The 111,652-nt window shown below is 70.6% G+C and carries 113 protein-coding genes, 1 tRNA gene and 1 other RNA gene (2 of these 115 cut by a window edge); 65 read left to right on the forward strand and 50 right to left on the reverse strand.

Annotated elements, in window-relative coordinates; genetic code table 11:
* Nucleotides 1-709, reverse strand: partial view of a JDVT-CTERM domain-containing protein gene (locus KA711_13420; protein MCM0609969.1) — the 5' portion only. 515 nt of this gene lie to the left of the window's left edge; only the first 709 of its 1,224 coding nucleotides appear in the window; it begins with the start codon at nt 707-709; the stop codon falls past the left edge of the window.
* A 114-nt stretch (nt 710-823) separates the two neighbouring features.
* Nucleotides 824-3,196, reverse strand: coding sequence for a UvrD-helicase domain-containing protein (locus tag KA711_13425; protein ID MCM0609970.1), 2,373 nt, complete (start codon nt 3,194-3,196; stop codon nt 824-826).
* 111 nt (nt 3,197-3,307) lie between these two features.
* Between KA711_13425 and KA711_13430 the strand changes: the two genes are divergently transcribed.
* Entirely contained in the window at nt 3,308-4,285 is a 978-nt protein-coding gene (locus KA711_13430) for a GMP reductase (GenBank protein MCM0609971.1), read from the forward strand.
* Here KA711_13430 and KA711_13435 read toward each other — a convergent pair.
* Nucleotides 4,278-4,499: an RNA-binding S4 domain-containing protein gene (locus KA711_13435; protein MCM0609972.1), complete on the reverse strand. Its 222-nt coding sequence runs from the start codon at nt 4,497-4,499 to the stop codon at nt 4,278-4,280. The genes KA711_13430 and KA711_13435 overlap by 8 nt on opposite strands.
* Nucleotides 4,500-4,644: 145 nt before the next feature.
* Between KA711_13435 and KA711_13440 the strand changes: the two genes are divergently transcribed.
* Together KA711_13440 and galU are read left to right on the forward strand one after the other, a co-directional pair.
* Entirely contained in the window at nt 4,645-7,539 is a 2,895-nt protein-coding gene (locus KA711_13440; protein ID MCM0609973.1) for a valine--tRNA ligase, read from the forward strand.
* A gap of 37 nt (nt 7,540-7,576) precedes the next feature.
* Nucleotides 7,577-8,443: a UTP--glucose-1-phosphate uridylyltransferase GalU gene (gene galU / locus KA711_13445; GenBank protein MCM0609974.1), complete on the forward strand. Its 867-nt coding sequence runs from the start codon at nt 7,577-7,579 to the stop codon at nt 8,441-8,443.
* Nucleotides 8,444-8,465: 22 nt separating this feature from the next.
* Here the strand turns inward: galU and KA711_13450 are convergent, their stop codons facing one another.
* Genes KA711_13450 through cysM form a run of 3 tightly spaced genes read right to left on the reverse strand, consistent with a single transcriptional unit; the run spans nt 8,466 to nt 10,164 of the window.
* Complete coding sequence (locus KA711_13450; GenBank protein MCM0609975.1) at nt 8,466-8,693, reverse strand: sulfurtransferase TusA family protein; 228 nt, start codon at nt 8,691-8,693, stop codon at nt 8,466-8,468.
* A 14-nt stretch (nt 8,694-8,707) separates the two neighbouring features.
* Entirely contained in the window at nt 8,708-9,247 is a 540-nt protein-coding gene (locus KA711_13455; GenBank protein MCM0609976.1) for an NUDIX domain-containing protein, read from the reverse strand.
* A gap of 2 nt (nt 9,248-9,249) precedes the next feature.
* Nucleotides 9,250-10,164 carry a cysteine synthase CysM gene (gene cysM, locus KA711_13460; protein ID MCM0609977.1) on the reverse strand — a complete coding sequence of 305 codons (915 nt, stop codon included), beginning with the start codon at nt 10,162-10,164 and terminating at the stop codon, nt 9,250-9,252.
* Nucleotides 10,165-10,250: 86 nt separating this feature from the next.
* On the opposite strand from cysM, the gene KA711_13465 reads away from it, so the two are divergent.
* Both KA711_13465 and KA711_13470 read left to right on the forward strand, forming a co-directional pair.
* Nucleotides 10,251-10,335: transfer RNA gene (locus tag KA711_13465), tRNA-Leu, on the forward strand.
* Nucleotides 10,336-10,359: 24 nt separating this feature from the next.
* Complete coding sequence (locus tag KA711_13470) at nt 10,360-11,058, forward strand: rhomboid family intramembrane serine protease (protein MCM0609978.1); 699 nt, start codon at nt 10,360-10,362, stop codon at nt 11,056-11,058.
* Here KA711_13470 and KA711_13475 read toward each other — a convergent pair whose 3' ends face one another.
* Complete coding sequence (locus tag KA711_13475) at nt 11,059-11,955, reverse strand: NAD-dependent epimerase/dehydratase family protein (GenBank protein ID MCM0609979.1); 897 nt, start codon at nt 11,953-11,955, stop codon at nt 11,059-11,061.
* A 56-nt stretch (nt 11,956-12,011) separates the two neighbouring features.
* Here KA711_13475 and KA711_13480 point away from each other — a divergent pair, with 56 nt between their 5' ends.
* Together KA711_13480 and ilvD are read left to right on the forward strand one after the other, a co-directional pair.
* On the forward strand, nt 12,012-13,055 hold the full coding sequence (locus KA711_13480; GenBank protein MCM0609980.1) for a CDP-6-deoxy-delta-3,4-glucoseen reductase: 1,044 nt from the start codon (nt 12,012-12,014) through the stop codon (nt 13,053-13,055).
* A 55-nt stretch (nt 13,056-13,110) separates the two neighbouring features.
* Nucleotides 13,111-14,787: a dihydroxy-acid dehydratase gene (gene ilvD / locus KA711_13485; protein ID MCM0609981.1), complete on the forward strand. Its 1,677-nt coding sequence runs from the start codon at nt 13,111-13,113 to the stop codon at nt 14,785-14,787.
* A 6-nt stretch (nt 14,788-14,793) separates the two neighbouring features.
* Here the strand turns inward: ilvD and KA711_13490 are convergent, their stop codons facing one another.
* Together KA711_13490 and acs are read right to left on the reverse strand one after the other, a co-directional pair.
* Nucleotides 14,794-15,171: a TIGR04438 family Trp-rich protein gene (locus tag KA711_13490; protein ID MCM0609982.1), complete on the reverse strand. Its 378-nt coding sequence runs from the start codon at nt 15,169-15,171 to the stop codon at nt 14,794-14,796.
* A 463-nt stretch (nt 15,172-15,634) separates the two neighbouring features.
* A complete protein-coding gene (gene acs / locus KA711_13495; protein MCM0609983.1) occupies nt 15,635-17,611 on the reverse strand; it encodes an acetate--CoA ligase in 1,977 nt (658 codons plus the stop codon).
* A gap of 170 nt (nt 17,612-17,781) precedes the next feature.
* Between acs and KA711_13500 the strand changes: the two genes are divergently transcribed.
* A complete protein-coding gene (locus tag KA711_13500; GenBank protein ID MCM0609984.1) occupies nt 17,782-19,308 on the forward strand; it encodes a fumarate hydratase in 1,527 nt (508 codons plus the stop codon).
* A 24-nt stretch (nt 19,309-19,332) separates the two neighbouring features.
* Nucleotides 19,333-19,959: a threonylcarbamoyl-AMP synthase gene (locus KA711_13505; protein MCM0609985.1), complete on the forward strand. Its 627-nt coding sequence runs from the start codon at nt 19,333-19,335 to the stop codon at nt 19,957-19,959.
* A gap of 24 nt (nt 19,960-19,983) precedes the next feature.
* Here the strand turns inward: KA711_13505 and KA711_13510 are convergent, their stop codons facing one another.
* Complete coding sequence (locus KA711_13510; protein ID MCM0609986.1) at nt 19,984-20,328, reverse strand: RidA family protein; 345 nt, start codon at nt 20,326-20,328, stop codon at nt 19,984-19,986.
* Between the two features lie 2 nt (nt 20,329-20,330).
* Nucleotides 20,331-20,978 carry a glycerol-3-phosphate 1-O-acyltransferase PlsY gene (gene plsY, locus KA711_13515; GenBank protein ID MCM0609987.1) on the reverse strand — a complete coding sequence of 216 codons (648 nt, stop codon included), beginning with the start codon at nt 20,976-20,978 and terminating at the stop codon, nt 20,331-20,333.
* A gap of 133 nt (nt 20,979-21,111) precedes the next feature.
* Between plsY and KA711_13520 the strand changes: the two genes are divergently transcribed.
* Entirely contained in the window at nt 21,112-21,480 is a 369-nt protein-coding gene (locus KA711_13520; GenBank protein MCM0609988.1) for a hypothetical protein, read from the forward strand.
* Between the two features lie 27 nt (nt 21,481-21,507).
* Here KA711_13520 and KA711_13525 read toward each other — a convergent pair whose 3' ends face one another.
* The 3 genes from KA711_13525 to KA711_13535 all read right to left on the reverse strand — a co-directional run bounded on the left by KA711_13525 (nt 21,508) and on the right by KA711_13535 (nt 25,322).
* Nucleotides 21,508-22,002, reverse strand: coding sequence for an aminoacyl-tRNA deacylase (locus KA711_13525; protein ID MCM0609989.1), 495 nt, complete (start codon nt 22,000-22,002; stop codon nt 21,508-21,510).
* Between the two features lie 123 nt (nt 22,003-22,125).
* Nucleotides 22,126-23,448, reverse strand: a complete 1,323-nt coding sequence (locus KA711_13530) for a UDP-N-acetylglucosamine 1-carboxyvinyltransferase (GenBank protein MCM0609990.1) — start codon at nt 23,446-23,448, stop codon at nt 22,126-22,128.
* A gap of 113 nt (nt 23,449-23,561) precedes the next feature.
* Nucleotides 23,562-25,322, reverse strand: coding sequence for an AMP-binding protein (locus KA711_13535; GenBank protein MCM0609991.1), 1,761 nt, complete (start codon nt 25,320-25,322; stop codon nt 23,562-23,564).
* 133 nt (nt 25,323-25,455) lie between these two features.
* On the opposite strand from KA711_13535, the gene KA711_13540 reads away from it, so the two are divergent.
* A complete protein-coding gene (locus KA711_13540; GenBank protein ID MCM0609992.1) occupies nt 25,456-26,577 on the forward strand; it encodes a hypothetical protein in 1,122 nt (373 codons plus the stop codon).
* Nucleotides 26,578-26,637: 60 nt separating this feature from the next.
* Here KA711_13540 and KA711_13545 read toward each other — a convergent pair whose 3' ends face one another.
* A complete protein-coding gene (locus KA711_13545; protein MCM0609993.1) occupies nt 26,638-27,132 on the reverse strand; it encodes a GNAT family N-acetyltransferase in 495 nt (164 codons plus the stop codon).
* An 86-nt stretch (nt 27,133-27,218) separates the two neighbouring features.
* On the opposite strand from KA711_13545, the gene KA711_13550 reads away from it, so the two are divergent.
* The 11 genes from KA711_13550 (at nt 27,219) to KA711_13600 (ending at nt 37,196) form a co-directional block, all read left to right on the forward strand.
* Nucleotides 27,219-27,476, forward strand: a complete 258-nt coding sequence (locus KA711_13550; protein MCM0609994.1) for a DUF433 domain-containing protein — start codon at nt 27,219-27,221, stop codon at nt 27,474-27,476.
* A 19-nt stretch (nt 27,477-27,495) separates the two neighbouring features.
* Nucleotides 27,496-27,855, forward strand: coding sequence for a DUF5615 family PIN-like protein (locus tag KA711_13555; GenBank protein ID MCM0609995.1), 360 nt, complete (start codon nt 27,496-27,498; stop codon nt 27,853-27,855).
* Between the two features lie 376 nt (nt 27,856-28,231).
* Entirely contained in the window at nt 28,232-28,999 is a 768-nt protein-coding gene (locus KA711_13560; GenBank protein ID MCM0609996.1) for a carbon-nitrogen hydrolase family protein, read from the forward strand.
* 153 nt (nt 29,000-29,152) lie between these two features.
* On the forward strand, nt 29,153-29,377 hold the full coding sequence (locus KA711_13565) for an addiction module protein (GenBank protein MCM0609997.1): 225 nt from the start codon (nt 29,153-29,155) through the stop codon (nt 29,375-29,377).
* Entirely contained in the window at nt 29,374-29,676 is a 303-nt protein-coding gene (locus KA711_13570; GenBank protein MCM0609998.1) for a type II toxin-antitoxin system RelE/ParE family toxin, read from the forward strand. Before KA711_13565 ends, KA711_13570 begins: the two co-directional genes overlap by 4 nt.
* A 424-nt stretch (nt 29,677-30,100) precedes the next feature.
* On the forward strand, nt 30,101-30,433 hold the full coding sequence (locus KA711_13575; protein ID MCM0609999.1) for a helix-turn-helix transcriptional regulator: 333 nt from the start codon (nt 30,101-30,103) through the stop codon (nt 30,431-30,433).
* A 523-nt stretch (nt 30,434-30,956) separates the two neighbouring features.
* Nucleotides 30,957-31,892, forward strand: coding sequence for an alpha/beta hydrolase (locus KA711_13580; protein MCM0610000.1), 936 nt, complete (start codon nt 30,957-30,959; stop codon nt 31,890-31,892).
* Between the two features lie 46 nt (nt 31,893-31,938).
* A protein-coding gene (gene prfB, locus KA711_13585; protein MCM0610001.1) for a peptide chain release factor 2 occupies nt 31,939-33,043 on the forward strand; the annotation gives its coding sequence in 2 pieces (ribosomal slippage) (nt 31,939-32,019 and nt 32,021-33,043; 1,104 coding nt in all).
* Nucleotides 33,044-33,089: 46 nt separating this feature from the next.
* Nucleotides 33,090-35,792: an aminopeptidase N gene (pepN, locus tag KA711_13590; GenBank protein ID MCM0610002.1), complete on the forward strand. Its 2,703-nt coding sequence runs from the start codon at nt 33,090-33,092 to the stop codon at nt 35,790-35,792.
* Entirely contained in the window at nt 35,789-36,802 is a 1,014-nt protein-coding gene (locus KA711_13595; protein ID MCM0610003.1) for a class 1 fructose-bisphosphatase, read from the forward strand. The genes pepN and KA711_13595 overlap by 4 nt, the downstream gene beginning before the upstream one ends.
* 31 nt (nt 36,803-36,833) lie before the next feature.
* On the forward strand, nt 36,834-37,196 hold the full coding sequence (locus KA711_13600; protein ID MCM0610004.1) for a Spx/MgsR family RNA polymerase-binding regulatory protein: 363 nt from the start codon (nt 36,834-36,836) through the stop codon (nt 37,194-37,196).
* Between the two features lie 22 nt (nt 37,197-37,218).
* Here KA711_13600 and KA711_13605 read toward each other — a convergent pair whose 3' ends face one another.
* The 8 genes from KA711_13605 to KA711_13640 all read right to left on the reverse strand — a co-directional run bounded on the left by KA711_13605 (nt 37,219) and on the right by KA711_13640 (nt 42,933).
* Nucleotides 37,219-37,548 (reverse strand): helix-turn-helix transcriptional regulator, encoded by a 330-nt coding sequence (locus KA711_13605; GenBank protein ID MCM0610005.1) that lies wholly within the window; start codon nt 37,546-37,548, stop codon nt 37,219-37,221.
* On the reverse strand, nt 37,541-38,773 hold the full coding sequence (arsJ, locus tag KA711_13610; protein MCM0610006.1) for an organoarsenical effux MFS transporter ArsJ: 1,233 nt from the start codon (nt 38,771-38,773) through the stop codon (nt 37,541-37,543). The genes KA711_13605 and arsJ overlap by 8 nt, the downstream gene beginning before the upstream one ends.
* Nucleotides 38,774-38,786: 13 nt before the next feature.
* Nucleotides 38,787-39,830, reverse strand: a complete 1,044-nt coding sequence (locus tag KA711_13615; protein MCM0610007.1) for an ArsJ-associated glyceraldehyde-3-phosphate dehydrogenase — start codon at nt 39,828-39,830, stop codon at nt 38,787-38,789.
* Between the two features lie 158 nt (nt 39,831-39,988).
* Nucleotides 39,989-40,204 (reverse strand): hypothetical protein, encoded by a 216-nt coding sequence (locus KA711_13620; GenBank protein ID MCM0610008.1) that lies wholly within the window; start codon nt 40,202-40,204, stop codon nt 39,989-39,991.
* 159 nt (nt 40,205-40,363) lie between these two features.
* Nucleotides 40,364-40,738: a transfer-messenger RNA gene (gene ssrA / locus KA711_13625) on the reverse strand.
* A 12-nt stretch (nt 40,739-40,750) separates the two neighbouring features.
* On the reverse strand, nt 40,751-41,425 hold the full coding sequence (locus KA711_13630) for an HAD-IA family hydrolase (protein MCM0610009.1): 675 nt from the start codon (nt 41,423-41,425) through the stop codon (nt 40,751-40,753).
* Nucleotides 41,422-42,123: a bifunctional 2-polyprenyl-6-hydroxyphenol methylase/3-demethylubiquinol 3-O-methyltransferase UbiG gene (gene ubiG / locus KA711_13635; protein ID MCM0610010.1), complete on the reverse strand. Its 702-nt coding sequence runs from the start codon at nt 42,121-42,123 to the stop codon at nt 41,422-41,424. The genes KA711_13630 and ubiG overlap by 4 nt, the downstream gene beginning before the upstream one ends.
* Nucleotides 42,124-42,240: 117 nt before the next feature.
* Nucleotides 42,241-42,933, reverse strand: coding sequence for an OmpA family protein (locus KA711_13640; protein ID MCM0610011.1), 693 nt, complete (start codon nt 42,931-42,933; stop codon nt 42,241-42,243).
* A 304-nt stretch (nt 42,934-43,237) separates the two neighbouring features.
* Here KA711_13640 and gyrA point away from each other — a divergent pair, with 304 nt between their 5' ends.
* From gyrA to KA711_13685, 9 genes are all read left to right on the forward strand, one after another.
* On the forward strand, nt 43,238-45,901 hold the full coding sequence (gene gyrA, locus KA711_13645; GenBank protein ID MCM0610012.1) for a DNA gyrase subunit A: 2,664 nt from the start codon (nt 43,238-43,240) through the stop codon (nt 45,899-45,901).
* On the forward strand, nt 45,901-46,512 hold the full coding sequence (locus KA711_13650) for a hypothetical protein (protein MCM0610013.1): 612 nt from the start codon (nt 45,901-45,903) through the stop codon (nt 46,510-46,512). Before gyrA ends, KA711_13650 begins: the two co-directional genes overlap by 1 nt.
* 49 nt (nt 46,513-46,561) lie before the next feature.
* Nucleotides 46,562-47,665 carry a prephenate dehydratase gene (pheA, locus tag KA711_13655; protein ID MCM0610014.1) on the forward strand — a complete coding sequence of 368 codons (1,104 nt, stop codon included), beginning with the start codon at nt 46,562-46,564 and terminating at the stop codon, nt 47,663-47,665.
* Nucleotides 47,665-48,555: a prephenate dehydrogenase/arogenate dehydrogenase family protein gene (locus KA711_13660; protein MCM0610015.1), complete on the forward strand. Its 891-nt coding sequence runs from the start codon at nt 47,665-47,667 to the stop codon at nt 48,553-48,555. The genes pheA and KA711_13660 overlap by 1 nt, the downstream gene beginning before the upstream one ends.
* A 1,322-nt stretch (nt 48,556-49,877) precedes the next feature.
* Nucleotides 49,878-50,678 (forward strand): (d)CMP kinase, encoded by an 801-nt coding sequence (locus KA711_13665; GenBank protein MCM0610016.1) that lies wholly within the window; start codon nt 49,878-49,880, stop codon nt 50,676-50,678.
* A 151-nt stretch (nt 50,679-50,829) separates the two neighbouring features.
* On the forward strand, nt 50,830-52,548 hold the full coding sequence (rpsA, locus tag KA711_13670; protein ID MCM0610017.1) for a 30S ribosomal protein S1: 1,719 nt from the start codon (nt 50,830-50,832) through the stop codon (nt 52,546-52,548).
* Between the two features lie 99 nt (nt 52,549-52,647).
* Nucleotides 52,648-52,962, forward strand: coding sequence for an integration host factor subunit beta (locus tag KA711_13675; protein ID MCM0610018.1), 315 nt, complete (start codon nt 52,648-52,650; stop codon nt 52,960-52,962).
* 35 nt (nt 52,963-52,997) lie between these two features.
* Entirely contained in the window at nt 52,998-53,315 is a 318-nt protein-coding gene (locus KA711_13680) for a DUF1049 domain-containing protein (GenBank protein ID MCM0610019.1), read from the forward strand.
* Between the two features lie 22 nt (nt 53,316-53,337).
* Nucleotides 53,338-54,528 (forward strand): lipopolysaccharide assembly protein LapB, encoded by a 1,191-nt coding sequence (locus tag KA711_13685; protein ID MCM0610020.1) that lies wholly within the window; start codon nt 53,338-53,340, stop codon nt 54,526-54,528.
* Nucleotides 54,529-54,621: 93 nt separating this feature from the next.
* Here KA711_13685 and waaC read toward each other — a convergent pair whose 3' ends face one another.
* Nucleotides 54,622-55,584 (reverse strand): lipopolysaccharide heptosyltransferase I, encoded by a 963-nt coding sequence (waaC, locus tag KA711_13690; protein MCM0610021.1) that lies wholly within the window; start codon nt 55,582-55,584, stop codon nt 54,622-54,624.
* A gap of 14 nt (nt 55,585-55,598) precedes the next feature.
* Nucleotides 55,599-56,252, reverse strand: coding sequence for a DUF4254 domain-containing protein (locus KA711_13695; GenBank protein ID MCM0610022.1), 654 nt, complete (start codon nt 56,250-56,252; stop codon nt 55,599-55,601).
* A gap of 53 nt (nt 56,253-56,305) precedes the next feature.
* Here KA711_13695 and KA711_13700 point away from each other — a divergent pair, with 53 nt between their 5' ends.
* A complete protein-coding gene (locus tag KA711_13700) occupies nt 56,306-57,322 on the forward strand; it encodes a glycosyltransferase family 9 protein (GenBank protein ID MCM0610023.1) in 1,017 nt (338 codons plus the stop codon).
* A 228-nt stretch (nt 57,323-57,550) separates the two neighbouring features.
* Nucleotides 57,551-57,925 carry a helix-hairpin-helix domain-containing protein gene (locus KA711_13705; protein MCM0610024.1) on the forward strand — a complete coding sequence of 125 codons (375 nt, stop codon included), beginning with the start codon at nt 57,551-57,553 and terminating at the stop codon, nt 57,923-57,925.
* Nucleotides 57,926-57,936: 11 nt separating this feature from the next.
* Here KA711_13705 and KA711_13710 read toward each other — a convergent pair whose 3' ends face one another.
* Together KA711_13710 and dnaE are read right to left on the reverse strand one after the other, a co-directional pair.
* Complete coding sequence (locus KA711_13710) at nt 57,937-59,202, reverse strand: patatin-like phospholipase family protein (GenBank protein ID MCM0610025.1); 1,266 nt, start codon at nt 59,200-59,202, stop codon at nt 57,937-57,939.
* 111 nt (nt 59,203-59,313) lie between these two features.
* Nucleotides 59,314-62,856, reverse strand: a complete 3,543-nt coding sequence (gene dnaE, locus KA711_13715; protein ID MCM0610026.1) for a DNA polymerase III subunit alpha — start codon at nt 62,854-62,856, stop codon at nt 59,314-59,316.
* Here dnaE and KA711_13720 point away from each other — a divergent pair.
* Complete coding sequence (locus KA711_13720; protein MCM0610027.1) at nt 62,855-63,013, forward strand: hypothetical protein; 159 nt, start codon at nt 62,855-62,857, stop codon at nt 63,011-63,013. The two genes, dnaE and KA711_13720, sit on opposite strands and share 2 nt — an antisense overlap.
* 29 nt (nt 63,014-63,042) lie before the next feature.
* Here the strand turns inward: KA711_13720 and KA711_13725 are convergent, their stop codons facing one another.
* Nucleotides 63,043-63,978: a serine/threonine dehydratase gene (locus KA711_13725; GenBank protein MCM0610028.1), complete on the reverse strand. Its 936-nt coding sequence runs from the start codon at nt 63,976-63,978 to the stop codon at nt 63,043-63,045.
* Nucleotides 63,979-64,455: 477 nt separating this feature from the next.
* Between KA711_13725 and argE the strand changes: the two genes are divergently transcribed.
* Entirely contained in the window at nt 64,456-65,646 is a 1,191-nt protein-coding gene (gene argE, locus KA711_13730; GenBank protein MCM0610029.1) for an acetylornithine deacetylase, read from the forward strand.
* A 6-nt stretch (nt 65,647-65,652) separates the two neighbouring features.
* On the opposite strand, the gene KA711_13735 is transcribed toward argE, so the two are convergent.
* Nucleotides 65,653-65,979, reverse strand: coding sequence for a hypothetical protein (locus KA711_13735; GenBank protein MCM0610030.1), 327 nt, complete (start codon nt 65,977-65,979; stop codon nt 65,653-65,655).
* Nucleotides 65,980-66,081: 102 nt separating this feature from the next.
* Here KA711_13735 and KA711_13740 point away from each other — a divergent pair, with 102 nt between their 5' ends.
* Complete coding sequence (locus KA711_13740) at nt 66,082-66,387, forward strand: hypothetical protein (protein MCM0610031.1); 306 nt, start codon at nt 66,082-66,084, stop codon at nt 66,385-66,387.
* A gap of 1 nt (nt 66,388) precedes the next feature.
* Here the strand turns inward: KA711_13740 and KA711_13745 are convergent, their stop codons facing one another.
* Nucleotides 66,389-68,374, reverse strand: coding sequence for a hypothetical protein (locus KA711_13745; GenBank protein ID MCM0610032.1), 1,986 nt, complete (start codon nt 68,372-68,374; stop codon nt 66,389-66,391).
* Between the two features lie 11 nt (nt 68,375-68,385).
* Nucleotides 68,386-68,958 (reverse strand): methyltransferase domain-containing protein, encoded by a 573-nt coding sequence (locus KA711_13750; GenBank protein ID MCM0610033.1) that lies wholly within the window; start codon nt 68,956-68,958, stop codon nt 68,386-68,388.
* A 452-nt stretch (nt 68,959-69,410) separates the two neighbouring features.
* Between KA711_13750 and KA711_13755 the strand changes: the two genes are divergently transcribed.
* The 7 genes from KA711_13755 (at nt 69,411) to KA711_13785 (ending at nt 74,966) form a co-directional block, all read left to right on the forward strand.
* Nucleotides 69,411-70,274 (forward strand): flagellin FliC, encoded by an 864-nt coding sequence (locus KA711_13755; GenBank protein ID MCM0610034.1) that lies wholly within the window; start codon nt 69,411-69,413, stop codon nt 70,272-70,274.
* A gap of 207 nt (nt 70,275-70,481) precedes the next feature.
* On the forward strand, nt 70,482-71,348 hold the full coding sequence (locus KA711_13760; GenBank protein MCM0610035.1) for a flagellin FliC: 867 nt from the start codon (nt 70,482-70,484) through the stop codon (nt 71,346-71,348).
* A gap of 145 nt (nt 71,349-71,493) precedes the next feature.
* Nucleotides 71,494-72,942 (forward strand): flagellar filament capping protein FliD, encoded by a 1,449-nt coding sequence (gene fliD / locus KA711_13765; protein MCM0610036.1) that lies wholly within the window; start codon nt 71,494-71,496, stop codon nt 72,940-72,942.
* A 105-nt stretch (nt 72,943-73,047) separates the two neighbouring features.
* Nucleotides 73,048-73,488 carry a flagellar export chaperone FliS gene (gene fliS, locus KA711_13770; protein MCM0610037.1) on the forward strand — a complete coding sequence of 147 codons (441 nt, stop codon included), beginning with the start codon at nt 73,048-73,050 and terminating at the stop codon, nt 73,486-73,488.
* A 55-nt stretch (nt 73,489-73,543) separates the two neighbouring features.
* Nucleotides 73,544-73,885 (forward strand): flagellar protein FliT, encoded by a 342-nt coding sequence (locus KA711_13775; protein MCM0610038.1) that lies wholly within the window; start codon nt 73,544-73,546, stop codon nt 73,883-73,885.
* Nucleotides 73,886-73,912: 27 nt separating this feature from the next.
* A complete protein-coding gene (locus tag KA711_13780) occupies nt 73,913-74,674 on the forward strand; it encodes a flagellar brake protein (protein ID MCM0610039.1) in 762 nt (253 codons plus the stop codon).
* A gap of 4 nt (nt 74,675-74,678) precedes the next feature.
* The gene (locus KA711_13785) at nt 74,679-74,966 is read left to right on the forward strand and encodes a hypothetical protein (GenBank protein ID MCM0610040.1); all 288 of its coding nucleotides are present in this window, start codon (nt 74,679-74,681) and stop codon (nt 74,964-74,966) included.
* Here the strand turns inward: KA711_13785 and KA711_13790 are convergent.
* From KA711_13790 to fliE, 4 genes are all read right to left on the reverse strand, one after another.
* Nucleotides 74,936-76,024, reverse strand: a complete 1,089-nt coding sequence (locus tag KA711_13790; protein ID MCM0610041.1) for an MBL fold metallo-hydrolase — start codon at nt 76,022-76,024, stop codon at nt 74,936-74,938. The genes KA711_13785 and KA711_13790 overlap by 31 nt on opposite strands.
* Nucleotide 76,025: 1 nt before the next feature.
* Nucleotides 76,026-76,442, reverse strand: coding sequence for a YeeE/YedE family protein (locus KA711_13795; GenBank protein ID MCM0610042.1), 417 nt, complete (start codon nt 76,440-76,442; stop codon nt 76,026-76,028).
* 12 nt (nt 76,443-76,454) lie between these two features.
* A complete protein-coding gene (locus KA711_13800; GenBank protein MCM0610043.1) occupies nt 76,455-76,904 on the reverse strand; it encodes a YeeE/YedE family protein in 450 nt (149 codons plus the stop codon).
* A 146-nt stretch (nt 76,905-77,050) separates the two neighbouring features.
* Nucleotides 77,051-77,314 (reverse strand): flagellar hook-basal body complex protein FliE, encoded by a 264-nt coding sequence (fliE, locus tag KA711_13805; GenBank protein MCM0610044.1) that lies wholly within the window; start codon nt 77,312-77,314, stop codon nt 77,051-77,053.
* A gap of 182 nt (nt 77,315-77,496) precedes the next feature.
* Here fliE and fliF point away from each other — a divergent pair, with 182 nt between their 5' ends.
* The 16 genes from fliF to KA711_13885 all read left to right on the forward strand — a co-directional run bounded on the left by fliF (nt 77,497) and on the right by KA711_13885 (nt 90,974).
* Entirely contained in the window at nt 77,497-79,209 is a 1,713-nt protein-coding gene (gene fliF / locus KA711_13810; protein MCM0610045.1) for a flagellar M-ring protein FliF, read from the forward strand.
* Nucleotides 79,210-79,236: 27 nt separating this feature from the next.
* The gene (fliG, locus tag KA711_13815; protein ID MCM0610046.1) at nt 79,237-80,244 is read left to right on the forward strand and encodes a flagellar motor switch protein FliG; all 1,008 of its coding nucleotides are present in this window, start codon (nt 79,237-79,239) and stop codon (nt 80,242-80,244) included.
* Entirely contained in the window at nt 80,241-80,975 is a 735-nt protein-coding gene (locus KA711_13820; GenBank protein MCM0610047.1) for a flagellar assembly protein FliH, read from the forward strand. Before fliG ends, KA711_13820 begins: the two co-directional genes overlap by 4 nt.
* 45 nt (nt 80,976-81,020) lie before the next feature.
* Nucleotides 81,021-82,433, forward strand: a complete 1,413-nt coding sequence (locus KA711_13825; GenBank protein ID MCM0610048.1) for a FliI/YscN family ATPase — start codon at nt 81,021-81,023, stop codon at nt 82,431-82,433.
* Between the two features lie 13 nt (nt 82,434-82,446).
* On the forward strand, nt 82,447-82,902 hold the full coding sequence (gene fliJ / locus KA711_13830) for a flagellar export protein FliJ (protein ID MCM0610049.1): 456 nt from the start codon (nt 82,447-82,449) through the stop codon (nt 82,900-82,902).
* 15 nt (nt 82,903-82,917) lie between these two features.
* Nucleotides 82,918-83,904 (forward strand): flagellar hook-length control protein FliK, encoded by a 987-nt coding sequence (locus KA711_13835; protein ID MCM0610050.1) that lies wholly within the window; start codon nt 82,918-82,920, stop codon nt 83,902-83,904.
* 146 nt (nt 83,905-84,050) lie between these two features.
* Complete coding sequence (locus KA711_13840; GenBank protein MCM0610051.1) at nt 84,051-84,662, forward strand: flagellar basal body-associated FliL family protein; 612 nt, start codon at nt 84,051-84,053, stop codon at nt 84,660-84,662.
* A gap of 88 nt (nt 84,663-84,750) precedes the next feature.
* Entirely contained in the window at nt 84,751-85,746 is a 996-nt protein-coding gene (gene fliM / locus KA711_13845; protein ID MCM0610052.1) for a flagellar motor switch protein FliM, read from the forward strand.
* Nucleotides 85,746-86,192, forward strand: a complete 447-nt coding sequence (gene fliN, locus KA711_13850) for a flagellar motor switch protein FliN (protein ID MCM0610053.1) — start codon at nt 85,746-85,748, stop codon at nt 86,190-86,192. The genes fliM and fliN overlap by 1 nt, the downstream gene beginning before the upstream one ends.
* A gap of 13 nt (nt 86,193-86,205) precedes the next feature.
* The gene (locus KA711_13855; GenBank protein MCM0610054.1) at nt 86,206-86,571 is read left to right on the forward strand and encodes a flagellar biosynthetic protein FliO; all 366 of its coding nucleotides are present in this window, start codon (nt 86,206-86,208) and stop codon (nt 86,569-86,571) included.
* A 25-nt stretch (nt 86,572-86,596) separates the two neighbouring features.
* Nucleotides 86,597-87,325 (forward strand): flagellar type III secretion system pore protein FliP, encoded by a 729-nt coding sequence (fliP, locus tag KA711_13860; GenBank protein MCM0610055.1) that lies wholly within the window; start codon nt 86,597-86,599, stop codon nt 87,323-87,325.
* Nucleotides 87,326-87,340: 15 nt separating this feature from the next.
* Complete coding sequence (gene fliQ, locus KA711_13865) at nt 87,341-87,610, forward strand: flagellar biosynthesis protein FliQ (protein MCM0610056.1); 270 nt, start codon at nt 87,341-87,343, stop codon at nt 87,608-87,610.
* 12 nt (nt 87,611-87,622) lie between these two features.
* Nucleotides 87,623-88,390: a flagellar biosynthetic protein FliR gene (fliR, locus tag KA711_13870; protein ID MCM0610057.1), complete on the forward strand. Its 768-nt coding sequence runs from the start codon at nt 87,623-87,625 to the stop codon at nt 88,388-88,390.
* A gap of 31 nt (nt 88,391-88,421) precedes the next feature.
* Complete coding sequence (locus KA711_13875) at nt 88,422-88,820, forward strand: VOC family protein (GenBank protein ID MCM0610058.1); 399 nt, start codon at nt 88,422-88,424, stop codon at nt 88,818-88,820.
* A gap of 120 nt (nt 88,821-88,940) precedes the next feature.
* Nucleotides 88,941-89,597, forward strand: a complete 657-nt coding sequence (locus tag KA711_13880) for an MBL fold metallo-hydrolase (GenBank protein ID MCM0610059.1) — start codon at nt 88,941-88,943, stop codon at nt 89,595-89,597.
* A gap of 57 nt (nt 89,598-89,654) precedes the next feature.
* Complete coding sequence (locus KA711_13885; protein MCM0610060.1) at nt 89,655-90,974, forward strand: DUF4010 domain-containing protein; 1,320 nt, start codon at nt 89,655-89,657, stop codon at nt 90,972-90,974.
* Here the strand turns inward: KA711_13885 and KA711_13890 are convergent.
* From KA711_13890 to KA711_13910, 5 genes are read right to left on the reverse strand one after another with little or no spacing between them, the layout of a single operon-like run.
* Nucleotides 90,967-91,833, reverse strand: coding sequence for a 2OG-Fe(II) oxygenase (locus KA711_13890; protein ID MCM0610061.1), 867 nt, complete (start codon nt 91,831-91,833; stop codon nt 90,967-90,969). The two genes, KA711_13885 and KA711_13890, sit on opposite strands and share 8 nt — an antisense overlap.
* Entirely contained in the window at nt 91,830-92,633 is an 804-nt protein-coding gene (gene yaaA, locus KA711_13895; GenBank protein MCM0610062.1) for a peroxide stress protein YaaA, read from the reverse strand. The genes KA711_13890 and yaaA overlap by 4 nt, the downstream gene beginning before the upstream one ends.
* Nucleotides 92,634-92,663: 30 nt before the next feature.
* Nucleotides 92,664-93,347, reverse strand: a complete 684-nt coding sequence (gene ypfH / locus KA711_13900; protein MCM0610063.1) for an esterase — start codon at nt 93,345-93,347, stop codon at nt 92,664-92,666.
* Between the two features lie 28 nt (nt 93,348-93,375).
* A complete protein-coding gene (locus KA711_13905) occupies nt 93,376-94,155 on the reverse strand; it encodes an enoyl-CoA hydratase (GenBank protein MCM0610064.1) in 780 nt (259 codons plus the stop codon).
* A gap of 13 nt (nt 94,156-94,168) precedes the next feature.
* Nucleotides 94,169-95,815, reverse strand: coding sequence for an acyl-CoA synthetase (locus tag KA711_13910; GenBank protein MCM0610065.1), 1,647 nt, complete (start codon nt 95,813-95,815; stop codon nt 94,169-94,171).
* A 50-nt stretch (nt 95,816-95,865) separates the two neighbouring features.
* Here KA711_13910 and KA711_13915 point away from each other — a divergent pair, with 50 nt between their 5' ends.
* Genes KA711_13915 through KA711_13925 form a run of 3 tightly spaced genes read left to right on the forward strand, consistent with a single transcriptional unit; the run spans nt 95,866 to nt 98,215 of the window.
* Complete coding sequence (locus KA711_13915; protein MCM0610066.1) at nt 95,866-96,441, forward strand: hypothetical protein; 576 nt, start codon at nt 95,866-95,868, stop codon at nt 96,439-96,441.
* Nucleotides 96,438-97,727 carry a Zn-dependent hydrolase gene (locus tag KA711_13920; GenBank protein ID MCM0610067.1) on the forward strand — a complete coding sequence of 430 codons (1,290 nt, stop codon included), beginning with the start codon at nt 96,438-96,440 and terminating at the stop codon, nt 97,725-97,727. The genes KA711_13915 and KA711_13920 overlap by 4 nt, the downstream gene beginning before the upstream one ends.
* Complete coding sequence (locus KA711_13925) at nt 97,724-98,215, forward strand: ureidoglycolate lyase (protein MCM0610068.1); 492 nt, start codon at nt 97,724-97,726, stop codon at nt 98,213-98,215. Before KA711_13920 ends, KA711_13925 begins: the two co-directional genes overlap by 4 nt.
* A 777-nt stretch (nt 98,216-98,992) precedes the next feature.
* On the opposite strand, the gene KA711_13930 is transcribed toward KA711_13925, so the two are convergent.
* From KA711_13930 to KA711_13965, 8 genes are all read right to left on the reverse strand, one after another.
* Nucleotides 98,993-100,171 (reverse strand): amidase, encoded by a 1,179-nt coding sequence (locus KA711_13930; protein ID MCM0610069.1) that lies wholly within the window; start codon nt 100,169-100,171, stop codon nt 98,993-98,995.
* Entirely contained in the window at nt 100,168-101,196 is a 1,029-nt protein-coding gene (locus KA711_13935) for an ABC transporter ATP-binding protein (GenBank protein ID MCM0610070.1), read from the reverse strand. Before KA711_13935 ends, KA711_13930 begins: the two co-directional genes overlap by 4 nt.
* Nucleotides 101,193-102,206 (reverse strand): ABC transporter ATP-binding protein, encoded by a 1,014-nt coding sequence (locus KA711_13940; GenBank protein ID MCM0610071.1) that lies wholly within the window; start codon nt 102,204-102,206, stop codon nt 101,193-101,195. The genes KA711_13935 and KA711_13940 overlap by 4 nt, the downstream gene beginning before the upstream one ends.
* A complete protein-coding gene (locus KA711_13945; GenBank protein MCM0610072.1) occupies nt 102,206-103,117 on the reverse strand; it encodes an ABC transporter permease in 912 nt (303 codons plus the stop codon). The genes KA711_13940 and KA711_13945 overlap by 1 nt, the downstream gene beginning before the upstream one ends.
* Before the next feature lie 35 nt (nt 103,118-103,152).
* Entirely contained in the window at nt 103,153-104,106 is a 954-nt protein-coding gene (locus KA711_13950) for an ABC transporter permease (protein ID MCM0610073.1), read from the reverse strand.
* A 112-nt stretch (nt 104,107-104,218) separates the two neighbouring features.
* On the reverse strand, nt 104,219-105,895 hold the full coding sequence (locus KA711_13955; protein ID MCM0610074.1) for an ABC transporter substrate-binding protein: 1,677 nt from the start codon (nt 105,893-105,895) through the stop codon (nt 104,219-104,221).
* A gap of 53 nt (nt 105,896-105,948) precedes the next feature.
* Nucleotides 105,949-106,695 carry an Asp/Glu racemase gene (locus tag KA711_13960; protein ID MCM0610075.1) on the reverse strand — a complete coding sequence of 249 codons (747 nt, stop codon included), beginning with the start codon at nt 106,693-106,695 and terminating at the stop codon, nt 105,949-105,951.
* Nucleotides 106,692-107,399, reverse strand: coding sequence for a GntR family transcriptional regulator (locus KA711_13965; protein ID MCM0610076.1), 708 nt, complete (start codon nt 107,397-107,399; stop codon nt 106,692-106,694). The genes KA711_13960 and KA711_13965 overlap by 4 nt, the downstream gene beginning before the upstream one ends.
* A 165-nt stretch (nt 107,400-107,564) precedes the next feature.
* On the opposite strand from KA711_13965, the gene KA711_13970 reads away from it, so the two are divergent.
* On the forward strand, nt 107,565-108,308 hold the full coding sequence (locus KA711_13970) for a hypothetical protein (protein MCM0610077.1): 744 nt from the start codon (nt 107,565-107,567) through the stop codon (nt 108,306-108,308).
* 22 nt (nt 108,309-108,330) lie between these two features.
* Here KA711_13970 and KA711_13975 read toward each other — a convergent pair whose 3' ends face one another.
* Complete coding sequence (locus tag KA711_13975) at nt 108,331-109,227, reverse strand: LysR family transcriptional regulator (GenBank protein ID MCM0610078.1); 897 nt, start codon at nt 109,225-109,227, stop codon at nt 108,331-108,333.
* Between the two features lie 117 nt (nt 109,228-109,344).
* Here KA711_13975 and KA711_13980 point away from each other — a divergent pair, with 117 nt between their 5' ends.
* The gene (locus KA711_13980) at nt 109,345-109,992 is read left to right on the forward strand and encodes a glutathione S-transferase family protein (GenBank protein MCM0610079.1); all 648 of its coding nucleotides are present in this window, start codon (nt 109,345-109,347) and stop codon (nt 109,990-109,992) included.
* A gap of 2 nt (nt 109,993-109,994) precedes the next feature.
* Nucleotides 109,995-110,816 carry a methyltransferase gene (locus KA711_13985; protein ID MCM0610080.1) on the forward strand — a complete coding sequence of 274 codons (822 nt, stop codon included), beginning with the start codon at nt 109,995-109,997 and terminating at the stop codon, nt 110,814-110,816.
* 87 nt (nt 110,817-110,903) lie between these two features.
* Here the strand turns inward: KA711_13985 and KA711_13990 are convergent, their stop codons facing one another.
* A protein-coding gene (locus KA711_13990) for an O-acetylhomoserine aminocarboxypropyltransferase/cysteine synthase (GenBank protein MCM0610081.1) crosses the window boundary here: on the reverse strand, nt 110,904-111,652 show its 3' portion. Its footprint extends 535 nt past the window's final position; the window shows 749 of its 1,284 coding nt (coding positions 536-1,284); the start codon falls outside the window, past its right edge; its stop codon occupies nt 110,904-110,906.

Here is a 111,652-nt window from a genome sequence, read left to right on the forward strand (position 1 = left end):
GCAGCGCCACCACAGGCTCGGCGGCCGCATCGAGCCAGCGGGCCAGGCCGGCGCCGACCTGACCCACCGTGGCCGACACGCCCACCGGCCGCAGCACCGCGGCGCCGTCGCCCCAGTCCAGCGCCGCCTGCACGCGACCCTCGCCCCCGGCCACCAGCCCGATCTGCACCGTGCAGTCCGCCCCGGGCGCCAGCACCATGGGGCAATCGTGGGCCAGGGTCAGCCCGGTGGCGCCGCCAGGCGCCAGCTCGCGCAGCCGGGGCGCCAGGACCAGGGCAGTGCCGCTGCGGTTGCGCAGACGCACCGCCTGCGGTGCCAGTGCGGCGCCGGGGCTCGTGCGGCCGAACTCAAGCCCCCAGGGCCACGTCAGCGCGGGCGAGCCACCCTCGGCCTCGGCGCTGACGAGGGCCAGGAAAGCCGACAGGTCGGCCTTGTCGGCGGGCGACAGCAGATCGCTCAGATAGCCCATGGCCGCGGCCTTGCGCAGCGCCTCGTCGATGGCGAACGGGCCGCGCGCGGCGTTGAGCAGCCGGTTGCGGTCGAGGCCAGGATCTGGCCCGTGGCACTCCACGCACGAGGCCCCGCCGCCAGGCAGGCCCAGATACAGGCGGGCTCCCTTTGCCGCGTCCTGCGCGACGGCTGGCACGGCCGCCAGCAGGGCCAGGAGGGGCGGGAGGGCCCGCGCGAAGGGCAGATGGAATCGGGGCATCCGCCCGATGCCAACGCGCCTTCGCGACAGGGCGATGACAGTGCCCCAAACCCCACCAGCGAGCCGCTCGAGCCCGATGGCGTGAGGGCCGCCTGCGGGCCCGGAAGTCCCGGATCAGTCGATCGGCGTGAGCTTGGCGATCGCCAGCGCCAGCCACTTGGCGCCGTGCCGCCCGAAGTGCACGTGGGCGCGGGCGTCGGCGCCGCGGCCCTCAAGCACCGAGATCACGCCCTCGCCGAACTTGGCATGGAACACGGTCTGGCCGACGCGCCAACCGCCCTCGGCTGCCGGCAGCGGCGGCGTGGGCGGCGGTGCCCAGGCGTCGGCCATGCGCGGCGGCGGCGCCACGCGCCCGGCGCCGACGATGCCCGACAAGCCCGAGCCGCGTTGCCAGGCCTGCTGGTACTCACGCGCATAGCCCGAGCCGAAGCCCTGCCGTCGCGGCGTGAGCCACTTCAGCGCGTCTTCGGGCAGCTCGTCGAAGAAGCGGCTCTTGACGTTGTAGCGGGTCTGCCCGTGCAGCAGCCGCGTCTGGCTGAAGCTCAGATACAGCCGCCGCCGCGCGCGCGTGATGGCCACGTACATCAGGCGGCGCTCCTCTTCGACGCCGTCGGCATCCGACAGGCTCTGTTCGTGCGGGAACAGGCCCTCCTCGATGCCGGTGATGAACACGCCGTCGAATTCCAGGCCCTTGGCGCTGTGCACCGTCATCAACTGGATCGCGTCGGCGCCCGCCTGGGCCTGGTTGTCGCCGGCCTCCAGGCTGGCGTGCGTCAGGAAGGCCGCCAGAGGCGACAGCACCTCGCCGGTGTCCGGATCGGGCGCGGCGGCGGTGCCAGCCTGCTCGTCCACCGGCAGCGCCACGGCGTCCTTGCCATAGCCCTCCTGCGTGACGAAGCTCTCGGCGGCGTTGATCAATTCCTCGAGGTTCTCGAGACGGTCCTCGCCTTCCTTGTCGTTCTTGTAGAACAGGCGCAGGCCGCTGGTCTCGAGCACATGGTCGATGATCTCGCGCAGCGTCAGGCCCTGCGTCGCGGCGCGCATCTGGTCGACCCGCTGCACGAAGGCGGCGATCTTCTTGCCGGCGGCGCCGTCGAGGCCGCCCACGCTCTGCGCCAGGCTGCGGCCGGTGGCCCGGGCCACGTCCTGCAGCTGCTCCACCGAGCGCGTGCCGATGCCGCGCGCCGGGAAGTTGACGACCCGCAAGAAACTCGTGTCGTCGTTGGCGTTCTCCAGCAGCCGCAGATAGGCCAGCGCGTGCTTGACCTCGGCGCGCTCGAAGAAGCGCAAACCGCCATACACGCGGTAGGGCATGCCGGCGTTGAAGAGGGCGCTCTCCAGCACGCGGCTCTGCGCGTTGCTGCGGTAGAGCAAGGCGATCTCGCGACGCGGCGTGCCAGCGCGCACGAGGCCGCCAATCTCCTCGAGCAGCCACTGCGCCTCGGCGTAGTCCGACGGCGCCTCGTGCACCCGCACGGGCTCGCCGGCCCCGGCGTCGGTGCGCAGGTTCTTGCCCAGCCGCGCGCTGTTGTGCGAGATCAGCTCGTTGGCGGCGTCGAGGATGTGGCCCGAGCTGCGGTAGTTCTGCTCCAGCTTCACGACGCGCCCGACCCGGTACTCGCGCTCGAAATCGGCCATGTTGCCCACGCGCGCGCCGCGGAAGGCGTAGATGCTCTGGTCGTCGTCGCCCACCGCGAACACGCCCTGCCCAAGCCCAGGCGGCGCAAACATCTTCAGCCACGCGTACTGAAGCCGGTTGGTGTCCTGGAACTCGTCGACGAGCACATGCGAAAACCGGCGCTGGTAGTGCTCGCGCAGGGCATCGTTGTCGCGCATCAGCTCGTAGCTGCGCAGCATCAGCTCGGCGAAGTCGACCACTCCCTCCTTGGCGCACTGGGCCTCGTAGGCCTCGTAAACCTGCACGAGCTTGCGCGTGTGCTCGTCGCGTGCGTCAACCTGGGGTGGCCGCCGGCCGTCTTCCTTCGAACCCGCAATGAACCAGGTCACCTGCTTGGGCACGAAGCGCTCTTCGTCCAGGTTCATGGCCTTGATCACGCGCTTGACGGCGCTGAGCTGGTCGCCGCTGTCCAGGATCTGGAAGCCCTGCGGCAGCCCGGCGAGCTTCCAGTGCGCGCGCAGGAAGCGGTTGCACAGGCCGTGGAAGGTGCCGATCCACATGCCTCGCACGGCCACCGGCAGCATGGCCGACAGCCGCGTGAGCATCTCCTTGGCCGCCTTGTTCGTGAAGGTCACGCCCAGGATGCCGCCCGGCGACGCCTGCCCCGTGTGCAGCAGCCAGGCGATGCGCGTCGTCAGCACGCGTGTCTTGCCGGAGCCGGCGCCGGCCAGGATGAGCGAAGGCACCTGCGGCAGCGTCACGGCGGCCAGCTGCTCTGGATTCAGGCCGCGCAACAGGCGTGCTTCGGGCGTGCCCTGCCCGGCGGCCTCGGGATCGGGGGGCGGGGCCGTCGGCGCGCTGCGGTGCATGGGCGGATTCTAGGAGTCCAACGTCGTCGCCCTGATGAGGTCAGCGCTGGGGCGGCCAGCAGCCCGTCGCTACACTGCGCCGCCGTCAGCTGACCCCGCCGAGAGCCCGCCATGGAGATCTTCGACTACGACAACATCCTGCTTCTGCCGCGCAAGTGCCGCGTCGACAGCCGCAGCGCGTGCGACACCACGGTCGAGTTCGGCGGCCGCCGCTTTGCGCTGCCGGTGGTGCCGAGCAACATGAAGACCGTGCTCGACGAGCCCATCGCAAAAGCGCTGGCCCGCAGCGACCACTTCTATGTGATGCACCGCTTCGACCTCGACAACGTGGCCTTCGCACGGCGCATGCGCGAGCTGGGGCTTTACGTGTCGATCAGCTCGGGCGTCAAGCCGCAGGACTTCGAGGTCATCGACCGGCTGGCTGCCGACGGCACCGGCGCGGACTACGTCACGATCGACATCGCGCACGGCCACGCCGACAGCGTCCGGCGCACCATCGAGCACATCAAGGCGAAGTTGCCACAGGCCTTCGTCATCGCCGGCAACGTGGCCACGCCGGAGGCGGTGATCGACCTCGAGAACTGGGGTGCCGATGCCACCAAGGTGGGCGTGGGCCCCGGCAAGGTCTGCATCACCAAGCTCAAGACGGGCTTTGGCACCGGCGGCTGGCAGCTCAGCGCGCTCAAGTGGTGCAGCCGCGTGGCCACCAAGCCCATCATCGCCGACGGCGGCATCCGCCACCACGGCGACATCGCCAAGAGCGTGCGCTTCGGCGCCGCCATGGTGATGGTGGGCAGCCTGTTCGCCGGGCATGAAGAGAGCCCGGGCGCCACGGTGGAGGTCGACGGCAAGCTCCACAAGGAGTACTACGGCTCGGCCTCGGACTTCAACAAGGGCGAGTACAAGCACGTCGAGGGCAAGCGGATCCTGGAGCCGGTCAAGGGCCGCCTGGCGGATACGCTGCGCGAGATGCGCGAGGACTTGCAGAGCAGCATCAGCTATGCCGGCGGCACGCGGCTGCAGGACCTGAAGAAGGTGAACTACGTGATCCTGGGCGGCGAGAACGCGGGCGAGCACCTGTTCATGTAGCGGCCGCCAGCCGCACGGTACGGCTGTCCAGCGCCACGCGCTGCCCGGCCCGCAGCTTGGCGCCGCGGCGCGCCTCCACACGGCCGTCCACCTGCACGTGGCCGGCGGCGATGAGCTGCTTGGCGGCGCCGCCGCTGGGGGCCCAGCCGGTGGCCTTGAGCAGCGCGTCGAGCGTGATGTGCTCGCCGCGCAGGATGAAGGTGGTCTCGGTCATCACCGCGTCACTCCCCGGCCCTCGCTGCTGCCGCCCCAGCGCCGCGGGCGGCCGGCGGCCCTGCGCGGTCCTCGGCCGCTGACGGCTCGGGCATGGGTGGATCCTAGAATCATCGGTTGACCTGCATTCTGGCCCCGGCCCCGCCATGACCGACACGCCCAAGTCCTTCGAACCCGCTTCGATCGAGGCCCGCTGGGGCCCGCGCTGGGCCGGGGACGGCGCCTTCGCGCCCACGCTCGACGCGGGCAGGCCCTCGTTCTGCATCCAACTGCCGCCGCCCAACGTGACGGGCACGCTGCACATGGGCCACGCGTTCAACCAGACCATCATGGACGCGCTGACCCGCTACCACCGCATGCGCGGCCACAACACGCTGTGGGTTCCGGGCACCGATCACGCTGGCATCGCCACGCAGATCGTCGTGGAGCGCCAGCTCCAGGAAGGAGGGCTCAGCCGCCACGACCTTGGCCGCAAGAACTTCGTCGCCCAGGTGTGGGACTGGAAGGCGAGCAGCGGCGCCACGATCACGAACCAGATGCGCCGCCTGGGCGACAGCGTTGACTGGAGCCGCGAGTACTTCACGATGGACGAGTCGCTTTCGGCCGTCGTCACTGAGACCTTCGTGCGGCTCTACGACGAGGGCCTCATCTACCGCGGCCAGCGCCTGGTGAGCTGGGACCCGCAGCTCAAGAGCGCCGTCTCCGATCTGGAGGTGGAAAGCGAAGAGGAAGACGGCTTCCTCTGGCACATCGCCTACCCGCTGTCCGACGGCAGCGGTCAGCTCGTGGTGGCCACCACGCGCCCCGAGACCATGCTCGGCGACACCGCGGTGATGGTGCACCCGGAAGACGACCGTTATGCCGCGATGGTGGGCAAGACGGTGACGCTGCCGCTGGTGGGACGCGAGATCCCGGTGATCGCCGACGCCTACGTCGACCGCGCCTTCGGCACCGGCGTCGTCAAGGTGACGCCGGCCCACGACGCCAACGACCACGCCGTGGGCCAGCGCCACGGGCTGCCGATGATCGGCGTGCTCGACCTCGACGCCAAGGTCAACGCCAACGCCCCCGAGGCCTACCGCGGCCTGGACCGCTTCGTGGCGCGCAAGAAGGTCGTGGCCGATCTCGAGGCGCTGGGCCTGCTGGTCGAGACCAGGAAGCACAAGCTGCAGGTCCCGCGCTGCGCACGCACCGGCCAGGTGGTCGAGCCCATGCTCACCGACCAGTGGTTCGTGGCGGTCGAGAAGCCCGGCCTGAACCCTGATGGCACGCCGGGCCTGAGCATCGGCGAGAAAGCCCGCCGCGCCGTGAGCAGCGGGCAGGTGCGCTTTGTGCCCGGCGAGTGGGTCAACACCTACAAGCACTGGATGGACAACCTGCAGGACTGGTGCATCAGCCGCCAGCTCTGGTGGGGCCACCAGATTCCGGCCTGGTACGGCACGGGTGGCGAGGTCTTCGTGGCGCGATCCGAGGCCGAGGCGCGCGAGCGCGCCGCCGCGGCCGGCTACACCGGCGGGCTCACGCGCGACGAGGACGTGCTCGACACCTGGTACTCGTCGGCGCTGGTGCCGTTTTCGTCGCTCGGCTGGCCCCGGCAGACAAAGGAGCTCGATCTGTTCCTGCCCAGCACGGTGCTCGTCACGGCCTTCGACATCATCTTCTTCTGGGTCGCCCGGATGATCATGATGACGACGCACTTCACCGGGCAGGTGCCCTTCCGCGACGTCTACATCCATGGCCTCGTGCGCGACGCGCAGGGCCAGAAGATGAGCAAGAGCGAAGGCAATGTGCTGGATCCCGTCGACCTCATCGACGGCATCGCGCTGGAGCCCCTGCTGGCCAAGCGCTCAGCCGGCCTGCGCAAGCCCGAGACGGCGCCGCGCGTGCGCAAGCAGACTGCGGCGGAGTTTCCCGAAGGCATCCCCGCCTACGGCGCCGACGCGCTGCGCCTGACCATGGCCAGCTACGCCACGCTGGGCCGCAACATCAACTTTGACGCCAAGCGCTGCGAGGGCTACCGCAATTTCTGCAACAAGCTCTGGAACGCGACCAAGTTCGTGCTGATGAACTGCGAGGGCGCCGACTGCGGGCTGGCCGAGCACAGCAAGGCCGAGTGCGCACCGGCCGTGTTCGACGCCGCCGGGCAGATCACCACCCCGGCCGGGCCCTACCACGGCTACCTGCGCTTCAGCCCCGCCGACCGCTGGATCAGCGGCGAACTGCAGCGCGTGGAAGACGCGGTGGCCAGGGCCTTCGCCGACTACCGGCTCGACACCGTGGTCTCGGCGATCTACGGCTTCGTCTGGGACGAATACTGCGACTGGTACCTCGAGATCGCCAAGGTGCAGCTGGCCGAAGCCAAGAGGGCCGGCGACGAGAGCACCGCCCGCGCCACGCGCCGCACGCTCATCCGCACATTGGAGACCGTGCTGCGCCTGCTGCACCCGGTGGCGCCCTTCATCACTGCCGAGCTGTGGGAGGCGGTGGCGCCGGTGGCCAGGCGCAAGGGCCAGGTGGACAGCGTCGTCACCGCGCCCTACCCACAGGCCCAGCTCGAGAAGGTGGACGCGAAGGCTGACGCCTGGATCGCCCAGCTCAAGGCCGTGGCGGCCGAGGTGCGGCGCCTGCGCAGCGAGATGGGGCTGCAGCCGGGCGAAAAGGTGCCTCTGATCACGCTGGGCGATGACGGTTTCGTGGGCGTCGCCACACCGCTGCTGACGGCGCTGGTCCGCCTGTCCGAGGTGCGCATGATGGCCGACGAAGCCGCCTTCGCCGCCGCCACGCAGGCTGCGCCGGTGGCGGTGGCCGGCGGGCTGCGCCTGGCGCTGTTCGTCGAAATCGACGTCGGTGCCGAGCGCGCACGCCTGGACAAGGAGATCGCCCGGCTGCAGGGCGAGGTCGCCAAGGCCACGGCCAAGCTGGGCAACGAGAGTTTCGTGGCGCGCGCGCCGGGCGCCGTGGTGGCGCAGGAGCGCATGCGCCTGGCGGACTTCGAGACTGCCGTCACGCGGCTGGCCGGCCAGCGCGCGCGGCTCGGCTGACAGAATCCCCGCCACCGCCGCGAACCCCCACTCCACCATGCCCATCCGCAAGGCCATCTTCCCCGTCGCCGGCCTCGGCACGCGCTTCCTGCCGGCCACCAAGGCCCAGCCCAAGGAGATGCTGCCGGTGGTCGACAAACCGCTGATCCAGTACGCCGTGGAGGAAGCCTACGCTGCGGGGGTGCGCGAGATGATCTTTGTCACCGGCCGCCACAAGCGCCCGATCGAAGACCACTTCGACATGACCTTCGAGCTCGAGGTGGCGCTGGAGCAGGCCAAGAAGACCGAGCTGCTGGAGGTCGTGCGCAGCGTCAAGCCCGACGACATGGAGTGCATCTACGTTCGCCAGGCGCAGGCGCTGGGCCTGGGCCACGCCGTGCTGTGTGGCCAGCGCTTGGTGGGCTCCGAACCCTTCGCGGTGCTGCTCGCCGACGACCTGATGGTGCACGACAAGCCCATCTTGGCGCAGATGGTGGAACAGTTCGCCGAGTGGCGCGCCAGCATCATCGCCGTGCAGGAGGTGCCGGCCGAGCACACGCGTCGCTACGGCATCGTCGCCGGCACCGAGGTGAACGCGCGGCTGGTGGACGTGAACCGCATCGTCGAGAAGCCCGCGCCCGAGGTGGCCCCCTCGCGCCTGGGCGTGGCCGGCCGCTACATCCTGACGCCGGGGGTCTTCCACGAGATCGCCACGCAGCCGCGCGGCGTGGGCGGCGAGATCCAGCTCACCGACGGCATCGCCTCGCTGCTGCGGCGAGAGAAGGTGTTTGCCTACCGCTACGAGGGCAAGCGCTACGACTGCGGCAGCAAGGAGGGCTTCCTGGAGGCCAACGTCGAGCTGGCCCTTGCGCACCCCCAGCTGGGACCAGGCTTTCGGGAGTTCCTGAAGGGCCTGGCGCTGTAAGGGGCCCGCCCTCGCGCGGCCGTTAGCGGCGGCGCAGGATGTGCGTGTACTCGGGGCCGGCCGTGCCTTGCTCCACAAGCTCATTGCCGGTCTGGCGGGCGAAGGCCTTGAAGTCGCGCACCGAACCGGCGTCGGTGCTGATCACCTTCAGCAGCTCACCGCTGCCCATGTCGGCCAGCGCCTTCTTGGCCTTGAGGATGGGCAGGGGGCAGTTCAGCCCCCGGGTGTCGAGTTCGCGGTTGACGTCCATGGCAGCGTTGGATTCTAGGTTCGAGGCGGGAATTCGATGAATCGGGCTTCATGCCCCCGGCTCCGCAGCCAGTCGGCCAGCGCGTAGCCAGTGCCGGCGGGCCAGCAGCGCACGTCAGCCGGGGCAAAGAGCTTGTACTCGGCCAGCTCGGGGCTCAGCCGCACCGGGCCCTGTGCCTGCACGTGGTAGGCGATGATGACCTGGTTCATGCGCTGGAAGTCGTAAACGCCGATCAGCGACACGCGCTCGGCCACCAAGGCGGTTTCTTCAGCCACCTCGCGCGCGATGCCGGCCTCGGGCGTCTCACCGGCTTCCATGAAGCCGGTGATCAACGCAAACATGCGCCCGCTCCAGGCGGCGTTGCGGGCCAGCAGGATCTGGCCGTCGCGGTCGATGCACTCCACCACCGCCGCCAGCACGGGCGTGGGGTTGTTCCAGTGCGTCCAGCCGCAGGCCGGGCAGCGGATGCGCGTCTTCGCACCACCGTCCTCCTCGGCCTGGATCGCCGCCAGCGGCGTGCCGCAGGCCAGACAGAAACGCGGCTCGAAGGCCATGCTCAGGCGGGGAACACGCCGGTCGACAGGTAGCGGTCGCCGCGGTCGCAGACGATGAACACCACCGTCGAGCCCGGCTCGCGCCGGGCGATCTGCAGCGCCACCCAGCAGGCGCCCGCAGCCGAGATGCCGGCAAACAGGCCCTCCTCGCGCGCCAGGCGCCGCGCCATGTCCTCGGCGTCGGCCTGGCTCACCAGCACCAGCTCGTCGACGTTCGCGGCGTCGTAGATCTTCGGCAGGTAGGCCTCGGGCCACTTGCGAATACCGGGGATGCGGCTGCCCTCGCTGGGCTGGGCGCCGACGATGCGCACCCCCGGGTTCATGCGCTTCAGATAGCACGAGACGCCGGTGATGGTGCCGGTGGTGCCCATGGCACTCACGAAGTGCGTGACGCGCCCGCCCGTGTCGGTCCAGATCTCCGGGCCGGTGGTCTCCTCGTGCACACGCGGGTTGTCGGCGTTGGCAAACTGGTCGAGCACGCGGCCTTTGCCGTCCTTCTGCAACTGCTCGGCGAGGTCGCGCGCGTACTCCATGCCGCCGCCTTTGGGCGTGAGGATCAGCTCCGCGCCGAAGGCCTTCATGGTCTGCGCCCGCTCGATCGACAGGTCCTCCGGCATGATCAGCACCATGCGGTAGCCGCGGATGGCCGCAGCCATGGCCAGCGCGATGCCGGTGTTGCCGCTGGTGGCCTCGATCAGCGTGTCGCCGGGGCGGATGTCGCCGCGCTCTTCGGCGCGGCGGATCATGCTGATGGCCGGGCGGTCCTTGACCGAGCCCGCCGGGTTGTTGCCCTCGAGCTTGCCCAGCAGCACGGTGTCGTCGCCGATGCCCAGCCCGCGGGGCAGGCGCTGCAGCCGCACCAGCGGCGTGCCGCCGATGGCGTCTTCGAGGGTCTTGTAGGTCGGAGTGGCGCTCATGGGTCTGGATTGTCGCAGGCACACCAGGGCCGTGCAGGGTGCGTGAGATACTCACGCGGCCCTCCGGCGCACCAGCGCTGCACCTCGCCCGCGTGACGAAATCGGTAGACGTAGCGGATTCAAAATCCGCCGCCGCAAGGCGTGCCAGTTCGAGTCTGGCCGCGGGCACCAACCCTTCCAGGCACTTCCTCGCCCATGCCGCCGCTGTCACCGACCACCCGCAACGTGATGATCGTCTGCGCGGTGGCGTTTGCGCTGTCCCTGTTCGCGCCGCTGAGGCAGTGGCTGGCCCTGTGGCCGCTGGCCTCGGGCCAGTTCATGCCCTGGCAGCTCTTGAGCTACGCGCTGCTGCACGGCGATCTCTCACACCTGCTGTTCAACATGCTCGGCCTGTGGATGTTCGGCTCCGAGCTCGAGCGGCTTTGGGGCCCCCGGCGCTACCTGCAGTTCATGGCCGGCGCGGCCGTGGCGGCGGCGCTCGCGCAGCTGGGGGTGACGGCGCTGATGGGCAGCGCCGCGCCCACGGTGGGCGCCCCCGGCATCCTGTTCGGCCTGCTGATGGCGTATGCCTTGAGCTTTCCGCGGCGGCAGTTTGATCTTGTCGGCTTCCTGCCCGTGGTGCTGCTGCTGATGCCCTCGCAAGTGCTCAACATCGCCGGCATGGTGCTGTTCTTCGTGATGTTCACCAACCGCCAGGCGGTGCCCATCCCGCCGGTGCTCGTGCCGGCGATGACGCTGGTGGCCATCTACGGAGCGCTCGAGCTGTTCCTGGGCATGTTCTTCCGCAGCGGCATCGCACATTTCGCCCACCTGGGCGGCCTGCTCGGCGGCTGGCTGATGATGGCCTGGTGGCGCGGCCGCTTCCGGCGCGACACGCGCTCGGGCCGGCGCTGATCAGGGCCGGGAGCCGAGCCCCTCGGCCACCGTCGGGTGGCGCAGCACCAGGCGCAGCTCGCCCTTGAGGCGTTCGTTGCCGATGCGACGCGACTCGCCCATGAAGCTCATCGTCATCGACGAAAGCCGGCTTGCCGCCTCGGCGCGGCTCAGCCGGTGCACAGGTGGCAGGCCGGCGATCCGCGCCACGAGGTCGAGGTAGTCGCCCATCTTCAGATCGGTGTCGTCGCACACGTTCACCACGCGCTGCGGCTTGGCGCGGGCCAGGGCCGCCACGCACGCGCGCGCCAGGTCATCGGCATGGATGTGGTTGGTGTAGACATCGTCCTCGGTGCGCAGCGCCGGCATGCCGCGCCGCACGCGCTCGCGCGGGTCGCCGCCTTCGCGGTCGCCCGCGTAGATGCCGGGTATGCGCAGCAGCGCCGTGCGCACGCCACCGGCACGGCCGCGCTGGCGCACGCGGGCCTCGGCGTCGACGCGGCGCCAGGCGCGATCGGTCTGGGGCGTGGGCAAGGCGGTCTCGTCGATGCGGGCACCGCCGCGGTCGCCATAGACGCCGGTGGTGCTGGCGTAGACGAGCGTCTGCACACGGCCGCCACGCGCCAGCGCCGCCAGCAGAGCAGCGGTGCGCGGATCGGTGCGGCCGCTGCCGGGCGGCGGTGCCAGGTGCAACACGGCGTCCGGCAGACCGCCGAGCCGGCCCAGCGTGGCGGGCGTGTCCAGGTTGCCCTGCAGCGGCAGCGCCCCGGCAGCGCGCAAGAGCGGCACGCGGGCCGGCGTCGAGGTCAGCACGAACACGCGCCAGCGACCGCGCACCAGCGGCAACACGCGCAGGCCGACGTCGCCGCAGCCCACGATGAGCAGGGTCGGGCGGCGGAAACGGCGGGGCAAGGACATCGGCGGGTGCAGGGCTGGGTGATGGCAGGGTCGGGGGTCGAGGGCACAATTCCACCATGAGCTTCAAGATCACCCTCGAACCCTCGGGCCGGCAGTTCGACGTGGCTGCCGACGAGGCCATCCTGCCCGCCGCCATTCGCCAGGGCGTCGGCCTGCCTTATGGCTGCCGCGATGGTGCCTGCGGCTCGTGCAAGAGCCGCCTCGTGGCCGGCCAGGTGAAACACGGCCCGCACCAGATGAAGGCGCTGCCCCCGGCCGAGGCCGAGCAGGGCTACATCCTCACCTGCTGCGCCGTGCCGCAGACCGACTGCACCGTGCACGCACGCAGCGTCCCCGGCGCGGGCGAGTACCCGGTGCTGAAGCTGCCCACGCGGGTGATCAGCATCGACAAGCCCGCGCCCGACGTGGCGGTGCTCAAGATGCAGCTGCCAGCCAATCAGAACCTGCAGTACCGCGCCGGGCAGTACGTGGAGTTCATCCTCCGCGACGGCGCGCGCCGCAGCTACAGCATGGCCAACGCGCCGCACCTGGTGGGCAGCCCGCCAGCGATCGAGCTGCACATCCGCCACATGCCTGGCGGCAAGTTCACCGACCACGTCTTCGGCGCGCTCAAGGAGAAGGACATCCTGCGCATGGAAGGCCCCTTCGGCAGCTTCTTCCTGCGCGAGGAGTCCGACAAGCCGATGGTCTTGCTGGGCAGCGGCACCGGCTTTGCGCCCATCAAGGCGCTGATCCAGCAGCTGCAGCTCAAGGGCTCCACCCGCCCGGCCGTGCTGTACTGGGGCGCGCGCCGCCGCGCCGACCTGTACCAGCACGGCTGGTGCGTGCAGGCTGCCACCGAGCTGCCCTGGCTGCGCTACGTGCCCGTGCTTTCCGAGCCCACGGCCGATTGCGCCTGGAGCGGCCGCACCGGCTTCGTGCACCGCGCCGTCATGGCCGACTGGCCCGATCTCTCCGGCCACCAGGTCTACGCCTGCGGCGCACCGGTGATGGTGGAGTCGGCACAGCGCGACTTCAGCGCACAGTGCGGCCTGCCGGCCGAAGAGTTCTACGCCGACAGCTTCACCTCCGAGGCCGACAAGCAGGGCGCCACCGCCTGACGCTGCCCGCCGCCCACGCCGCCCACACCCGCCACCGATTTCGACCGAGGCCCCCATGTCCTTCAACCGCCGCAGCAAGAACATCACCGAAGGCGTCGCCCGCGCGCCCAACCGCTCCATGTACTACGGCATGGGCTACGCCGAGGGCGACTTCGGCAAACCGATGATCGGCGTGGCCAACGGCCACAGCACCATCACGCCCTGCAACAGCGGTCTGCAGAAGCTGGCCGACGCCGCGGTGGCCGAGCTCCAGGCCATCGGCGCCAACGCGCAGCTCTTCGGCACGCCCACCATCAGCGACGGCATGGCCATGGGCACCGAGGGCATGAAGTACAGCCTGGTCAGCCGCGAGGTCATCGCCGATTGCATCGAGACCTGCGTCGGCGGCCAGTGGATGGACGGCGTTCTCACCATCGGCGGCTGCGACAAGAACATGCCCGGCGCCATGATGGGCATGATCCGCGCCAACGTGCCGGGCATCTTCGTCTACGGCGGCACCATCCTGCCCGGCCGCTACAAGGGGCAGGATCTCAACATCGTCAGCGTCTTCGAGGCCGTGGGCCAGTTCAGCGCCGGCAAGATGAGCGAGGAAGACTTCTGCCAGATCGAGAAGCGCGCCATTCCCGGCAGCGGCAGCTGCGGCGGCATGTACACCGCCAACACCATGAGCTCGGCCTTCGAGGCGCTGGGCCTGAGCATCCCCGGCTCCTCCACGCTGGCCAACGTCGAAGACCCCATCGTCGAGTACACCCGCGAGGCCGCTCGCGTGCTCTACCGTGCCGTGCAGGCCGATCTCAAGCCGCGCGACATCGTCACCAAGCAGGCCATCGAGAACGCCGTGGCGGTGATCATGGCCACGGGCGGCAGCACGAATGCGGTGCTGCACTTCCTGGCCATCGCGCACTGCGCCGAGGTCGACTGGACCATCGACGACTTCGAGCGCATGCGGCGCAGGATCCCGGTGCTGTGCGACCTCAAGCCCAGCGGTCGCAACCTCGCCATCGACCTGCACCGCGCCGGCGGCATCCCGGCCGTGATGAAGGAGCTGCTCGACGCCGGACTGCTCAACGGCGACTGCATCACCATCACCGGCAAGACGGTGGCGGAGAACCTGGCTGCGCTGCCGTCGCTGCGCACCGACCAGGACGTGATCCAGCCGGCGCGCAACCCGATCTACGCCCAGGGCCACCTGGCCATCCTGAAAGGCAACCTCAGCCCCGAGGGCGCCGTGGCCAAGATCACCGGGCTGAAGAACCCCGTCATCACCGGCCCGGCGCGCGTGTTCGACGACGAGCAGAGCGCGCTGGCCGCCATCATGGCCGGGCGCATCGTGGCCGGTGACGTGATGGTGCTGCGCTATCTGGGCCCCAAGGGAGGCCCGGGCATGCCCGAGATGCTGGCGCCGACCGGTGCACTCATCGGCCAGGGTCTGGGCGAGAGCGTGGGGCTCATCACCGACGGCCGCTTCAGCGGTGGCACTTGGGGCATGGTGGTGGGCCACGTGGCGCCCGAGGCCTATGCCGGCGGGCTGATCGCACTGGTGCAGGAGGGGGACTCGATCACCATCGACGCGCACCAGCTGCTGCTGCAGCTGCACGTGCCCGACGACGAGATCGCGCGTCGGCGTGCGGCCTGGAAGCAGCCCGCCCCTCGCTACACGCGCGGCGTGCTGGCCAAGTTCGCCAAGAGCGCGGCCAGCGCCAGCCGGGGCGCGGTGCTGGACTCGGACTGACTCCCGCTACGTGCCCGACCCACGGCGCTGCTCGATCCCGGACGGCGCCACCACCTTGGGCGCCCCGTCGGAACCGTCGTGCGTGGGGTCGGCAGAGACCTGCCGCGCCTGGGCCTCGGTCTGGCGGGTGACGATGCGGTCACGCCGTTTGCCGGTCACCTTATGGCTCAGCCGGGCCAAGGCCTTCTCGCGGCGATCGAGCTTGCGCTGCGCCATCCGCTGCATCGCGCGGCTCTGCGTCCAGCCGGATCTGTCGGCGAACGCCCACCACAGCACGGCCAGGCCGAACGGCAGTGCCACCCACCAGCCGCTGAACTCACCGAGCGGCCCCACCTTGCCCAGCCACAGGCCGAGCAACAGCACACCGATGACGACGAATGCCACGGCCAGGGCCTCCTGCGCGACACTCTAGGAGCGTGGGCGGCAGAAATCCAGCCCCGCGTTGGGCCGACTTCGGGGCCCAGGCCAGGCGCCGCGCGCAGCCCGGGCTGTACGCCCGGGCCAGCGTGGCAACGCCGCAAGGGCCCCGAAATCGGCCCAACCCGAAGGGCCGGGGCGGCCAAAGCCGCTGGCGGGTGTTGCGCCGCTGGCGCGGGCGTGTAGCCCGCGCTGCGCGACGCGCCTACGCCAGTGGCTTTGGCCGCCCCGGCGCGGGGCTGGATTTCTGCCGCCCACGTTCCTAGCGCAGGGTGCCGCTGGCCGACCGTGAGAGATCAGTGGGCCTGGCCCAACTGATCGAGGATCGCCGGATTCTGGTGCCCGCTCACATCGCTGCGCGATATGAGCAGGCCCCGAATCAGGCAGTTCGCGTCGCTGCGCGCCGCACCGCGCATTCGCGCGGCCTCGATCAGTGGGCCTGGCCCAACTGATCGAGGATCGCCGGATTCTCCAGGGTGCTGGTGTCTTGCGTGATGGCCTCGCCCTTGGCGATGCTGCGCAGCAGGCGCCGCATGATCTTGCCGCTGCGTGTTTTGGGCAGGTTGTCGCCGAAGCGGATGTCCTTGGGCTTGGCGATGGGGCCGATCTCCTTGGCCACCCAGCTGCGCAGCTCGTTGGCGATCTTGCGCGCCTCCTCGCCGCTGGGCCGCGAGCGCTTGAGCACCACGAAGGCGCAGATGGCTTCGCCGGTGGTGTCGTCGGGGCGGCCCACCACGGCGGCCTCGGCCACCAGCTCGGTGCAGCTGACCAGCGCGCTCTCGATCTCCATCGTGCCCATGCGGTGGCCGCTCACGTTGAGCACGTCGTCGATGCGGCCGGTGATGGTGAAGTAGCCGGTCTTCGCGTCGCGGATGGCGCCGTCGCCGGCCAGGTAGTAGCCCTTGAGCTCCGGCGGGTAGTAGCTCTTCTTGAAGCGCTCGGGGTCGCCCCAGATGGTGCGGATCATGCTCGGCCAGGGCTTCTTGATGACGAGGATGCCGCCCGCGCCGTTGGGCACGTCGGCGCCGGTCTCGTCGACGATCGCGGCGGTGATGCCCGGGAACGGCAGCGTGCACGAGCCCGGCACCATGGGCGTGGCGCCCGGCAGCGGCGTGATCACGTGGCCGCCGGTCTCCGTCTGCCAGAAGGTGTCGACGATGGGGCAGCGGCTGCCGCCCACGTTCTGGTAGTACCACTCCCAGGCCGCCGGGTTGATGGGCTCGCCCACCGAGCCCAGGATGCGCAGGCTGCTGAGCTTGCTGTGCTTGGGGTGCACGGCGTCGTTGGTCTCGGCGGCCTTGATCAGGCTGCGGATGGCCGTGGGCGCGGTGTAGAAGATCGTGACCTTGTGCTTCTCGATCATCCGCCAGAAGCGGTCGGCCGCCGGGTAGGTGGGCACGCCCTCGAACACCACCTCGGTGCCGCCCAGGGCCAGCGGGCCATAGGTGATGTAGCTGTGGCCGGTGACCCAGCCGATGTCGGCCGTGCACCAGAACACGTCGTCGGGCTTGAGGTCGAAGGTCCAGGCGGTGGTGAGCGCCGCGTGCAGCAGGTAGCCGCCGGTGCTGTGCTGCACGCCCTTGGGCTTGCCGGTGGAGCCGCTGGTGTACAGCAGGAACAGCGGGTGCTCGGCGCCCACCCACTCGGGCTCGCAGGCCTCGGACTGGGTGGCGAGTTCCTCGTGCAGCCACAGGTCGCGCCCGGCCTTCCAGGCGACATTCCCGCCCGTGCGCTTGTAGACGATGACGTTCTTGATGCTGTCGCAGCCGGGCATGGCCAGGGCCTCGTCGACGATGGCCTTCAGCGGCAGGCTCTTGCCGCCGCGCGCCTGCTCGTCGGCGGTGATCACCATCACGGCGCCAGCGTCCTCGATGCGGTCGCGCAGGCTCTGCGCGCTGAAGCCGCCGAACACCACCGAGTGCGTGGCGCCGATGCGCGCGCAGGCCTGCATGGCGGCCACGCCTTCCACGCTCATGGGCATGTAGATGACGACGCGGTCGCCCTTCTTCACGCCGCGCGCCTTGAGCACGTTGGCGAACTGGCCCACCTTGGCCAGCAACTGCGCGTAGGTGACCTTGGTGACGGTGCCGTCGTCGGCCTCGAAGATGATGGCCGTCTTGTCGCCCAGGCCGCGCTCGACGTTGCGGTCGAGGCAGTTGTGCGAGACGTTCAGCGTGCCGTCCTCGAACCACTTGAAGAACGGCGCGTTCGACTCGTCGAGCACCTTGGTGAACGGCGTCTTCCAGCTGACGAACTCCCGCGCGAGGCGGGCCCAGTAACCGGCGTAGTCGGCAGCGGCCTCGTCGCACAGCTTCTGGTAGGCGGCCATGCCCGAGACGCGGGCGGCCGCCACCAGGGCGGCCGGCGGCTGGTGGGTCTTGAGCTCGGTGGCGGCGTTGTCGCTCATCGCTTGTCTCCGTTGAAGGCGTGTCAGAGGTAGGTTGGTTCAGGGCGGGATGCTGGGAACGGGCTCTGACAAGGTGCTGACGGGCCCGGAACCTACAATTTGCCGCATCCCGCCCGCGGCCGACACGCCGCGAAAACCCGGCAGCCGCCCCTCCCCACCCCGCGCCCGCCATGCCCACCACCATCAAGGCCGCCGACCTCATCGACAGCATCGCCGCCGCGCTGCAGTACATCAGCTACTACCACCCGGCCGACTACATCGCCCATCTGGCCCGCGCCTACGAGCGCGAGCAGGGCCCGGCGGCCAAGGACGCCATCGCGCAGATCCTCACCAACAGCCGCCTGTGCGCCGAGGGGCGCCGCCCCATCTGCCAGGACACCGGCATCGTCAACGTGTTCCTGAAGATCGGCATGGACGTGCGCTGGGAAGGTTTCGCCGGCAGCATCGAGGATGCGATCAACGCGGGCGTGCGCAAGGGCTATCTCAACCCCGACAACGTGCTGCGCGCCAGCGTGCTCGACGACCCCATCTTCGCGCGCAGGAACACCAAGGACAACACACCGGCCGTCGTGCAGGTGGAGCTGGTGCCCGGCGACAAGCTCGACGTCACCGTCGCGGCCAAGGGCGGCGGCTCCGAGAACAAGAGCAAGCTGGCCATGCTCAACCCCAGCGACGACATCGTCGAGTGGGTGCTCAAGACCGTGCCGACCATGGGCGCCGGCTGGTGCCCGCCGGGCATGCTGGGCATCGGCGTGGGCGGCACGGCCGAGAAGGCGGCGCTGCTGGCCAAGCAGGCGCTGATGGACGACATCGACATGCACGAGCTGCTGCAACGCGGCCCGGCCAGCAAGCTCGAGGAGCTGCGCATCGAGCTCTACGAGAAGGTCAACGCCCTGGGCATCGGCGCACAGGGCCTGGGCGGCCTGACCACCGTGCTGGACGTGAAGATCAAGACCTTCCCCACGCACGCCGCGAGCAAGCCCATCGCCATGATCCCCAACTGCGCTGCCACGCGGCACGCCCACTTCGTGATGGACGGCTCAGGCCCGGTGTACCTGGACCCGCCCAGCCTGGACCTCTGGCCTGACGTGCACTGGGCGCCCGACTACAACAAGAGCCGCCGCGTCGACCTGAACACGCTCACCAAGGCCGAGGTGGCCAGCTGGAAGCCCGGCGACACGCTGCTGCTGTCGGGCAAGCTGCTCACCGGCCGAGACGCCGCGCACAAGCGCATCCAGGACATGCTCGCCAAGGGCGAGCCGCTGCCGGTGGACTTCACCAACCGCGTCATCTACTACGTGGGCCCGGTCGACCCGGTGCGCGACGAAGTCGTGGGCCCCGCCGGGCCGACGACGGCCACGCGCATGGACAAGTTCACCCGCATGATGCTCGAGAAGACCGGCTTGATCGCCATGGTCGGCAAGGCCGAGCGCGGGCCCGTGGCCATCGAGGCCATCAAGGACGCGAAGAGCGCCTACCTGATGGCCGTGGGCGGCGCCGCCTACCTGGTGAGCAAGGCCATCAGGGGCGCCCGGGTGGCGGGCTTCGCCGACCTGGGCATGGAGGCCATCTACGAGTTCGATGTTGTGGACATGCCGGTGACGGTGGCGGTGGACGCCGGCGGCACCAGCGTGCACAGCACGGGTCCCAAGGAGTGGCAGGCCCGGATCGGCAAGATCCCGGTGGCGGTGGCCTGAGGCGGTGGCCGGGGCGGGCGCCCGATGTCGCAGTACTTCGAGGTCCACCCCACGCACCCGCAGCCGCGCCTGCTGAAGCAGGCGGCGCAGATCCTGCACGAGGGCGGCATTGCCGCGGTGCCCACCGACAGCAGCTACGCCCTGGTGTGCCATCTGGACGACAAGGCCGCCGTCGAGCGGCTGCGCCGCGTCCGCGGTGTCGACGAGAAACACCACCTCACGCTCCTGTGTCGGGACCTGAGCGAGCTCGCCCGCTTTGCGCGGGTGGACAACCGCCAGTACCGCCTGCTCAAGCTGGGCACGCCAGGGCCTTACACCTTCATCCTCGAGGCCACGAAGGAGGTGCCGCGCCGGGTCAGCCACCCCAGCCGTCGCACCATCGGCCTGCGCGTGCCCGACCACCTGGCGCTGCAGGCGCTGCTCGAGGTCTTCGGCCAGCCACTGCTGGGCACGACACTCATCCCGCCCGGCGAGGCCGAGGCGCTGAACGACGCGCAGGAGATCCGCGACCGTTACCAGAAGGCGCTGCAAGCCGTGGTGGACGCCGGAGCCTGCCCCCTGCAGCCCACCACCGTGGTGGACCTCAGCGGCGACGAGCCCGTGCTCGTGCGCCGGGGCCGCGGCGACCCCGCCCGGCTCGGTCTGCTCTGAAGGCCGCCCGGCCCTGGAGGGGGTTCAGAGCGCGGCGGTGACGACCATCTCCACGCGCCACTGCGGCCGCGCCAGCTCTGCCTGGACGGTCGCCCGCGGCGGCGCGCAGCCGGCGGGCAGCCAGGCCTCCCACACCGCGTTCATGCCCGGAAAGTCGGCCAGATCCTTGAGGAAGATCTCCACGCGCAGCAGCCGGCTCTTGTCGGTGCCGGCGCGCGCCAGCAGCGCGTCGATGGCCGCCAGCACCTGCTGCGTCTGGCCGGTGATGTCGGCGCTGCCGTCGGCGGCCACCTGGCCGGCCAGGTAGCACACGCCGTTGTGCACGGCCATTTCCGACAGGCGGGGGCCGACGTCGAAGCGTTGAACCATGGTCAATGTCCCTTCTTGCGAGACGCGGTGGCCGCCTTGGTGGCGGATGCGCCGAACTTGTTCTCCGTGCCGGCCAGCAGCTTGCGGATGTTGCCCTCGTGCCGCCACACCAGCAGCAGGCTCATCAGGGCCAGCGCCAGCAGCGCCGGGGAGACGCCCCAGATCAGCGCCTGGTAGAACGGCGCGAACACGGCCGCCACGATGGAGCCCAGCGACACGTAGCGCGAGAAGAACACGATGATGGCAAAGCTGGCCAGCGTGGCCACGGCCAGCATCGGGTTCCAGGCCATCAGCACGCCGGCGGCGGTGGCCACGCCCTTGCCGCCCTGGAAGGCAAAGAACACCGGCCACAGGTGGCCCGTGAAAGCCGCCAGGCCCACCCAGGCCGCGGCCTCGGCGGACAGGCCCACGCGCTCGCCGTAAGCCAGGCACAGCACCACGGGCACGAAACCCTTGAGCGCGTCGAACACCAGCGTGAGCACGGCCGCCTTGCGGTTGCCCGAGCGCAGCACGTTGGTGGCGCCGGGGTTGCCGCTGCCATAGCTGCGCGGATCCGCCAGCCCGAAGACGCGGCTGAGGATCACCGCGAACGACAGCGATCCGACGAGGTAGGCGGCAAGGAGCGCTCCGGCAATCCACATCCATTCCATGGCGGGCGCGAGTGTACGGGCGCGCCGCACCGTGCCTGCGCGTTGAGGGATTGCCCTGTGCGTGGTTTCCGCAGCCGCGCCCGCGGCGTCGGGCAGGACACTTGTCCTACCAAAAACCTGAAGGCCTTCGACCATGCTGCTCGACGCGGCCGCGCTGCGCACGGCGCTGTCTGCCGCCAGCGCCGGCTGCGCGCACTGCGCGGCGCTGCGTGCGCCGGGCTGGGAGTCGGTGACCGGGCCGATCGGCGCGCCGCTGCTCGAGCCCGTGGGCAGCTTGCGCGACCTGTCCATCGAAGAGCCCACGCTTGACGAGCGCCACGCGCCGGGCACGAGCTACTGGCACGCCCGCGCGCCCATCGTGCCGACGCACTTTCCGTACAACCGCTGCACCGTGTGGCGCTGCCCGCAGTGCCGCCGCGGCTTCCTGCAGTACACCGAGGCCGGCGGCTACTACGTCGACCACCGGCTGCGCGAGCTGGACCCCACGCTGCTGGAGGGCTGAGCGCCTGAACCGGCGCCGCCCCGGCCTTCAGGCCGCCAGCGCGCAGCGCACCGGCACGGCGCCGAGCCCGGTCACCAGCACACCGGGCTCCAGCCCCACCAGGAAGCCGCGCCGCCCGCCGTTGATGCAGATGCGCGGCAGCTCCAGCACGCCGGCCTCCACGAACACGCGCATCGCCTTCTTCGTGCCGAAGGGCGACGTGCCGCCGACGAGGAAGCCGCTGTGGCGCTGCGCCACCTCGGGCTTGCAGGGCTCCACGCTCTTGACGCCGATGGCGCGCGCCAGGTTCTTGGTGCTCACCTGGCGGTCGCCATGCATCAACACGATCAGCGGCTCGGCGCGCTCGTCCTGCATCACCAGCGTCTTGATCACGGCGTGCTCGTCCACGCCGAGCTGCCGCGCGCTCTCGGCGGTGCCGCCGTGCTCGACGTAGTCGTACGGGTGCTCGGTGTAGGCCACGCCACGCGCCTTGAGCCAGGCGGTGGCGGGGGTTTCGCTGACGTGTTTGTCTTTCCTGGCCATCGTATGCAAGCTCGACCGGTGCTTCGACAGGCTCAGCGCGAACGGGGAAACCCCTCGGTGTGATCGGCGCGAGCGAAGAAGAATCCCCGTCCGGGCTGGGCCTGTCGAAGCCCCCGGGGAACCTCAGTCGCCCTCGACCCACTCCACGTGCGCACCCAGCGCGCTGATGTTCTCGGCGAAGCGCGGGTGCGCGCGCCGCACCGGCGTGGCGTTGCGGATGACGCTGCGGCCCGGGATGCTGCAGGCCACCATCAGCAGCGCGATGGCCACGCGGATGATGTAGGGGCTCTCGACCTCGGCCGCCGCCAGCGGCTTGCCGCCGAAGGTGATGATGCGGTGCGGATCGCTCTGGAAGGCGTGGGCGCCGAACTTCGAGAGCTCGCTCGTCCAGCCCATGGCGCCCTCGTAGACCTTGTTCCAGTACATCATGCTGCCCTCGGCACGCACGCCCAGGGCCACGAAGATGGGCAGCAGGTCGACCGGCAGGTAGGGCCAGGGCGCGGCCTCCACCTTGGGCAGGATGTTCTGCGTGAAGGGCTGCTTCACGCGCAGCGGGCCGTCGGCCACGGCGCGGCTGAAGCCGCCCTCGTGGTGCACCTGCACGCCGAACTTGGCGAAGGTGCGGTCGATCAGCGGAAACTGCTCCGGCGCCGAGTTCTTCACGACGATCTCGCCGCCGGTGATGGCGCCCAGCGCCATGAAGGTGACGGCCTCGTGGAAGTCTTCCGCGAAGCGGAATTCCACGCCCTCGGGCCGGCCCAGCGATGCCACGCCGTGCACCGTCAACCGGCTGGTGCCGATGCCCTCGATGCGCGCCCCGAGCAGCGCCATGAACTGGCAGAACTCCTGCACGTGCGGCTCGCTGGCGGCGTTCATCAGCGTGCTGGTGCCGCCGCCGGCCGTGGCCGTGGCGGCGCACAGCACGAAGTTCTCGGTGGTGGTGACGCTGGCGTAGTCCAGCCAGTGCGCGTTGGCCTTCAGGCCGCCGTCGGCCGTGCGCATCACCAGCGCCTCGCGTCGGCGCTCCACCGTGGCGCCGAAGCGCTCCATCACCTCGACGTGGGGGTCGATCTCGCGCACGCCCAGGGTGCAGCCCTGCACATCGTTCTCGATGCGCGCGGCGCCGAAGCGCGCCAGCAGGCCCGGCACCAGCATGATGGAGCTGCGCATCTCCTCGGGCAGGTGGTGCACATCGGGGTCGAAGCGCGTGTCGGCGTGGTGCAGCGAAAGCGTGCCGGCGGTGTAGTCCACCTGCACCTGGCTGCCGAGCTGGCGGAAGATCTCGAGGATCTTGCGCACGTCGGTGATCTCGGGGATGCCGACCAGGCGCACCGGGTGGCGCGTGAGCAGCGTCGCGCACAGGATGGGCAGCACGGCGTTTTTGTTGGCGCTGGGCACGATGCGGCCCGAAAGCGGGCTGCCGCCGTGGACGATCAGGTGGGGCATGGTGGGGGCGGAGCGGAAGTCAGGCCCGCATTGTCGCCGGGGGGCAGCGCGGGTGGGCGCGGGCACTTCGACAAGCTCAGTGCGAACGGATCGTCAGGCCCACCCACACCCGTTCAAGCCGATCCTGTCGAAGCCCCCCGCCCCGCCCGGAGCTCCTCCTGAAGCCGCAGCACCCGCCGCTGCACCTTGCCGGTGGTCGTCATCGGCAGCGCCTCGATGAACTCGATCTCTTTCGGGTACTCGTAAGGCGCCAAGCGCCCGCGCACGTGCTGCTGCAGCTCAGCCACCAGCGCCTTGCCAGGCTCGAACCCCGGAGCCAGCACCACGTAGGCCTTGACCACCGCGCCGCGCTCGGCATCGGGCTTGGGCACCACCGCCGCATTGGCCACCGCCGGGTGCTTGACGAGGCAGTTCTCCACTTCGCTGGGGCCGATGCGGTAGCCGGCGGCCTTGAAGACGTCGTCGCTGCGGCCCTGGTACCAGAGGTAGCCGTCGGCATCCATCACCGCCGTGTCGCCGGTGCGGCACCAGCTGCTCAGAGGGCTGCCGGTGAACTTGGCCGCCGTGGCGCGCGGGTTGCGCCAGTAGCCGAGAAAAAACACGGGGTCGGGCTCGCCGTGCCCGTCGAGCCGGTGCACGGCCACGTCGCCCGGCGTGCCGCGCGGGCACTCGCGGCCCTCGTCGTCGATCACGGCCACGCGGTGGCCGGGGTAGGCGCGGCCCATGCTGCCGGGCCGGGCGGGCCAGCCCGGGTGCTCGCTGCCGTCGGCCGCCACCCAGCGGCCGCAGTTGCCGACGATGTAGTTGATCTCGGTCTGGCCGAACATCTCGTTGACGGTGACCCCCAGCGCCTCGCGGCACCAGTGGAAGACGGCGTCGCCCACGGCCTCGCCGGCACTCATCACGGCGCGCAGCCGCAAGGTGTACCGCTCGCGCGGCGCCGGCACCGCTTTCATGATCGCCTTCAGCGCCGTGGGGAACAGGAAGCTGTGCGTCACGCGGTGGCGCTGCATCAGCGACAGCGCCGCATCGGCCCCGAACCGGCCCTGGTAAGCCACGATGGTGCGGCCGAAGTACAGCGTGGGCAGCAGCGCGTCCATCAGGCCGCCGGTCCAGGCCCAGTCGGCCGGGCTCCAGAAGACCTCGTCGCTGGCCTCGGGCCGGCCGAGGCCGAACCAGTTCTGGCTGCACACGAAGCCGGTGAGGTTGCCGATGAGCGCGCGATGCGGGATCAGCGCGCCCTTGGGCGGGCCGGTGGTGCCGCTGGTGTAGATGAGCACGGCCGCGTCGTCGGCGTGCGTGTCGGCCACGGGCGGCACGCGGCGCTTCGTGGCCAGGGCGGCGGCCCAGTCCACATCGCCCTGCCCGGATGCGCCGCCCACGGCCACCACGGTGCGCAGGGCCGGGCACTCGGCGCGCACGGCGTGCAGGTTGGGCATGGCGGTGTCGTCCACCAGCGCCAGCACGGCCGCGCTGTCCTGCAGCCGGAAGGCCAGCGCCTCGGGGCCGAAGAGCATGGACAGCGGCATCGCCACCGCGCCCAGGTGGTAGATCGCCAGGTGCGCCACGGCTGTCTCGGGGCGCTGCGGCATCACCACGGCCACGCGGTCGCCGCGCTTCACGCCCAGGCCGGCCAGCGCGGCGGCCAGGCGCAGCGACTGCGCGTGCAGCCCGGCGTAGCTGAGCGTGCCCGAGCGGCCGTCCTCGTGCTCCCAGGCGATGGCGGTGCGGCCGGCCACCGCCGGGTCGGCCGCCCAGCGCGCGCCACAGACCTGGCCGATGTTGAAACGCTCGGGCACGCGCCAGCGCAGGCCGCCATGCAGCAGCGCCCAAGGTTCAGCGGCATGGCCCGGGGCCGCCTGTCGGTCGTTCATGGCGCGAGCTTAAGGGCCAGCGTCACGGGCGGACCTGGGGCAACACCCTGTCACGATGCACCGTCAAGTTCCCTGCGCCCCAGGCCGATGACGCCAACATGCCCCCTGCCGGGGGGCGCATCCTCCGCACACCATGCCACTCGCACCCCTTGCCGCCGTCAAGCACCGCGTCCAGCTTGGTCAACCGCTGCCCTTCGGCGTGCGCGACGCCGACGGCACGCTGCTGCTGGCGCGCGGCCACCTCATCGAAGGCGCGCCGCAGCTCGACGCGCTGCTGGCACGCGGCGCCCTCGTCGAGCTGGGGGAACTCGCCGATGCCCTCAGCCTGGCCCGCCTCGCGCCGCGCGACCAGTTGCCCCGGCTGTGGGCCGAGGCCATCCGGCGGCTCGACCAGACCCTGACGGACCATGCCGCCGCGGGCTTTGTCGCCGCGCTCGACGAGGCCAGCGCCCCGCTGTCGGCGCTGGTGGCGCGCGACCCCGACCTGGCCATCTTCCACGTGCTGCACCAAGGCGCGGGCGAAGACTTGACCTGCGGCATGCGCCGCTCGCTGCAGACCGCCATCACCGCGACGCTCGTGGCCCGCCGCCTGGGCTGGGAGGACGACGAGGCCACGCGCAGCTTCAAGGTGGCGCTGACCATGAACCTCAGCATGCTGGAATTGCAGGGCCAGCTGGCCAGCCAGCACACGCCCCCCACGCCGGCCCAGCGCGAGCAGCTGCAGACACATCCCATGCGCAGCCTGCGGCTGCTGGAGCAGGCCGGCGTAGACGACGCGCTGTGGCTCGAAGCCGTGCTGCAGCATCACGAGGTGGAAGACGGCAGCGGCTATCCCGCCGGCCGCAGCGACGTCTGCGACCTCGCCTCACTGGTGCGGCGGGCCGACGTCTACACGAGCAAGCTGTCCGCGCGCTCCACGCGCGATGCGCTGGCGGCCGACGTGGCCGGGCGCCAGATGTTCATGCAGGATCCCGGGCACCCGATGACGGCGGCGCTGGTCAAGGAGTTCGGGATCTACCCGCCCGGCTGCCACGTGCGGCTGCACTCGGGCGAGCTGGCGGTGGTGGTGGCGCGCGGCAGCAGCATCACGACGCCGGTGGTGGCCTGCCTCGCCGACGCCACCGGACGGCCCCTGCCCCGGCCCGAGCGCGTGGACACCGCCGCCCGAGGGTGCGGCGTGGCCTCGGTAGTGGGCGAGAAGAGCCTGACGCGACCGCTGCCCTTCGAGCGGCTGATGGCCGCGCTGGTGGCCTGATCGGCGGGCGGCGTCCGGCCGCCGTCAGGGCCGCCGTCAGGGTCGCCGTCAGGGTCGCCGTCAGGGCCGCCCGAAGGCCGCCAGCGCCGGCCCCGTGACGCGGCAAATGCGCCAGTCGGGCATCACCGTGGCGCCCATGGCCTCGTAGAAGCGGACGGCGCGCTCGTTCCAGTCGAGCACGCTCCACTCGAAGCGCCCGCAGCCGCGCGCCACGGCCAGCGCACCCAGGTGCTGCAGCAGCGCCCTGCCCAGGCCCGTGCCGCGGTGCGCAGGCTGCACGTACAGGTCTTCCAGGTACAGCCCGGGCTTGCCGAGGAAGGTGCTGAAGTTGGTGAAGAAGAGCGCGAAGGCGACGACGCGCCCGTCCGCCTCGGCCACCACGCACTCGGCCACCGGCCGCTCGCCGAAGAGGTGCGGGTGCAGCGACTCGGGCGTGACCACGACCAGATGCTCGAGCTTCTCGAACACCGCGAGCTCGGTGATGAGGCCAACGACCGCCGGCAGATCGGCGGGGGTGGCGGGGCGGAGGGTGGGCGGGGCAGCGGCGGGGTGCATGGACGGATTGTCTGCGGGAAAGCGATAGGCTGGGTGTTTGCACAGTGGCGCAGCAACTGAGCGGGTCTGACGGGCAAACTGCGCGCATGAACGTGGACTGGCAAGACCGCATCGTGACCTCTCCTGACACCTTGTTCGGGCGGCCGCGCATCGCTGGCTCGCGCATCGGTGTCGACTTCATCCTGGACCTGATGGCCTCGGGCTGGAGCAGCCAGCGGATCCTCGACGAGTACCCACACGTCAAGCCCGATGACCTGCAAGCGGTCTTTGCCTTCGTCCGGGACTGCCTGAAGGAAGAAGACTTCGTGCTGAAGGCCAAGGCGGCCGAAGGCATGGCGGGCTGAATCCGCGCCGGGCACGGCGATGGCTGCCCTGCTGCTGGACAAAAACCTGCCGCGGTCGGCGGTCGACGCCTTGGTCCGAGCAGGCCATGACGTGCTGCACATGGCCCAGGCCGAACCGTCGGCGGATGACCGGCGCGTTCTGGCCATGGCCCGATCGATGGCACGCGTGCTCGTCACCTTTGACTCCGACTTCGGCGACCCGGTCTACCGGCATGGAGAACCCGGCCCGCCGGCCATCCCTTACCTGCGTCTGCACCCCATCGTCGGGGCCGCCGCCGCAACGCCGGTGATTCAAGCGCTGGCAGACAACGTGCAGCGACAGTTCGTGGTGTGCACACCCGATGGCCTGCGGCGCCGCCCGTTGCCGACGCCTTCATGAGAACACCGTCTTGGACGATGTGGACCCCCCGGCCGCTGTCGGCCCTGCAGCACTGGGCCTACTGCCCGCGCCAGTGCGGCCTGATCCACCTCGAACAGGCCTTCGACGACAACCTGCACACGCTGCGCGGCAACGCGGTGCATGCCCAGGTCGACCGCCCCGGCTTCGAGCTGCGCCGCGGGCTGCGTGTGGAGCGCGCCCTGCCCCTGTTCAGCGACCGGCCGGGCCTGGTGGGCAAGGCCGACACGGTGGAGTTCGAGGCCGACGGCACGCCCTACCCGCTGGCGCGGCGTCGCGCGCCCTCTACGGGGCGCGCGTGGGTTGAAACAAAGTCTCCAGGTGTTATCGACAACACGTTGGGCTTCACAATTGCACCATGCAATCTCGAATCGCCGTCGCGCAGATCACCATGCACTGGACAACGCGCGAAAACGTCGACACGATGCTTGAGGCGCTATCCATCGCAAGGCACCACGGAGCCGAAATCTGTGCGTTCTCCGAGTTGGCCGTTACGGGCTTCCATCGCGAAATTGCCAGAGAAGCGCTGCCCGAAGTAGTCGGCCCAGCCGTGAGCGAACTCCAGGCGAGGTGCGCCGAGCTGAAGATCGCAGCCTCGATCGGCGCACCAACCTTTTCAGAAGGCGGCAGAAGGCTCATCTCTCAACTTCTCGTCGACGAGCACGGACACTTGTCCGCCACCGTTTCAAAGCAAGGTCTCACTGGGCCTGAGGCGACCTTCTTCGAGCGCGGAACCACCCGACCCGTCGCCAAGATGCAAGGTCTGCGTTGCTCCGCGGTCATCTGTCGTGAAGTCGAAGACCACGAGCAAGTTTTCGCAGAGCTGCCGCCCGGAGCCGTAGACCTCGTCTTTGTTCCCGGCGCACTCAGACAGGACCCTGAGAAGCCCAGAAGTGATCCGCCTGAATATGTTCGGAACATCCAGCGCCTCGCGAAGGGTACCGGCGCGTTTGTGGTTCAAACGAACTGGCCGAACGCGCTCAATCGTCCTGAGGAGAGCGTCGACGGTGGCGAAAGCACGGTCGCAAGCCCGGACGGCGAGGTTCTCTTGCGCCTCCCCAAGCAGTCCTCCGGCTTGGGCATCTTCTGTCTTGGAGAAAGAACCTTCGCCTGGCTTGCGCGGTGAAGCCTAACCCCTCGCCCAAGCTGACCCGCTTCGGCAGGCGCTGCAATCCTCCGCGGGCAGCGTAGCTCGAACGATAGGCGTCGAAGACAAGCGCCGCGGAGCGCGTCGTGCCTCTGGTGTGGCATGCTTGCGGCTCGTACAGGAGCTCCAGCCGTGTCCACGCCAGTTGAAGATCTCGCCGCCCAGGCACTTGGCCTGCCTCCAGAGGACCGCGCAAAGCTTGTCGAGCGCCTGCTAGAGAGCTTTGAACCAAGGTCACCAGCCCAAGCCGCATGGCTTCAGCTTGCCCGATCTAGGCGAGAGGAAGTTCGCGCTGGCACGGTTGCCATGGTGCCTGGCAGCGAAGCCTTGGCACGGGTAAGAGCACGCATCTCGTGAGCTACTGGCTTCATCCCGAAGCCGAGGTCGAGCTTGGTGACGCTGCCGTCTACTACGCAAAGCACGCCAGCCGAAACGTCGCAGAAGCATTCCTTACTGAGTTCGAGCGAGTCCGAGATCTACTCATCGAGAACCAGTACCGCGGCCCACTCGGTGACTTCGGTCTGCGCGTCTACCATTTCGATCGCTTCCCCTACACGCTGGTGTATGGGCCGAACGATGAGCTCGGACCGCAGTTCTTTGCCGTTGCGCATCAACACAGAGAACCAGGCTACTGGTCGTCGCGCGTCGACGCTTAACCCCTCGCTCAAGCTGACCCGCTACGGCAGGCACTGTAAGCCCGGCCTGAGCCACTCGTACGATCGTCTCAGTCCGGGCTTACAGTACCTGCCTACGCGGGCGGTTTAGCTCGTTAGGCGGCACAGGACACACCGCGGCACGCCGCCGGTTGACAATACGTATTCATCGCTTATCATTGGCCGCTGAACACGATCAACTGGCAGCCCAAGGCACTTCGCCAACTGCGCAAGATCGATGCTCACGCGGGGAAGCAGATCCGCACTGCGGTCAGCTCTGAACTTGTGGACCTCGCCTCAGCGAGGAACGTCAAAGCGCTTACGAACCACGAGTACGGATACAGGCTGCGCGTAGGCAACTAGCGGGTCTTCCTTGAGTTCGATGGTGCAGTCCGCATCGTGAGCATTGAAGAGGTCAGGAAGCGCGATGAACGCACGTACTGAGTTTCAGGTCATCGTAGGCCAGGACGGGAAGCCCGCCTTCGTAGTTGTTCCCTACGAGCAGTTCCGCCGCATGAAGGGCGGCTTCACGCATGGGACCGTGCCCAACGAGGTCGTGAACCTCTCGTTTGAGCGTGGCGTCTCCCCCATGGCAGCATGGCGCGAGCACTTTGGACTCACCCAGGCCGAAGTTGCAGGCCGAATCGGCATCACGCAAGCCGCGTACGCACAGATGGAGCGAGTGAAGCAACCGCGCAAGGCAACCTTGGAGAAGGTTGCAACCGCTCTCGGACTCGAGGTCGAGCAACTCCGCTGGTGAGCGGTGCTGCCTAACCCCTCCATGGCGTTGCGCGCCCTCTACGGGGCGCGCGTGGCTTGAAACATCGCCTGATAGCCAGCGCCGCGCTAAGCTGAGGCGGTCGCTGCACCGCTGGCGTGGAGCCCGCCCTGCAAACCCTCACCACCGAAGACCTCGCCGGCCAGCCCGGCCGGCTGGTTGATGACGCGCGCAAAGGCCAGGCCAACATGGTGTTGTCCGGGGGGCTGCCACTGATGTTGACGGTGCCCCTGGGCAGCGAAGCCGGCTCGCCCAGGGCCCTGCTGGAGCTGGCCGTGGCGCTGTACGAGGCTGACTGCATCAGCCTGGGCCGTGCGGCAGAGGCGGCCGGCCTGCCCTACGCACGCATGGTTGACGAGCTCGGGCAGCGCGGGATCGCCACCGTGCGCTACACGGCCCAAGAGCCCTCCAACCCAGGGCTGACCGGGCTTCAGGCCGCGTTTGCCCGCTCACGTTTCAGGTCGGCACCCGATGCGGCCGATCGCCCCTGCCCTACAGTGCCCCCATGCCCAAGCCCTACCGCCCCCACCGCCTCGCCACATCCACCACCCTGCCGCTGCGCGGCTTGCAGCAGCACGTGCTGCAGTGGGGCAGCCCCGATCGGGCCCTGCCCGAGCGCCCGCCGCTGGTGCTGGTGCACGGCTGGATGGACGTGGCCGCGTCGTACCAGTTCGTCGTCGATGCGCTGGCGGCGGCCGAGGGTTTCGAGCGCTGGGTGATCGCGCCCGATTGGCGCGGCTTCGGCCGCAGCACGCCGCCACCGGGCACCGACAGCTACTGGTTCCCCGATTACCTGGCCGACCTGGATGCGCTGCTCGACGCGCTGGTGCCGGCCGGGCGCTACGGCCCAGTCGACCTCGCCGGCCACAGCATGGGCGGCAACGTGGTGATGGCCTATGCGGGGGTGCGCCCCGCACGGGTGCGCCGGCTGGTCAACCTCGAGGGCTTTGGCCTGCCGGCGACGAAGCCGCAGCAGGCGCCGAAGCGCCTGCTGCAGTGGCTTGACGAGCTCAAGGCGCCGCAGGCCCTGCGCAGCTACACCAGCGTGGCCGAGGTGGCCGAGCGGCTGATGAAGAACAACCCGCTGCTCAGCCCCGACAAGGCCGCATGGCTGGCGCCGCACTGGAGCGAGCAGCGCGAAGACGGCCGCTGGCACATCCTGGGCGACCCCGCGCACAAGCGCGTGAACCCGGTGCTGTACCGCGTCGACGAGGTGCTCGAGACCTGGAAGTGCATCACCGCCCCGCTGCTGTGGGTGGAGGGCGACCGCACCGACGTGGCCAAGTGGTGGGGCCACCGCTACCCGAAGAGCGAGTTCGACACGCGCCTGGCGGTGGTGCCCACGCCGGTGACCAAGGCCGTGCTCAGCCCCGCCGGCCACATGCTGCACCACGACCAGCCCGAGGCCCTGGCCGCCGAACTCGCGGCGTTCCTGCGCTGACCCTCCCCCCCGGGGCTGCGGCGGGGCCGCGTGCGAAAATTGCAGCATGGACACCGAACAGATCAACGCCGTCGGCTCGCTGCTCGCCGACCTCAGCGCCCGCACCGAGCAGCTCCGGGGGTATCTTTGACTACGACCGCAAAGCCCTGCGGTTGAACGAAGTCAACGCCGCACTGGAGAACCCGGCGGTCTGGAACGAGCCCAAGCGCGCCCAGGAGCTCGGCAAGGAGAAGAAGGCACTGGAGACCGTGGTCGAGACCATCGACCACCTCAAGCGCAGCCTCGCCGACAACTCCGAGCTCTTCGAGATGAGCAAGGAAGAAGGCGACGAGGCCGGCATGCGCGCCATGCTGGCCGAGGCCGAAGCGCTGCGCGAGACGGTGGAGCAGCTCGAGTTCCGCCGCATGTTCAGCAACCCGGCCGACCCCGGCAACTGCTTCGTCGACATCCAGGCCGGCGCCGGCGGCACCGAGGCCATGGACTGGGCGCAGATGCTGCTGCGGCAGTACCTGAAGTACTGCGAGCGCAAGGGCTTCACCGCCACCGTCGAGGACGAGACCCCGGGCGACGTGGCCGGCATCAAGAGCGCCACCATCAAGGTGGAGGGCGACCACGCCTTCGGCCACCTGCGCACCGAGACCGGCGTGCACCGCCTGGTGCGCAAGAGCCCCTTCGACAGCTCGGGCGGCCGCCATACCAGCTTTGCCAGCCTGTTCGTCTACCCGGAGATCGACGACTCCATCGAGATCGAGATCAACCCGGCCGACGTGCGCACCGACACCTTCCGCGCCAGCGGCGCCGGCGGCCAGCACATCAACAAGACCGACTCGGCGGTGCGCCTGACGCACATCCCCACCGGCATCGTCGTGCAGTGCCAGGACGGCCGCAGCCAGCACAGCAACCGCGACGTCGCCTGGAAGCGCCTGCGCAGCCGCCTGTACGACCACGAGATGCGCAAGCGGCTTGAAGAGCAGCAGAAGCTCGAGGACACCAAGACCGACGTCGGCTGGGGCCACCAGATCCGCAGTTACGTGCTCGACCAGAGCCGCATCAAGGATCTGCGCACCAGCGTCGAGATCAGCAATACCCAGAAGGTGCTCGACGGGGATCTCGATCCCTTCATCGTGGCCAGCTTGAAGCAGGGTCTTTGAGCGGCGGCGCCGCCACCCGACAACGAGAACCCCGGAGACCCCGCCCATGCGCGAAGGCACGAAGACCCTGGTGCGGCGCGAGGCCTACACGGCCCCCGCCTATTTCATCAAGACGGTCGAGCTCACGTTCGACCTCGACCCGGCCAAGACCATCGTCTCCAGCCGCCTGCGCATCGAGCGCAACACGGCGATGGAGCGCCAGCCCTTGCGGCTGCACGGCGAGGGCCTGACGCTGCTGCGTGTGCTGGCCGACGGCGCCAGCGTGAGCTTCCGCCATGAGCCCGAGGGTTCGGGTGGCGACCTCGTCATCGACAACCCGCCCGAGTCGGACGCCTTCACGCTGGAGATCCGCAACACCTGCAGCCCCGAGAAGAACTCTGAGCTCTTGGGCCTGTACACCAGCGGCTCGCCCGCGATGTTCTGCACGCAGTGCGAGGCCGAGGGCTTCCGCCGCATCACCTGGTTCCTCGACCGGCCCGACGTGATGGCGGTCTACACCGTCACGCTGCGCGCCGACAAGGCGCGCTTCCCGGTGCTGCTGAGCAACGGCAACCTCGTCGAGCAGGGCGATCTCGACAAGGGCCGCCACTTTGCGAAGTGGCACGACCCCTTCCCCAAGCCCAGCTACCTGTTCGCCCTGGTGGCCGGCCGCCTGGTGGCCCGCGAGCAGCGCGTGCGCACCCGCGCCGGCAAGGACCACCTGCTGCAGGTCTACGTGCGCCCGGGCGACCTCGAGAAGACCGAGCACACCCTGCGCTCGCTGGTGGCCAGCCTGGTGTGGGACGAGGCGCGCTTCGGGCTGCCGCTGGATCTGGAGCGCTACATGATCGTGGCGGTGGAGGACTACAACTCCGGCGCCATGGAGAACAAGGGCCTGAACGTCTTCAACACCAAGTTCGTGCTGGCCAGTGCGGCCACCGCCACCGACGCGGATTACGGCTTCATCGAAAGCATCGTCGCGCACGAGTACTTCCACAACTGGACGGGCAACCGCATCACCTGCCGCGACTGGTTCCAGCTGAGCCTGAAGGAGGGCCTGACGGTCTTCCGCGACCAGGAGTTCAGCATGGACATGGCCGGCAGCGCCAGCGCCCGCGCCGTCAAGCGCATCGACGATGTGGTGCGGCTGCGCGCCAGCCAGTTCCCCGAGGACGCCGGCCCCATGGCGCACCCCGTGCGGCCCGACAGCTACGTCGAGATCAGCAATTTCTACACCCCCACCGTCTACGAGAAGGGCGCCGAGCTCGTGCGCATGATGCAGACGCTGGTGGGCCGCGACGGCTTCCGCCGCGGCATGGACCTGTACTTCCAGCGCCACGACGGCCAGGCCGTCACCTGCGACGACTTTGCACAGGCCATCGCCGACGCCAACCCCGGCAGTGCGCTGGCCACGCGGCTGCAGGCCTTCAAGCGCTGGTACGCGCAGGCCGGCACGCCGAAGCTGGCCGCCCGCGGCGCCTACGACGCCGCCACCCAGCGCTACACCCTCACGCTGCGCCAGAGCGCCGAGCCCTCGCCGGGCCAGGCCAGCAAGCTGCCCTTCGTGATGCCGGTGCAGGTGGCGCTGCTGGGCACCGACGGCCACGAACTCGCGCCCGAGCGGCTGCTGGTGCTGGACGAGGCCGAGCAGGCGTTTGTCTTCGAGGGCGTGGCCTCTGCGCCCGTGCCCAGCCTGCTGCGCGGCTTCTCGGCCCCGGTGCGGCTGGAAGACGGCCTGACGGACGCCGAGCGCCAGGTGCTGCTGGCCCACGACACCGACCCCTTCAACCGCTGGGAAGCGGCGCAGCAGCTCATGGTCGAGCGGCTGCTCGCCGCCGTCACGCACGGCCATGAGCCGGTGCTCGACGACGCCCTGGCCGACGCGCTGGCGGCGGTGCTGTCGCATCCCACGCTCGACCCGGCCTTCAAGACGCTCGTCCTCACGCCGCCCAGCGAGACCTACCTCGCCGAGCAGCTTGCCGCCAACGACCCCCAGCGCATCCACACCGTGCGCGAGCAGTGGCGGCTGCTGTTGGCGACACGTCTGCACGACGCCTGGCAAGCGGCCTGGGCCGGCAACCAGGTGACCGAGGGCTATGCGCCCACGCACCACCAGGCCGGCCGCCGCGCGCTGGCCAACCTGGCGCTGGCCATGCTCACGCTGCATGCCGTGCGCACAGGAGATGCCGTTCAGCAGGGCCGCACCTACCAGCGCTTCAAGGATGCCGCCAACATGACCGATCGCGTCGGCGCGCTGCAGGCCCTGCTGCAATCGCACTCGCTGCTGGCCGACGCCGCGCTGCAGCGCTTCCACGCGCTGGCACATGGCGACGCGCTGGTGCTCGACAAGTGGTTCTCGATGCAGGCCCTGGCGCCCGAGCCGGTGCCGGGCGTGCACGAGTCCGCGCCGGGCGCGGCGGTACCGGGCAGCGTGTTCGCGCGCTTCAAGACCCTGCTGCAGCACCGCGACTTCACGCTCAAGAACCCCAACCGCGCGCGCAGCCTGATGGGCATCTTCGCGGTCAACCCCGCGGCGGTGCACCGGTCTGATGCCGCTGGCGTGGTGCTGTGGGCCGAGAAGATCCTCGAGGTCGACGCGCTCAATCCGCAGCTGGCCGCCCGCATGGCCCGCGCCATGGAGCGCTGGGCGCGCCTGGCCGAGCCCTACCGCAGCGCCGCCCGCGAGGCGATCTCGCGCGTGGCCGTACGGGCCGACCTCAGCGACGACCTGCGCGAGGTCGTCAACCGCGCCCTGGAGCCGGGCGCATGAACGGCCCCCGCCGCATCAGCCTGACGCAGTACCTCGTCGAGCAGCAGCGCGAGCATGGGCGCATCCCGGGCGAGCTGCGCCTGCTCATCGAGGTCGTGGCACGCGCCTGCAAGCGCATCGCCATTGCCGTGAACAAAGGCGCGCTGGGCGACGTGCTCGGCAGCACCGACCAGAGCAACGTGCAGGGCGAGATCGTCAAGAAGCTCGACCTCATCGCCAACGAGGTGCTGATCGAGGCCAACGAGTGGGGCGGCCACCTCGCGGCCATGGCCAGCGAGGAGATGGACTCCATCCACGTTGTGCCCAACCGCTACCCTCAGGGCGAGTACCTGCTGCTGTTCGACCCGCTCGACGGCTCCAGCAACATCGACGTCAACGTCAGCATCGGCACCATCTTCAGCGTGCTGCGCAAGGTGGGCCACACGCGCGGCGTGTCCGAAGAAGACTTCCTGCAGCCGGGCAAGCACCAGGCGGCGGCCGGCTACTGCGTCTACGGCCCGCAGACCACGCTGGTGCTGACGCTGGGCAACGGTGTGGCCATGTTCACGCTCGACCGCGAGACCGGCTCCTGGGTGCTCACCGCCACCGAGGTGCGCATCCCCGAGGAGACGAAGGAGTTCGCGATCAACATGTCGAACCAGCGCCACTGGGCCGAGCCCGTCACGCGCTACATCGGCGAGTGTCTGCAGGGCAAGGACGGCCCGCGCGGCAAGGACTTCAACATGCGCTGGGTGGCCAGCATGGTGGCCGACGTGCACCGCATCCTCACCCGCGGGGGTGTCTTCCTGTACCCCTGGGACCAGCGTGAGCCCGACAAGCCCGGCAAGCTGCGCCTGATGTACGAGGCCAACCCGATGGCCTTCATCGTCGAGCAGGCCGGCGGCCTGGCCACCAACGGCCACGAGCGCATTCTCGACATCGTGCCGGCCAAGCTGCATCAGCGCGTGAGCGTGATGCTGGGCTCGGCGGCCGAGGTGCGGCGCGTCACCGAGTACCACCTCGGCAGCTGATGCCGGGGGGCCAGCCCTTTACGATGCCGCGATGGCAACACCGATCCGGCTCTACGGCATCCCGAACTGCGACACGGTGAAGAAGGCGCGCGCCTGGCTGCAGGCCCGCGGCGAGGCGCACGAGTTCGTCGACTTCAAGAAGGCGCCGCCCGACGCAGCCTTGCTCGCCCTCTGGGCCCGGGCGCTGGGCAGGGAGCGCCTGCTCAACCGCAAGGGCAGCACCTGGCGCGCGCTGGCCACTGCCGCGCAGGCCGCAGCCGCCACCGAGGAGGGCGCCATCGCGCTCATGGCGGCGCAGCCCAGCGTCATCAAGCGCCCGGTGGTGCAGTGGCCGGGCGGCGCGCTGAGCGTGGGTTTTGACGAGGCGGATTGGTCAGCGCGCCTGGGCGGCTGAGGGCGGCTGACGTGACGGCGGCTCAGCAGCGCCCGCGGCCGGCGCTCAGGCCACCCTGCCCGCAGTCAAGCCCCTGGCAGCAGTGGTCGGTGAGGTAGCCCAGCAGCGCGGTCATGCGCGGCATGTCGGGCCGGTAGACGAGGTGGCGGCCGTCACGCTTCAGCGTCAGCAGCCCGGCGCGCGCCAGCTCCTTCAGGTGGAACGAGAGCGTCGAGCCCGGCACGCCCAGCAGGGCCGCCAGCGCGCCCGGTGTCAGCCCCTGCGGCGCGGCGCCCACCAGCGCGCGGAACACGCGCAGACGCTGCGTCTGTGCCAGCGCCGCCAGCGCGACGACCGCGTCGGCTTCATCCATGCTGCGCGCTCCCCTCAAGGGCGCGCTGCCTTGGCAGCGCCAGCGTGGCCCCCCAGCACAACGCCAGCATCACCGCCGAACCCACCAGCGCGCCGACGATGCCGCCCCACTGCACCAGCAGGCCCGACAGCAGCGTGCCGATGAAGCGGCCCAGCGCGTTGGCAGCGTAGTAGAAGCCCACGTCCTCGGCCGCCTTCTCGCTGCCGGCGTAGGCCAGCACGAGGTAGCTGTGCACCGAGGAGTTGATGGCAAAGGCCACGCCGAAGACCGCCAGGCCGCCCACGACGATCCACACCTGCGGCTGCGCCCCTGCCAGCACCAGCCCGGCCAGCGCCGCCGGCACCAGCGCCAGCAGCGCGGACCACAGTCGCGCGGCCGGCACCTCGGACGAGAGGCCGTCGTCGCTGCGCCTCACCAGCGCGGGCGCCGCGGCCTGCACGGCGCCGTAGCCGATGGTCCACAGCGCGAGGAAGCTGCCGATCATCGTGAAGGTCCAGCCCGCGCCATAAAGAAACACCGGCACGCCGACGACGAACCACACGTCGCGCGCGCCAAACAGGAACACCCGCGCCGCGGCCAGCGCGTTGATGCCCGGGTTCTTGGCGAACAGCTCCTTCGCGCTCTTCGAGGCCTTGGCCTTGCCCATGAGCCGCGGCACGAAGGCCAGCACGCCCACGAGCACCAGCGCCAGCGCCGCCGCCATGGCCCACAGCGCGGCCTGGAAGCCCAGCACCTGCATCAGCACGCCGCCCAGGAAGAAGCCCACGCCCTTCATCGCGTTCTTGCTGCCGGTGAAGAAGGCCACCCACTTGAAGAGGCGCCCCGAGGCGTTGCCCGCCGTCAGCTTGATGGCGGATTTGCTGGCGGTCTTGGTGAGGTCCTTCGCGACGCCGCACACGCCCTGCGCCAGCACCACCCAAGCCACACTCGCCGCCGCCGTCCAACCCGGCGACAGCGCCGACAGCAGCAGGAAGCCCGTGATCTGCGAGGCCAGCCCCACCGCCAGCATGCGCGCGATGCCGAAGCGCGTGGCCAGCCAGCCGCCCACGAGGTTGGCCACGATGCCGGCGGCCTCGTACAGCAAGAACAGGAAGGCCAGCGTGAACGGGGAGTAGCCCAGCTGGTGGAAGTGCAGCAGCACCAGCATGCGCAGCGCGCCGTCGCTGAGCGTGAAGCCCCAGTAGGCCGCCGTGACGATGGCGTAGTCGCGCGTGCCGGTGTTCACGGGCGCGCTCCGCTCACGGGCCCGCGGCGCGGATGTGGCAGGCCAGATCCACCATGCGGCAGGCGTAGCCCATCTCGTTGTCGTACCAGGCGTAGACCTTCAGCAGCGTGCCGTCGGTCACCATCGTCGAGGGCGCGTCGACGATCGAGCTGCGCGTATCGCGCGCGTAATCGGCGCTCACCAGCGGCCGCTCCTCGTAGCCCAGGATGCCGGCCAGCGGCCCCGCGGCGGCGGCCTTGAACAGCGCGTTGACCTCCTCGGCCGTGGTGGCACGTTGCAGCTCGAACACGCAGTCGGTGAGCGAGGCGTTGAGCACCGGCGCGCGCACCGCATGGCCGTTGAGCTTGCCCTTGAGCTCGGGGTAGATCAGTGCGATGGCGGTGGCGCTGCCGGTGGTGGTGGGCGCCAGGCTCAGCATCGCGCTGCGCGCACGGCGCAGGTCCTTGTGCGGCGCGTCGACCACGAGGTTGGTGTTCGTGGGGTCGTGGATGGTGGTGATCTGGCCGTGGCGGATGCCCAGGGCCTCGTGCACGACCTTCACCACCGGAGCCAGGCAGTTGGTGGTGCAGCTGGCCGCGGTGACGATGCGGTCGCGGGCCGGCTCGTAGAGGTGTTCGTTGACGCCGACGACGACGTTGAGCACGCCACCGGACTTGACGGGCGCGGCGACGATCACACGTTTCGCACCGCGGTCGAGGTGGCCCTGGATGGTCTCGGGCGTGAGGAACTTGCCGGTGCACTCCAGCACCACGTCGACGCCGAGCTCGCCCCAGGGGATGTCGGCCGGGCTGGCGAGGCTGCTGAAGCCCAGCCGGCGGTCGCCGATCACGATGGTGGCCTCGCCCTCGGCCTCGATGCGCTCGCGCCAGCGGCCCTGCACGCTGTCAAAGGCCAGCAGGTGCGCGGTGGCGGCCACGCCGCCCTTCAGCTCGTTGAGGTGCACCACCTCCAAGCGGTTGCCGGCCCGGGGGTCGTCGGCCGGGCGCTCGGCCGCCCCCAACGCCGCCCGCAGCGCCAGCCGCCCGATCCGCCCCATGCCGTTGATGCCGACCCGCATGCAAGACTCCATTTCGATGTTTCTATCTTCATCGAAAGATAGTCCGCTTCGATGTCGGTTCGATGACGGCGCGGGCCGGATCTTGGGGTGCACCGGCTACACCGGGTGCCCTGACCCGCGCGGAGGGCGGGCTGAGCGCAGCCCGGCCCTGGGGGCGCTCAGAGTTCGAGGTCGTCGCGCAGCGCCGCGATGCCGGCCCTGGCGCAGGCTTCGTCGGCATCGCCACTCGGCGCGCCCAAAACCCCGATGCCACCGACGACCGCGCCAGCCGCCTCGGGCGTGAGCAGGCGGACGCTGTGCGTGGCCGCACCGCCCTGGGCCCAGGCAGCGGCAGTGGCCAGCATGGCCAGCGTGGCGGCGAGAGCACGTTTCATGACGGGGTGTCTCCTTTGGAGTCAGAAGGCTGCCAGTCATGCTGGCGCGGCGGCGCGGCGAGGACTTGCGGCGCATCAATGACGCCCCGCAAAGAAAAGAGGCGCCGGCCTGGATGGCGCGGCGCCTCGATGGCCGGGCCCTTGGAGAGCCCTGCTGGATGGTGGATCCGGGGGGAATCGAACCCCCGTCCGCAAGCCATCGCCGGACGGTTCTACATGCGTAGCTGTCTGATTTGGATTTGAGGGCCCCGGTCGCGCAGCAGCACGCTACCGAAGCCCCGAGTCATTTGGGTTTAGGCCCGCCGCGAATGACTCACGGCAGGACGAGCCAATGTGTATGACCTCGCAGCCCTTCGGTGTGACCCGTCAGACCCAGCCCATCGGCCAACTGTTGCGAGGCTCACCGGTGTTTAAGCGGCGAGGGCGAAACGTTCGTCGTTCGCAGTTACTTTGTTTCCAGTGGATTTACGAGCGAACTGGTGCTCGGCATGCCCCGCGCCGACTCCGCACCCACGTCGAAGCCAGGTCGGACCCGAAGCCCTGAGTTTAGGCCAACGCCAGCCTTTTCAAGATGGTCGATGGTGAGTCGAGCACGGCCTGAGCGCCCCAGGCGTGCACGGGCTCGGCCACGCCCAGGTAACCCCAGGCCGCGGCCCAGCCGGGCATGCCGGCGGCAGCCGCGGCGCGCATGTCGCGCGGGTCGTCGCCGATGTAGACGCAATCGGACGCCGCCATGCCCAGCGACGCGCAGGCCGCCCACAGCGGCGCCGGGTGCGGCTTGGTGTGCGGCGTGCTGTCACCGCCGATCAGCACGGCCGCTGGCGGGCGCAGGCCCAGGCCCTCGGTCAGCGGCGTGGCCAGGCGAAGCGCCTTGTTGGTGACGATGCCGAAGGGCAGGCGCGCCTGCTGCAGGCCCGCCACCAAGGCCGCGACCTCGTCGAACAACCGGGTCTGGCGCAGCAGCCGCGCCTCGTACACGTGCAGGAACTCGTCACGAAGCGCCTCGTAGCCCTCATCGCCAGGGCCAAGGCCAAAAGCGGCGCCGATCATGCCCCTTGCCCCCGAGCCCCCGTGGGGCCGCAGTGTCGACAGCGGAAGGGGCTCGCGACCCCGGTCCCGCAGCATGTCGTTGGCGGCGCCGCCCAGATCCGGGGCGCTGTCGACGAGCGTGCCGTCAAGGTCGAAGAGGAGCGCAGCCGGGCGCATCGCCACGGCCCTCATCCCGGCTTGCGGCAAGCCATCAGGTAGTTGACGCTGGTGTCGCCGCTCATCCAGTAACGGCGTGTCAACGGGTTGTACTCCATGCCTCGGCTGGCCTGCGTGGCCAGGCCGGCCTCGCGGCTCCAGCGGGACAGTTCGCTCGGCCGTATGAACTTGGCGTACTCGTGGGTCCCACGGGGCAGCAGTCGCAGGACGTACTCCGCGCCGACGATGGCAAACAAGAAAGACTTCGGGTTCCGATTGAGGGTGCTGAAGAACACCCAGCCGCCCGGCCGCGCCAGCTGCGCGCAGGCACGCACCACGGCCGCAGGATCGGGCACGTGCTCGAGCATCTCCATGCAGGTGACGACGTCGAAGGCGCCAGGCTTCTCAGCCGCCAGCGCCTCGGTGGCAACCTCCCGGTACTCCAGGTTCTCCACACCGGCCTCCAGGGCATGAAGCCGCGCCACGCCCAGCGGTCTGGCCGCCAGATCGATGCCGGTGACCTGCGTCGCCCGCCGCGCCATGGCCTCGGCGAGGATACCGCCGCCACAACCGACATCCAGCACGCGCTTGCCGCGCAGCACGGCCAGTTCGTCGATCCACTCCAGCCGAAGCGGGTTGATCTGGTGCAGGGGACGGAACTCGCTCTCGGGGTCCCACCAGCGGTGGGCGAGTTCGCTGAATTTGGCCAGTTCCTGGGCGTCGACGTTGTTCATGACGGGCATGGTAGCGGGGCGACTTGCAGACACACACAGGCAAGAAAAAGCCCCGCCGAGGCGGGGCTCCGTGAGGGCAAACCCGGCAACCGGGCCGAGTTCTTCGCGGCTCAGCGGTCAGGGACGGCGGGTGCGCGTGCCCACGACCTCGACCTCGACGCGACGGTTCTTGGCGCGGCCTTCCGACGTCTTGTTGTCGGCGGCCGGCTGGGTCGAGCCCTTCCCTTCGGTGTAGACGCGGTTGGCCTCGATGCCCTTGCTCACCAGGAACTTCTTGACCGCTTCGGCGCGCTGGGTCGACAGAAGCTGGTTGACGGAAGCAGGACCAGTGACGTCGGCGTGACCAACGGCGATGATGACTTCCAGGTTGACACCCTTGGTCTTGTCGACCAGGTCGGTCAGCTTGGCCTGCGACTCTGAGCTCAAGGCCGCCGAGTCAAAGGCGAAGAACGAGTCCGCGGCGAAAGTCACCTTCTCGCTCACCGGCGCCGGGGGAGGCGGCGGCGGCGGGGGCGGCGGGGGCGGGGGCGGGGGAGGCGCGACAGGGCGCGGCGGCGGCGGGGGCGGCGGGGGCGGGGGCGCCACACGTGGCGGCGGCGGCGGCGGCTTCAAGGCGCCGTCGCAGGCCGGGTCGGCTGTGGCCGGCGTCCAACCGGCATCGCGCCAGCACAGCTCGTTCGAGCCGTTCCTCCACACCGTGCCGTCGCTCGCACGCCAGTTGTCGATCGTCCTCGCCTGGGCGTAGGCCGAGATCGGCGCGGCGAGAGCGGCTGATGCGAAAAGCAGCGCCACCGTGTTCAATTTCTTCATTGATTCTCCTCTCGAGGAATGCCGCAGATGAGCCTGCGAAACGTCCAAAACGACAAGCGATGAACCTGGACCGTGCAAGCCTGCAACCACCCACTGCCGCAGGCACTTACAACTGGCCGATGATTGTGCCATACGGGCTTGGCCGGTCCTGATTTTGGGCCTGCCAGCCCAGGCACCCGCTCGCCCTGTTGCGCAGCCGCTACAGGGTTCGCACCCGTAGAATCCGACGTTCCGAATCCCCGGTTTCCCTGCTTTGCCCCTGCACGCCGGCTTGCCCGGGTGCAAGGGGCGCCCGCGCCTCCGCATGAGCTCCCCGTTCGCCAAGGAAACGCTGCCCACCAGCCTCGAAGAGGAGATGCGCCGGTCGTACCTCGATTACGCGATGAGCGTCATCGTCGGCCGCGCGCTGCCCGACGCACGCGACGGTCTGAAGCCCGTGCACCGGCGCGTGTTGTACGCCATGCACGAGTTGTCCAACCACTGGAACCGCCCGTACAAGAAAAGCGCGCGCATCGTTGGCGACGTCATCGGCAAGTACCACCCGCACGGCGACACGGCGGTCTACGACACCATCGTGCGCATGGCTCAGGACTTCTCCCTGCGCCACATGCTCGTCGACGGTCAGGGCAATTTCGGCTCGGTCGACGGCGACAACGCCGCGGCCATGCGCTACACCGAGATTCGTCTGGCGAAGATCGCGCACGAGATGCTGGCGGACATCGACAAGGAAACCGTCGACTTCGCCCCCAACTACGACGGCTCCGAGCAGGAGCCGACTGTGCTGCCGACGCGGCTGCCGAACCTGCTGGTCAACGGCAGCGCGGGCATTGCCGTGGGCATGGCCACAAACATCCCGCCGCACAACCTGTGCGAGGTGGTGGACGCCTGCCTGCATCTGCTGAAGAACCCGGACGCCTCGGTCGACGAACTGATGGAGCTGATCCCGGCGCCCGACTTTCCCACCGCCGGCATCATCTACGGCCTCAATGGCGTGCGCGAGGGCTACCGCACCGGGCGTGGCAAGGTGGTGATGCGCGCCAAGTGCCACTTCGAGGACATCGACCGCGGCCAGCGCCAAGCCATCGTCGTCGACGAGATCCCTTATCAGGTCAACAAGAAGAGCCTGCTCGAGCGGATCGCCGAGCTGGTGCACGAGAAGAAGCTCGATGGCATCAGCCACATCCAGGACGAGTCCGACAAGTCGGGCATGCGCGTCGTCATCGAGCTCAAGCGTGGCGAAGTTCCCGAGGTGGTGCTGAACAACCTGTACAAGCAGACACAGCTGCAGGACACCTTCGGGATCAACATGGTGGCCCTGATCGACGGCCAGCCGAAGCTTTGCAACCTGAAGGATCTCGTCGAGATCTTCCTCGAGCATCGGCGTGAGGTGGTCACGCGGCGCACCGTGTTCGAACTGCGCAAGGCGCGCGAGCGCGGCCACGTGCTCGAGGGCCTGGCCGTGGCACTGGCCAACATCGACGAGTTCATCGAGACCATCAAGACCAGCCCCACCCCGCCGGTGGCCAAGGCCGCGCTGATGGCCAAGAGCTGGGACTCGGGCGTCGTGCGCGAGATGCTGACGCGGGCAGAGGGCGAAACGCAGGGCGGCCTTGCCGCCTACCGACCCGAGGGCCTGCCGGCCCACTGGGGAATGCAGACCGACGGGCTGTACCGCCTCTCCGACGAACAGGCGCAGGAAATCCTGCAGATGCGGCTGCAGCGCCTGACGGGCCTGGAGCAGGACAAGGTCGTCGGCGAGTACCGCGAGGTGATGGCCCAGATCGCCGACTTGCTGGACATTCTGGCGCGTGCCGAGCGCGTGACGGCCCTCATCGCCGGCGAGCTGGCCGACCTGCGCCAGGAGTTCGGCCAGACGAAGCTTGGCGGTCGCCGCAGCCAGATCGAGCGCAACGCACTCGAGCTCGGCACCGAAGACCTCATCACCCCCGCCGACATGGTGGTGACGCTCAGCCACACCGGCTACATCAAGAGCCAGGCGCTGAGCGAGTACCGCGCGCAGCGTCGCGGCGGCCGCGGCAAGCAGGCCACGCAGACGAAGGACGACGACTGGGTCGATCAGCTGTTCATCGCCAACACGCACGACTGGATCCTCTGCTTCAGCGACCGCGGGCGCGTGTACTGGCTCAAGGTCTGGGAGGTGCCGCAAGGCAGCCGCGCCAGCCGCGGCAAGCCCATCGTCAACATGTTCCCGCTGCAGAGCGGCGAGAAGATCACCGTGGTGTTGCCGCTGACGGGCGAGTTCCGCAGCTTCCCGGCCGATCACTGCGTGTTCATGGCCACCGCGCTGGGCACGGTCAAGAAGACGGCTCTCGATGAGTTCAGCAACCCCCGCAAGGCCGGCATCATCGCGGTCGATCTCGACGAGGGCGACTACCTCATCGGCGCGGCGCTCACCGATGGCCATCACGACGTGATGCTGTTCTCCGACGGCGGCAAGGCCGTGCGCTTCGACGAGAACGACGTCCGGCCGCTGGGTCGCACGGCGCGCGGCGTGCGCGGCATGCAGCTCGAGCCGGGGCAAAAAGTCATCGCCATGCTGGTGGCCGAGGACGAGACGCAGAGCGTGCTCACGGCCACCGAAAACGGCTACGGCAAGCGCACCAGCATCGTCGAGTACACGCGGCACGGGCGCGGCACCAAGGGGATGATCGCCATCCAGCAGTCGGACCGCAACGGCAGGGTGGTCGCGGCCACGCTGGTGCGTCCTGCCGACGAGATCATGCTGATCACCGACAAGGGCGTGCTGGTGCGCACGCGCGTGGCCGAGGTCCGCGAACTTGGCCGCGCCACGCAGGGCGTGACGCTGATCGCGCTGGACAACGGCGCCAAACTCTCGGGGCTGCAGCGCATCGCCGAAAACGACACGCCAGCCGACAGCGGCGACGGCAATGAGGGCGCCCCGGGCTCCGGCGACAACTCCGGCGCTGCCGGCCCGGAAGGAAGTTGATGCGCAAGGCGTTGTGGACGGCCCTGGCCTTGACGGCCGTGGTGGCGACGGTGGCAGCCCCTGAGGAAGCCCAGGCCCAGGCCGCCGCGGCCCCATCACCGGCCAAGATGGAATTGCTGGGCAAGCTGCTGGCGCTGCAGGCACCCGGTGTCGAGCAACTGGCCACGCAGATCGTCCAGCAGCCTGCCGTCGCGCTCATGCAGCAGGCCGGCGCTGCGCTGCAGCGCGTGCCGCAGGACAAACGTGAAGCGCTGGAACGCGACCTCGACGCCGACTTGCGAAAGTACGCCGAGGAGTCGCTGCCGATCGTCCGCAAGCGCGCTGCCGAGCTCTCGCCGCTGACGGTGGGCGTGGTGCTTGACGAGCGCTTCACCCCGGAAGAACTGCAACAGATCATCGCCACGCTGGAGAGTCCGGCCTGGCGGAAGTTCCAGGGTGCGGCCAACGACATGCAGCGGGCACTGCTCGAGCGACTGGTGGCCGATACCAAGGGCCAGGTCGACCCGAAACTCCAGGCCCTGCAGAAGTCGATCGGCGACCGCCTGCGGGCCGTGGGCTCTGCGCCGGCCCGCCCGCCGGCACCGGCACGCCCGCCGGCGGCGCGGCCCTGATCCGGCCGCTTTCTCGACCCCGTTCCACCCTGCGCCTCAGATCCCACACGTGAGCCACACGGCCCCCAACAGCCCGGCGCTGCTGGTCCTGCGCGAGCGCATCGATGCGGTCGACCGCGAGCTGCTGGCACTGCTGAACCAGCGCATGCGTCTGGCACAGGAGGTCGGCGAGATCAAGAAGTCCGAGGGCTCGGTCGTGTTCCGCCCCGAGCGCGAAGCCCAGGTGATCGACGGCCTGAAGGCCGACAACCCCGGCCCGCTGCCGCGCGACAGCGTGGCGCCCATCTGGCGCGAAATCATGAGCGCCAGCCGCTCGCTGGAGACGCCCACCCGCGTGGCCTACCTGGGACCGGCGGGCACCTTCAGCGAAGAGGCGGCGCTGGGCTACTTCGGCAGCAGCATCCTGCGCCTGCCCTGCGCCAGCTTCGACGAGGTGTTTCATGTCACCGCCACAGGCGCGGCCGACTTTGGCGTCGTGCCGGTGGAAAACAGCACCGAGGGCGTGGTCACGCGCTCGCTTGACCTGTTCCTGCACACACCGCTTTTCATCATCGGCGAGACCAGCCTCTTCGTGCGCCACAACCTGCTGCGCAAGGCCGACTCGCTGCAGGGCATACAGGCCGTGGTCGCGCACCCGCAAGCGCTGGCGCAGTGCCACGCCTGGCTGTCAGCGCACCTGCCGCAGGCCGAGCGACGGCCCGTTTCGAGCAACGCCGAGGGCGCGCGGCTGGCTGCACAAGACACCACGCTGGCCGCCATCGCCAGCGCCCGCGCCGGCAGCGAGTTCGGCCTGCACCTGGTGGCGCCATCGATTCAGGACGATGCCCACAACCGCACGCGTTTCGCCGTCGTCACCCATCCGCAACGACAGCCGGCGCCCGGACCCAGCGGACACGACTGCACCAGCCTCGTCGTCAGCGTCAGAAACCGACCTGGCGCGGTGCACGACATGCTCGTGCCGCTCAAGCGCCATGGCGTCTCGATGAGCCGCTTCGAGAGCCGCCCGGCGCGCTCGGGCCAGTGGGAGTACTACTTCTACATCGACGTCGAGGGCCACCCGGCCGACGCACACGTCGGTCAGGCGCTGCAGGAACTGCGCGACGCCTGCGCGTTCTTCAAGGTGCTGGGCACCTACCCGGTGGACGTGCACTGATGTTCATCCAGCTGGGCCTCATCGGATGTGGACTGATGGGGGGCAGCTTCGCCTTGGCGATGAAGCGCGCCGGCCTCGTCAAGCGCATCGTCGGCTACAGCAAGTCGCCGAGCACCACCCAACAAGCGAAGAGGCTCGGCGTCATCGACGTTGTGGCCGAGTCCGCGCTGCTGGCCGTCAGCGGTTCCGACATCGTGCTGATCGCCCTGCCGGTGGCGGCCACCGAGGGTACGTTCAGGGCCATTCGCCAGCTCGTGGAGCCGGGCGTGCTGTTCATGGACGTCGGCAGCACCAAGCGCGACGTCGTCGACGCCGCGCACCGCGTGCTGCGCGAACGGGTGGCCTCGTTCGTCCCCGCACACCCGATCACCGGCAAGGAGGCCTCGGGCGTCCAGCACGCCGATCCCGACCTTTACCGCGGCCGCCAGGTCATCATCACGCCGCTGCCGCAGAACCCGCCCGAGCTCGTGCAGAAGGCCACCGACGTATGGGCGGCGCTGGGCTCCCAGGTGCTGTGCATGACGGCCGAGAACCACGACACCGCTTTTGCGGCCGTGAGCCACCTGCCGCACCTGCTGGCCTTTGCCTATCTCAGCGCCGTGCTCAACCAGCCCTTGGGCCCCGACTTCCTGGCCCTGGCCGGCCCGGGTTTCCGCGACTTCACACGCATCGCCGGCTCCAGCCCGGAAGTGTGGCGCGATATCCTCGTCGCCAACCGCGAAGAGGTGCTCATGCAGAGCCTGCACTTCCGCCACGCGCTCGACGCGCTCGAACACGCGATGCGCGAGGGCAACGCCGATGCGCTCGAGGGCCTGATCCGGGGGCCGGCCGAGGCGCGCGGCCGCTGGACGCAGGGCCGCGAAGGCGCACCTGGCATCAGCACGCGCTGAGGATGCAAGCGCCCGCACCGCGGGCGTCCTGACCAGGACGCCGGCTCGCACCATGTACGACATCCCTTTCCTCGACCTGCCTCCGATCGTCGGCGCCTCAGGCACGGTGCGCCTGCCGGGCTCGAAGAGCATCTCCAACCGGGTGCTGCTGCTGGCCGGGCTGGCCGCGGGCACGACCACCGTTCACGGCCTTCTCGACAGCGACGACACGCGCGTGATGCTGGCCGCGCTGCGTTCGCTGGGTTGCACGCTGGCGCAGACGGCCGAGGGCGCGCTGCAGGTCGGCGGCATGGGTGGCCGGCTGAGCGTGCACGAAGCGGAGCTGTTCCTGGGCAATGCCGGCACCGCGATGCGCCCTCTGGCGGCCACCCTGGCTGTGCTGGCCACGCTGCAGGGCGGGCGCTTCGTGCTGAGGGGCGTGCCGCGCATGCATGAGCGCCCGATCGGCGACCTGGTGGACGCGCTGCGCCCGCTGGGCTGCCAGGTCGACGAGCTCGGCCAGGCCGGCTACCCGCCGCTGGCACTGCACGGCCGGCCCGGCGGCCGCCTGGCGCTGACGGCCCCGCTGCGCGTGCGGGGCGACGTCTCGAGCCAGTTCCTCACCGCGCTGCTGCTGGCGCTCCCGCTGGCCGCCGCCACGCAGGACGTGGTGATCGAGGTTGACGGAGAGCTCATCAGCAAGCCCTACGTCGAGATCACGTTGAACCTGCTGTCGCGCTTCGGCGTCGTCGTGCGCCGCGAGGGCTGGCAGCGCTTCACCATCCCCGCCGGCAGCGCGTTTGCCACGCCGGGCGAGATCCACGTCGAAGGTGACGCGTCGTCGGCCAGCTACTTCGTGGCGCTGGGTGCGATCGCGGCGCACGGTGGCGCGCCGCTGCGCATCGAAGGCGTGGGCGCCGGCTCGATCCAGGGCGACATCCGCTTTGTCGACGCTGCCGCGGCCATGGGCGCCTCGGTCCAGTGCGGCCCGGGCTACATCAAGGTGCGGCGCGGCCGCTGGCCGCTCGCGCCGATTCAGATGGACTGCACCGCCATCCCCGACGCCGCGATGACGCTGGCGGTCATGGCGCTGTTCGCCGAGGGCACCAGCCGGCTGGAGGGCATCGCCAGCTGGCGCGTGAAGGAGACCGACCGCATTGCCGCAATGGCCGCCGAGCTGCGCAAGCTCGGCGCAGCCGTGGTGGCCGGTGACAACTTCATCGAGGTCACGCCGCCGCCTGGACCATGGCCAGCCGCCGCCATCCACACCTACGATGACCACCGAATGGCCATGTGCCTGTCGCTGGCCGCCTGCCACGCCCTGCTGCCGGGCCGCGCCGCCGATGCGCAGCCCTGTGCGGGTCCTCGACCCGAAGTGCGTGGCCAAGACCTTTCCCGAGTACTTCGAGGCGCTCTTCGCCGTCATCGAGGCCAGGGCCGTGCCCGTGATCACCATCGACGGCCCCACCGCATCGGGCAAGGGCACGCTGGCGGCGCGGGTGGCGTCGGCGCTGGGCTATGGCTTGCTGGACTCCGGCGCGCTGTACCGAGCCACGGGCCTGGCGGCCGTGGACGCCGGCTTCGACCCTGAGATCCGCCCCGAGGACGAGCCGGCCGTGGCCTCCCTGGCCGCCAGCCTGCCGCTGCGCTTTGGCCATGGGCCCGAAGCCGGCCGCACCTGGTTCACGGGCCCCTTTCTGGGCCGTGAGGGCCGCGAGATCACCAACGAGCTGCGCCTGGAGAGCACCGGCCTGCTGGCGTCTCGGGTGTCGGCCCTGCCGGCCGTGCGCGCAGCCCTGCACGGGCTGCAGCTGAGCTTTCGTCGAGCGCCGGGCCTGGTCGCCGACGGGCGCGACATGGGCACCGCGATCTTCCCCGATGCGGCGCTGAAGGTGTTCCTGACCGCCAGTGCCGAACAGCGTGCCGAAAGGCGCCATAAACAGTTGATTTCAAAGGGAATTACAGCTAGCATCCCGGCCCTTCGGGCGGACCTGGAGGCCCGCGACCGGCGCGACATGAGCCGGGCCGCGTCGCCACTGAAGCCCGCCGAAGACGCTCTTCAACTCGACAACTCCCAGCTCGACATCGATCAATCGGTGCAGCAGGTGTTGGCTTGGTGGCAGGCGCGTCGGCCGTTTGCCTGAAGAAGTCCCCAGCCCCTGCCCGCCTCCCGCCGTGGCCGCCAGGCCCTGTCCTCAAGACCGGGCGAGCAGGATCCGATCCATCGCAACCCGCGGCATCCCGCCGCACGCACCCCGGCTCTGCACCCAACTCCTCCGGGATTTCAGGAACTCCATGCCCGTCACCACCACCGTCACCGCCAAGGGCGGCTTCGACGCCTTCGCCTCGCTGTTCGAAGAGTCGCTCAAGAGCAACGACATGCGCGTCGGCGAGGTCATCTCCGCCGAGGTCGTGCGCATCGACTTCAACCACGTCGTCGTCAACGCGGGCCTCAAGAGCGAGAGCTACGTCCCCATCGAGGAATTCAAGAACGACCAGGGCGAACTCGAAGTCCAGGTCGGCGACTTCGTCTCGGTCGCCATCGACGCTGTCGAAAACGGCTACGGCGACACCATCCTCAGCCGTGACAAGGCCAAGCGCCTGGCCTCGTGGATGAGCCTTGAGAACGCGCTGGAGTCCGGCGAGTTCGTCACCGGCACCGTCAGCGGCAAGGTCAAGGGTGGCCTCACGGTGCTGGTCAACGGCATCCGCGCTTTCCTGCCCGGCAGCCTGCTCGACACGCGGCCCGTCAAGGACATGTCGCCGTTCGAGGGCAAGACCATGGAGTTCAAGGTCATCAAGCTCGACCGCAAGCGCAACAACGTCGTGTTGTCGCGCCGCGCCGTCGTCGAGGCTTCGATGGGCGAAGAGCGCGCCAAACTGCTGGAGACCCTGACCGAAGGCGCCATCGTGCACGGCGTGGTCAAGAACATCACCGAGTACGGCGCCTTCGTCGATCTCGGCGGCATCGACGGCCTGCTGCACATCACCGACATGGCCTGGCGCCGCGTGCGCCACCCGTCCGAGGTGGTCACCGTGGGCCAGGAGCTCAGCGCCAAGGTGCTGAAGTTCGACGCCGAGAAGAACCGCGTCAGCCTGGGCATCAAGCAGCTGGGCGACGACCCCTGGCACGGCGTGTCGCGCCGCTACCCGAACAGCACGCGCCTGTTCGGCAAGATCACCAACATTGCCGACTACGGCGCCTTCGTCGAGATCGAGCCGGGCATTGAAGGCCTGGTGCATGTCTCCGAGATGGACTGGACAAACAAGAACGTCGCCCCGTCCAAGGTGGTGTCGCTCGGCGAAGAAGTCGAGGTCATGGTCCTCGAGATCGACGAGGACAAGCGCCGCATCAGCCTGGGCATGAAGCAGTGCAAGGCCAACCCCTGGGAGGAGTTCAGCTCCACCGTCAAGCGCGGCGACAAGGTCAGGGGCCCCGTCAAGAGCATCACCGACTTCGGGGTGTTCATCGGCCTGTCGGCCGGCATCGACGGCCTGGTGCACCTGTCCGACCTGAGCTGGCACGAGCCGGGCGAAAGCGCGGTGCGCAACTACAAGAAGGGCCAGGAGGTCGAGGCCATCGTGCTGGCCGTGGATGTCGAGCGCGAGCGCATCAGCCTGGGCATCAAGCAGCTCGACGTCGACCCGTTCACCAGCTTCACCACGCTCAATGACCGCGGCGCGGTCGTCACCGGCAAAGTGAAGTCGGTAGATCCTCGCGGCGCCGAGATTCAGCTCAACGACGACGTCACCGGCTATCTGCGCGCCTCGGAAATCGGCTCCGACCGCGTGGAGGATGCCCGCAACGTCCTGAAGGAAGGCGACGAGGTCTCCGTGATGGTGATCAACGTCGACCGCAAGATGCGCAGCATCCAGCTCAGCATCAAGGCCAAGGACAACGCCGACGCCCAGCAAGGCATGCAGGCGCTGCGCCAGAGCGCCGAGCGCGAGAACGCCGGCACGACGAGCCTGGGTGCGCTGCTGCGCGCCAAGCTCGACAAGGGCAACGAGTAGTCAGCGCCCCAGGCCCGGCCGCGGGGGTGTCCCTGCGGTCGGGTCCTGTCGTCAGCCCTTGGCGGCGACGAGCCGCCCTCACCCGCCGATGTGCCGCCGATGACCCGCTCCGATCTCGTCACCCGCCTCGCCGAACGCTTTTCGCAGCTGACACAGCGAGACACCGAGTTCGCCGTGAAGACCATTCTGGACGCGATGAGCGATGCACTCGCACGCGGCCACCGCATCGAGATCCGCGGCTTCGGCAGCTTCAGCATCAACCGCCGTCCTCCGCGCATGGGCCGAAACCCGCGCAGCGGCGAGCAGGTGCTGATCCCGGAGAAGCTGGTGCCGCACTTCAAGCCCGGCAAGGCGCTGCGCGAGGCCGTCGACGCCCGCGAGGCTGCGACCGGCACAGCCGACGCCGGCCGATGAGCCGCCGGCGGCGTGCTGCCTAGAATGGGCGCGCGATGCGCGTCCTCGTCTGGCTCGTCCGGTCCTTCATCTTCTTCACGCTGTTCGCCTTTGCGCTGAACAACCAGCAGACCGTGACGGTGAACTGGTTCTTCGGTGCGCAGTGGCAGGCACCGATGGTCATCGTCGTGCTCGCGGTGTTTGCCGCCGGGGCTGCGCTGGGCGTCCTGGCGATGCTGCCCGGGGCTTGGCAGCGCTGGCGACGTCACCGGCTCCGGGCCGCCGACGCGCCCTCTTCCGCGGCGCCGAACACGGCCGCCGCCGCGGCCCCATCCGTTCCGGGCCTTGAGCAGCCCCCACGCGTCGGCCTCTGAACGGCCCCGCTGCCTGCATCCGATGGAGCCCGAACTCTTGAGCTGGCTGCTGATCGGCCTGCCCGTGGCATTCGCCCTGGGCTGGCTGGGGTCGCGGCTGGACCTGCGGCAACTCAAGCGCGAGCGCGACGACTCTCCCCGCACCTACTTCAAGGGTCTGAACCTGCTGCTCAACGAGCAGCAGGACCAGGCCATCGATGCCTTTATCGAGGCGATGCAGAGCGACCCCGACACCACCGAGCTGCACTTTGCACTGGGCAACCTGTTCCGACGCCGCGGCGAGATCGACCGTGCCGTGCGCGTCCATGAACATCTGGCAGGGCGCGGTGACCTGAGCCCGTCGGTGCGCATGCGCGCGCAGCGGGCGCTGGCGCAGGACTTCATGAAGGCCGGGCTCTTCGACCGCGCCGAGGCCGCATGGTCGGCACTGGCAGGCAGCACCTACGACGCCGAGGCTCAGCTCGCGCTGCTGAGCCTGTACGAACGCTCACGCGGCTGGCAGCAGGCAGCGCAGGTGGCGCGCCGGCTCGAGGGCCGCGGCCAGGGCAGCTTCGCTGGACGCATCGCGCACTATGAGTGTGAGCGTGCCGAGGAGCTCGATGCCGCGGGCCAGCCCGACGAGGCCGCGGCCGCCCTGGCGCGTGCGCAGGCTGCTGCGCCCGAGACGCCGCGACCCTGGTTGCTGGCCGGCCAACGCCTGCTGCGCCAAGGCGACCCCGCAGGGGCTGTGCGCGCCTGGGACGCGCTGCGCGAGCGCCACGGCGCTGCCTTCGTGCTGGTGGCCGGCGACTACGCGGCCTGCGCACGCGCCATCGGCCACACCGACGCCGCGCACAAGGTGCTGCTGGATGCGCTGGCCCTGCAACCTGCGGTCGAGCTGCTGCAGGCGCTGGAGGTACTCGATGCCGAGCGCCCGCAGGCCGAGCGCATACCTCGGATCCTGGCCCACCTTCGCGCACATCCCTCGCTGTCGGCGGCGCAGTTGCTGCTGCCGTTCGCCACCGCGATACCGGCAACCGGACCCTCCGGTGCGGCGCCCGCACTCGATGAAGCCGCCCGCGCGGCGCTGCACGATGCCGTGGCGCGCGCCGCACGTCCCCTGCAGCGCTACCGCTGCGGCAGCTGCGGCTTCGAGGCCCAGCGCCACTTCTGGCAGTGCCCGGGCTGCCTGGCCTGGGACAGCTACCCGCCGCAACGCAACGACCTGTCGTGAACCGGCCACCGTTCCTGGACGACGCCGCGACCACGACCTGGCGCGCCTGACCCGGCAGCGAGCTGTCGGCCAGACCCGCCTGTGCCCGCGGGGCTACACGCCGAAGTGCTTGGCGAGAAGCCCCAGAACCTCGCCGCGCTGCGGCACCTGTCCCTTGCCACCGATGCTGGCCACGCGCCCAGGACCGGTGATGCCGGCCAGTCCCGGGTCGTGGTCGCAATAGACGCCCAGCGTCGGGCGGCCCAGTGCGGCCGCCAGATGCGTGAAGCCGGTGTCCAGCCCCACCACCTGCTGCGCCCCGGCCAGCACGCCGGCCATGTCACCGACGCTGAGGAACGGCGGCACGTCGCCGTTGCAGCCGGCGGCGATGCGCTCGGCCAGGGTCTGCTCATCGGGACGACCCCACAGCACCAGCGGCAGCCAGCCCCGTTCGACCAGTCTCTTTCCCACCGCAACCCAGTGCCGTTCATGCCAGAGCTTGCTGGCGCGACTGGCGTTGGGGATCAACACCGCGTAGTTGTCGCGAGGCTTCCAGCTCGGCTCGGGCGGATGCAGGCCAAACGACGGTACTGCGCTGGGCGGCATGAGTCCCAGGTGCAAGGCGGCCAGCAGCCGGTTGCGCTGCACCGCCTGCAGATTCCTGGGCACCGCCGCACTGCGCCGGTACAGCAAGGCCGCCAATGGCTCTCGGGCGCTGGCGCGGTCGTAGCCCACCACCGGGCCGGCAGCCTGCCGCGCCCACAGGGCACTCTTCAGCAGGCCCTGGAGATCGAGGACCAGGTCATGGGGATCGCGCCGCAGCTCCTGGCGGAGCTCGCCGATGGCCTTCCAGGTGGCGCCGCTGAACAACTGGCGGCGCCACTTGCGCCAGGCCATCGGGATGACGCGTCGCACTCCCGGGTGCAGCCGCGGAATCGCCGCGAACGGCGCCTCGACGAGCCAGTCGATCTGCGCCTGCGGGAAGCGCGCCAGGATGTCGGCCACCACGGGCGTGGCATGCACGACGTCGCCCATCGACGAGGTCTTGACGATCAGGATGCGGGGCGCGGTGGTCACGGAGGGCTGCGGCTTCAGGACTTTCGCCGACCTTCCTTGACGAGCTCGGGGTTGAAGGCCGGATCGTTGTACATCTTGAACTGCCGGTAGACCTTGAAATAGGCCCGGCCGGCGGCGGTCTCGGCCAGCAGACCGTCCAGGCAGGCCGCCAGGTCGCGGCGCTGCTGGGCCAGGCGCTCCCACTTGACGCGGCTGGCGGCGCGGTGGGCCTCGTCGACGTCGTTCCGCCGTGCCTGCTCACCCATGGCCTTGAGCTTGAGCGACAGGATCGACAGACGGTCGATGATGCTGCCCGCGGTCTCGCTGTTCAGGCGCGCGCCGGCGGCCACCTGAGCCAGCGGGGCATCGCTGCGCGCGGCGGCCTCGTCGACAACGCCCAAGGCCAGCAGCAGCAACTCGTCGACGCGCTCGGTGGCATCGTTGCGGGCCTGGTTGTACCGGTCGATGGCGCGCTTGTTGGCGGCGATCTCGGCATCGGCCACGGTCGTGCGGCGCGCGAGGTCTTCCTCGGCCCACAGCAGGCAGTTGTTGCGGTGGTTGACCTGGATCCAGCGCCACAACCCGGCCTCGGGCTGCGCCGGTTCGGCCTGCGGCCAGCCCGAGGTGGACAGCAGCCGGTCGTGAAGGGCCGTGATGTCGGCAGCGGCAAGCGGAGGGGATTGGGGCATCGGTGCGGTCGGAGGTGGACGGGGGCAGAATCGGCCGCGGATTATCCCCACCGATGCCCGCCTCCCCGCATCCCCCGAGCAGCCCCACGACGATCAACAGCGCCCAGCCTCGGCCGCTGATCGTTCGCCTGCGCAACTGGGTAGGTGACGTGACGCTGGCCCTGCCGCTGCTGGAACGCCTGGCCACTGCAGGCTTCGCGCCGGTGCTGGTGGGCAAGGGCTGGGCCCGTGAGCTGCTGGCCGGCACCGGCTGGCCGGTGCACGGCCTGCCCAGGACCGCAAGCGAGCGCGTGGCGCTGCTGCGCCGGCTGCGCGAAGAAGCGCTTTGCGCCCAGCCGGCGTTTCGGCAGGCGCCGGTGCAGGCGCTGTGCCTGCCCGACTCGTTCTCGAGCGCGCTGGAATTGCGCCTCGCCGGGCTGCGCGCCGTGGGCCACGCCTGGGAGGGCCGCCGGCTGCTGCTGGCGCACGCCGTGCCGCGGCCCCGCGCCGTGCACGAGCTGGAGGTCTACTGGCGGCTCGGCCAAGCCTTGCTGGGCACCGCGGAGCCCCCACCGCCTGCGGTGCGCTTGCGACCCACCGAGACGCAGTTGCGCGAGGCCGCGGCGCTGCGTGCGGCGCATGGCCTGCCCGAGCGTGTGATCGTGATCTGCCCGTTCTCGGGCGGCACCTGGAACGGCCAGAGCAAGGACTGGCCGGCGTTCGCCGACTTTGTCGCGCAGCGGCTGCCGTCGCTGGGCTTGCCCTTCGTGGTGTGCCCGGGCCGGGGTGACGAAGAGCGCCTGGCGCGCGAGCGCTTTGTCGGCGCCACGCTGCTGCCCGACGTCGACCTGGGGGTCTATGCGGCGCTGCTGGCTTCCAGCGCAGCCATGCTGTCCAACGACACCGGGCCGGCGCACATCGCAGCCGCCGTGGGCACACCGCTGGTGAGTGTGATGGGACCGAGCGACCCGACGCTGTGGCACCCTTGGGGTCCGGCCTCGCGGGTGTGCGTGCTGGGCGGTCGCGGCAACTGGCCTGACGAGGCCTCGGTGATGGCGGCGGTGCAGCGCGCAGTCCAGGCGCCACGCTGACGCGCCACGGCCGCGCCACCGGCCCGCCATCACAGGGCGCCCCCGCGTGGGGGACGGCCAGCCACCCCCGGCGGCGGTTCCCCCGGCGGGCCCCGCCGTGAGGGAATGACGCACCAGGCTGGCCTCGAAAAACTGTCTCTCATCCCGACGCAGCAGCCCGCAGGGCCTTGCGGCGGGAGACCGAAGCCTCACGACCTATCGTCCCCTATCCCTCACAGGAGAACCCCCATGATTCGCAGCTTCCTCGCCGCCGTCGCCGCTCTCGCCCTAGGCTCACCGTTGTTGGCCCAGGCCACAGACGTGAATCGTGCCTCGCAGGCCGAGCTCGAATCCGTCAAGGGCATCGGACCGGGTCTGTCGGGCAAGATCCTCAAGGCCCGCGAGGCCGGCAGCTTCAAGAATTGGGCCGACTTCGTGGACCGGGTCGGCGGCGTCGGTGCCGGAAACGCCGCCAGACTGTCGGCCAACGGGCTGACGGTGGGCGGCACGGCCTTCGACGCCCGCGCGATACCGGCCAAGCCGGGGAACGCCGAGAAGGCCGAGAAGGCCGAAAAGCCGGCCAAGGCCGCCGAGAAGCCCACCAGCAAGGCTGCCCCAACCTGAACCGGCGTGGCCTAGGGCAACACGATGTCCGGCCCGCCGCGCAGCGTGCGGGCCGGCGCCGTATCCCAGCCGAAGAAGCGCAGCACCTCGTCCTGGCGTGCCAACGTATCGGTCTCGCCCAGGGCGATCAGCTCGCGCGTGAACGGCGCCTCGAACAGCAGGTAACTGGCCAGCGCCGCGCCCTGCACGCCCGTCGTGGCGGCATCGCCTGTTGCCTGGGCACCGGATGTGCCCACGCCCACGCCGCGCAGCAACGAACGCACCGGCAGCGGCAACGCATGCAGATGGCGCGCCGCAATGTCGTCGATGCGCTGGCTCGGGGAGATCACGAGCGCTTCGAGGGGCCGCAACTCGCTGTCGGCCAACGCCGAATCCGGCAGCAGCGCCAACGTACGATTGATGCGCCGCATGCGCTCAACGTCCACCGCCAGCGCGTCGAGAAAAATGCTCGACATCGCATGCCCCGCGATCTGCGCCAGGTTGGGGTAGCCGCCGGCCTCGACGACGCGGCCGGCCGGCTCCTGCATGCGGCCTGCACCAATGATCACCAGGCGTTGCGCTCCCAGGTGGATGGCCGGCGACAGCGGCGCTGTTTGCCGCATGGATCCGTCGCCGAACCAGCCAGGCTGCCCGCCGGCCTGCAGGCTGACCGACGGGAACACGAAAGGGATCGCCGAGCTCGCCAGCAGGTGCCCGTAGCCGATGCGTTGCGGCACCGCCAGGCGCTGCGAACGCATCCAGGGTGCCACCGGCACGGCGGCGTCGAAGAAAGTCACGTGTTCGCCGCTGGTGTAGCTCGAGGCCGTGACGGCCCAGGCGCTGAGGTAGCCCTCGGACAGCATCACCGGCACCCGCGCAAGCGGCACCAGCCGCTGCAGCAGCGCGGCCAGTGGACGGTTGTCAAGCAAGGAGAGCGGCCGGGACAGGCGCCAGCGCGCGATCAGCCACCCCATCGACAGCATCGTCAGCCACTGCGCCCCAGAGCGGATGACCCCCAGGGAGTCGGCCCGATACACCTGCTCGGCCGCGAAGTTCTGCCAAACCTTGGCCAGCACCTCCACCGCACCCTCGAACCGATCGGCATGGGCCGCCAGCGCCGCCGCGTTGATGGCGCCGGCCGAGGTGCCGACGATGATGCCAAAGGGGTTGCCCAGCTGCGCGCGCGGGCCCAGGGCGCCGCGGCGGAGGTGCACCAGCGCACGCAGCACGCCCACCTGATAGGCGGCACGCGCGCCACCGCCGCTCAACACCAGTGCGGTCAGCGGGGTTTCGTGCATGGGAACACCTTAGCCCCGGCGCCGGGCATGCGTCAGCTGTTCTTGCCCTGAGGGCCCCGGGCAGGCACAGGGCCGACGCCGACGGACGCCTTGTGCAGCCTCATCGGGCCATCACTCGTAGACGACCTGCGCCGCACCGCCGTGCGCGATGCTGCGCCAGCGGCCCAGCGCCTCGTCGCAAGGCCAGAAGCGCACGTCGTCGCCGAGCTCGAGTTCGCCGACGGCTCCGGGGCGGTGCAGCCTCAGGCGGATGGCCAGGCCCCGCAGCAGCTCGCCGTGTTCCGTCTCCTCGCGACGGGCGGGCCAGAGCTTGAGCACGTCGGCCACCGGCGGCATCCCTCCATTGAGCGCCACCGCCAGATGCTTGCCGAAGCGGGCGCGGGCCGCCGGCAGGTCCCAGGCGTTGCTGATGTTCAGCCGCAGGCCGCCACTGAAGCGGTCGGGCTGCACCTTGCCTTGCACCACCAGCAGCTGGTCTTCGGCGGCCCACGCGCGGCGGGGCTCGAACAGCTCGTCAGGCGCGACGGCCTCGATGCTCTCGCTGCCGTCGTCGAGCTTGAAGATCAGCACCTTGCCGCGCTGGCCGTTGACGCTGCGCGGATCGGTCACGATGCCCGCCAGCAATTGCGGCTCGCGGCTGTCCACCAGGCTGGCGATCGGCGTCCTGACGAAGCGGCGCACCTCGTCGGCGAAGGCATCGAACAGGTGGCCGCTCAGGTAGAAGCCCACCGCTGTCTTCTCCTGGATCAGCTTCTCGTGCAGCGACCACGGCGCCACGGCCGCCAGTGCGGGCTCCTGCGTCGACGAGCCGTGCGCGTCGCCGCCGTCGAAGTCGAACAGGCCACCCTGCAGGGCGTTGGCCTGCTGCGTGTCGGCCCAGTCGAAAGCCAGGCCCACGCTGGCCAGCGTGGCCGCGCGGTCGGGATGCAGCGCATCGAAGGCGCCGGCCTTGACCAGCGCCTCCACGGCACGCTTGTTGACAGCCTTGCGGTCGACACGGGCGCAAAAGTCGAACAGGCTCCGGAACGGCCCGCTGCCTTCGCCCTGATGCGAGCCCAATCCCTCGCGCACCGCGACGATGGCTTCGATGGCCCCGGCGCCCGTGCCCTTGACGGCGGCCAGGCCGTAACGCACCACGGTGTCGGCCACCGGCTCGAAGCGCGCCGTGCCGCGGTTGATGCACGGCGGCTCGAAGCGGATGCCGGCCAGCAGCGCATCGGCCAGCAGCACCTTGAGCTTGTCGGTGTTGTCGGCTTCGATCGTCATGTTCGCGGCGTAGAACTCCGCCGCGCAGTGCACCTTGATCCAGGCCGTGTGATAGGCCAGCAGCGAGTAGGCCGCGGCGTGGCTTTTGTTGAAGCCGTAGCCCGCGAACTTCTCCATCAGGTCGAAGACCTCGTCGGCCTTGGCCTCGGCGATGCCCTTGGCGAGTGCGCCTTCGCGGAAGGTGATGCGCTGCTTGGCCATCTCCTCCGGCTTCTTTTTGCCCATGGCGCGGCGCAGCAGGTCGGCGCCGCCCAGCGAGTAGCCGCCCAGCACCTGCGCGGCCTGCATCACCTGCTCCTGGTAGACGAAGATGCCGTAGGTCTCGGCCAGCACGGGCTCCAGCAGCGGGTGCGGGTAGGCGATCTCTTCCTTGCCGTTCTTGCGCGCGCAAAAGCTCGGGATGTTCTCCATCGGGCCGGGGCGGAACATGGCGTTGAGCGCGATCAGGTCTTCCAGCCGCGTCGGCCGCGCCTCGCGCAGCATGCCCTGCATGCCGCGGCTTTCAAACTGGAACACGGCCTCGGTGCGCCCCTCGCTGAAGAGGCGGTAGACCTGCGGGTCGTCCAGCGTCAGCGCCTCGTAGCTGAAGTCGGCGCGGTTCGGTCGCCGGGCGCGGATGAAGTCCTTGGCGAGCTCCAGGATCGTCAGCGTGGCCAGGCCCAGGAAGTCGAACTTCACCAGGCCGATGGCCTCGACGTCGTCCTTGTCGTACTGGCTGACCGCGCTGTCGCTGCCGGGCTGCTGATACAGCGGGCAGAAGTCGGTGATCTTGCCCGGCGCGATCAGCACGCCGCCGGCATGCATGCCGACGTTGCGCACCAGACCCTCCACGCGCACGGCCAGGCTCAGCAGCTCCGCCACCTCCTCCTCGGCCTTCTCTCGCTGCTCGAGCTCGGGCACCTCGTCGCGCACGTAGATCAGGCCGCCGTCCTTCTTCGCAGGGTCCTCGGGCGGCCGCGCCAGGGTGTAGGTCTTGCCGGGCAGACCGGGCACCAGCTTGGCCACGCTGTCCACGTGGCCGTAGCCCATGCCCAGCACGCGCCCGACGTCGCGCAGCGCGGCCTTGGTCGCCAGCGTGCCGAAGGTGGCGATCTGGCTCACGGCCTCGCGACCGTACTTGTCCTTCACGTAATCGATGACGCGGTCGCGGTTGGCCTGGCAGAAGTCGATGTCGAAGTCGGGCATCGACACACGCTCGGGGTTCAGGAAGCGCTCGAACAGCAGTTGGTACTGCAACGGGTCCAGATCCGTGATGAAGAGGGCATAGGCCACCAGCGAGCCTGCGCCCGAGCCGCGGCCCGGGCCCACCGGGCAGCCGTTCTGCTTGGCCCAGACAATGAAGTCCGAGACGATGAGGAAGTAGCCTGGGAAGCCCATCTTCACGATGGTGGCCAGCTCGAACTCCAGCCGTTCCAGGTAGCGCGGGCGCTCGGCGGTGCGCCGCGCGGGGTCGGGGTAGAGGGCCGCGAGGCGCTGCGCCAGGCCCTGGTGACTGGCCTGACGGAAGTAGGCCTCCAGCGGCAAGGGTACGCCGTCGACCACGGGCGTCGGAAAGTCGGGCAACTGCGGCTTGCCCAGCACCAGCGCCAGGTTGCAGCGCTGCGCGATCACCTCGGTGTGGGCGATGGCGCTGGGCAAATCGGCGAACAGCTCGCGCATCTGCGCCTGCGTCTTGAAGTGCTGCTCGCGGCTGAAGCGCTTGACGCGCCGCGGATTGGCCAGCGTCTCGCCCTCGGCGATGCACACGCGGGCCTCGTGGGCGTCGAAGTCGTCCGGCTGCAGGAACTGCACCGGGTGGGTGGCGACCACCGGCAACTGCAGCCGCACGGCCAGCGCCACGGCCGCGCGCACGTGGGCCTCGTTGCCGGGCAGGCCGGCCCGTTGAAGCTCAAGAAAGAAGCGCCCCGGAAACAGCCCCGCCAGCCGCTCGGCCAGCTCCGCCGCGCGCTCGGCCTCGCCGGCCAACAGCGCCTGACCCACGGCGCCGCCGTCGGCCCCGGACAACGCGATCAGCCCGCTCCCCCGCTCGGCAAGCCAGTCCCACGTGAGCAGGGCCTGGTTGCGCTGCACGTTGCGCACCCAGGCGCGCGCCAGCAGCTCGCAGAGGTTGAGGTAACCGGCGCTGTCTTGCACCAACAGCAGCAGCCGGCTGGGCAGTTTGTCGGCGCCCAGGGCGCTTTCGAGCCAGACGTCGGCGCCGAGCAGCGGCTTGACACCCTGGCCTCGGCAGGCGTTGTAGAACTTGACGGCGCCGAAGAGGTTGCCGATGTCGGTGATGGCGCAGGCGCCCTGCCCGTCGGCCCGCGCCGCGGCGGCCAGCGCATCGATGCGCAGCATGCCGTCGACGACGGAGTACTCGGTGTGGGTGCGCAGGTGGACAAAGTTCATGGCGGGCATCGTATCAACCGGGCGTGCGGCGGCCGATGGCGGCGCCACCCGAACGCCCGGGTCGCGCTTCGAAGACGGCCCGGCGCGCGGCACGGTGCTCATCACCACCGTGGGCCTGCACGACGCCAGCGGCACGGGCGTCACCCCGGCGAGCTGATGCCGCCAGCCCTGAAGCGGCGCGCCGCTTCAGCCGGCCAGGGTGGCAGGGTCGACGTTGGCGCCGCACACCACGAGCAGCACCCGCTCACCCGGCGCGGCTCGCACCAGGCCGGCCTGCAGCGCGGCCAGCGGCAGCGCGGCGGCGGGCTCCACGGCCAGCCGCAGCTCCTGCCAAAGACACTGCTGGGCGGCGCGGATGGCGGCCTCGGGCACGAGGTGACTGGCCACGCCGTGGCGCTGCACCAGGCCCCAGGCAATGTCGCCCATGCGACGGGCGCCCAACGCATCGGCCGCGAGGCCGCCGACATCCACGTCCACCGGCTCTCCTGCTGCCAGCGCAGCGTGCAGGGTGGGCGAACCGACGGGCTCGAGGGCGTCGATGGGGCAGAGCCCACCCCAGTGCGCGAGCAGTCCGCCCAGCAGGCCGCCGCCGCCGACGCTGACGAGCACGCGCCCGGGCAGGCCGGCCTCGGCCTCGACCTCGGCGGCCAGGGTGCCTGCGCCGGCCACGACCTCGGGCTGATCGTAGGCGTGCAGCAGCAGCGCGCCGGTCTGCGCCTGGCGTGCCAGACTCGCGGCCAGGGCCTCGGCGTAGGCCGCGCCACCCACCACCAGCGCTGCGCCGCGGGCACGCAGCGCGGCGCGCTTGGCTTCGCTGGTGAGCTCGGGCACAAAGACCTCGCAGCGCACACCCAGCGCCTGGGCCGCCGCAGCGGCGGCGATGCCGGCGTTGCCGCCGGAGGCGATGACGACGCCGGCTGCGGGCACCGCGTGGGCCCGCAGCCGGTTGAACATGCCGCGGGCCTTGAAGCTGCCGCCGCGCTGCAGGTGCTCCAGCTTGATCCACAGCTCAGCGCCGCCGGCCAGGCCCAGCGAGGCCGCTGGCAGCTTCATGAGGGGCGTGTGACGCACGTCGCCCGCGATGCGCTGGGCGGCGCTGGCGACCGAGCTGCGGTCGGGCAAGACGTTGAAGGCCACGGTGCGATGCTAGGAGCGTGGGCGGCAGAAATCCAGCCCCGCGCCGGGGCGGCCAAAGCCGCTGGCGGGTGTTGCGCCGCTGGCGCGGGCGTCAAGCCCGCGCTGCGCGACGCGCCTGCGCCAGTGGCTTTGGCCGCCCCGGCGCGGGGCTGGATTTCTGCCGCCCTCGCTCCTAGTCCAGTGAGGGTCTGTTGAGCGACCCCAGGGCACCAGGCCCTGACCCGATCGAGCCAGGGTACGCGACGGTCCTCGGGCTCGGTCTCAAGCGGACAGCCATGGCCCCGCCACACACTCGGTGGGCAGCAGCACGGGCAGGTCCTGGTTGGAAGGGGCGCTGAAACGTCCAGCGCAGGTTCTGCGCCTGCTGTGCCGGCCAGACGCTCGTGCGCCCGGACCGGGCCAGCCCCGTCAGCGGCGCTTCTGGTTCATCCGCCGCCGAACACTGCACTAGAGTCGTCCCCCATGACCACCCCCATCCTCTCCGCCGACGGCCTGGCCTGGGCCCAGCGCCTGGTGCGCATGGACACCCGCAGCGACCAGAGCAATCTGGCCCTCATCGAGTGCCTCGCCGACCACCTGCGCGCCCTGCAGGTGCCGCTGAGGCTGACCTACGACGAGGATCGCCGCAAGGCCAACCTGTTCGCCACCCTGGGGCCGGCCACGGCTGGCGGGCTGGTGCTGTCGGGCCACACCGACACCGTGCCCTGGGACGGCCAGGACTGGCGCGTCGACCCGCTGGGCGCCGAGTGCCGCGACGGCCGCCTCTACGGCCGCGGCAGCGCCGACATGAAGGGCTGGATCGGCCTGGTGGCGGCGCAGGCCCGCGGCTGGCTCGAGGCCGACCTGCCGCACCCCATCCATTTCGCGTTCAGCTACGACGAGGAGACGGGCGGCTTCGGCGCCCGGGGCCTGGTGGCCGACCTGCGCGAGGCCGGCATCGCCCCGGCGATGTGCGTGGTGGGCGAGCCGACCTCGATGGTGCCGGCGCTGGCCCACAAGGGCGTGCACCGCTGGCGCTGCCGCGTGCACGGCCGGGCGGCGCACTCGTCGCTGACGCCGCAGTCGGTGAACGCGGTGGAGGCCGCGGCCCGGCTGGTGGCCAGCATCGCCGACCTGGCCGACGAGCTGCGCGACCACGGCCCGCGCCAGGAGGGCTTCGACGTGCCCTACACCACCGCCGCGGTCTGCCGCCTCGAAGGCGGCGTGGCCGACAATATCGTGCCCGAGCTGGCACGCGTGCACTACGAGTTCCGCGACCTGCCCGGACTGCCCCCCGGCGCCGATGCCGATGCGCTGCAGGCCCGCGTGGAGCAGCGCGCCCGGGCGCTCGAACCCGCCATGCAGGCCGTGGACCCGGCCAGCGGCTTCCGCTTCGAGCGCTTCGCGTCGATGCCGGCCTTCAGCGCGGACTCCGACGAGCCGGCTGTGCGGCTGGCGCAGCGCCTGGCCGCCAGCCGCCGGACCACCCTGGTGGCCTTCGGCACCGAGGCGGGTTTGTTCCAGCGCGCGGGCATGAGCACGGTGGTGTGCGGCCCCGGCAGCATCGGGCAGGCCCACCAGGCCGACGAGTACGTGAGCCTGGAGCAGCTGGCGCGGGCCGAGGCCTTCCTGTGCGGCATTGCGGCCGCGCCGGAGTTCCGCGAGCGCGGCTGAGAGCCCTCAGTGGGAGGCGGCTCTCGCCGCCAGCAGCTGCAGCGCCGTGCGGCGCACCAGCGCGCGCCGCACCACCAGCAGCGGCACGAAGGCCAGGAGCGCACCGCCCATCACCAGCAGGAAGGGCGCCTCACGCAGCGGCTGCAGGTAAACGAAGGCCAGCACCGCCAGCACGCCCAGCGTCACTGCCCACGCGCACAACATCGGCGGCTGCGTGGTCACGCGCTCGGCGGCGTCCTCCACCAGGCGAGCCTTGTCACGCGGCGCCAGCGCCTGCAGCTCGGGGAACTCGTACCAGGGCAGCACGAAGCAAGGGTCGAGTGGCGAACGCATGACGGGATCCTCCAGCGGCGAGTATCGCGCCCCGCCTGGGGCCGCACCGGCGGGCTGAGCCAGGTCAAGCCACACCGACGTGCGGTGCGCCAGCATCCGGGCATGCACACCGTCCCCTGCCGCGCGTCCATCCTCTCGCTGGTCTTGGGCTCGCTGCTTGCGGGCTGTGCAGTCCAGTGGCGCAACACCGACGCCGCGCACGAGCGGGCCAAGGCTGCGGAGCCGCCCGGCCAGGGCTTCCCGCGCGAGTGGGTGGTCGACGACATCGTGGAGCGCCGCCGCGGCACGCTGGCCATGCCCGCCTGGCAGGGTGAACCGGTGGTCGACGCGCACGTCATGGACCTGTATGCGTGCCTCGCGGCATGCGCGGAGGGCAGGCTGCCCGCCTCGCGGCCGCCGGCCCGCTGACTCAAGCCGCCGCCCGCAAGGCCTCGGCAGGCAGGTGCGTCGGCGCACGCCCTTCGCACCAGCGCTGCCACAACACCTGCATCGTGGCCTCGAAGCCGCGCGTGTAGCGCTCGGTGTCGAACAGCGGCAACTGCAGCCGGTTCTCCACCAGGTGTGCACGAAGTCCAGGCAGCACCTCGGGGTCAGTCGCCAGGGTCACCAGCGCGGCCTCGTAGTCTGCCAGCGAAGTCATGGCCAGGCCTTCCAGCCCCACTGCGGCCAGCACGCTGGCGGCCACGCGCGAGGCGAAGCTCTCACCCGGCAGCGTGAGCACCGGCACGCCGGCCCACAGGGCGTCGGCCGCGGTGGTGTGGGCGTTGTAAGGCCAGGTGTCGACGAACACGTCGGCCAGCGCCAGCCGCGAGAAATGCGCGTCGTAGGTCACGACGGGCGCAAAGACGATGCGCTCGGGCGCGACGCCGCGTGCCACGGCCTCGCGGCGGATGTTGTCGTGCAGCTGAAGGTTCGTCTCCTTGAGCCACAGCACGGCGCGCGGCACGCGCTGCATCACGCGGCACCAGGTGTCGAAGGCCTGCGGCCCGATCTTGTAGGTGTGGTTGAACGCGCACATCACGAAGGCGTCGTCGGGCAGGCCGGCGTCGGCGCGGGCCATCGGCTGCGGCAGCGGGCGCCCGCGCCCGTTGGGCTGGAAGGAGCCCGACAGCTGCACGATCTTTTCGCTGAAGTGCGCCTCATGCCCCAGCGGCGCGGTGATGGCGTCGCCGACGAAGTAGTCGATGAAGTTGGCGCCCGTGGTGCTCGGATAGCCCAGGAAGCCCAGTTGCACCGGAGCCGGCCGCGCGGCGAACACGCCCAGCCGGTGACCGCGGGTGTGCCCCATCAGGTCCACCAGCAGGTCGATGCCGTCGTCGCGGATTCGGGCCGCCGCCTCAGCGTCCGCCGATCCCCGGATGTCGACGAAGCGGTCAGCCGCCGCGGCGATGCGTGCGCGCAGCGCCGAGCCGTCGTCGGGACCGCTGCTGTACAGCACGGTCTCGAAGCGGCTTCGATCGAGGCGCTCCAACATCTCCACCAGCAGCTGCGACACCGGATGCTCACGGAAGTCGTAGCTGACGAAGCCCAGCCGCAAGCGCGCACCGGCCGCTTGGCGGGCCCGGCGCGCGGTCTGTGCGGCGGCGTCCAGCGGCGGCAGCGACGGTGCGCTCCAGGCAATCGCCGCCGACTCCTGCTCGGCCGCCACACGCTGCAGGGCCGCCGGCAGCGGCAGCGAGAGCGTGCCGAAGGCCGCGGTGACACGCGCCAGGCCCGGCGGGCTCGTGGCCAGGGCCTGCGCGATGCGGGCGATGTCGGCCCCGAGCTCGCTCCAGTCGGCGATGTGGCGCTTTTCGAAGGACAGGTGGCTCAGCGCCTCGAGGTTGTCGGGTTCGAGCGCCAGCACCGTCTTCATGCACTCGACGGCTTCGCGCTTGAGGCCCAGGTCGCGGCAGGCGTCGGCCAGCACGGCATGGCCGCGCACCATCGCGGGCTTGCGCGCCAGGGCGCGCATGAGCACCTCGAAGGCCTCGTGCGGGCGCTGCAGCGCCATCAGCATCGTGGCCTGGCGCAGCAAGGCCTCGGGCTCCAAGGTGCCGCCGGACTCGAGCTGCGCCAGCACCTCCACGCTCTCGGCGTAGCGGTGCTGCTGGCCGAGCACCTCGCCCAGCATCTGCAGACCCAGCGCGTGGCCAGGCTGCAGCGCCAGCACGCGGCGCGCGGCCTGCTCGGCGCGCTTGGGCGCCTGGGCGTGGCGCTGGGCGTTGGCCAGGTTCAGCCAGTAGACGACATCGTCGGGTGCGGCCTGCGTGGCGCGCTCGAAGGCGCTGGCCGCGGCGTCCCAGTTGCGGCGGGCCAGGTGCTCGCAGCCGGCCTGCCAGTGGCGGGTGCCCGGGCGCGGCCGGGCGCGGCTGCGGGCCTGGGGGCGTGCGGGCAAGGCCAGGGGGCTGTTCATCGTCGATCCCCTCAGGCCAGGGCGGGTTCGCCGGCCACCGGCGCCGGGGCCACCACCATCACCGGCTTGAACGCGTTGACATTCAGGCTGATCGGCGTGCCGTCCACCACCATGTCGGAGGTGTCGGCGAACAGCCCGTGGCGTGCCACGCGCTGCACTGTCTCGAATCCGGCAGCCTGCAAGTAGCCAGCCAGGAACTCGGCGTTCAGGCCCACCAGGTGTACGTCATGTGCGTCGACGTGACCACCAAACATCATGCGCATGATCTGGAAGCGTTGATTGACGTCGAAGCGGTGGCGCTGCAGCAGCAGGTGCGCCAGCACGTCGAGATCGGGCACCGACAGGCGCAGCACGCCGCCGGGCACGAGAACTCGCTGCCACTCCTTGAGGGCCTTGATCAGCGGGCCGTTGTAGTCGAAGTGCTCCAGCACGTGCGACGCATAGATCTCGGCAAAGCTCGCGTCGGCGAAACGGCCCAGATCGACGGCGTCGCCGACGTGGTCGACCGCCGGGCCTGGCAGGACGTTGAGGTTCTCCCACCCAGGACTGCGGACCTTGCCGCCGATGTGCAGTTTGCGAGGCATGTGGACTCCAGCAAGGGCCGGGCCCCGATGGCACCGGCAGGGGCACCTTGGCCGAGTGCAGCCGCGAGTGCCGGCGGATGTTCCCGCCTCGCAACGAGGGCCGATGCGCCGAATTGCGCCTGCACCTGGGCGCTGTTCCGCAGGGTGCCGGCACAAAAAGTGTCGCAGGCCCTAAAGCTTTGGCGCCTTGCCGACGAAAACGGCTTCAACGCGGCCGCCGGTTCGGAGCCGCGGGGTCCGGACCCCAAGGGGCCACGGGTGCCGAAGCGGCAGCGCCGCCGGCACCCATGGCAACGGAAGGCCCGGGCGAGTTCCCCGGCTCGGCGGTGGCAGGAAGCGGCCTCCACGGACCGGGGGCGTTGCAAGCGGCCGCCGCGGGCCTCATGAGGCAGGTCCGGCGGCTGTCGCCAGGCAAACGCCTAGGGTCAACCTTCGCACTTCGGAGATTTCACATGTCTCAGACCATCAACACCAACCTGGTCTCTATCAACGCCCAGCGCAACCTGGCCTCCAGCCAGAGCTCTCTGGCCACCTCGATGCAGCGCCTCAGCTCGGGCCTGCGCGTCAACAGCGCCAAGGACGACGCCGCCGGCCTGGCGATCGCCGAGCGCATGAATGTCCAGGTGCGCGGCATGAACGTCGCCATCCGCAACGCCAACGACGCGATCTCGCTGTCACAGACGGCAGAGGGCGCACTGGGCCGGGTCGGCGACCTTTTCCAGCGCATGCGCGAACTGGCAGTGCAGTCGGCCAACGGCACCAACGACGACTCCGACCGCGTGAGCCTGAACGAGGAGTTCGTGCAACTGGCGCAAGAAGCCACACGGACCCTGGGAGGCACCCAGTTCAATGGCCGCGCGATTCTGGCCTCGACCGGTACGAACACCTTCCAGATCGGCGCCAACAACGACACCGCGATCGACCGCCTGACGATCGACAACTTCAACTGGGCGGGCAGCACCGACATCACCAACGTGATCGGCACCGCGGTGATCAGCGGCACCGACGTTCCGACGGTGCAGATCACCGACACCGGCACGGCGCAGGCGGCCATCGCCGCCCTGGACACCGCGATCGACGCGGTGAACAGCGAGCGCGCCACCTTCGGCGCGATGCAGAACCGCTTCGAGAACGTGGTGTCCAACCTGCGGGTCTCGGTGGAGAGCCAGAGCGCGGCGCGCGGCCGCATCATGGATGCCGACTACGCCAGCGAGACCGCCAACCTGTCGCGGGCCAGCATCCTGCAGCAGGCGGGCAATGCCATGGTGGCACAGGCCAACCAGCTGCCACAGCAGGTGCTGGCGCTGCTGCGCTGAGCATCCGACGCGCGCAGGCGCGTTGACGCAGGAGCCCGCCACCCGGCGGGCTTTTTCGCGTCTGCGCGGCCATGAACTGGGCGCGTTTGCGGTGGCTTTTCCAGCCATTGCCGGCACCGGCCCGGCCTTAGTCTCTGCCACAGCGTTTCGGTACCGCGGCAGGACGAATCGCCCCGAACCGACTGCCGTGCCACCAGGAGAGCCGCCGTGCCCCAGACGATCAACACCAATCTTGTGTCGCTCAACGCCCAGCGCAATCTGGCCACGAGCCAATCGCAACTGTCCACCTCGATGCAGCGCCTGAGTTCGGGGCTGCGCGTCAACAGCGCCAAGGACGACGCCGCGGGCCTGGCCATCGCCGAGCGCATGAACACCCAGGTTCGCGGCATGAACGTGGCGATGCGCAACGCCAACGACGGCATCTCGATGGCCCAGGTGGGCGAAGGTGCACTGGGCAAGGTCAGCGATCTGTTCCAGCGCATGCGCGAGCTGGCGGTGCAGTCGGCCAACGGTACCAACGACGACGCCGACCGGGTGAGCCTGAACGAGGAGTTCGTGCAGCTGGCGCAGGAAGCCACCCGGACCCTGGGCGGCACGCAGTTCAACGGCCGCGCGATCCTGGCCTCCACCGGCACCAACACCTTCCAGATCGGCGCCAACAACGACACCGCGATCGACCGCCTGACGATGGACAACTTCGACTGGGCCGGCTCGACCAGCATCACCAACGTTCTCGGCACCGCCGTGATCACCGGCACCGAGGTGCCGACGCTGCAGATCAGCGATCTCGTCGGCTCGCAGAACGTGATCACGGCCATCGACGACGCCATCGATGCCGTCAACAGCCAGCGGGCCGAGTACGGCGCCGTGCAGAACCGCTTCGAGAACGTGGTCGCCAACCTGATGGTGAGCTCCGAGAACCAGAGCGCCGCACGCAGCCGCATCATGGACGCCGACTACGCCGCCGAGACGGCCAACCTGTCGCGCGCGCAGATCCTCCAGCAGGCCGGCAACGCGATGGTGGCTCAGGCCAACCAGCTGCCGCAGCAGGTGCTCAGCCTGCTGCAACGCTAGGAGCGTGGGCGAAGACCGTCGTCAGGCGGCGACCTCAAGTCCCGCCCCGCGCCGGCCGATATCGGGCTCTGAGAGGGGGTAAAGGCCGCCTGTCGGAGCCCTTGGCGCTCCGGCCGTCACACCCGCCCTTGAACCGGAGATCATCATGCCCGCGATCACCTCGTTGGGAATCGGCAGCGGAGTCGACGTCAACACCATGGTCAACCAGCTGGTGGCCCTGGAGAGCCGCCCGCTGACGCAGTTGCAGACCCAGGCCCGCTCGCTGCAGACGCAGGTTTCGAGCTACGGCCAGCTTTCGAGCCTATTCGGCAGCCTGCAGACGGCAGCCGGAAAGCTCACGGGCACCAGCCTGTGGAACCAGTCCAAGGCCAGCAGCGCGGACGAATCCGTGGTCCAGATCGTGGGCGGCAGCAGCGCCGCCGCGGGCAGCTACGCCGTGAGTGTGGATCAACTGGCGAGCAACCAGACGGTGGCGGCTGCGACGTCGTTGCCATCCTCGGGCGCGCTCGTCGGCAGCGGCACCCTGACGCTGCAGATCGGGCGCTGGCAGCAGCCGCCGCTGAACTTCGTGCCCCGCGTGGGTCGTGATCCGGTCGAGATCGTCGTCGCAGCCGGCGACACGCTGGCCACGCTGCGCGACAAGATCAACGCCGCCGGTGCCGGCGTCACCGCCAGCATCGTCACCGACACGAGTGGCGCAAGGCTGTCGCTGCGCTCCAGCGAGAGCGGCGCCGACAACGGCTTCCGCCTGGCAGTGGCCGACGCCGACGGGGGCGCCATCGGCGACGGAGTGGGGCTGTCGAGATTCGCCTTCGATCCCGTGGCCGGCAGCACGGGCATGCAGCAACAGCAGCCCGCCGTCAACGCCCTGGCCACCGTGAACGGCATCGCGGTCGAGTCGGCCTCCAACGAACTGGCCGGTGTGATCGACGGCCTGACACTGCGGCTGCGCAAGGAAGGTGCGGCAAGCAGCGTCACCGTCACCAGCGACCGCGAGGCCGTGAAGACGGCGATCCAGGACTTCGCCAGCGCCTACAACAACCTCGTCAAGGCCATCGCCGAGCAGACCCGGTACGACCCGGGCAGCAAGACCGGCGGCCCGCTGCAGGGGGACAGCGCGGCCACCGGGCTGCAGCGCCAGCTGCGCAGCCTGCTGGGCGCGGGCTCCGAGGCCTCGAGCACTTTCCGGCGCCTCTCCGACGTGGGCCTGTCGGTTCAGCGCGACGGCACGCTGTCGGTCGACTCAGCCCGGCTCGACGGAGCGACAGCCCAGCTTGCCGAGCTTCGCAAGGCCTTCGCCGCCAACGACGCCGATCCGCAGAAGGATGGCTTCGCCCGCCGTTACGCCGACCTGGCGCAGCAGGTGCTGGGCGTCAGTGGCAGCCTGTCCACGCGCACCGAGGGGCTGCGCCAGCGCATCGCGCGCAACGGCGAGGACCAGGTCGCGGTGGAGGAGCGCGTCGAGCGATTCCGAGCTCGCCTGGTGGCACAGTACACCGCGATGGACGGCAACCTCGCGCGCCTGAACGCGTTGTCGGGTTACGTCTCGCAGCAGTTGATCACCTTGCAGAACAACGGCTCCAACAACCGCTGATCTGGCCCGCATTCAAGAGGGGATCGCACCGGGTCGGCGCAAGCTCAAGGGGGTCGTCCGGGAGGCCGATAAGAACAGCATCACGCTGAACTGACTGCGCCACCGATGTTCCACAGCCCCTTCGCCTCCCGTCCGGCCACCACCCCCCAGCCCGGCGGCCTGTACCGTCAGGTCGGCGCGGAAACCCGGGTCTCCGGCGCCACGCCGCATCAGCTCGTGGCGCTGCTGTTCGAGGCCTACATGGAGGCGCTGGCCCAGGCGCGCGGCGCCATGCGTGAGGATCGGCGTGTCGAGAAAGGCGTCGCCCTGGGGCGTGCAGTGCGCATCCTCGAGGAAGGCCTGCGCGCCGGTCTGGACCTGCGCAGCGGCGGTCCGCTGGCACGCGACCTCGACGAGCTCTACCACTACCTCACGCGCCGCCTGACGCTGGCCAACCTTCACGACGACGAGGCCGCACTCGACGAGTGCCGCCGGCTGGTGCTGCCGCTGCAGGAAGCCTGGGCCTCCATCGGCCCGTCGGTCGACACAGCGCCTGCAGGTCGCTGAGGCGCGCAAGCCCATGTCGCTGCGCCCGACCATCACCCCCCGCCCCGGTAACGTCATGGACCCCCAGCTGCTGAGCTACTACGAAGCCATCGAGCGCGCCAGCGCGGACATGCTGGCCGCCGCGCGCGCCGGCCGCTGGGACGAAGTCGTCAAGCTCGAGGGCGCCTGCGTGCTGCTGATCAGCCAGCTCAAGCACGCTGTGCTGGCGCCTGACGAAGCGGGCACCGGCGCGGCGGCGGCGCCGGCCGCGCGGTCGCACTCGAACGAGGCAGCCCGCCTCAAGTCACGCATCATGCAGCGCATCCTGGTCAACGACGCCGAGATCCGCCACCTGGCCGAGCCCTGGCTGCAGGACCTCGAGGACACGCTGGCGGGCAAGCGGCAGACGCTGCATTGACGCGGCCGCGATCCTTCGACGACGGCCATGTTCGAGGACACCCGGCCTGCCATGCTCGACGCCGATGGCGACGAGGACCGCTGGGGTCCGTTCCGCGTCAGCCAACCCCAGGAGCGCCTGAGGCTGCTGCGCCTGCTGCGCGATGGCCAGCAGCCGCTGGTCCTGAGCGGGCCGGACGGCAGCTCGCTCACCGCGACGCTGTGGTCGGTGGACGATACGCGGCGACTGCTGGCCTTCAGCGCGCAGGACGGACTGCCCGCGCTCGACCGCATCGTCGAAGCCGACGAAGGCGTGGCGGTGGCCTACATGGACAGCATCAAGCTCCAGTGGGAGCTCGGCGGGTTGTTGCTTGTGCATGGGCCGCGGCAGGCAAGCCTGCAGTCGCAACTGCCGGGATCGATCTACCGCTTCCAGCGGCGCACCGCCTATCGCGTGCGCACATCGGCTCGCCATGCACCCGTGGTGCGGCTGCGCCATCCGGCAATGCCCGAGATGGCGCTGACGCTGCGCGTGCTTGATCTGAGCCTGGGCGGCTGTGCGCTGTGGTGTCCCGCCGACGTGCCAGGGCTGGAGCCCGGCACACGCTTGGGCGAAGTCACCGTTGAACTCGACGCCACCACACGCTTCACGACCGCCGCGACGCTGGCCCACGTCAGCGGCCTGGGTCAGCACGACGGGGCCGTCCGCGTGGGCTGCGAGTGGCACAAGCTGCCGCCGGTCGCCGAACGCGCGCTGCAGCGCTGGATCGATGCGGCCCAGCGCCACCGCCGCCTGATGGCCCGGGGATGATGCGGTGCCCGCACGCGGCTTTACGCTCGTCGTCGGGGCCCTGGCTCGCGTGCAGCGGACACAGGAGCAGAACCGCAGCGCCCATGGCCTGTACACCAGCGACCTGCGAGCGCTGGCCGGAGCCGCCACCAGCCCGCAGGGTCGCTCCGCGATCAGCATCGAGCTCACGGGAGGCGAGACCTACCGCGCCACGATGCCGGTCAGCGGCTTCGAGCTCGAGGCCCGAATCGCGCCCGCGCAGATGCCTATCTTCACCGGCTCTCAGCCGGGCTCGCCGCCTTCCACCGAGTAGCCTTCGCCCCGCCAGCGGAGCAAGCCTCCGGCGAGGTTGGCCACGTCGGCCACCCCGGCGCGCGCGAGCAGCAGCGCCGCCTGCCCCGAGCGCGTGCCCGATCGGCACACCGTCACCACCGGACGGCCCGGTGGCAGCGTGGCCACGGCCGCGGCCAGCGTTCCCAAAGGCCGGTGCAGCGCGAACGGAAGGTGGCCGAGCTCGCCGTCCCACTCCGCCGCCTCACGCACATCGAGCATGGTCACGTCATGCAGCCGCTCCTCCAGCGCCGCGGGCTCGATTTCCCACAGGCCCGCAAAGGTCCAGACCAGCGGCGCCCAGGTCGGCTCGGGTGGCGGCAGAACGTCGCTGCCGGCCGGCCGGCCGCAGCGCAGGTTGGCCGGCACAGCGCGGTCGATCTGCTTGGGGTGGGGCAGGCCCAGGTGGGCCATGGTGCCGACGAAGTCGCCCTCGTCGGCGCCTTGCCCGGCCGGACCGCCGAAGCGCGGGTTCCAGCGCCGCTCCTCGGCCACGCTGCTGACGGTGCAGCCCTTGTAGTCGTGCGCCGGGTACAGCAGGCAGTCCTCGGGCAGGCTCAGCAGTTGCTCGTGCACCGAGCGAAACAGGCGACGCGCGCTGCCCTGCTGGAAGTCGGTGCGGCCGCATCCACGAATCAGCAGCGCGTCGCCCGTGAAGGCCCTGCGCTCGTCGTCCAGCACGAAGCTCAGGCAGCCGTTGGTGTGGCCCGGCGTGGCCCGCACCTGCAGGCTGTGGTGGCCGAAGACGACGCGGTCGCCGTGGGCCAGCGGCAGATCCACGCCTTCGGCACCGGCCGCGCCGGCCAGGCCGATGCGGCTGCCGCAGCGCTGGCGGTGCAGCCAGGCGGCCGTGACGTGGTCGGCGTGCACATGGGTGTCGAGCGTGGTCACGAGCCTGAGGTCCAGCTCGCGCAGCAGCGCGGCGTCGCGCCGGGCCTGCTCGAACACCGGGTCGATCAGCACGGCCTCGCCCGTGGCCGGGCAGGCCAGCAGGTAGCTGTACGTGGACGAGGTGGCGTCGGCCAGCTGCCGGAAGATCAGTTCAGCGGCGGGCATCGAAGAGGTCCACGGCCAGCAGGCCGGCCAACAGGGCCAGCACGAAAATCCACACACCTTCGAGCCCGGCGGCCCGCGCCACCACGGCCGGGCCCGGGCACAGGCCGCCCAGTCCCCAGCCGATGCCAAACAGCCCGCCCCCCAGCAGCAGCCGCCGGTCAATGCCGCGGGCAGCGGGCCACTGCACCGGCTCGCCGGTGAGTGTGCGCCGCTGGCGCCGGGCCCAGCCGAACGGCACCAGCGCCACGGCAATGGCGCTGCCCATCACGAGGGCCAGGCTCGGGTCCCAGGCGCCGGCCAGGTCCAGGAAGGCCAGCACCTTGGCCGGGTCGGTCATGCCGGACGCCATCAGGCCGATGCCGAACACGAGGCCCGCCAGCAGCGGCGCCACGGCCTTGAGCATGCGGTCCATCGCTCAGCCTCCCAGCAGGTGGCGCGCCACGTACACCGTGGCAAAGCCCGCGCCCATGAACACGAGCACGTTGGCCAGCGAGCGCAGCGACAACCGCGCCAGCCCGCACACGCCGTGACCGCTGGTGCAGCCGTTGGCCAGCCGCGTGCCCACGCCGACCAGGAGCCCGGCGGCCACGAGCACGCCCGTGCCGGCCGAGAGCGTGGCCTCGGGCAGCGGCGCGAACAGCCGCCACACCAGCGGCGCCGCCAGCAGCCCCACCGCGAACAGCAGCTGCGGTCGCAACGGTGCCAGCGGCCGGCGCAGCGCCAGTGCCTGCAGCGGCCCCGCCAGGATGCCAGTGATGCCGGCCATGCGCCCGCTGATCAACAGGTACAGCGCCGAGGCGGCGCCGATGAGCACGCCGCCGGCCAGGGCAGCGAACGGCGTGAAGGAAGGCCAGTCGATGGTCATGCCGCGATCGTAGTGCGCCGCGCCAGCGAGTGAAGCCAGCCCGGTGCCCGCCGGCCAGGCCACCGGCACGGATCCGGCTCCGCCGGGCGGCAGCGAGGCGCCCCCTCGGGGGGGCAGCGAACGTCAGTGAGCGTGGGGGCCCGCGTTCACACCTGCATGTTCATGATCTCGCTGTAAGCCTGCACCAGTCGGTTGCGCACTTGCAGCGTGGCCTGGAATCCGACCTGCGCCTTCTGCATGGCGACCATGGTCTCCTCGATGCTGACCTCGGGATTGCCCAGCGTCACCTCGCGCTGCAGCCGGCTGGCTTCGACTTGCGCGCGGCTGACGTTGTGCAGCGCGCTGGTCATCGCCGCCTTGAAGCCGCCCTGCACGCCCTCGGCGCCGCCCGGCCCGCCCGTGGCGGGCATGCCGTCGGGGCGCAGCCCGGCGCGGGCCACGGCAGCCTGGAAGTCGAAAGGTCTCAGACGCAGGTCGGTCATGATGGGCCGCACTTTAGGCGGACCCAGCCGCTCGGGCGGCTCGAAGAGCACCGCCTTCAACCCCTTGTTCCAGCTTCAGTTCCGGCTCCGCTGCGACACCATGCGAAGCCATGGACAACGCCGTCGTCACGGCCGCCCCGAACGCGGCCGTCCTCGCCTCCCCTTCGCCCGGCAGCCGCGGCACGCCCACGCTGGCCCAGCGCTGGGGCCAGGTGCCGCGCAGCGCCCAACTCGGAGCCTTCATCGGCGTGCTGCTGCTCGTGGGGCTGCTGGTGGCGATGTCGCTCTCGGCCAAAGATTCCCACTACCGCCCCCTGTTCCCGCAGCTGTCCGACAAGGACGGCGGCGCCGTCATCGACCGCCTGACGCAGCTGAACGTGCCGTACAAGTTCGTCGAGGGCGGCAGCACGATCATGGTCCCGGGCTCGCGTGTGCACGAGCTGCGCATGAAGCTGGCGCAGGAGGGCCTGCCCTCGGGCAGTGCCGGCGGCGTGGTGGGTTACGAGCTGCTCGACAAGAACAGCTTCGGCCAGACCCAGGTGCAGGAGCGCATGAAGATCCAGCGCGCGATAGAGGGCGAGCTGACGACGACGATCCAGTCGCTGGAGTCGGTGAAGTCAGCGCGCGTGCACCTGGCGCTGCCGGCCCAGAACGGTTTCTTCCGCGAGCAGCAGCGGCCCAGCGCCAGCGTGGTGCTGAACCTGCACGCCGGGCGCACCCTCGACCGCGCCCAGGTGGCCGGCATCGTCAAGCTCGTGTCGGGCAGCGTGCCCGAGCTCTCGCCCAAGGCGGTGAGCGTGGTCGACAACACCGGCACGCTGCTGTCGGAAGCCGGCGGCGGCGAGCTGCAGCCCGGGCTCGATTCGCAGCAGCTGCAGTACCGCCGCGAGCTCGAGTCCACCCACCACCAGCGCATCCTGGCACTTCTGGAGCCGGTGGTGGGCCGTGACAACGTGCGCGCCACAGTGACAGCCGACGTCGACTTCGCGCAGGTGATGCAGACCTCCGAGGCCTACGCCCCGAACCAGGGTGCCGACGCCCGCGTGGCCGTGCGCGAGCAGCGCAGCGAGGAGAGCAGCCAGCCGCAGGGCGCGGCCGGCGGCGTGCCCGGGGCCACCAGCAACCAGCCGCCAGTGCCGGCGCAGGCGCCCGTCAACGGGGCGGCGCAACCCCTGGGCGCCCAGCAACTCCCCGGCGGCGCTGGCGCGGCCACGCGGCGTGAGGCGGCCACCCGATTCGAGGTCGACAAGACCACCACTGTCACCCGTCAGGCCATGGGCCAGGTGCGCCGGCTCAACGCCGCCGTGGTGGTGAACCACCGCACCAGCACCGATGCACGCGGCCGCACGAGCACGCAGCCACTGACCGCCAAGGAGCTCGAGGAGCTGACGGCACTGGTGCAGCAGGGGATCGGCTTCAACGCCGATCGCGGAGACGTCGTCAAGGTGGTCAACGCGCCCTTCCGCGCCGAGCCTGTGACGCCGACTGAGCCCACAGCGCTGTGGCAGCAGCCCTGGCTGCTGGACCTGCTGAAGACTGCCGCCGCGCCCTTCGCCTTGGCACTGGTCGCCTTGGTGGTGGTGTTCAAGCTGATCAAGCCGGCGCTGGCCACGCTGCTGGCACCGCCTCCGCCGCAGACGGCGAAGCAGCCGGGCCGACAACTCGACGAGGTCGTCGGCGCCGAGACGAGCAAGCCCGCTCTGCCGGCGCTTGAGGCACCGCAGTACGTCGGCAAGATCGAAGCCGCCCGCGCGCTGGCGCGCCAGAACCCCGCAGCGGTGGCCAACATCGTTCGCGACTGGGTCAGCGGCGACAAGGTCTGATGCAGACCACCCGAACGAGAACGACCCATGGCATCGAACCGTGACGATCAAGGCCTGGAGGACGCGGCCATCCTCCTGATGAGCCTGGGCGAGGAGGAGGCTGCCGAGGTCTTCAAGCACCTGGCGCCGAAGGAAGTGCAGAGGCTGGGGGAAACCATCGCCCGCATGAAGGCCATCCCGCGCGAGCGCGTCGAGAAGGTGATCGACAGCTTCGAGGCGCTGGCCGCCAACGAGAGCATGCTCGTGGCCGACAGCAACGAGTACGTCAAGTCCGTCCTGCGCAAGGCGCTGGGCGAGGACAAGGCCAACCTGCTGATCGACCGCATCCTGCAGGGCTCCGACGTCACCGGCATCGAGAGCCTGAAGTGGATGGACCCGAACTCGGTGGCCGAGCTGTTGCGCAACGAACACCCGCAGATCGTGGCCGCCATCCTGGTGCATCTGGAGTTCGACCAGTGCGCCGACGTGCTGAAGCAGTTCACCGAGCGTCAGCGCAACGAGGTGATGGTGCGCATCGCCACGCTCGACGGCATCCAGCCCGCGGCCCTGCGCGATCTGAACGAGGTCATGAGCAAGGTCCTTGCCGGCGGCGACCGAGGCAAGAAGAGCAGCCTGGGCGGCGTGAAGGCCGCCGCCGAGATTCTGAACATGATGGGCAGCGCGGTCGAGACCAGCGTGCTCGACTTCGTGCGCGAGGCCGATCAGGATCTGGCGCAGAAGATCATGGACAACATGTTCACCTTCGACGACGTCGAGAAGATCGACGACAAGGGCATCCAGGCCCTGATGAAGGAGGTGCAGTCCGACAGCCTGGTGATCGCGCTGAAGGGTGCCACGCCGGGTCTGCGCGAGAAGATCTTCCGCAACATGAGCACCCGCGCCGCCGAGACGCTGAAGGAAGACCTCGAGAGCCGCGGCCCGGTTCGGCTTTCGGAGGTGGAAGCCGAGCAGAAGGAGATGCTGAAGATCATTCGCCGGCTCGTCGACGAAGGCCAGATCGTGCTCATGGGCGGTGGTGACGAACAGTTCGTATGAGTTCCAGGCCAGGCATCCGCAACATCCCGCCGCCGCCCAACAGCAAGGGCGGCACACCTTACACGCGCTTCATCCCGCGTGAGGAGCTGGGCGACTTCGCGAGCTGGACGCCCGGTGCCTTCGGCAGCACGGACGGCACCACCGGCCGATCCATGCCCAAGGCCACACCCGAGCCTCCCCCGGAGCCCACGGCGGCCGACTGGCAGGCGCGTGTCGCCGCCGCCCGCCAGGCCGGCTACCAGGATGGCTACCGCGACGGACTGGCGGCACTGGAGAACTTCAAGACAAGCTTTGCCCAGCAGGCCACCGCCCAGGTGGGCTCGCTGCTGGATGCCTTCGATCGCCAGACCGAGCGGCTGGACGCGGCACTCGCCGACACCTTGGCCCGCACCGCAGTCCAGCTGGCGCAGCAGGTGCTGCGCCATCAGCTCACGCTGGAGCCGCAGCTCGTGGCCGGGGTGGCGGCCGAGGCCGTCAACGCGGTGCTGCTGTCGGCTCGCCACGTGGTGGTGCACGTGCATCCGCAGGACCTGCCGATGGTGGCCGAGGGCGCCGAGGAGGCGCTGGCCGCGCGCGGCGCAAGGCTGGTGGCTGACCCCAGCCTCGCGCGCGGTGACGTGCTGGTGGAGAGCGACGTCGGTCACATCGACGCCCGTGTCGATGTGCGCTGGACGCAGGCGCTGTCGGTGCTGGGCCTGCCCGATGCGCCGGACGACCTCACGGAGGCTTGAGCGGTGACGGTGACGACGCTCGAACAGCGACTGGAGCGCCGTGGCTTGCGTTGGCAACGCTGGGCGAACGAGCTGGAGACCCGCACAGTGCAGCGCCCGCCGCTGGAAGCCGAGGGCCGGCTGCTGCGCGTGACCGGCCTCGTGATGGAGGCCGCCGGCATCCGCGTGCCGGTGGGATCACTGTGCGAGATCCACGCCGACGGCCTGCGCGAACCGGTGCTGGCCGAGGTGGTGGGCTTCAACGGTGACCGCGCCTACCTGATGCCCAACGGCGAGGCCCAGGGCCTGCGCAGCGGCGCCCGCGTGGTGCCCCGCGCGCTGCCGCCGGTGCCGCCGCGCTTCGGTGAGCCGCTCGAATCCCGCGGCGCCCACCCCTGGCGCCGCAGCGAGGACCGCAGCCTGCACCTGCCGATGGGCGCCGGGCTGCTCGGCCGCGTCGTCGATTCGAACGGCCAACCGCTCGACCGACTCGGCCCGTTGGCCGCCGTGCACGACGAGCCGCTGGCGCGCCGGCCGATCAACGCCATGGACCGCGAGCCGGTGCGCCGGCCGCTGGACACCGGCGTGCGCGCCATCAACGCGCTGCTCACCGTGGGCCGCGGTCAGCGCCTGGGCCTGTTCGCAGGCACCGGCGTGGGCAAGAGCGTGCTCCTGGGCATGATGGCGCGGTACACGGCCGCCGACGTCATCGTCGTCGGGCTCATCGGCGAGCGGGGCCGCGAGGTCAAGGAGTTCGTCGAGGACATCCTTGGCGAGGATGGCCGTGCCCGCAGCGTCGTGGTCGCCGCGCCGGCTGACGCCCCGCCGCTGGTGCGGCTGCAAGGGGCGCACTACGCCACCGCCATCGCCGAGCACTTCCGCGACCGCGGCCGGCATGTGCTGCTGCTGATGGACAGCCTGACGCGCTACTGCATGGCGCAGCGCGAGATCGCACTGGCCATCGGCGAGCCGCCGGCCACCAAGGGCTACCCGCCCAGTGTCTTCGCCAAGCTGCCGCAGCTCGTGGAGCGCAGCGGCAACGGCCTGGGCGAGGGCTCCGGCCAGGGCTCGATCACCGCCTTCTACACGGTGCTGTCGGAAGGCGATGACCCTCAGGACCCGGTGGCCGACGCCTCACGGGGCATTCTCGACGGCCACATCGTGCTCTCCCGTGATCTGGCCGAGGCCGGGCACTTCCCGGCGATCGACGTCGAACGATCGGTGTCTCGCGTGATGATGGCAGTGGCACCACGCGAGCAGCAGGCGGCGGCGCGCAAGGCGCGGGCCCTGCTGTCGCGCCTGACGAAGGCGCGCGACCTGATCGCGCTCGGAGCCTACCAGCCCGGTCACGACGCGGAGCTCGACCAGGCCGTCAGGCTGCAGCCGCAGCTGGCGGCGCTGCTGCAGCAGGACATGCACGACCGGGCCCCGCTGGACATGAGCCGTGCCCAGCTGCTGAAGCTGCTGGGCACGGGCTGAAGGAGCCGACACCATGAGCGATGGCCTGGCGACCCTGCGCGAGCTGGCCGAGCGGCAGCGCGACGCCGCACGCGCCGCACTGATGCAGGCCGAGGCGCACAGCAACCGCACACTGGCACAGCTCGACCAGCTGAGCGCCTACGAGGCCGACTACCGCAACCGCGCCCCGGGGCTGGCCGGCGTGGCCGCGCCCATCGATCTGCTGCGCTGCCACGAGGGCTTCATGGGGCGGATCGACCAGGCGCTGGCCCAGCAGCGAGAGGCCGTGCGCCGCGCCGAGGCCGAGCTGGTGCATCGCCGTCAGTCGCTGCGGCAGGCCGAGCTGAAGCTGGCATCGGTGCGCAAGCTGATGGAACGCCGCCAGGCCGAACAACAACGCACCGAGTCGCGCCGCGAGCAGCGCCAGACCGACGAGGCCGCGCTGCAGCGCCATCGCCGCACCGCCACAGGGTTCGGCGGCCTGCACTGAACCGGAGTCCCTGCCATGAGCCTGATGCCCAACCTGAACACAGTGACCTCCCCCGTCGGGGCGGCGCCCGGCGCTCGCCCCACCACGCCGCTTGCAGCAGCCCGCGGCGGCGGTTTTGCCCAGATGCTGGGGCAGGCGCAGCGGGCCGCGGAGCCTTTGCCGGCCGTGCAGGCCAGCGAGGCGGCCGAATCCTCGCACGAGGCGTCCGAACACGAGAGCACCGTCGCGGGAACGCCCCCCACCGGCACCTCGCCAGACGCGGGGGCGACCGCGTCATCCGCCCCGATGGTCGGCCCCCCGCCGCGAGCGCCGACCAGTGCGACACGGGCCGCCGCCACCAACCCGCTCCGGCCCGCAGCTGCGACCAGCGCCGACGACCTGCTGGCCCAGGCGATGCCCGGCGGGACGACCGATGCCGCGGAAGACTCCCCCCTCGTCGCGGCGCCCTGCATCGCCGCCGAAGCCGTGTTCATGCCGGTCGTGGGCCGGGTGCTGCCGGTGGCCGGCGGGCCCGATCTCGCAGGACCGGGAGCGCCCACGGATGCATCCGCGGCCCCGTCGGTGCCCGCCGCCGAGGGCACCCTGGCGTCGCAGCCCGGCAGCAGCGCGTTCGCCACGGAACTGTCGGCCCAGCTCACCACCTACGTGCGCCAGGGCGTGCAGCACGCCCGGCTGCAACTCAACCCGGCTGATCTTGGGCCGGTGGACGTGCGCATCCAGGTCGACGGCGACGCTGCCCGCGTGGTGCTGACGGCCGAACAGGCACCGACGCGGCAGTGGCTGGAGCAGGCCCTGCCCAGCCTGGCCGGCAGTCTTCGCGAAGCCGGCCTCACGCTGGCCGGCGGGGGCGTTTTCGAACGCGGTGCAGGCAGTGGTGCCAACAGCGGGCAGCAGCCACCTGCCGGGCGCGACGACGGCCTCGAGCGCGATCCCGAGCTGACGGCGCCGCCGTCACTGCCGCTGTCCGGGCGTCGCCGCGGGGTGGTCGACCTCGTGGCCTGAGGCCGTTCCAGGCCGGTTTCTTGCCCCCTTTTCCGGGCTTCGATCGGCACGCACGCTCTCAACAATGGCGCATCGTGGTCGACGGCGCGCCCGCCGCGCCGGCAGGCCACTCCACGGACGACCGTCCGCCAAGTCAGGAGAGCCCGATGTCCGCCGCTGCCACCGCCGTCGACGCCGCCCCGCCGCCCAAGGGCAAGAAGAAGCTGATCATCATCATCGCCGCCGTGCTGCTGGTGGTGCTGGCGGGCGGCGGAGCCGCGCTGGTGATGATGAAGAAGTCCGGCGCCGACACCGAGGAAGGAGCCGGTGCCAACGAGGCTCCCGCAGACAAGAAGGCCGCCGACAAGCGCGACCCCAAGGCCATGCCGGTGTTCGTGCCGCTGGACCCGTTCACCGTCAACCTCGCCGACCGCAACGCCGACCGCTACGCCCAGGTGGCGGTGACCCTGGAGCTGGCGGAAGCCACGCTGGAGCAGCAACTCAAGGCCTACATGCCGGCGGTGCGCAGCAACATCCTGCTCGCGATCGCCGACCGCACTGCCGGTGAGCTGCTGGCGCGCGACGGCAAGGAGGCGCTGGCACAGCGCATCCGCCGCGAGACCGCGCGCGCCATGGGCTACGAGTTGCCCAGCGAGGAGCAGCGTCAGGCCGCCGAAGAACCCGCTGACGGGGATGTCCCGCGCAAGAAGCGCCGCAAGGCCGCCGAGCCCGAGCTCCCGGTCCGCGCCGTGCACTTCGGCAACTTCATCATCCAGTGAACGTGGCCCTCCACGCCCGCTTTCGCTCGCGACTGTCCGAAGGCGCGCGCCGCTTCGGGCTTGAACGCGCTGTGCGACTACCCGCACCATGAATCAACAGATTCTTTCGCAGGATGAGGTCGATGCCCTGCTGCAGGGCATCACCGGCGAGAGCCAGAAGCTCGAGCAGTCGGAGACGCCGACCTCCGGCATCCGGGAGTACGACCTCTCCAGCCAGGAGCGCATCGTCCGCGGCCGAATGCCGACGATGGAGGTGGTCAGCGAGCGCTTCGCCCGCAACATCCGCATCGGCCTGTTCAACCTCATCCGCAAGAGCCCCGAGGTGAGCATCGGCGGCATCAAGGTGCAGAAATTCAGCGCCTTCCTGCGCGAAATCGTGGTGCCGACCAACTTCAACATCATGTCGGTGAAGCCACTGCGTGGCAGCGGCCTGATCGTCTGTGACCCGAGCCTGGTGTTCGCGGTCATCGATGCCTTGTACGGCGGCGTCGGCAAGTTCCACACCCGCATCGAGGGCCGCGACTTCAGCCCGACCGAGCTGCGCGTGATCTACCGGCTGGTCGAGACCATCGTCGCCGAGTACCGCAGGGCCTGGACCGGCATCTACCCGGTGGAGCTCGAGTACCAGCGCTCGGAGATGCAGCCGCAGTTCGCGAACATCGCCACGCCCAGCGAGATCGTGGTGTCCACGCACTTCACGCTGGAACTCGGCGATGTGACCGGCTCGATCCACTTCTGCGTGCCCTACAGCACGCTGGAGCCGATCCGGGATGTGCTCTACAGCACCATCCAGGGCGACAGCGCCGAACCCGACCGGCGCTGGGTGAACCTGCTCAAGCAACAGATCCAGAGCGCCGAGGTCGACCTCGTGGCCGAGCTGGCGCACGCAGGCGCCACGATGGAGCAGCTGCTGGCCTTCAAGCCCGGCGACTTCATCGAGCTCGACCTCGAACCCATGATCCAGGCCAAGGTCGACGGCGTGCCGGTGTTCGACTGCCACTACGGCACTTCGAACAAGCGCTACTCGATCAAGATCGACAAGCTCATCACCAGCAACACAGCCAGCTGGCTGGGAGATTCCTGATGTCCGCAGACCCGAACAGCGAGATGTCCGCCGAAGATCAGATGGCGGCCGAGTGGGCCGCGGCCCTGGCCGAGAGCAAGGGCGGCGGCAACGAGGTGGCCAGCGAGGTGGCCGCGCCCGCCGAAAGTGTGGCGCCGGCCGAGTTCACGAAGTTCGCCAACACCCCGGTAGGGGCCGCAGGCAACGACCTGAACATGATCCTCGACATCCCCGTGCAGCTCACGGTGGAGCTCGGGCGCACGCGCATCCCCATCAAGCACATCCTTCAGCTCGCGCAGGGATCGGTGGTGGAGCTCGAGACCATGGCCGGTGAGCCGATGGATGTGCTCGTCAACGGCTTTCTCATCGCGCAGGGCGAGGTCGTGGTGGTGAACGACAAGTTCGGCATCCGCCTCACCGACATCGTCACGCCCAGCGAACGCATGCGGCGGCTGTCCAAGCTCTGAGGCGCCGCGCACCATGCAGACCCCAGGCTTCACCGCGCTGCTGTGGTTCGCTGCCGTCGTGGCGCTGATCCCGCTGGCCTTGTGGCTGCTCAAGCGCGCGCCGATTGCCGGCTTCGGCGGCGCCGGCCGTGCCGGCACGCCGCGCCACGTGGCCACGCTGCCGCTGGCCCCGCACAGCCGGATCGTGACGGTGGAGGTCGGCCACGGCGATGAGCGCCTGTGGCTGGTGCTGGGCGTCACGGCGCAGGGCATCCGCACGCTGCACACCATGGTGCCGCACGGCGATGAGGCGGCAACGCCAGGGCCGCCTCCGGCTGCGGACTTCGCGCAGCTGCTGGGCCGCATGAAGAACGGAGGGGGCCAAGGTGCGCCGCGCTGAACCCGCCCGCGCGCGCACGTGGGGCCTGGCCGCGCTGCTGCTGGCCACAGCCAGCGGCGCGCTGGCGCAGCAGGCCGCGCCCGGCACGCTGCCCATCGTCGTGGGCCAGGGGCCCGGCGGCACCAGCTACTCGGTGCCCATCCAGACGCTGCTGGTGTTCACGGCCCTGGGCTTTCTGCCTGCGGTGCTGCTGATGATGACGGCGTTCACGCGCATCGTCATCGTGCTCAGCCTGCTGCGCCAGGCCCTGGGCACCCAGGCCGCGCCGCCCAACCAGGTGATCATCGGCCTGAGCCTGTTCCTCACCTTCTTCGTGATGCAGGGCACCTTCGACCAGGTCCACGAGCGCGCCTGGAAGCCCTACACGGCCGGCCAGATCAGCGCCGAGACAGCCTTTCAGGAGGGCCTGAAGCCGATGCGCGAGTTCATGCTCAAGCAGACGCGGCAGAGCGACCTGCAGCTGTTCAGCCGCCTGGCCAAGCTGCCCGAGGACACCGCGGCCGAGGCGCTGCCGATGTCGGTGCTGGTGCCCGCCTTCGTCACCAGTGAACTCAAGAGCGCGTTCCAGATCGGCTTCATGATCTTCATCCCCTTCCTGATCATCGACATGATCGTGGCCAGCGTGCTGATGAGCCTGGGCATGATGATGCTGAGCCCGGTGCTGGTGGCCCTGCCGTTCAAGTTGATGCTGTTCGTGCTGGCCGACGGCTGGAACCTGCTGCTGGGGTCGCTGGCGGCCTCGTTCGTGACCTGAAACAGGAGATCCGGGATGGACTCGACCCAGGTGCTGGCTGCCGGTCAGCAGGGCTTGTGGATGCTGCTGATGGTGTCGGCGCCGGTGCTGCTGGTGGTGCTGATCGTCGGCCTGGTGGTCAGCATCTTCCAGGCCGCCACGCAGATCAACGAAGCCACGCTGAGCTTCGTGCCCAAGATCGTGGGCGCGGCGATCGTGCTGGCCATCGCCGGCCCCTGGATGCTCTCGACGCTGGTGGACTACCTCCGCGGCGTGCTCATGGGCATCCCCGGCGCGGTCGGTTGACGGGCCTGGTTGATGCTCACGTTCACCGAGGCGCAGCTGCTGCAGTGGCTGGCGCCGCTGCTGTGGCCCTTCCTGCGCGCGCTGGCCCTGTTCGCGGCCCTGCCGGTGCTGGGTGCGCGCACCGTGCCCACGCGCGTGCGCATCGCGCTGGCCGGCTTCATCGCCTACGCGGCGCAACCTACGCTGCCGCCGCTGCCGCCCGAGGCCCTGCTGCTCGACAGCCCGCTCGTGCTGCCGCTGGTGGCGCAGCAGCTCGTCATCGGTCTGAGCCTCGGATTCGCGGTGCGCCTGGTGTTCGCGGCGGTCGAGTTTGCCGGCGAGATCATCGGCCTGCAGATGGGGCTGAACTTTGCCGGCTTCTTCGACCCCATCAGCGCGGCCACCGCCACGGCCACGAGCCGCTTCTTCGGCACCATGGTGGCGTGGCTGTTCATCGTCGGTGGTGGCCACCTCGTCGTGATCGCGGCGCTGGTGCACAGCTTCGGCGTGTTCCCGGTGGCGCCGGAGCCGTTCGCCTTTCTGCACGCGGTGCAGCCGCAGCGCTGGGGTGCCGAGATCTTCTCCACCGGGCTGTGGATCGCGCTGCCGCTGCTGACCATGCTGCTGTTCGTGAACCTCGTGCTGGGCGCCATCTCCCGCGTGGCACCACAGATCAATATCTTCGCGATCGGCTTTCCCGTCACGCTGGGCGTGGGGCTGGTGGGCATGCTGCTCACGCTGCCGGCGCTGGAGGGCCCGTTCCAGATGACGCTGGAGCGGCTGATCGAGCAGTTCCGCTGAGAGCGTCAAGGCGGCGGCTATGCTGCCGCCCATGGGCCTGAGCCTTGCACTCACCACCCTGCTGGTGCCCGACTACGACACGGCGCTGCCGTTCTTCACGGCCGGCCTGGGCTGGGTCTGCCGCGACGATGTGCCGCTGGGAAACAGCAAACGATGGGTCGTGGTCGGCCCGGCCACGGGGGGCGCCGGGCTCTTGCTGGCGCGCGCAGCCAGTGACGATCAGCGTGCGCTCATCGGCCGCCAGGGTGGCGGGCGCGTCTGGCTGTTCGTGCATGGCGACGACCTCGACGCCGACCTGGCCCGCATCGAGGCGTTCGGCGGCCGCCGCGCCGAAAACCCGCGCAATGAGTCCTATGGCCGCGTGGTCGTGTTCTTGGACCCGTTCGGCAACCGCTGGGACCTGATCCAGCCGGCTATGCTCGATCCATGACGCTGCCCACTCCTGCCACCGCGCTGCGGGCCGGCGGCCCCGTGCGCCGGGTTGACTTCGCCGCCTTGCCGGCGCCTTTGTGATGGACGCCGTGGCGCTTCACGCGGCTGGCAGGGCAGCATGAAGATCCGATTCCCCGGCGCTGCCGACGGCGTGACCGGCTCGCGCCACCTCGTGACCAGCGCCTGGGCCACCGTACTGCACGACTGCGGCGTGTTCCAGGGCTACAAGCTGCACCGCGAACGCAACTGGGCCGATCCGGGGCCGCTGCGCGACGCCGAGGCGGTCGTGATCAGCCATGCCCATCTCGACCACTCGTGCCGGCTGCCGGCGCTGGCCGAGCACCGCAGGCGCGGACAGGTCTACGTGCGCGCGGCCACGCGCGAACTGCTCAAGGTGTTGCTGCCAGACAGCGCCCACCTGCCGGAGACAGACGCGCGCCGATGTGCTGCGCGCGCTGGCCTTGCTGACGCCCGCCCCGCAGGCACCCGAGGCTACCGACATGCTGCTGGTGGGGAGCACCTACCGCAACCGCGACCACCGGCCCGAAGACCTGGCGGCGCGGCTCGAGGAGCTGGTCACCGCACCGTGCGCGGCGGCATCTCGGTGCTGCTGCCCATTTTTGCCGTGGGGTGCGCGCAGGCGCTTGTGCGGGTGCTGCAGCGGCCGACGCATGCCGGCCGCATCCCGGCCAGGCTGCCCATCGTGCTCGACGGCCCGATGGCGCAGCTGACCACCGAGCTGTGTCGCCAGCACCGTGAGGACGTCAAGGCGTGACAGCCCAGCTGCGAGACACAGCGCCGGACCGGCGCGCCCGCCGCCCCGGCCCTGCTGATGGCTGAGTTCGACGGGTCCACGGCCCTGGGCCTGGCGGCGGCGCTGGGCGCCGGACTGCTGATCGGCCTGGAGCGCGAGCGGCGCAAGCGCCGCCGCCGAGGCGCCGCGCAGGTGCAGGCCGCGGGCATCCGCAGCTTTGCGCTCGTGGCGCTGGCCGGCGGCTTGGCCCAGTTGCTGGCAGCGGTGCTGGGCCAGCCGCTGCTGGTGCTGCTGGGCGCGGCGCTGGTGGCGGGGCTGGCGGTGGTGGCCTACGCACGCAGCCTGCGTCTGCCCGCCACCGCGGGCGTCGAACTCGACCCTGGCCTCACCACCGAGCTGGCGCTGTTCGTCACCTACCTCGTGGGTGTGCTGGCCGTGCAGGCACCGGCATTGGGCGCGGGCGCGGCGGTGGTCGTGGCCACGCTGCTGGCGGCGCGCGAGCGGCTGCACCGCTTCGCCACGCAGGCGCTGAGCGAGGCTGAGCTGCACGACGCGCTGATCCTGGCCGCGCTGGCGCTGGTGCTGCTGCCGCTGGCGCCGGCCCTGCCGCTGCCGGCGCTCCAGCCCTGGGTGCCGGTGGCGCCACGCACCCTGCTGCTGACCGTGGTGTTGATCCTGACGCTGCAAGCCGCCGGCCACCTGGCCGGGCGCGTGTTCGGCCCGCGCGCGGGGCTGACGCTGGCGGGGCTCTGCTCGGGCTTCGTGTCCAGCACCGCCACCATCGTGGCGATGGGCTCGCGCGTTCGCGCCGCTGCCGGCACGCCGGCCGCGCAGGCCGCCACGGCCGGGGCGCTGGCCTCCACCGTGGCGACGTGGCTGCAGGTGCTGCTGCTGGTGGTGGCCCTGGCCCCCGGGGCGCTGCCGGCACTGCTGCCGGTGGCGCTGGCCGGCGCGGGCACGGCCGGCCTCACGGCATTCCTGGCTTGGCGCCGCCTGGCGGCGGCTGGCCCACCCGACGAACCCGCGGGGCGCGGTGCCGAACGCGGCCCGCTGCGCGTGCGCGAAGCCCTGGTGATGGCCGCGCTGCTGGCCGCCGTGGCCTCGGCCGTGGCCACGGCGCAGCAGCACTTCGGCACATTGGGTGTTCTCGGCGGCGCGGCGCTGGCCGCGCTGGCCGACGCCCACGCGCCCGTGGCGGCGCTGGCCGCGCTGCAGGCGGCCGACAAACTCCCGCCCGGCACGCTGGTGCTCGGGGCGTGGATCGCGGTGCTGGCCAATGCGCTGACGCGCAGCCTGGCCGCCTTCACGGCCGGCGGCCGGCCCTACGGTGCCGTCGTGGCGCGCTCGCTGGCGCTGTCGACCGCGGCTGCTGCCGCGGCACTGGCCTTCTTCAGATGAACTCGCGCTCGCGCAGCCACTTCGTCGCCACCCACTTCTCGCCGGCCAGGACCGGGGCGCCGCCGTGCAGCGTCTTGGTGCTGGGGTGGGCCCGCGTGTAGCTGAAGAACACCGCGTTGCCGCGCACCGGGGCCACCTCGAGACCCACCTCGGGGAAGGTGGTGCCGCCGCCGCCCTCGGGTGTGTTCAGGTACATCACCAAGGTGCCCACGCGCTGGCCGCCACGCGCCAGAATGGTGGCGCTGCCAGCGTGCACCGGGTCGAAGTAGTCATGGTGCGGCTTGTACTCGGCGCCCGGGCGGTAGCGCAGGATCTGCAGGCCCTCGCCGTTCTTCACCGGCCAGCCCAGCAGCGCACCGATGCGGTGCTCGATGCGCGCGATCAGCATGTGCTCGCCGCGCTCGAAGAACATGCCGTCGCTGGTGCGAGACGGGTTGACCTCGCTGCCGCCGGTGGCGTTGTCCACCGTCTCGCTGCGCGTCAGGCGTGGCTCGGCCAGCTTCATCAGGCCGGTGCACTCCTCGTCGGTGAGCAGCCCCCCGAAGACGATCACGCGCGGGCGCTTGAGCGACGCCAGCACCCGGACGGCATGGCCCTCGATCAGCAGTTCGCTGGGCGAACCCGACAGCACAGGCTCGGGCACGGGCACCGGCGGCGGCAGGTCACTCTCGTCGGGCGGCAGGCTGGCCAGGTGCTCGCGCAGCGTCTGCTCCATGGCCTTGATGGCCACCTCTTCTTGCCAGCCGCTGCTGATCATGGCCTGGACGACGTCCTGCGGCCGGCAGCCGGCCTCGGCCTGCTCGATGATCCAGCGGCGCAGTTCGGGGGTGACGGCCTGGGCCTGGGCGACGGTGCTCATGGCAACGATTTTGCCGCCGGCCGGGGGCGCCGGAACACCAGCCGGTCCTCGGCGCTGGCGGCCTCGTCGAAGGCATAGCCCTCGGCCGCGAAGTCGCGCAGCGCCGCCCGCGAGCGCGCCCGGCGCAGGGTGGCGTGGCGCAGCATCAGCCCGCGCGCCTTCTTGGCGTAGAAGCTGATGACCTGGGACCGCCCGTCGGGGTTGGTCTCCTCGAACACGCAGTCCACCACGCGCGCCTTCAGGGCCGGCCGCAGCGCGGCGCGGGCGTATTCCTGCGAGGCCAGGTTCACCACCAGCGGCGCGCGCTCGCCGGCCAGGCGCTCGTTCAGGTGCGCGGCCACGGTGTCGCCCCAGAAGGCGTAGAGGTCCTTGCCGCGCGGCGTGGCCAGCGCGGTGCCCATCTCCAGCCGGTAGGGCTGGAGGCGGTCCAGCGGTCGCAGGGCGCCGTACAGCCCCGAGAGGATGACGACGTGCTTCTGCGCCCAGGCGAAATCGGCAGCCTTCAGCGTCTTGGCCTGAAGCCCGTCGTAGACGTCGCCGTCGAAGGCCAGGACCGCCGGCTTGCTGTTGACCGGCGTGGCCGTGGGCTGCCAGGCGGCGTAGCGCGCGGCGTTCAGGGCGGCGAGGCTGTCGGAGAGATCCATCAGCGCCGCCAACTGGCGCGGCGTCTGGCGTCGGAGCACGCCGATCAGCTCGGCGGCCTGCGCGGTGAACAGTGGCGCGGTGGCCTGCTTCGCCACCGAGGCGGGCACGGGCGTGTCGTAGTCCAGCGTCTTGGCGGGGGAGATCAGGAAGAGCATGGGTGGTGGTGGTCGAGGGCTTCGACAGGCTCAGCCCGAACGGTGGTGGGGCGCGCCCCCGAGGGCCTCGCCCCAGGGGCGTTGCGGGATGTGGTGCGTCAGCCGCCACAGCGCGCGCTCGATCAGCACCGGGTGCAGCGCATGGCCGATGTCCTCGGCCACGTCGAGCGTGGCATCGCCTTCCAGCTCGGCCAACCAGGCCAGGGCCTGGCGCGAGCCGTCGGCGGCGATCACCTCGTCGGCACCGCCGTGGAACAGGTGCAGCGTCGTCAGCCGTGGCGCGGCCTCGGGGCGGGCCGTCAGGCAGCCGCCAAAGCTGAGGACGCGGCCGACCAGGCCGTCGTGCAGCAGGGCCAGGGCGAGAGCCAGGATGCCGCCCTGCGAAAAACCGCCCAGCGCCGTGGCCGCCGCGCCCACGCCCAGCCGCCGCTGCTGCGTGCGCACCCACTGCAGCAGCGGCGGCAGGCCCAGGGCCACGCGTTCGGGCCAGTTCTCGGGCGTGAGGCCGTCGATGCCGTACCACAGGCGCTGCGAGGGATGCCCGGCCCATCGCGTGGGCGCGTCAGGCGCCACGATGGCGGCCTGCGGGAACTGGCTGCGCAGCGCCTGCGCCAGCGGCAGCAGCGCCGTGGCGTCGGAACGCCAGCCGTGCAGCAGCAGGATCAGCTGCGCAGGCTCGCCCTCGGCCGGCAGCCATTCGATCGGGTAGTCCATGCCGCGATTGTCTTCGCGGCCGGCGCGCTCACCAGTTCGGCGGCCTTTTCTCGATGAAGGCCTGCACACCCTCCAGCGCGGCGGCATCCATCATGTTGCAGGCCATCGTGCGGCCGGCGTCGTCGTAGGCGGCCTCGATGCCGGTCTCGAGCTGGCGGTAGAAGAGCTGCTTGCCCATCGCCAGCGCGACCTTCGGCTTGGCGACGATGCGCGCCACCAGGCGCTCGATCTCGGCATCCAGCTCGGCCGGCTCGGCGACGCGGTTGACGAGGCCGCGGGCGCGCGCCTCGTCGGCGTCGATGAAGTCGCCGGTGACGAGCATCTCGAAGGCCGCCTTGCGCGGCAGGTTGCGGCTCAGTGCCACGCTGGGCGTGCTGCAGAAGAGGCCCAGGTTGACGCCGCTGACGGCGAACTTGGTGCCGCGTGCGGCCACGGCCAGGTCGCACATGGCCACCAGCTGGCAGCCGGCGGCGGTGGCGATGCCCTGCACGCGCGCCACCACCGGCACCGGCATCTTCTGGATCGTCATCATCATGCGGCCGCACTGCGCGAAGAGCCGCTCGTAGTAGGCCTGCGTGGGCTCGGCGCGCATCTCCTTGAGGTCGTGGCCGGCGCAGAAGGCCCGGCCCGCAGCGGCGATGACGACGACGCGCACGCGCTCGTCAGCGGCCACGCGGTCCAGCGCGGCCTGCAGCGCCGCGAGCAGGCCTTCGGACAAGGCGTTGAACGCTTCGGGCCGGTTGAGCGTGAGCGTGACGACGCCGCGCGAGTCGGTCTCGCTCAGGACCAGGGGCTGGGGGGTGCTCATGCGCAGGTCTCCTTCACTCGATGGCCGAGCTGCTCTTCGCACGCTGGCGCAGCTCGAACTTCTGGATCTTGCCGGTGCTCGTCTTGGGGATGGCCTCGAAGCGGATCTCGCGCGGCACCTTGTAGCCGGCGAGCAGCGACTTGCAGTGGGCGATCAGCTCGGCCGCCGTGCCGCTGCTGCCCGGCTTGAGCTCGACATAGGCCAGCGGCGTCTCGCCCCACTTCGCATCGGGCCGCGCCACGACCGCGCAGGCCATCACGGCGGCATGCCGGTACAGGGCGTCTTCCACCTCGATGGAGCTGATGTTCTCGCCACCGCTGATGATGATGTCCTTGCTGCGGTCCTTGATCTTCACGTAGCGGTCGGGCTCGAGCACGGCCAGGTCGCCGGTGTGGAACCAGCCGCCCTCGAAGGCCTTCCCGGTGGCAGCCGGGTTCTTCAGGTAGCCCTTCATCGTGATGTTGCCGCGGAACATGATCTCGCCGAGCGTGGCGCCGTCGGCCGGCACCTCGTGCATCGTCGCCGGGTCCATCACGGTCATGCCGTCCTGCAGCGCGTAGCGCACGCCCTGGCGGCCGTTCAGGCGCGTCTGCTCCGACAGCGTCTGCTGCGCCCAGGCCGGGCGCTTCACGGCCACGCTGGCCGGACCGTAGACCTCCGTCAGGCCGTAGACGTGCGTGATGTCGAAGCCGATCTGCGCCATGCCCTCGATCATGGCCGCCGGCGGCGCCGCGCCGGCCACCATGCCGCGCACGGTCTGCGTGATGCCCGCGCGCAGGGCCGGGTCGGCATTGATGATCAGGTTGTGCACGATGGGCGCGGCGCAGTAGTGGTCCACCCCGTGCTCGCGCATCGCGGCCAGGATGGCGCCGGCCTCGACGCGGCGCAGGCACACGTGCACACCGCCTTGCAGCGCCACCGTCCAGGGGAAGCACCAGCCGTTGCAGTGGAACATCGGCAGCGTCCACAGGTAGCGCGGGAACAGCGGCAGCGTCCAGGTGACGACATTGCCCACGGCGTTGAGGTAGGCGCCGCGGTGGTGCGTGACCACGCCCTTGGGGTCGCCGGTGGTGCCGCTGGTGTAGCTCACGGCGATGGCGTCCCACTCGTCGGCCGGGCCCTCCAGCCGCGGCAGCGGCGCGTGGGCGGCCAGCAGCGCCTCGTATTCGTGCGCGCCCAGGCGATCACCCGGGCCGGTGTACTCGCTGTCGCAGACGTCCACCACCACCGGCTCGCGGCCGTGCTCGGCCTTCAGGATGCGCAGCGCCTGTGCCATCACCGGGGCGAACTCGCGATCGGTGATCACGACCTTGGCCTCGCAGTGCGCCATCTGCCAGGCCAGCAGCGGCGCGTCGAGCCGCGTGTTCAGCGTGTTGAGCACGGCGTTGATCGCCGGCACCGCGCAGTGCGCCTCCACCATCTCGGGCGTGTTGGGCAGCATCACGGTCACGGTGTCGAGCCGGCCCACGCCCAGGGCGCGCAGCGCAGCCGCCAGCCGTGCGCTGCGCTCGCGGCACTGCGCCCAGGTGTGGCGACGCGCGCCGTGGATGACCGCCGGCAGCTCGCCGAAGATCTCGGCGCTGCGCTCGACAAAAGCCACCGGGCTGAGCGCCGCGAAGTTGGCCGCGGTGCGGCCGAGCCCTTGTTCGTAGATGTGCATCGGTGTCTCCCGCGCTGGCACCGGCGCGCGTGGGCGTGCAGCATAGCGGGATGAGCACAAGCCCCACGGCCGGTGCCGGCGGTCTGCGCCTGCACCTCATCGGCAGCAGCGGCGCGGGCAAGACGACGCTGGGCCGCGCGCTGGCGCAGCGGCTGGGCCTGCCCTTCGTCGACCTCGACGACCTCTTCTGGGAGCCCGGCTGGCAGGCCGTGGGCCACGACGAGCTGACGCGGCGCCTGGCCCCCACGCTGGCGCAGCCGGGCTGGGTGATCGTGGGCAACTACCGCGCCACCACCGAGCCGCACGTCTGGCCGCGCCTGACGCACCTGGTGGTGCTCGACCTGCCGCTGGCCACGCTGGTGCGCCGCACCGCCTGGCGCACGCTGCGCCGCGGCCTCACGGGCGAGCCCTGCTGCAACGGCAACACCGAGTCGCTGCGGCGCTTCTTCCACCGCGATGGCCTGGTGCGCTACTTGCTGCGACACTGGCGCGCCCGCCACGAGCGCCAGCGGCGCCTGCCCACCGACCCCGCCCTGGCCCACGCCCGCGTGCTGCGCTACGACCGATCGCCCCGCGCGGCCGAGGTGCTGGCGCAGCTGGCCTCACCCCACCCCCACCGCCCATGAACGCCCCCGACCCTGCCCTGTCTGCCCAGGTGGCCACCGCCCTGCCCCGCATCGACGCCGACCGCCTCTGGACGAGCCTGATGACGCTGGCCGCCATCGGCGCCACGCCCAAGGGCGGCGTGTGCCGGCTGGCACTGAGCGAGCTCGACCGCCAGGCGCGCGACCTGTTCGTGGACTGGGCGCAGGAGGCCGGCTGCACCGTGCGCGTCGATGCCATTGGCAACCTCTTCGCCCGCCGCGCCGGCACCGAACCGGGCCTGCCCGCCGTGGCCACCGGCAGCCACATCGACACCCAGCCCACCGGCGGCAAGTTCGACGGCAACTACGGCGTGCTGGCCGGGCTGGAGGTGCTGCGCACGCTGAACGACCATGGCGTGCGCACGCGTTCGCCGCTGGAGCTGTGCGTGTGGACCAACGAGGAGGGCACGCGCTTCGTGCCGGTGTTGATGGGCTCGGGCGTGTATGCGGGCGCCTTCAGCCTGGCGCACGCGCTGAACGCGAGCGACCGCGAGGGCGTGCGCGTGGGCGATGCGCTGGCCGCCATCGGCTATGCCGGCACCGAGCCGGCCGCGCTGGCCGACGGCGCGCCACGTTTCGGCGCCTTCTTCGAGGCCCACATCGAGCAGGGCCCGGTGCTGGAGGACGCGGGTGACGTGATCGGCGTCGTCACCGGCGCTTTGGGCCAGCGCTGGTACGACGTGGTCGTGACCGGCCTGGAGGCGCACGCCGGGCCGACGCCGATGGACCTGCGGCGCGACGCGCTGCAGGCGGCGCTGCCGCTGATGCAGGCGGTCGATGCCATCGCGCGCGCCGAGGCGCCGCACGCGCGCGGCACGGTGGGCTGGGTGCAGGTGTTCCCAAACTCGCGCAACACCATCCCGGGGCGCGTGAGCTTCACGGTCGACCTGCGCCACACCGACGACGCCGGCCTGGCCCGCATGGATGCCGCGCTGCGCGCAGCCGTGGCCGCGGCGCAGGCGGCCGGGCGCGTGACCGTGAGCGTGGAGCCGGTGGTGCAGTTTCCGCCTGCGCCCTTCGATCCGGCGTTGGTATCGCGGGTGCGGGCCGCGGCGGCGCGCCACGGGATGCCGCACCGCGACATCGTCAGCGGCGCGGCCCACGACGCCGTCTACGTGGCGCGCACAGCGCCCACGGCAATGATCTTCGTGCCCTGCAAGGACGGCATCTCGCACAACGAGGTCGAGGACGCCCGCCCCGAGCACCTGGCCGCGGGCTGCCAGGTGCTGCTGGAGGCGCTGCTCGAGACGGCGGGACGGGCGGCATGATCACGCTGACGGCCCGGCCGCTGACGGCGGCGGCGATGGCGCCGTTCGGTTCGCTCGTCGAGGTGGCCCCGGGCGGCGATGCCGTCAACGGGGGCAGTTCGATGCGCCACGAGGCCGTGCCGGCGCTGGACTTGCAACGCGACGGTGGCCGCGCCGTCCTGGCCGTCTACCAGGCCCAGGCTCGCCGCTTCCCCTTCGAGGCCCGTGCGCTGGAGCGGCACCGCTTCTCGGACCAGGTGTTCCTGCCCCTGGGTGGAGCGCGCCGTTGCGTGCTGCTGCTCGCGCCGGCGGCGGTGGCGCAACCGCGCCCCCAGGACTGCGTGGCACTGCTCAGCAACGGCCTGCAAGGCCTGCGCATCGCCGCCGGCACCTGGCACCACGGCCTGCTGGCCTTGGACGACGGGCCCTGGGCGGTGCTGGAGCGGCGCGGTGCCGGCACAGACTGTGATGAAGTGATGCTGGAGGAAGCACTGAGCTTGTTGCTCTAGCGGCTCGGCTTGCCCGCGCGTCTGCAGCACCGCGCGATCGCGGCAGGCGGTACCCCTGGCCGGCGCTGGATGGGGCGGTCGGCCCTGCGAGCCGACTGCCCTCCGCTGCTCGACTTGAGGGCGCACGGCAAAACTCGCTACGCGGCCTGCGGCCGCTGCGCTCGAACAGTTGCCGTGAGTCAGTTTACGAAGCGCGCTGCGCGCGCCGCCCTCAAGCCTGCGCTGCTCGGCGCCCCATGACAGCGCCGGCCAGGGGCACCGCCTGCCGCTCCTTCACCGCCCGGGTTTTCGTTCCGAGAACCAACCCCGGTGATTGCAAAGGGCTGTGCGGGTTGGGGCTGCGGTGTGACCTTTGAAGCGCCGAGAAGCGCAGGGTTCATGGCCCGCGCGCGCAGCGCGCTTCGTAAACTGACTCACGGCAACTGTTCGAGCGCAGCGGGCGCAGCCCGCGTAGCGAGTTTTGCCGTGGGGCCATGGACCCGAGCATCGCAGGGGAGTCGGCCCGCAGGGCCGACCGCTTCAATTCACGCCGCAGCCCCCACCCGCACAGCCCTTTGCCGCGCGGTGCTGCGGGTGCGGGGCTTCGACAAGCCTGTCTTGAGCTTGACGAAGGGCTCAGCCCGAACGGTGGAGGCGGGCTTCGACAGGCCTGTCCTGAGCTCGACGAAGGGCTCAGCCCGAACGGTGGTAGGCCGCTCCGGGCCCGAGAGCAGTCTTCGACCAGCCTGCCTGAACCAACCGAAGCTCGTCGGACACTGGGCTCGACGCAGCCGCCAGTCAGCCTGTCGCCGCCTCCAGCCGCTCGGCCATCGCGACCAACGCGCGGTCGCTTCCGCGGGGGCCGAGCAGGCTCAGCCCCATCGGCGCGCCGTCGCGGCCCGCCAGCGGCAGGCTCAGTTGCGGCAACCCGGCCAGCCCCGCCGCGCACAGCAGCCGGATGGCGCGGTTGCGGTAGTCCTCGAGGGCTGCGTCGGTGTCACTGCGCAGCGGCGCGATGTCGGGCATGGTGGGCAGCAGCAGCACGCCGTCGGTGCCCAGCAGCGCCTCCAGGTGCGCCGTGAACCGAGCACGGAAGGCCGTCGCCTCGGCCACTTGCGCGTCCGTCACGCCGCGGCTGAACGCGAATCGCTCGGCCACCCCGGGGCCCAGCGGCGGTGCGTAGCGTTCGATGAGCGGGCCGTCGGTCGTCCAGGCCTCGCGGCCCTGCAGGTGGCGGAAATGCCAGTACATCGCGTCGAGCGATTCCAGCACCACCGTCATCGGCTCGGCACGGCCCAGCACGGTCTGCGCGCGCTCGGCCGCCGCCCGCGCGGTGGGCTCGGCCGCGGGGGCCAGCAGCGCCCACAGGTCGGTGGGCCACAGCAGCCGCGTCGGGGCGGGCACGGGGTCGGCGCCCAGCAGCACGTCGGCCACGCGGGCGAAGGTCTGCGCGTCGCGCGTGAACCAGCCGCAGGTGTCGAAACTGGGGGCGAGATCGAGCGCGCCATGCAGGCTCACACGCCCGTGCGTGGGCCGCAGGCCCAGCAGGCCGCAGTGGCTGGCCGGCGCGCGCACGCTGCCGCCGGTGTCGGTGCCCAAGGCAAGGTCGCACAGGCGGTTCGACACCGCCGAGGCCGAGCCCGACGACGAACCGCCGCTGATCCGCTGCGGCGCCGCGCCGTTGATGGGGGAGCCGAAGTGCGCGTTCTGGCCGTTCATGCTGAAGGCCAGCTCGTCGGTGACCGTCTTGCCCACGAATCGCGCACCCGCGTCGAGCAGCCGCTGCACGGTGGGCGCGGTGCGCGTCTTGATGCCCGACATCGCCAGCACGATGGGGCTGCCGCCGCCGGTGGGGTAGCCGGCGACGTCGAACAGATCCTTCGCCGCGAAGGTGAGCCCCGCGAGCGGGCCGGTGCCGGCCGAGGGCACGGGCGCGGCGGGATAGGGCACGAAGGCGTGGGCGGGGTCGTGGATCATGGTGCAGCAGCGTGGGTGAGCGAGGCCGCGGCACCGGCCGTGGCCTCGGTGCGCAGGCAGCGGGCGCGGTGGCCGGGGGCAATCTCCACCACCTCGGGCGGGGTGGTGCGGCAGGCATCCTGCGCCCAGGCGCAACGCTCGGCAAAGGCACAGCCCGGCGGCAGGCGGCTCAGGTCGGGCGGCGAGCCGCCGATCGTCACCAGCCGCTGCCCCCTGGCCATGGCACCGTGCGCGCGGCTGCCCAGCAGCGCCAGCGTGTAGGGATGACGCGGCGCGCGGATCAGCTCGCGCGCCGTGCCCTCCTCGACGATGCGGCCGGCATACATCACCGCGATGCGGTCGGCCACCTCGAGCGCGGCGCCGATGTCGTGCGTGACAAAAACGATGCCCAGCCCGAGATCGCGCTGAAGCTCGCGCAGCAGGATCAGCACCTGGATCTGCACCGTGGCATCGAGCGCCGTGGTGGGCTCGTCGGCCAGCAGCAGCTGCGGGTTGCAGGCCAGGGCCAGCGCGATCATTGCGCGCTGGCGCATGCCACCGCTCATCTCGTGCGGGTAGGCGGCCAGTCGGCGCTCGGGGCTCGGGATGCGCACGCGCTCGAAAAGCGCCAACGCCCGCGCGTGCGCCTCGGCCGCACTCACCGGCTCGTGGCGGCGGATCGACTCGACGATCTGCTGCCCCACGGTGTAGACCGGATCCAGCGCCAGCAGCGGCTCCTGGAAGATCATGCTCACGACCTTGCCACGGAAGTCGGCCAGCGGCCCCTCGCGCATCGTCAGCACGTCCTGCCCAGCCACCAGGGCCTGGCCGCCGAGTTGCGTGCGCCGGGCCGCGTGCAGCATCAGCAGCGTGCGCAAGGTGACGCTCTTGCCCGAGCCGCTCTCGCCGATCAGCGCCACGGTCTCGCCGCGCCGCACCCGCAGGCTCACGCCGTTGACGGCGCGCACCGGCGCCCGGCCACCGGTGAAGGTGACGGTGAGGTCGCGGAGGTCGACCAGCGGCGGCGCGCCCGGCGCGGCGTTCATGCGGCCTCCTGCGCGGCTGCGCCGGAAGAGGCCGAATGGCCGCTGCCGGCTTCGTGGATCAGGCAGGCCACGCCCCCTGCCGCGATGCCCGTGCGCGACGGCGGGCGCTGCCCACACACGGCTTCAGCCCGCGGGCAGCGCGGGTGGAAGCGGCAGCCGGCCGGCGGGTTGATGGGGTTGGGCGGGTCGCCGGCCAGCGGCGCCTCGAGCGTGCGGTGGTCGGGGTCCATGCTCGGCATGCTGGACAGCAGCGCCTTGGTGTAGGGGTGGCGCGGCGTCTCGAACAGCGACTCCGAGGCACCGATCTCGGCCACCTCGCCCAGGTACATCACCATCACGCGGTCGGAGATGAAGCGCACCACGTTCAGGTCGTGGCTGATGAACACGTAGGTCAGGCCGAACTCATCCTTCAGGTCGAGCAGCAGGTTCAGCACCTGCGCCTCGACGCTCTTGTCCAGCGCCGAGACGGCCTCGTCGAGGATCACCACGCGCGGCTGCAGCGCCAGCGCCCGCGCGATGTTCACGCGCTGGCGCTGGCCACCCGACAGCTCGTGCGGGTAGCGCTCGGCAAAGCGCCCGGGCTCCAGCCCCACCTTGGCCAGCAGGCTGCGCGCGCGCTCCACGGCCTCGCGGGTGGGCACGCCGTGCACCTGCGGGCCGAAGGCGATGCTGTCCTCGATGGTCAGGCGCGGGTTCAGGCTCGCGTAGCTGTCCTGGAACACCATCTGCACCTGGCGGCGGTATTCCTTGAGGGGCAGGTCGCGGCTGCCCACCTTGCGCCCCTCGAACACCACCTCGCCGGCCGTGGGCTCGATCAGGTGCATCAGCAGCCGCGCGGTGGTGCTCTTGCCGCAGCCGCTTTCGCCCACCACGCCCAGCGTCTCGCCGGGCATCACGTGGAAGTCCACGCCGTCGACGGCGCGCACCACGCCGCCGCCGCGGCCGAGCACGTCCTTCTTCAGCGGGAAGTGCTTCACCAGGCCCTGGATCGTGAGCAGGGGTGCGGCCATCACTTCACGTCCATGGCGGAGCGGAGCGAATCGCTCAGCAGGTTGAAGGCGATGGACGTGATGAAGATCATCACCCCCGGCAGCGCGGCCACCCAGGGCTGCACATAGATGGCGGTGCGCAGCGTGTTCAGCATCAGGCCCCACTCGGGCTCGGGCGGCTTCACGCCCAGGCCCAGGAAGCTCAGGCCGCTGGCGAGGATCATGCTCACGGCGATCAGGCTGGTGGCGTAGACGAAGATCGGCCCCAGCACGTTGCCCAGCACGTGCACGCGCACGATGGTGAAGGCGGCGGCCCCGCTGGCGCGCGCGGCTTCCACATAGTCTCGGGTGCGCACCTGCGTCGTGACACTCTCGGCCACGCGGGCGATGGGCGGGATGAAGACGATCGTGAGGCTCAGCAGCGCGTTGCCGATGCCGGCACCCAGGGCGCCGCTCAGCGCGATGGCCAGCAGCACGCTGGGGAAGGCGTAGAACACGTCGATCGTGCGCATGATCACCGTGTTGGTGACGCCGCCCGCGTAACCGGCCAGTATGCCGATGGCGCTGCCGATGAAGAAGGCCAGCACCACCGGCGTGATGCCCATGAACAGGCTCAGCCGCGCGCCCACCATCAGCCGGCTGAGCATGTCGCGGCCGAGTTCGTCGGTGCCCAGCGGGTGGCCCTCGGTGCCGATGGGCTTGAGGCGCGACAGCATCGACGATTGCGTCGGGTCGACCGGCGCCAGCCAGGGCCCGAACACGGCCAGCGTGAACAGCACCAGCACCACGGCCAGCGCGAACAGCGCCACCGGGTCGCGGACGAAGCGCAGCGCGGTGCTGGCCCAGTAGCCGCGCGAGGGCGGCGCCGCCGTTCGCACTGAGCTTGTCGAAGTGCCCGCGAGGGCCTCGACAGGCTCGGCCCGAACGGCCATCGACCCCGAGGGACCGGGCGTGGGTGTGCCGGCACTCATGATCTGGCGATCCTCGGATCGAGCAGGGTCTGCACGATGTCCACCACGACGTTGAGCACCACAAAGAACATCGCCAGCACGAGGATGGTGCCCTGCAGCAGCGGCAGGTCGCGCTGGAAGATGGCGCTGTTGAGCAGGAAGCCGGTGCCCGGCCAGGCGAACACCGTCTCGATGAGGATGCTGCCGCCGAGCAGGTAGCCCAGCTGCAGCCCCATCACGGCCAAGGCCGTGGGCGCGGCGTTCTTGACGACGTGGCGGAAGACGCCGAAGTGGGTGAGCCCCTTGGCGCGCAGCCCGACCACGAACTCCTGCGCCAGGATCTCGGCCACCAGCGCACGCACCGTGCGCGCCACGATGCCCATGGGGATGACGCTCATGGTGATGGCCGGCAGCAGCATGTGCTGCACGTGCGCCCAATTCCAGGCCCAGTCGCCACTGCCGCCGGGGCCGGCACCGGTGGCCGGCAGCCAGTTGAGCTGCGCCGCGAAGATGATCACCAGCACCATGCCCAGCCAGTAGTGCGGCACGCTCACGCCGAGCACGCTGAGCAGCGAGGCGCCGCGGTCGATCCAGCTGTTGCGGAAGTAGCCCGCCACGAAGCCGAACAGGCAGCCGAAGAAGAAACCGATGAGCGTGGCCACCACGGCCAGGCGCAGCGTGTTGACCACCGCGGTCATCACCTCGGTGGTGACGGGGCGGTTGCTGGCGATGCTGGTGCCCAGGTCGCCGTGCAACGCGCGCCAGACCCAGCTGACGAACTGCTCGGGCAGGCTGCGGTCGAAGCCGTAGAGCGCGCGCAGCTGCTGCTGCAGCTCGGCGCTGGCGTCGGGCGGCAGCACCGACACCAGCGGGTCGCCCGGCGCGAGGTGCACCAGCGCGAAGCAGACCAGGGCCACGCCGCCCATGATGGGCAGCGTGTACAGGATGCGGCGCAGCAGGTAGGCGATCACAGCCCCCCCCCCGAAGCGCCTGCGGCGCTTCCCCCCCAGGGGGGCGCCGCCCACGGCCCGGCAGAGCCGGTTCCGCGGCGGCCGCTTGGGGGTGCCAGGATGCTTCGCAGAGTCATTCCATGCTCATGGTCGCGATGTCGATGAACCAGCTGCGCGGCTGCACCACGTTCTTCACGCGGGCCGTCATGGCACGCGGACCGACGTCGTGCGCGATCCAGACAAACGGCGCCTCTTCCACGATGCGGGCATGCAGCTTGGCCAGCGCCGCGTCACGGGCCTTGTCGTCGAAGCTGGTGCGCGCGTCGGCGATCAGCTTGTCGAACTCGGCGTTGCCGAAGTAGCCCCAGTTGTTGCTCACGGGCGGGAAGGTCTTGGTGCTGGTGAAGCGCACCATCGCGAAGAACGGGTCCATCGCGGCGAAGCTCACGTTGATGGCGTGGGCACCGTTGGCGGTGGGGTCCTTGGCGCCGCGGCGCCAGTTGGTGAACAGCGTGTTCCACTCGATGACGTCGAACTGCACGTCGAAGAAGCACTGCTTCAGGCTCTGCTGCACGAACTCGTTCATCGGCAGGGGCTGCATCTGGCCCGAGCCGCTGGCGCTGATCTGCACCTTCACCCGCAGCGGCTTGGCGGCGCTGTGGCCGGCTTCCGTCATCAGCTGCCGCGCCGCGGCGACGTCGTACTTGATGTCGAACTTGGGGTTGCCCCACCACGGGTGGCCGGGCGGCACCGTGCCCTTGGGGATGCCCATCATGCCGCCCAGCAGCTTGAGCAGGCCGGTGCGGTCCACGCACAGGTTGGCGGCGTGGCGCACGCGCTTGTCCAGCCAGGGCGAGCCCTCGGCGAAGCTCAGCTGCCAGGGCCAGACGTGCGGCTGCTGGTTGAAGTAGATCTTGTGGCCGCGGTTCTGGATGGCGCCCATCGCGTCGGGCGCCGGGGCCTCGATCCAGTCGACCTGGCCCGACAGCAGCGCCGCCGTGCGCGCGTTGGCCTCGGGCATGGGCAGCATCACGACGCGGTCGATCTTGGGCACGCGCTTCGCGTCCCAGTAGGCCTTGTTGGCCGCGAGTTCCAGCCGCTCGCGCGGCACGAAGCGCACCATCCGGAAGGGGCCCGAGCCGCTGGCGTCGGCCGCGAAGGCCGTCCACGCCGCCTTGGACTTGTCGGCCGGGGTGGCGCCGGGGGCGGCGTCGAACTTCTTCTGCCAGTGCGCGGGGCTGGCCATGAACAGGTTGGTCAGGTTCAGCGGCAGGAAGGAATCCGGCTCGCTGGTGGTCAGTTCGACCGTGAGGTTATCGATCTTGCGCGCGCTGCGCAGCGTGGGCATGCGGCTGGCGGTGACGCCCACCTGGCTGGCGTCGAAGTGCGGCGCGTCCTTGTCGAGCACCTTGCGCACGTTCCACACCACGGCGTCGGCGTTGAAGTCACTGCCATCGTGGAACTTCACGCCCGGGCGCAGCTTGAACACCCACTTCGTCTTGTCCTTGGCGTCCACGGCCCAGCTCAGCGCCAGACCCGGAATCAGCACGCTCGGGGCATCGGCCTTGGAGAGGTCCCAGTGCGTGAGCGCGTCGTACATCGGGATGCCGGTGAAGCGGTTGCCCTCGAAGCCCTGGTCGGGCTGGCCGAGCGTGCGCGGGATGTCCGCGGCCGTCATCGCGATGCGCAGCAGCTTCTCCTGTGCGTGCGCCGGCAGGGCCAGCGCCGCCGCCAGCGTGCCGAGGCCGAGCACCAGGCCGGCGGCAGCACGGCGGGCGTGAACGGGGCGAGGGGTGGGGATGCGCTTCATCGGGCTCTCTCCTGGTGAATGGATTAAAAAAGAAAGGCAAACGGCATGCCAGCTCAGCCCGGCTGCAGCCAGGCGCTGAGTTCGGGCGACAGGCCCACCCAGGGGCCGGGCTCGGGAGCCCGGGACGGGGTCTGCGCCAGGGGCTGCGCGGCGGCCACGCCGGCGTGCAGCGCCTCTTGGAGGTTGTCGAGCACCGGGCACGGCAGCCGCCCGGCCAGCGGTGCGGCCAGGCCGGCAAGGCCGGCGCCGCCCAGCAGCACGGCGCGCGCCGCGGGCCATCGCTGCAAGGCGTCGCGCGCGGCGGCGTGCAGCAGTTCGACGGCCCCGGCAGGGTCGGCGGCCATCTCGCCCCCGCTGCGGGGCACGGCCTGCACGCCCAGCAGCGGCGCGGGCAGCGGCAGCAGCGTGGCCAGCCGCTGCAGCATCGGCACCCAGGCCGCGCCCCCGGTGACGACGACGAAGGGACCATGGCGGGCCGCCGCCAGCATGGACGCCTCGGCCAGGCCGAGCACGGGCACGCCGGCCGTGGCGCGCAGCGCGAACAGGCCGGGGTCGCCGAAGCAGGCCAGCAACACGGCCGCCGGCCGGCCCCGCGCCTGCACGTGGGCGGCGTAGGCGTCCAGCGCCGCATGGCCCGCCACCGCGGCGCCGGCCTCGCCGGTGATGTAGCGCGGGCCGAATCGCGCCGTGGCCACGGCCAGCCGCAGCCCGGCGGCCTGCGCCACGGGCGCGGCGTGGCGCTCCAGCAGCGCGCTCACCTCGGCGCTGGTGTTGGGGTTGAGCAGCAGCAGCGTGCTCACGCGTGGGCCCCATCGGCCAGCCCCAGCAGCATGGCCAGCCCCGGCGCGGCGCGCTCGGGCGCCCCGAATTGCAGCTGCGACTCCAGCCGCGACAGGTGCTGCACCATCGCGCGGCCGGCGGCCGCCCCGTCGCGCAGCTTGATGGCGGCCAGGATGCTGCGGTGCTCGCGGCAGTCGCAGCTGGCGTCGCCGCCGTCGCGGATGTCCTGCGGCCCGTAGCGCAGCAGCACGAGCGAGGTGCGCATCACCAACGGTCGCAGCAGCCGCGCCAGCGTGCGGTTGCCAGCGTGATCGGCCACGTGCAGGTGAAAGGCGCCTGCGTGGCGGATGGCGTCGTGGCGGCGGCCGTCGGCGCGCGCGCGCTCCTCGTCGCGGATCCAGCCCTGCAGCGCGCGCAGGTCGGCCGCGGTGGCTCGGGCCACGAAGGCGGCCAGCAGTTCGGGCTCGAGCAGGCGGCGCACGGCGAAGACCTCGCGCGCCTCGTCGGGGGTGGGCTCGGCCACGCGCGCGCCGGCGTTGGGCACCAAGGTGACGAGGTCCTCGCTGGCCAGGCGGATCAGCACCTGCCGGATGCGCGTGCGCGACACGCCGAAGGCCTGGCCGAGCTCGTCTTCGCGCAGGCGCTGGCCCGGCGCCAGGCGCTGGTCGAGCATGGCCTCGGCCAGGCGGGCGTGGATGTCGGCGTCGGACAGGACTGCGCTCATCGGTGGCTCCCGCCACGCAATCGCCGTGCCGGGCCTCGCACACCATCGGCCCGGAAGATTGCATACAAAACGATGCAGGCTTTGTATCGGATTGGTGCATCCGCGCCAAGTGGGTGCAGCCCCTGGGACTTACCCGCACGCGTCCACGGCGAGAATGCGGACGCCATGGACCTGCGCGACTTCCTGCCACGCTTCAACCCCGGGGCCCGCATCGAGGCGGTGCCGCTCGACCCGGTGCACCTGCCGGGGAAGCTGTGCCTGGTGGTCGACGACTTCCTGCTCAACCCGCAGGCGATGGTGGAACTGGCGGTGATGTGGCGAGATCACTTCCAGGCGCCCGGCAACAGCGCCTACCCCGGGCTGGAGCTGTGGATGCCGCCGGCCGTGACGGGCTTGCTCGACGACTGGTTCCGCGAACACGTGCGGGCCCTGCTGGGCGGGCGCAGGTCGCTGCGTATCGACTGCCGGCTGTCGATGGTGACCCTGCCGGCCGACGCGCTGCAGCCCCGGCAGTGGTTTTGCCACCGCGACGACCCGGGCCGCGACCCGCGCAGCCTGCGCGCCGCCTCGGTGCTGTACCTGTTCCACGATGCCTCGTTCGGTGGCACCAGCCTGTACCGCCCCACGCGATCCATGGACGAGATCGAGCGCATGGTGCAGGACTCGGGGCAGCTCGACGCCGCGACCTTCATCCAGCGCTGGAACGTGCACCCCGGCTACATGCACGACAGCAACGCCTACTTCGAGCGCGTGCTGCAGGTGCCGGCCCGCTTCAACCGCGCCGTGTTCTACGACGGCGGCGTGTTCCACTGCAGCGACAACGGCCCCGCGGGCGTGCTCAGCGACGACCCGCGCCGGGGTCGGCTCACGCTCAACGGCTTCTTCACCTGCACGCGCGTGGCGACGTAGCAGGCCCGGGCGGCGGGCGGGGTCAGCCGAGCTGCGTGCGCAGGAAGGCGAGCAGCGCCTGGATGCGCGCCAGCCGCGTGCGCTCTGGGGTGGAGAACGCGGTGATGCGGGTGCCGAACTTGGTCAGCGGCACGCAGTGCGGAAGCACGCGCCGCAGCCGGCCGTCGTCGAGCGCCGTCCGGCACACGTACCCTGGCAGCAGGGCGATGCCGAGGCCGGCCAGCGCCGCATCGACCACCGCGTCGGGGTTGTTGACGTGGTAGCGGCTGCCCACCCGCACGGCGTGCGAGGCGCCGCCCTCGAACAGCGTCCAGGTGTCGTCGGAACTCTCGCGCCAGTACGACAGGCAGGGGTGGCGGGCGAGCTCGGCAGCCGTCTGCGGCGCGCCGCCGGCCGCGGCCAGGTAGGAAGGCGCCGCCGCGATCACCCAGTCCACCTCGGCGACCGGGGTCGCGGTGAGCTCCTGCGAGGGCAGCGTGGTCCAGCGCAGCGCGAGGTCGATGCGCTCGGCCGCCACGTCCATCAGGCGGTCGGCGAGGTGCAGCTCGATCTCGATCGCGGGGTGCAGCCGCAGGAAGTCGGGCAGCCGCTTGGCCAGCACGTGCTGGCCCCAGGAGACCGGGGCGGTCAGGCGGATCTGTCCTGTCAGCTCCACGCGCAGGTCGCGCAGGCGCTCCTCGGCACTGGCCACCTCGCGCAGCGCACGGCGGGCAAAGTCGAGGTAGGCCTCCCCGGCGGCCGTGAGCGCGATGCGCCGCGTGCTGCGCGAGAACAGCGTTGCCTTGACCGCCGCCTCGAGCTGCGCCACCCGCTTGCTCACCACGCTCTTGCCGACGCCGAGCTCGACGGCGGCGGCACTCACGCTCGCCAGCTCGGACACCTTCACGAAGGCCGCGAGCATGTCGGTGGAGATGGCCATTGTTTCCAGTTCGCGGACAACCGGTTCGCAGTGAAGCAGCTTCCTTGATACAGATCAATCCGGGAGACTGCGATTAGCGGCAAGCGACCGCGCCACGACCCAAACAGGAGACAAACGATGATCACGATCCACGCCGACCCCATCACGGTCAACTGCCGCAAGGTGCTGGCCGGCCTCGACCTGATGGGCGTGCCGTACGAGCTCAAGCATGTCGACTACTTCAAGGGCGAGCAGAAGTCGCCCGAGTACATGGCGATCAACCCGAACGCGTCGATCCCCGCGATGACCGACGGCGACTACACCCTGTGGGAGTCGAACTCCATCCTGCAGTACGCCGCCGACATGAACGGCAAGGAGGCCTACTACCCGAAGGACGTCAGGACGCGCTGCGACATCAACCGCTGGCTGCAGTGGGAGGGCTCGCACTGGTTCCCCAGCTGCTACGTCTTCCTCGTCGAGAACTGCGTCAAGCCGCTGCTCGGCGGCGCGGCCGACCCGGCGGTGCTCGACGCCCAGCAGGCGAACTTCCACAAGCTGGCCGGCATCCTGGACGCTCGCCTGGCCGCGAACCGGTGGGGCGCCGGCACGCCGGGCCCGACGATTGCCGACATCGCGCTGGCCGCGCCCATGCACCTGCACGGCTGGCAGAAGCTGCCGCTGGCCGACCACCCGAACGTGCGCCGCTGGATGGCCGACATCGAGGCCCTCCCGAGCTGGCAGAAGACCTGGGTCGGCGAGGGCTTCACCACCCGGAAGGCGGCCTGACCGTGAAGCCCGACCCGCGCGATGTCCGCGCGACGATGAACTACACCGTCGACAACGGCAGCCCCCCCGATTACTACTTCTACGAGCCGGATCCGGGCACCCGGCTGAACCCACCGGGCACCGACGTGCACGAGGTGCTGATCGAGAACGGCTGGCCGCGCGCGGAGCAGTTCCGCGTCGACCGGGAGGGTTTCGAGATCCACCCGTTCGGCGCGCGCTTCGACCAGTTCGACGACGACGACTCGATCAAGCGGGTGTTCTACGCGCAGGTCGTCGACTTCGTGAAGCGGCACACCGGCGCGGGGCGGGTCGAGGTGTTCGACCACACGATCCGCAAGCGCCTGCCGGCCGACCTGAAGCAGCAGACGACCGTGCAGCGCCCCGCCGTGATGCTGGTGCACAGCGACTACACGGTGAAGAGCGGCCCGCAGCGCGTGCGCGACATCGTGCCCGGCGACGCCGACGAACTCCTGCAGCGCCGCGTGGCCTTCTACAACGTGTGGAAGCCGCTGTACCGCCGCGTCGAGGAACTTCCGCTGGCGATGGTCGACGCCACCACGCACGACGAGGGCGACATGCTGCGCATGGACCTGAAGTACCGCGAGCGCACCGGCGAGATCTACGTGATGCGGTACTCGCCGAAGCACCGCTGGGTCTACTTCCCGCAGATGGAGGCCAGCGACGCGCTGCTGCTGAAGACCTACGACAGCGAGACCGACGGTCGTGCCCGCTTCATGGGCCACAGCGCCTTCGAGGATCCGCACACGCCGCCCGACGCGCCGAAGCGGGAGAGCATCGAGGTGCGGACGATGGCCTTCTTCTGAGCCCCCAGCAGGGCCGGGCTGCGCCCGGCACATGGGCTCCCGAGCGGCCCGTCGTCGTGGCGTCGGCAGCCCGGCGCGGCGAGGTGCTCAGCCGCTGGCCGCCGCCAGCGCCTGGTCGATGTCCCAGAGGATGTCGTCGATGTGCTCCAGGCCCACCGACAGGCGCACCATCTCGGGCGTGACACCGGCCGCGCGTTGCTGCTCGGGCGAAAGCTGCCGGTGCGTGGTGCTGGCCGGGTGGCTGACCAGCGTGCGCGTGTCGCCGATGTTGACGAGGTGGCTCATGAACTGCGCCGCCTCGATGAACTTCACGCCCGCCTCGGCACCACCCTTCACGCCAAAGGCGAGCAGGCCCGAGCCCGCCTTCATCTGCCGCCGCAGCAGCGCGTGCTGCGCGTGGCCGGGCAGCCCGGGGTAGTTGACGAAGCTCACGCGCGGATCGGCCTGCAGAAAGCTCGCCACGGCCAGCGCGTTGGCGCTGTGGCGCTCCATGCGCAGCGGCAGCGTCTCCACGCCCTGCAGCACCTGCCATGCGCTCATCGGGCTGAGCGCGGCGCCGTACACGCGCAGTGTCTCCATGCGGCAGCGCATGCTGAAGCCGAAGTCGCCGAAGGTCTCGTAGAACTTCACGCCGTGGTAGCCGGGGCTGGGCTCTGTCATGCCCGGGAACTTGCCGTTGTCCCAGGGGAAGCGGCCGCTTTCCACCACCACGCCGGCCAGCGTGGTGCCGTGGCCGCCCAGGTACTTGGTGGCGCTGTGCACCACGATGTCGGCGCCCAGCGCGATGGGGTTGCACAGCGCCGGGCTGGGCACGGTGTTGTCCACGATGAGCGGCA

This window comes from Ideonella sp. WA131b, from assembly GCA_023657425.1.
In the GTDB taxonomy this organism is placed as follows: domain Bacteria; phylum Pseudomonadota; class Gammaproteobacteria; order Burkholderiales; family Burkholderiaceae_C; genus Rubrivivax.

Coding starts and splice junctions, on each gene's coding strand:
- KA711_13425 (MCM0609970.1), bottom strand. CDS start 3,196: ATGCACCGCAGCGCGCCGACGGCCCCGCCCCCCGATCCCGAGGCCGCC.
- KA711_13430 (MCM0609971.1), top strand. CDS start 3,308: ATGGAGATCTTCGACTACGACAACATCCTGCTTCTGCCGCGCAAGTGC.
- KA711_13435 (MCM0609972.1), bottom strand. CDS start 4,499: ATGACCGAGACCACCTTCATCCTGCGCGGCGAGCACATCACGCTCGAC.
- KA711_13440 (MCM0609973.1), top strand. CDS start 4,645: ATGACCGACACGCCCAAGTCCTTCGAACCCGCTTCGATCGAGGCCCGC.
- galU (MCM0609974.1), top strand. CDS start 7,577: ATGCCCATCCGCAAGGCCATCTTCCCCGTCGCCGGCCTCGGCACGCGC.
- KA711_13450 (MCM0609975.1), bottom strand. CDS start 8,693: ATGGACGTCAACCGCGAACTCGACACCCGGGGGCTGAACTGCCCCCTG.
- KA711_13455 (MCM0609976.1), bottom strand. CDS start 9,247: ATGGCCTTCGAGCCGCGTTTCTGTCTGGCCTGCGGCACGCCGCTGGCG.
- cysM (MCM0609977.1), bottom strand. CDS start 10,164: ATGAGCGCCACTCCGACCTACAAGACCCTCGAAGACGCCATCGGCGGC.
- KA711_13470 (MCM0609978.1), top strand. CDS start 10,360: ATGCCGCCGCTGTCACCGACCACCCGCAACGTGATGATCGTCTGCGCG.
- KA711_13475 (MCM0609979.1), bottom strand. CDS start 11,955: ATGTCCTTGCCCCGCCGTTTCCGCCGCCCGACCCTGCTCATCGTGGGC.
- KA711_13480 (MCM0609980.1), top strand. CDS start 12,012: ATGAGCTTCAAGATCACCCTCGAACCCTCGGGCCGGCAGTTCGACGTG.
- ilvD (MCM0609981.1), top strand. CDS start 13,111: ATGTCCTTCAACCGCCGCAGCAAGAACATCACCGAAGGCGTCGCCCGC.
- acs (MCM0609983.1), bottom strand. CDS start 17,611: ATGAGCGACAACGCCGCCACCGAGCTCAAGACCCACCAGCCGCCGGCC.
- KA711_13500 (MCM0609984.1), top strand. CDS start 17,782: ATGCCCACCACCATCAAGGCCGCCGACCTCATCGACAGCATCGCCGCC.
- KA711_13505 (MCM0609985.1), top strand. CDS start 19,333: ATGTCGCAGTACTTCGAGGTCCACCCCACGCACCCGCAGCCGCGCCTG.
- KA711_13510 (MCM0609986.1), bottom strand. CDS start 20,328: ATGGTTCAACGCTTCGACGTCGGCCCCCGCCTGTCGGAAATGGCCGTG.
- plsY (MCM0609987.1), bottom strand. CDS start 20,978: ATGGAATGGATGTGGATTGCCGGAGCGCTCCTTGCCGCCTACCTCGTC.
- KA711_13520 (MCM0609988.1), top strand. CDS start 21,112: ATGCTGCTCGACGCGGCCGCGCTGCGCACGGCGCTGTCTGCCGCCAGC.
- KA711_13525 (MCM0609989.1), bottom strand. CDS start 22,002: ATGGCCAGGAAAGACAAACACGTCAGCGAAACCCCCGCCACCGCCTGG.
- KA711_13530 (MCM0609990.1), bottom strand. CDS start 23,448: ATGCCCCACCTGATCGTCCACGGCGGCAGCCCGCTTTCGGGCCGCATC.
- KA711_13535 (MCM0609991.1), bottom strand. CDS start 25,322: ATGAACGACCGACAGGCGGCCCCGGGCCATGCCGCTGAACCTTGGGCG.
- KA711_13540 (MCM0609992.1), top strand. CDS start 25,456: ATGCCACTCGCACCCCTTGCCGCCGTCAAGCACCGCGTCCAGCTTGGT.
- KA711_13545 (MCM0609993.1), bottom strand. CDS start 27,132: ATGCACCCCGCCGCTGCCCCGCCCACCCTCCGCCCCGCCACCCCCGCC.
- KA711_13550 (MCM0609994.1), top strand. CDS start 27,219: ATGAACGTGGACTGGCAAGACCGCATCGTGACCTCTCCTGACACCTTG.
- KA711_13555 (MCM0609995.1), top strand. CDS start 27,496: ATGGCTGCCCTGCTGCTGGACAAAAACCTGCCGCGGTCGGCGGTCGAC.
- KA711_13560 (MCM0609996.1), top strand. CDS start 28,232: ATGCAATCTCGAATCGCCGTCGCGCAGATCACCATGCACTGGACAACG.
- KA711_13575 (MCM0609999.1), top strand. CDS start 30,101: ATGAACGCACGTACTGAGTTTCAGGTCATCGTAGGCCAGGACGGGAAG.
- KA711_13580 (MCM0610000.1), top strand. CDS start 30,957: ATGCCCAAGCCCTACCGCCCCCACCGCCTCGCCACATCCACCACCCTG.
- pepN (MCM0610002.1), top strand. CDS start 33,090: ATGCGCGAAGGCACGAAGACCCTGGTGCGGCGCGAGGCCTACACGGCC.
- KA711_13595 (MCM0610003.1), top strand. CDS start 35,789: ATGAACGGCCCCCGCCGCATCAGCCTGACGCAGTACCTCGTCGAGCAG.
- KA711_13600 (MCM0610004.1), top strand. CDS start 36,834: ATGGCAACACCGATCCGGCTCTACGGCATCCCGAACTGCGACACGGTG.
- KA711_13605 (MCM0610005.1), bottom strand. CDS start 37,548: ATGGATGAAGCCGACGCGGTCGTCGCGCTGGCGGCGCTGGCACAGACG.
- KA711_13615 (MCM0610007.1), bottom strand. CDS start 39,830: ATGCGGGTCGGCATCAACGGCATGGGGCGGATCGGGCGGCTGGCGCTG.
- KA711_13620 (MCM0610008.1), bottom strand. CDS start 40,204: ATGAAACGTGCTCTCGCCGCCACGCTGGCCATGCTGGCCACTGCCGCT.
- KA711_13630 (MCM0610009.1), bottom strand. CDS start 41,425: ATGAGGGCCGTGGCGATGCGCCCGGCTGCGCTCCTCTTCGACCTTGAC.
- ubiG (MCM0610010.1), bottom strand. CDS start 42,123: ATGAACAACGTCGACGCCCAGGAACTGGCCAAATTCAGCGAACTCGCC.
- KA711_13640 (MCM0610011.1), bottom strand. CDS start 42,933: ATGAAGAAATTGAACACGGTGGCGCTGCTTTTCGCATCAGCCGCTCTC.
- gyrA (MCM0610012.1), top strand. CDS start 43,238: ATGAGCTCCCCGTTCGCCAAGGAAACGCTGCCCACCAGCCTCGAAGAG.
- KA711_13650 (MCM0610013.1), top strand. CDS start 45,901: ATGCGCAAGGCGTTGTGGACGGCCCTGGCCTTGACGGCCGTGGTGGCG.
- KA711_13660 (MCM0610015.1), top strand. CDS start 47,665: ATGTTCATCCAGCTGGGCCTCATCGGATGTGGACTGATGGGGGGCAGC.
- KA711_13665 (MCM0610016.1), top strand. CDS start 49,878: ATGCGCAGCCCTGTGCGGGTCCTCGACCCGAAGTGCGTGGCCAAGACC.
- rpsA (MCM0610017.1), top strand. CDS start 50,830: ATGCCCGTCACCACCACCGTCACCGCCAAGGGCGGCTTCGACGCCTTC.
- KA711_13675 (MCM0610018.1), top strand. CDS start 52,648: ATGACCCGCTCCGATCTCGTCACCCGCCTCGCCGAACGCTTTTCGCAG.
- KA711_13680 (MCM0610019.1), top strand. CDS start 52,998: ATGCGCGTCCTCGTCTGGCTCGTCCGGTCCTTCATCTTCTTCACGCTG.
- KA711_13685 (MCM0610020.1), top strand. CDS start 53,338: ATGGAGCCCGAACTCTTGAGCTGGCTGCTGATCGGCCTGCCCGTGGCA.
- KA711_13695 (MCM0610022.1), bottom strand. CDS start 56,252: ATGCCCCAATCCCCTCCGCTTGCCGCTGCCGACATCACGGCCCTTCAC.
- KA711_13700 (MCM0610023.1), top strand. CDS start 56,306: ATGCCCGCCTCCCCGCATCCCCCGAGCAGCCCCACGACGATCAACAGC.
- KA711_13705 (MCM0610024.1), top strand. CDS start 57,551: ATGATTCGCAGCTTCCTCGCCGCCGTCGCCGCTCTCGCCCTAGGCTCA.
- KA711_13710 (MCM0610025.1), bottom strand. CDS start 59,202: ATGCACGAAACCCCGCTGACCGCACTGGTGTTGAGCGGCGGTGGCGCG.
- KA711_13720 (MCM0610027.1), top strand. CDS start 62,855: ATGGCGGGCATCGTATCAACCGGGCGTGCGGCGGCCGATGGCGGCGCC.
- dnaE (MCM0610026.1), bottom strand. CDS start 62,856: ATGAACTTTGTCCACCTGCGCACCCACACCGAGTACTCCGTCGTCGAC.
- argE (MCM0610029.1), top strand. CDS start 64,456: ATGACCACCCCCATCCTCTCCGCCGACGGCCTGGCCTGGGCCCAGCGC.
- KA711_13735 (MCM0610030.1), bottom strand. CDS start 65,979: ATGCGTTCGCCACTCGACCCTTGCTTCGTGCTGCCCTGGTACGAGTTC.
- KA711_13740 (MCM0610031.1), top strand. CDS start 66,082: ATGCACACCGTCCCCTGCCGCGCGTCCATCCTCTCGCTGGTCTTGGGC.
- KA711_13745 (MCM0610032.1), bottom strand. CDS start 68,374: ATGAACAGCCCCCTGGCCTTGCCCGCACGCCCCCAGGCCCGCAGCCGC.
- KA711_13750 (MCM0610033.1), bottom strand. CDS start 68,958: ATGCCTCGCAAACTGCACATCGGCGGCAAGGTCCGCAGTCCTGGGTGG.
- KA711_13755 (MCM0610034.1), top strand. CDS start 69,411: ATGTCTCAGACCATCAACACCAACCTGGTCTCTATCAACGCCCAGCGC.
- fliD (MCM0610036.1), top strand. CDS start 71,494: ATGCCCGCGATCACCTCGTTGGGAATCGGCAGCGGAGTCGACGTCAAC.
- fliS (MCM0610037.1), top strand. CDS start 73,048: ATGTTCCACAGCCCCTTCGCCTCCCGTCCGGCCACCACCCCCCAGCCC.
- KA711_13775 (MCM0610038.1), top strand. CDS start 73,544: ATGGACCCCCAGCTGCTGAGCTACTACGAAGCCATCGAGCGCGCCAGC.
- KA711_13780 (MCM0610039.1), top strand. CDS start 73,913: ATGTTCGAGGACACCCGGCCTGCCATGCTCGACGCCGATGGCGACGAG.
- KA711_13795 (MCM0610042.1), bottom strand. CDS start 76,442: ATGCTCAAGGCCGTGGCGCCGCTGCTGGCGGGCCTCGTGTTCGGCATC.
- KA711_13800 (MCM0610043.1), bottom strand. CDS start 76,904: ATGACCATCGACTGGCCTTCCTTCACGCCGTTCGCTGCCCTGGCCGGC.
- fliE (MCM0610044.1), bottom strand. CDS start 77,314: ATGCCCGCCACGGGCGGGCCGGGCGGCGCCGAGGGCGTGCAGGGCGGC.
- fliF (MCM0610045.1), top strand. CDS start 77,497: ATGGACAACGCCGTCGTCACGGCCGCCCCGAACGCGGCCGTCCTCGCC.
- fliG (MCM0610046.1), top strand. CDS start 79,237: ATGGCATCGAACCGTGACGATCAAGGCCTGGAGGACGCGGCCATCCTC.
- KA711_13820 (MCM0610047.1), top strand. CDS start 80,241: ATGAGTTCCAGGCCAGGCATCCGCAACATCCCGCCGCCGCCCAACAGC.
- fliJ (MCM0610049.1), top strand. CDS start 82,447: ATGAGCGATGGCCTGGCGACCCTGCGCGAGCTGGCCGAGCGGCAGCGC.
- KA711_13835 (MCM0610050.1), top strand. CDS start 82,918: ATGAGCCTGATGCCCAACCTGAACACAGTGACCTCCCCCGTCGGGGCG.
- KA711_13840 (MCM0610051.1), top strand. CDS start 84,051: ATGTCCGCCGCTGCCACCGCCGTCGACGCCGCCCCGCCGCCCAAGGGC.
- fliM (MCM0610052.1), top strand. CDS start 84,751: ATGAATCAACAGATTCTTTCGCAGGATGAGGTCGATGCCCTGCTGCAG.
- fliN (MCM0610053.1), top strand. CDS start 85,746: ATGTCCGCAGACCCGAACAGCGAGATGTCCGCCGAAGATCAGATGGCG.
- KA711_13855 (MCM0610054.1), top strand. CDS start 86,206: ATGCAGACCCCAGGCTTCACCGCGCTGCTGTGGTTCGCTGCCGTCGTG.
- fliQ (MCM0610056.1), top strand. CDS start 87,341: ATGGACTCGACCCAGGTGCTGGCTGCCGGTCAGCAGGGCTTGTGGATG.
- fliR (MCM0610057.1), top strand. CDS start 87,623: ATGCTCACGTTCACCGAGGCGCAGCTGCTGCAGTGGCTGGCGCCGCTG.
- KA711_13875 (MCM0610058.1), top strand. CDS start 88,422: ATGGGCCTGAGCCTTGCACTCACCACCCTGCTGGTGCCCGACTACGAC.
- KA711_13880 (MCM0610059.1), top strand. CDS start 88,941: ATGAAGATCCGATTCCCCGGCGCTGCCGACGGCGTGACCGGCTCGCGC.
- KA711_13885 (MCM0610060.1), top strand. CDS start 89,655: ATGGCTGAGTTCGACGGGTCCACGGCCCTGGGCCTGGCGGCGGCGCTG.
- KA711_13890 (MCM0610061.1), bottom strand. CDS start 91,833: ATGAGCACCGTCGCCCAGGCCCAGGCCGTCACCCCCGAACTGCGCCGC.
- yaaA (MCM0610062.1), bottom strand. CDS start 92,633: ATGCTCTTCCTGATCTCCCCCGCCAAGACGCTGGACTACGACACGCCC.
- ypfH (MCM0610063.1), bottom strand. CDS start 93,347: ATGGACTACCCGATCGAATGGCTGCCGGCCGAGGGCGAGCCTGCGCAG.
- KA711_13905 (MCM0610064.1), bottom strand. CDS start 94,155: ATGAGCACCCCCCAGCCCCTGGTCCTGAGCGAGACCGACTCGCGCGGC.
- KA711_13910 (MCM0610065.1), bottom strand. CDS start 95,815: ATGCACATCTACGAACAAGGGCTCGGCCGCACCGCGGCCAACTTCGCG.
- KA711_13915 (MCM0610066.1), top strand. CDS start 95,866: ATGAGCACAAGCCCCACGGCCGGTGCCGGCGGTCTGCGCCTGCACCTC.
- KA711_13920 (MCM0610067.1), top strand. CDS start 96,438: ATGAACGCCCCCGACCCTGCCCTGTCTGCCCAGGTGGCCACCGCCCTG.
- KA711_13925 (MCM0610068.1), top strand. CDS start 97,724: ATGATCACGCTGACGGCCCGGCCGCTGACGGCGGCGGCGATGGCGCCG.
- KA711_13930 (MCM0610069.1), bottom strand. CDS start 100,171: ATGATCCACGACCCCGCCCACGCCTTCGTGCCCTATCCCGCCGCGCCC.
- KA711_13935 (MCM0610070.1), bottom strand. CDS start 101,196: ATGAACGCCGCGCCGGGCGCGCCGCCGCTGGTCGACCTCCGCGACCTC.
- KA711_13940 (MCM0610071.1), bottom strand. CDS start 102,206: ATGGCCGCACCCCTGCTCACGATCCAGGGCCTGGTGAAGCACTTCCCG.
- KA711_13945 (MCM0610072.1), bottom strand. CDS start 103,117: ATGGCCGTTCGGGCCGAGCCTGTCGAGGCCCTCGCGGGCACTTCGACA.
- KA711_13955 (MCM0610074.1), bottom strand. CDS start 105,895: ATGAAGCGCATCCCCACCCCTCGCCCCGTTCACGCCCGCCGTGCTGCC.
- KA711_13965 (MCM0610076.1), bottom strand. CDS start 107,399: ATGAGCGCAGTCCTGTCCGACGCCGACATCCACGCCCGCCTGGCCGAG.
- KA711_13970 (MCM0610077.1), top strand. CDS start 107,565: ATGGACCTGCGCGACTTCCTGCCACGCTTCAACCCCGGGGCCCGCATC.
- KA711_13975 (MCM0610078.1), bottom strand. CDS start 109,227: ATGGCCATCTCCACCGACATGCTCGCGGCCTTCGTGAAGGTGTCCGAG.
- KA711_13980 (MCM0610079.1), top strand. CDS start 109,345: ATGATCACGATCCACGCCGACCCCATCACGGTCAACTGCCGCAAGGTG.